Origin of the sequence: Marinobacter fonticola, assembly GCF_008122265.1 — a bacterium.
In the GTDB taxonomy this organism is placed as follows: domain Bacteria; phylum Pseudomonadota; class Gammaproteobacteria; order Pseudomonadales; family Oleiphilaceae; genus Marinobacter_A; species Marinobacter_A fonticola.
Map to the genome: position 1 here is coordinate 747,586 of NZ_CP043042.1, position 113,919 is coordinate 861,504.

General features: G+C 57.5%; 110 protein-coding genes, 7 tRNA genes and 3 rRNA genes (2 of these 120 cut by a window edge). 102 read left to right on the forward strand and 18 right to left on the reverse strand.

Annotated features, from left to right (window positions below; translation table 11 throughout):
- The 4 genes from FXO11_RS03250 to dksA all read right to left on the reverse strand — a co-directional run.
- A protein-coding gene (locus FXO11_RS03250; RefSeq protein WP_148861558.1) for an ATP-binding protein crosses the window boundary here: on the reverse strand, positions 1 to 2,742 show its 5' portion. The gene continues 222 nt to the left of window position 1, outside the view; the window shows 2,742 of its 2,964 coding nt (coding positions 1–2,742); the start codon lies at positions 2,740 to 2,742; its stop codon lies beyond the left edge, outside the window.
- A complete protein-coding gene (locus FXO11_RS20240; protein WP_168203120.1) occupies positions 2,732 to 2,908 on the reverse strand; it encodes a hypothetical protein in 177 nt (58 codons plus the stop codon). The genes FXO11_RS03250 and FXO11_RS20240 overlap by 11 nt, the downstream gene beginning before the upstream one ends.
- A 61-nt stretch (positions 2,909 to 2,969) precedes the next feature.
- Positions 2,970 to 3,854 carry a tRNA glutamyl-Q(34) synthetase GluQRS gene (gene gluQRS / locus FXO11_RS03255; protein ID WP_148861559.1) on the reverse strand — a complete coding sequence of 295 codons (885 nt, stop codon included), beginning with the start codon at positions 3,852 to 3,854 and terminating at the stop codon, positions 2,970 to 2,972.
- A 58-nt stretch (positions 3,855 to 3,912) separates the two neighbouring features.
- The gene (gene dksA / locus FXO11_RS03260) at positions 3,913 to 4,353 is read right to left on the reverse strand and encodes an RNA polymerase-binding protein DksA (protein WP_148861560.1); all 441 of its coding nucleotides are present in this window, start codon (positions 4,351 to 4,353) and stop codon (positions 3,913 to 3,915) included.
- A 372-nt stretch (positions 4,354 to 4,725) separates the two neighbouring features.
- Between dksA and sfsA the strand changes: the two genes are divergently transcribed.
- The gene (sfsA, locus tag FXO11_RS03265; RefSeq protein WP_148861561.1) at positions 4,726 to 5,454 is read left to right on the forward strand and encodes a DNA/RNA nuclease SfsA; all 729 of its coding nucleotides are present in this window, start codon (positions 4,726 to 4,728) and stop codon (positions 5,452 to 5,454) included.
- Here sfsA and FXO11_RS03270 read toward each other — a convergent pair.
- The 3 genes from FXO11_RS03270 to FXO11_RS03280 are packed head-to-tail and all read right to left on the reverse strand — an operon-like array spanning position 5,426 to position 7,750.
- On the reverse strand, positions 5,426 to 5,767 hold the full coding sequence (locus FXO11_RS03270; protein WP_202980281.1) for a Rieske (2Fe-2S) protein: 342 nt from the start codon (positions 5,765 to 5,767) through the stop codon (positions 5,426 to 5,428). The genes sfsA and FXO11_RS03270 overlap by 29 nt on opposite strands.
- Positions 5,768 to 5,777: 10 nt before the next feature.
- Positions 5,778 to 6,131 carry a pentapeptide repeat-containing protein gene (locus FXO11_RS03275; protein ID WP_148861562.1) on the reverse strand — a complete coding sequence of 118 codons (354 nt, stop codon included), beginning with the start codon at positions 6,129 to 6,131 and terminating at the stop codon, positions 5,778 to 5,780.
- A 56-nt stretch (positions 6,132 to 6,187) separates the two neighbouring features.
- Positions 6,188 to 7,750 carry a bifunctional aminoglycoside phosphotransferase/ATP-binding protein gene (locus tag FXO11_RS03280; protein WP_227546025.1) on the reverse strand — a complete coding sequence of 521 codons (1,563 nt, stop codon included), beginning with the start codon at positions 7,748 to 7,750 and terminating at the stop codon, positions 6,188 to 6,190.
- 190 nt (positions 7,751 to 7,940) lie between these two features.
- Between FXO11_RS03280 and mrcB the strand changes: the two genes are divergently transcribed.
- The 3 genes from mrcB to FXO11_RS03295 all read left to right on the forward strand — a co-directional run bounded on the left by mrcB (position 7,941) and on the right by FXO11_RS03295 (position 11,938).
- Positions 7,941 to 10,283 carry a penicillin-binding protein 1B gene (mrcB, locus tag FXO11_RS03285; protein WP_227546026.1) on the forward strand — a complete coding sequence of 781 codons (2,343 nt, stop codon included), beginning with the start codon at positions 7,941 to 7,943 and terminating at the stop codon, positions 10,281 to 10,283.
- Entirely contained in the window at positions 10,283 to 10,837 is a 555-nt protein-coding gene (locus FXO11_RS03290) for a tetratricopeptide repeat protein (RefSeq protein ID WP_148861565.1), read from the forward strand. Before mrcB ends, FXO11_RS03290 begins: the two co-directional genes overlap by 1 nt.
- 204 nt (positions 10,838 to 11,041) lie before the next feature.
- Positions 11,042 to 11,938, forward strand: coding sequence for a DUF4382 domain-containing protein (locus FXO11_RS03295; protein WP_168203121.1), 897 nt, complete (start codon positions 11,042 to 11,044; stop codon positions 11,936 to 11,938).
- A gap of 139 nt (positions 11,939 to 12,077) precedes the next feature.
- On the opposite strand, the gene hemL is transcribed toward FXO11_RS03295, so the two are convergent.
- The 5 genes from hemL to FXO11_RS03320 all read right to left on the reverse strand — a co-directional run bounded on the left by hemL (position 12,078) and on the right by FXO11_RS03320 (position 17,172).
- A complete protein-coding gene (hemL, locus tag FXO11_RS03300; protein ID WP_148861567.1) occupies positions 12,078 to 13,361 on the reverse strand; it encodes a glutamate-1-semialdehyde 2,1-aminomutase in 1,284 nt (427 codons plus the stop codon).
- A 68-nt stretch (positions 13,362 to 13,429) separates the two neighbouring features.
- Positions 13,430 to 14,062 (reverse strand): thiamine phosphate synthase, encoded by a 633-nt coding sequence (thiE, locus tag FXO11_RS03305; protein WP_148861568.1) that lies wholly within the window; start codon positions 14,060 to 14,062, stop codon positions 13,430 to 13,432.
- Positions 14,059 to 14,844 carry a bifunctional hydroxymethylpyrimidine kinase/phosphomethylpyrimidine kinase gene (gene thiD / locus FXO11_RS03310; RefSeq protein WP_148861569.1) on the reverse strand — a complete coding sequence of 262 codons (786 nt, stop codon included), beginning with the start codon at positions 14,842 to 14,844 and terminating at the stop codon, positions 14,059 to 14,061. Before thiD ends, thiE begins: the two co-directional genes overlap by 4 nt.
- A 25-nt stretch (positions 14,845 to 14,869) precedes the next feature.
- The gene (gene hemJ / locus FXO11_RS03315) at positions 14,870 to 15,292 is read right to left on the reverse strand and encodes a protoporphyrinogen oxidase HemJ (protein ID WP_148861570.1); all 423 of its coding nucleotides are present in this window, start codon (positions 15,290 to 15,292) and stop codon (positions 14,870 to 14,872) included.
- Positions 15,293 to 15,390: 98 nt separating this feature from the next.
- On the reverse strand, positions 15,391 to 17,172 hold the full coding sequence (locus FXO11_RS03320; protein WP_148861571.1) for a chloride channel protein: 1,782 nt from the start codon (positions 17,170 to 17,172) through the stop codon (positions 15,391 to 15,393).
- Positions 17,173 to 17,384: 212 nt separating this feature from the next.
- Here FXO11_RS03320 and argC point away from each other — a divergent pair, with 212 nt between their 5' ends.
- From argC to erpA, 4 genes are all read left to right on the forward strand, one after another.
- On the forward strand, positions 17,385 to 18,422 hold the full coding sequence (argC, locus tag FXO11_RS03325) for an N-acetyl-gamma-glutamyl-phosphate reductase (protein WP_148861572.1): 1,038 nt from the start codon (positions 17,385 to 17,387) through the stop codon (positions 18,420 to 18,422).
- Positions 18,423 to 18,434: 12 nt separating this feature from the next.
- The gene (locus FXO11_RS03330; RefSeq protein WP_148861573.1) at positions 18,435 to 19,175 is read left to right on the forward strand and encodes a DUF6776 family protein; all 741 of its coding nucleotides are present in this window, start codon (positions 18,435 to 18,437) and stop codon (positions 19,173 to 19,175) included.
- Positions 19,176 to 19,179: 4 nt separating this feature from the next.
- Positions 19,180 to 19,680, forward strand: coding sequence for a bactofilin family protein (locus FXO11_RS03335; RefSeq protein ID WP_148861574.1), 501 nt, complete (start codon positions 19,180 to 19,182; stop codon positions 19,678 to 19,680).
- Positions 19,681 to 19,753: 73 nt separating this feature from the next.
- Entirely contained in the window at positions 19,754 to 20,107 is a 354-nt protein-coding gene (erpA, locus tag FXO11_RS03340) for an iron-sulfur cluster insertion protein ErpA (protein ID WP_148861575.1), read from the forward strand.
- Positions 20,108 to 20,212: 105 nt separating this feature from the next.
- Here the strand turns inward: erpA and FXO11_RS03345 are convergent, their stop codons facing one another.
- Entirely contained in the window at positions 20,213 to 21,271 is a 1,059-nt protein-coding gene (locus FXO11_RS03345) for an anhydro-N-acetylmuramic acid kinase (protein WP_406565640.1), read from the reverse strand.
- A gap of 42 nt (positions 21,272 to 21,313) precedes the next feature.
- Positions 21,314 to 22,768: an OapA family protein gene (locus FXO11_RS03350; protein WP_148861577.1), complete on the reverse strand. Its 1,455-nt coding sequence runs from the start codon at positions 22,766 to 22,768 to the stop codon at positions 21,314 to 21,316.
- 307 nt (positions 22,769 to 23,075) lie between these two features.
- On the opposite strand from FXO11_RS03350, the gene tyrS reads away from it, so the two are divergent.
- The 59 genes from tyrS (at position 23,076) to rplQ (ending at position 70,227) form a co-directional block, all read left to right on the forward strand.
- Entirely contained in the window at positions 23,076 to 24,278 is a 1,203-nt protein-coding gene (tyrS, locus tag FXO11_RS03355) for a tyrosine--tRNA ligase (protein ID WP_148861578.1), read from the forward strand.
- A gap of 351 nt (positions 24,279 to 24,629) precedes the next feature.
- Positions 24,630 to 26,170 (forward strand): 16S ribosomal RNA (locus tag FXO11_RS03360).
- 87 nt (positions 26,171 to 26,257) lie between these two features.
- A tRNA-Ile gene (locus FXO11_RS03365) sits at positions 26,258 to 26,334 on the forward strand.
- Positions 26,335 to 26,458: 124 nt separating this feature from the next.
- A tRNA-Ala gene (locus FXO11_RS03370) sits at positions 26,459 to 26,534 on the forward strand.
- 321 nt (positions 26,535 to 26,855) lie between these two features.
- A 23S ribosomal RNA gene (locus FXO11_RS03375) occupies positions 26,856 to 29,749 on the forward strand.
- A 96-nt stretch (positions 29,750 to 29,845) separates the two neighbouring features.
- Positions 29,846 to 29,961 (forward strand): 5S ribosomal RNA (rrf, locus tag FXO11_RS03380).
- The 16S, 23S and 5S rRNA genes sit together here with 2 tRNA genes alongside, the layout of an rRNA operon.
- A 427-nt stretch (positions 29,962 to 30,388) precedes the next feature.
- Complete coding sequence (locus FXO11_RS03385; RefSeq protein WP_148861579.1) at positions 30,389 to 31,579, forward strand: DUF6160 family protein; 1,191 nt, start codon at positions 30,389 to 30,391, stop codon at positions 31,577 to 31,579.
- A 26-nt stretch (positions 31,580 to 31,605) separates the two neighbouring features.
- On the forward strand, positions 31,606 to 32,652 hold the full coding sequence (locus FXO11_RS03390; protein WP_148861580.1) for a hypothetical protein: 1,047 nt from the start codon (positions 31,606 to 31,608) through the stop codon (positions 32,650 to 32,652).
- 83 nt (positions 32,653 to 32,735) lie between these two features.
- The gene (locus FXO11_RS03395; protein WP_264766212.1) at positions 32,736 to 33,212 is read left to right on the forward strand and encodes a hypothetical protein; all 477 of its coding nucleotides are present in this window, start codon (positions 32,736 to 32,738) and stop codon (positions 33,210 to 33,212) included.
- 20 nt (positions 33,213 to 33,232) lie between these two features.
- Positions 33,233 to 35,629: a DUF6160 family protein gene (locus FXO11_RS03400; protein WP_148861581.1), complete on the forward strand. Its 2,397-nt coding sequence runs from the start codon at positions 33,233 to 33,235 to the stop codon at positions 35,627 to 35,629.
- Between the two features lie 143 nt (positions 35,630 to 35,772).
- The gene (gene birA, locus FXO11_RS03405) at positions 35,773 to 36,738 is read left to right on the forward strand and encodes a bifunctional biotin--[acetyl-CoA-carboxylase] ligase/biotin operon repressor BirA (RefSeq protein ID WP_148861582.1); all 966 of its coding nucleotides are present in this window, start codon (positions 35,773 to 35,775) and stop codon (positions 36,736 to 36,738) included.
- Entirely contained in the window at positions 36,735 to 37,469 is a 735-nt protein-coding gene (locus FXO11_RS03410; protein WP_148861583.1) for a type III pantothenate kinase, read from the forward strand. The genes birA and FXO11_RS03410 overlap by 4 nt, the downstream gene beginning before the upstream one ends.
- The gene (locus tag FXO11_RS03415) at positions 37,466 to 38,224 is read left to right on the forward strand and encodes an SPOR domain-containing protein (RefSeq protein ID WP_148861584.1); all 759 of its coding nucleotides are present in this window, start codon (positions 37,466 to 37,468) and stop codon (positions 38,222 to 38,224) included. Before FXO11_RS03410 ends, FXO11_RS03415 begins: the two co-directional genes overlap by 4 nt.
- A gap of 31 nt (positions 38,225 to 38,255) precedes the next feature.
- Positions 38,256 to 38,331: transfer RNA gene (locus tag FXO11_RS03420), tRNA-Thr, on the forward strand.
- 38 nt (positions 38,332 to 38,369) lie between these two features.
- Positions 38,370 to 38,453: transfer RNA gene (locus FXO11_RS03425), tRNA-Tyr, on the forward strand.
- 11 nt (positions 38,454 to 38,464) lie between these two features.
- A tRNA-Gly gene (locus FXO11_RS03430) sits at positions 38,465 to 38,539 on the forward strand.
- Positions 38,540 to 38,561: 22 nt separating this feature from the next.
- Positions 38,562 to 38,637, forward strand: a tRNA-Thr gene (locus tag FXO11_RS03435).
- Between the two features lie 53 nt (positions 38,638 to 38,690).
- The gene (tuf, locus tag FXO11_RS03440; protein WP_148861585.1) at positions 38,691 to 39,887 is read left to right on the forward strand and encodes an elongation factor Tu; all 1,197 of its coding nucleotides are present in this window, start codon (positions 38,691 to 38,693) and stop codon (positions 39,885 to 39,887) included.
- Between the two features lie 21 nt (positions 39,888 to 39,908).
- Positions 39,909 to 39,984, forward strand: a tRNA-Trp gene (locus tag FXO11_RS03445).
- A gap of 34 nt (positions 39,985 to 40,018) precedes the next feature.
- Complete coding sequence (gene secE, locus FXO11_RS03450; protein WP_148861586.1) at positions 40,019 to 40,387, forward strand: preprotein translocase subunit SecE; 369 nt, start codon at positions 40,019 to 40,021, stop codon at positions 40,385 to 40,387.
- 12 nt (positions 40,388 to 40,399) lie between these two features.
- Entirely contained in the window at positions 40,400 to 40,933 is a 534-nt protein-coding gene (gene nusG, locus FXO11_RS03455) for a transcription termination/antitermination protein NusG (RefSeq protein ID WP_148861587.1), read from the forward strand.
- 101 nt (positions 40,934 to 41,034) lie between these two features.
- Positions 41,035 to 41,466: a 50S ribosomal protein L11 gene (rplK, locus tag FXO11_RS03460; protein ID WP_148861588.1), complete on the forward strand. Its 432-nt coding sequence runs from the start codon at positions 41,035 to 41,037 to the stop codon at positions 41,464 to 41,466.
- A gap of 1 nt (position 41,467) precedes the next feature.
- The gene (gene rplA / locus FXO11_RS03465) at positions 41,468 to 42,166 is read left to right on the forward strand and encodes a 50S ribosomal protein L1 (RefSeq protein ID WP_148861589.1); all 699 of its coding nucleotides are present in this window, start codon (positions 41,468 to 41,470) and stop codon (positions 42,164 to 42,166) included.
- 256 nt (positions 42,167 to 42,422) lie between these two features.
- Positions 42,423 to 42,953, forward strand: a complete 531-nt coding sequence (gene rplJ, locus FXO11_RS03470; RefSeq protein WP_148861590.1) for a 50S ribosomal protein L10 — start codon at positions 42,423 to 42,425, stop codon at positions 42,951 to 42,953.
- Positions 42,954 to 42,991: 38 nt separating this feature from the next.
- Positions 42,992 to 43,369: a 50S ribosomal protein L7/L12 gene (gene rplL, locus FXO11_RS03475; protein WP_148861591.1), complete on the forward strand. Its 378-nt coding sequence runs from the start codon at positions 42,992 to 42,994 to the stop codon at positions 43,367 to 43,369.
- Positions 43,370 to 43,571: 202 nt separating this feature from the next.
- Entirely contained in the window at positions 43,572 to 47,648 is a 4,077-nt protein-coding gene (gene rpoB / locus FXO11_RS03480; protein WP_148861592.1) for a DNA-directed RNA polymerase subunit beta, read from the forward strand.
- 77 nt (positions 47,649 to 47,725) lie between these two features.
- A complete protein-coding gene (gene rpoC, locus FXO11_RS03485) occupies positions 47,726 to 51,937 on the forward strand; it encodes a DNA-directed RNA polymerase subunit beta' (protein WP_148861593.1) in 4,212 nt (1,403 codons plus the stop codon).
- A gap of 140 nt (positions 51,938 to 52,077) precedes the next feature.
- Entirely contained in the window at positions 52,078 to 52,452 is a 375-nt protein-coding gene (gene rpsL / locus FXO11_RS03490) for a 30S ribosomal protein S12 (RefSeq protein WP_004580739.1), read from the forward strand.
- A gap of 107 nt (positions 52,453 to 52,559) precedes the next feature.
- Positions 52,560 to 53,030 carry a 30S ribosomal protein S7 gene (gene rpsG, locus FXO11_RS03495; protein ID WP_148861594.1) on the forward strand — a complete coding sequence of 157 codons (471 nt, stop codon included), beginning with the start codon at positions 52,560 to 52,562 and terminating at the stop codon, positions 53,028 to 53,030.
- A gap of 18 nt (positions 53,031 to 53,048) precedes the next feature.
- Positions 53,049 to 55,154: an elongation factor G gene (gene fusA, locus FXO11_RS03500; protein WP_148861595.1), complete on the forward strand. Its 2,106-nt coding sequence runs from the start codon at positions 53,049 to 53,051 to the stop codon at positions 55,152 to 55,154.
- 34 nt (positions 55,155 to 55,188) lie between these two features.
- A complete protein-coding gene (gene tuf / locus FXO11_RS03505; RefSeq protein WP_148861585.1) occupies positions 55,189 to 56,385 on the forward strand; it encodes an elongation factor Tu in 1,197 nt (398 codons plus the stop codon).
- A gap of 186 nt (positions 56,386 to 56,571) precedes the next feature.
- Positions 56,572 to 56,883 (forward strand): 30S ribosomal protein S10, encoded by a 312-nt coding sequence (rpsJ, locus tag FXO11_RS03510; protein ID WP_004580743.1) that lies wholly within the window; start codon positions 56,572 to 56,574, stop codon positions 56,881 to 56,883.
- A gap of 75 nt (positions 56,884 to 56,958) precedes the next feature.
- Positions 56,959 to 57,597 (forward strand): 50S ribosomal protein L3, encoded by a 639-nt coding sequence (gene rplC, locus FXO11_RS03515; RefSeq protein ID WP_148861596.1) that lies wholly within the window; start codon positions 56,959 to 56,961, stop codon positions 57,595 to 57,597.
- A gap of 11 nt (positions 57,598 to 57,608) precedes the next feature.
- The gene (gene rplD / locus FXO11_RS03520) at positions 57,609 to 58,214 is read left to right on the forward strand and encodes a 50S ribosomal protein L4 (protein ID WP_148861597.1); all 606 of its coding nucleotides are present in this window, start codon (positions 57,609 to 57,611) and stop codon (positions 58,212 to 58,214) included.
- Complete coding sequence (gene rplW, locus FXO11_RS03525) at positions 58,211 to 58,504, forward strand: 50S ribosomal protein L23 (RefSeq protein WP_148861598.1); 294 nt, start codon at positions 58,211 to 58,213, stop codon at positions 58,502 to 58,504. Before rplD ends, rplW begins: the two co-directional genes overlap by 4 nt.
- Before the next feature lie 17 nt (positions 58,505 to 58,521).
- Positions 58,522 to 59,349, forward strand: coding sequence for a 50S ribosomal protein L2 (gene rplB / locus FXO11_RS03530; RefSeq protein WP_148861599.1), 828 nt, complete (start codon positions 58,522 to 58,524; stop codon positions 59,347 to 59,349).
- Positions 59,350 to 59,372: 23 nt separating this feature from the next.
- Complete coding sequence (gene rpsS, locus FXO11_RS03535; protein WP_111498309.1) at positions 59,373 to 59,648, forward strand: 30S ribosomal protein S19; 276 nt, start codon at positions 59,373 to 59,375, stop codon at positions 59,646 to 59,648.
- A gap of 16 nt (positions 59,649 to 59,664) precedes the next feature.
- Positions 59,665 to 59,997, forward strand: a complete 333-nt coding sequence (gene rplV / locus FXO11_RS03540) for a 50S ribosomal protein L22 (protein ID WP_123634103.1) — start codon at positions 59,665 to 59,667, stop codon at positions 59,995 to 59,997.
- 11 nt (positions 59,998 to 60,008) lie between these two features.
- A complete protein-coding gene (gene rpsC / locus FXO11_RS03545; RefSeq protein WP_148861600.1) occupies positions 60,009 to 60,692 on the forward strand; it encodes a 30S ribosomal protein S3 in 684 nt (227 codons plus the stop codon).
- A gap of 12 nt (positions 60,693 to 60,704) precedes the next feature.
- A complete protein-coding gene (rplP, locus tag FXO11_RS03550) occupies positions 60,705 to 61,118 on the forward strand; it encodes a 50S ribosomal protein L16 (RefSeq protein ID WP_148861601.1) in 414 nt (137 codons plus the stop codon).
- Positions 61,118 to 61,309, forward strand: coding sequence for a 50S ribosomal protein L29 (gene rpmC, locus FXO11_RS03555; RefSeq protein ID WP_148864775.1), 192 nt, complete (start codon positions 61,118 to 61,120; stop codon positions 61,307 to 61,309). Before rplP ends, rpmC begins: the two co-directional genes overlap by 1 nt.
- Position 61,310: 1 nt before the next feature.
- Positions 61,311 to 61,577, forward strand: a complete 267-nt coding sequence (rpsQ, locus tag FXO11_RS03560; protein WP_148861602.1) for a 30S ribosomal protein S17 — start codon at positions 61,311 to 61,313, stop codon at positions 61,575 to 61,577.
- A 58-nt stretch (positions 61,578 to 61,635) separates the two neighbouring features.
- On the forward strand, positions 61,636 to 62,004 hold the full coding sequence (gene rplN, locus FXO11_RS03565; RefSeq protein WP_004580754.1) for a 50S ribosomal protein L14: 369 nt from the start codon (positions 61,636 to 61,638) through the stop codon (positions 62,002 to 62,004).
- Between the two features lie 16 nt (positions 62,005 to 62,020).
- Positions 62,021 to 62,341, forward strand: a complete 321-nt coding sequence (rplX, locus tag FXO11_RS03570; protein ID WP_148861603.1) for a 50S ribosomal protein L24 — start codon at positions 62,021 to 62,023, stop codon at positions 62,339 to 62,341.
- A gap of 15 nt (positions 62,342 to 62,356) precedes the next feature.
- Positions 62,357 to 62,896 carry a 50S ribosomal protein L5 gene (rplE, locus tag FXO11_RS03575; RefSeq protein ID WP_148861604.1) on the forward strand — a complete coding sequence of 180 codons (540 nt, stop codon included), beginning with the start codon at positions 62,357 to 62,359 and terminating at the stop codon, positions 62,894 to 62,896.
- Positions 62,897 to 62,908: 12 nt separating this feature from the next.
- Positions 62,909 to 63,214 (forward strand): 30S ribosomal protein S14, encoded by a 306-nt coding sequence (rpsN, locus tag FXO11_RS03580; RefSeq protein WP_148861605.1) that lies wholly within the window; start codon positions 62,909 to 62,911, stop codon positions 63,212 to 63,214.
- A 79-nt stretch (positions 63,215 to 63,293) separates the two neighbouring features.
- Positions 63,294 to 63,686 (forward strand): 30S ribosomal protein S8, encoded by a 393-nt coding sequence (gene rpsH, locus FXO11_RS03585; protein ID WP_148861606.1) that lies wholly within the window; start codon positions 63,294 to 63,296, stop codon positions 63,684 to 63,686.
- Between the two features lie 9 nt (positions 63,687 to 63,695).
- Positions 63,696 to 64,229: a 50S ribosomal protein L6 gene (gene rplF / locus FXO11_RS03590; RefSeq protein ID WP_148861607.1), complete on the forward strand. Its 534-nt coding sequence runs from the start codon at positions 63,696 to 63,698 to the stop codon at positions 64,227 to 64,229.
- A 9-nt stretch (positions 64,230 to 64,238) separates the two neighbouring features.
- The gene (gene rplR, locus FXO11_RS03595) at positions 64,239 to 64,586 is read left to right on the forward strand and encodes a 50S ribosomal protein L18 (protein ID WP_148861608.1); all 348 of its coding nucleotides are present in this window, start codon (positions 64,239 to 64,241) and stop codon (positions 64,584 to 64,586) included.
- Between the two features lie 12 nt (positions 64,587 to 64,598).
- A complete protein-coding gene (gene rpsE, locus FXO11_RS03600; RefSeq protein WP_148861609.1) occupies positions 64,599 to 65,099 on the forward strand; it encodes a 30S ribosomal protein S5 in 501 nt (166 codons plus the stop codon).
- 4 nt (positions 65,100 to 65,103) lie between these two features.
- The gene (rpmD, locus tag FXO11_RS03605) at positions 65,104 to 65,289 is read left to right on the forward strand and encodes a 50S ribosomal protein L30 (RefSeq protein ID WP_148861610.1); all 186 of its coding nucleotides are present in this window, start codon (positions 65,104 to 65,106) and stop codon (positions 65,287 to 65,289) included.
- A 1-nt stretch (position 65,290) separates the two neighbouring features.
- The gene (gene rplO, locus FXO11_RS03610) at positions 65,291 to 65,725 is read left to right on the forward strand and encodes a 50S ribosomal protein L15 (RefSeq protein ID WP_148861611.1); all 435 of its coding nucleotides are present in this window, start codon (positions 65,291 to 65,293) and stop codon (positions 65,723 to 65,725) included.
- Between the two features lie 17 nt (positions 65,726 to 65,742).
- Positions 65,743 to 67,062 carry a preprotein translocase subunit SecY gene (secY, locus tag FXO11_RS03615; RefSeq protein ID WP_148861612.1) on the forward strand — a complete coding sequence of 440 codons (1,320 nt, stop codon included), beginning with the start codon at positions 65,743 to 65,745 and terminating at the stop codon, positions 67,060 to 67,062.
- Positions 67,063 to 67,096: 34 nt separating this feature from the next.
- On the forward strand, positions 67,097 to 67,210 hold the full coding sequence (gene rpmJ, locus FXO11_RS03620) for a 50S ribosomal protein L36 (RefSeq protein ID WP_004580765.1): 114 nt from the start codon (positions 67,097 to 67,099) through the stop codon (positions 67,208 to 67,210).
- A gap of 140 nt (positions 67,211 to 67,350) precedes the next feature.
- Positions 67,351 to 67,707 (forward strand): 30S ribosomal protein S13, encoded by a 357-nt coding sequence (rpsM, locus tag FXO11_RS03625; protein WP_148861613.1) that lies wholly within the window; start codon positions 67,351 to 67,353, stop codon positions 67,705 to 67,707.
- A 13-nt stretch (positions 67,708 to 67,720) separates the two neighbouring features.
- Positions 67,721 to 68,110, forward strand: coding sequence for a 30S ribosomal protein S11 (rpsK, locus tag FXO11_RS03630; protein ID WP_004580767.1), 390 nt, complete (start codon positions 67,721 to 67,723; stop codon positions 68,108 to 68,110).
- A gap of 18 nt (positions 68,111 to 68,128) precedes the next feature.
- Positions 68,129 to 68,749: a 30S ribosomal protein S4 gene (gene rpsD, locus FXO11_RS03635; RefSeq protein ID WP_148861614.1), complete on the forward strand. Its 621-nt coding sequence runs from the start codon at positions 68,129 to 68,131 to the stop codon at positions 68,747 to 68,749.
- A gap of 37 nt (positions 68,750 to 68,786) precedes the next feature.
- A complete protein-coding gene (locus FXO11_RS03640) occupies positions 68,787 to 69,791 on the forward strand; it encodes a DNA-directed RNA polymerase subunit alpha (protein ID WP_148861615.1) in 1,005 nt (334 codons plus the stop codon).
- 37 nt (positions 69,792 to 69,828) lie between these two features.
- Positions 69,829 to 70,227, forward strand: coding sequence for a 50S ribosomal protein L17 (gene rplQ / locus FXO11_RS03645; protein WP_148861616.1), 399 nt, complete (start codon positions 69,829 to 69,831; stop codon positions 70,225 to 70,227).
- A 115-nt stretch (positions 70,228 to 70,342) separates the two neighbouring features.
- Here rplQ and uvrA read toward each other — a convergent pair whose 3' ends face one another.
- From uvrA to pomA, 3 genes are all read right to left on the reverse strand, one after another.
- On the reverse strand, positions 70,343 to 73,210 hold the full coding sequence (gene uvrA, locus FXO11_RS03650) for an excinuclease ABC subunit UvrA (protein WP_148861617.1): 2,868 nt from the start codon (positions 73,208 to 73,210) through the stop codon (positions 70,343 to 70,345).
- 164 nt (positions 73,211 to 73,374) lie between these two features.
- Positions 73,375 to 74,292: a MotB family protein gene (locus FXO11_RS03655; RefSeq protein ID WP_148861618.1), complete on the reverse strand. Its 918-nt coding sequence runs from the start codon at positions 74,290 to 74,292 to the stop codon at positions 73,375 to 73,377.
- A gap of 9 nt (positions 74,293 to 74,301) precedes the next feature.
- Positions 74,302 to 75,069: a flagellar motor protein PomA gene (gene pomA, locus FXO11_RS03660; RefSeq protein WP_148861619.1), complete on the reverse strand. Its 768-nt coding sequence runs from the start codon at positions 75,067 to 75,069 to the stop codon at positions 74,302 to 74,304.
- A 290-nt stretch (positions 75,070 to 75,359) separates the two neighbouring features.
- Here pomA and FXO11_RS03665 point away from each other — a divergent pair, with 290 nt between their 5' ends.
- The 35 genes from FXO11_RS03665 (at position 75,360) to FXO11_RS03835 (ending at position 112,904) form a co-directional block, all read left to right on the forward strand.
- The gene (locus tag FXO11_RS03665; protein WP_148861620.1) at positions 75,360 to 76,718 is read left to right on the forward strand and encodes an MFS transporter; all 1,359 of its coding nucleotides are present in this window, start codon (positions 75,360 to 75,362) and stop codon (positions 76,716 to 76,718) included.
- Positions 76,719 to 76,831: 113 nt separating this feature from the next.
- A complete protein-coding gene (ssb, locus tag FXO11_RS03670; protein WP_148861621.1) occupies positions 76,832 to 77,362 on the forward strand; it encodes a single-stranded DNA-binding protein in 531 nt (176 codons plus the stop codon).
- A 443-nt stretch (positions 77,363 to 77,805) separates the two neighbouring features.
- Complete coding sequence (locus FXO11_RS03675; RefSeq protein WP_148861622.1) at positions 77,806 to 78,252, forward strand: MerR family transcriptional regulator; 447 nt, start codon at positions 77,806 to 77,808, stop codon at positions 78,250 to 78,252.
- Positions 78,253 to 78,397: 145 nt separating this feature from the next.
- Positions 78,398 to 79,564 (forward strand): isovaleryl-CoA dehydrogenase, encoded by a 1,167-nt coding sequence (locus tag FXO11_RS03680; RefSeq protein ID WP_148861623.1) that lies wholly within the window; start codon positions 78,398 to 78,400, stop codon positions 79,562 to 79,564.
- Positions 79,565 to 79,629: 65 nt separating this feature from the next.
- Positions 79,630 to 81,237 carry a carboxyl transferase domain-containing protein gene (locus FXO11_RS03685; RefSeq protein ID WP_148861624.1) on the forward strand — a complete coding sequence of 536 codons (1,608 nt, stop codon included), beginning with the start codon at positions 79,630 to 79,632 and terminating at the stop codon, positions 81,235 to 81,237.
- Between the two features lie 14 nt (positions 81,238 to 81,251).
- Positions 81,252 to 82,061, forward strand: a complete 810-nt coding sequence (locus FXO11_RS03690; RefSeq protein ID WP_148861625.1) for an enoyl-CoA hydratase/isomerase family protein — start codon at positions 81,252 to 81,254, stop codon at positions 82,059 to 82,061.
- Positions 82,061 to 84,064, forward strand: a complete 2,004-nt coding sequence (locus FXO11_RS03695; protein ID WP_148861626.1) for an acetyl/propionyl/methylcrotonyl-CoA carboxylase subunit alpha — start codon at positions 82,061 to 82,063, stop codon at positions 84,062 to 84,064. Before FXO11_RS03690 ends, FXO11_RS03695 begins: the two co-directional genes overlap by 1 nt.
- Complete coding sequence (locus FXO11_RS03700) at positions 84,064 to 84,972, forward strand: hydroxymethylglutaryl-CoA lyase (protein WP_148861627.1); 909 nt, start codon at positions 84,064 to 84,066, stop codon at positions 84,970 to 84,972. The genes FXO11_RS03695 and FXO11_RS03700 overlap by 1 nt, the downstream gene beginning before the upstream one ends.
- The gene (locus tag FXO11_RS03705; protein WP_148861628.1) at positions 84,969 to 85,559 is read left to right on the forward strand and encodes a peroxidase-related enzyme; all 591 of its coding nucleotides are present in this window, start codon (positions 84,969 to 84,971) and stop codon (positions 85,557 to 85,559) included. The genes FXO11_RS03700 and FXO11_RS03705 overlap by 4 nt, the downstream gene beginning before the upstream one ends.
- Positions 85,560 to 85,646: 87 nt before the next feature.
- Positions 85,647 to 87,335: an AMP-binding protein gene (locus FXO11_RS03710; protein WP_148861629.1), complete on the forward strand. Its 1,689-nt coding sequence runs from the start codon at positions 85,647 to 85,649 to the stop codon at positions 87,333 to 87,335.
- Positions 87,336 to 87,505: 170 nt separating this feature from the next.
- The gene (locus FXO11_RS03715) at positions 87,506 to 89,155 is read left to right on the forward strand and encodes an AMP-binding protein (RefSeq protein ID WP_148861630.1); all 1,650 of its coding nucleotides are present in this window, start codon (positions 87,506 to 87,508) and stop codon (positions 89,153 to 89,155) included.
- Positions 89,152 to 89,568, forward strand: coding sequence for a PaaI family thioesterase (locus FXO11_RS03720; RefSeq protein ID WP_148861631.1), 417 nt, complete (start codon positions 89,152 to 89,154; stop codon positions 89,566 to 89,568). The genes FXO11_RS03715 and FXO11_RS03720 overlap by 4 nt, the downstream gene beginning before the upstream one ends.
- Positions 89,569 to 89,572: 4 nt before the next feature.
- Positions 89,573 to 90,379, forward strand: coding sequence for an alpha/beta fold hydrolase (locus FXO11_RS03725; protein ID WP_148861632.1), 807 nt, complete (start codon positions 89,573 to 89,575; stop codon positions 90,377 to 90,379).
- A gap of 90 nt (positions 90,380 to 90,469) precedes the next feature.
- Positions 90,470 to 91,246: an ABC transporter ATP-binding protein gene (locus FXO11_RS03730; protein WP_148861633.1), complete on the forward strand. Its 777-nt coding sequence runs from the start codon at positions 90,470 to 90,472 to the stop codon at positions 91,244 to 91,246.
- Positions 91,243 to 92,025, forward strand: coding sequence for an ABC transporter ATP-binding protein (locus FXO11_RS03735; RefSeq protein WP_227546028.1), 783 nt, complete (start codon positions 91,243 to 91,245; stop codon positions 92,023 to 92,025). The genes FXO11_RS03730 and FXO11_RS03735 overlap by 4 nt, the downstream gene beginning before the upstream one ends.
- A gap of 114 nt (positions 92,026 to 92,139) precedes the next feature.
- Positions 92,140 to 93,354, forward strand: coding sequence for an ABC transporter substrate-binding protein (locus FXO11_RS03740; RefSeq protein ID WP_148861634.1), 1,215 nt, complete (start codon positions 92,140 to 92,142; stop codon positions 93,352 to 93,354).
- Between the two features lie 128 nt (positions 93,355 to 93,482).
- Entirely contained in the window at positions 93,483 to 94,370 is an 888-nt protein-coding gene (locus tag FXO11_RS03745; protein ID WP_148861635.1) for a branched-chain amino acid ABC transporter permease, read from the forward strand.
- Positions 94,371 to 94,372: 2 nt separating this feature from the next.
- On the forward strand, positions 94,373 to 95,368 hold the full coding sequence (locus FXO11_RS03750; protein WP_148861636.1) for a branched-chain amino acid ABC transporter permease: 996 nt from the start codon (positions 94,373 to 94,375) through the stop codon (positions 95,366 to 95,368).
- A gap of 443 nt (positions 95,369 to 95,811) precedes the next feature.
- On the forward strand, positions 95,812 to 96,726 hold the full coding sequence (locus FXO11_RS03755; RefSeq protein ID WP_227546029.1) for a type IV pilus biogenesis protein PilM: 915 nt from the start codon (positions 95,812 to 95,814) through the stop codon (positions 96,724 to 96,726).
- Entirely contained in the window at positions 96,723 to 97,337 is a 615-nt protein-coding gene (locus FXO11_RS03760) for a PilN domain-containing protein (protein ID WP_148861637.1), read from the forward strand. Before FXO11_RS03755 ends, FXO11_RS03760 begins: the two co-directional genes overlap by 4 nt.
- The gene (locus tag FXO11_RS03765) at positions 97,327 to 98,004 is read left to right on the forward strand and encodes an MSHA biogenesis protein MshJ (protein ID WP_148861638.1); all 678 of its coding nucleotides are present in this window, start codon (positions 97,327 to 97,329) and stop codon (positions 98,002 to 98,004) included. Before FXO11_RS03760 ends, FXO11_RS03765 begins: the two co-directional genes overlap by 11 nt.
- Positions 98,005 to 98,017: 13 nt before the next feature.
- A complete protein-coding gene (locus tag FXO11_RS03770; protein WP_148861639.1) occupies positions 98,018 to 98,347 on the forward strand; it encodes a general secretion pathway protein GspB in 330 nt (109 codons plus the stop codon).
- Between the two features lies 1 nt (position 98,348).
- Positions 98,349 to 100,079, forward strand: coding sequence for a pilus (MSHA type) biogenesis protein MshL (gene mshL / locus FXO11_RS03775; RefSeq protein ID WP_227546030.1), 1,731 nt, complete (start codon positions 98,349 to 98,351; stop codon positions 100,077 to 100,079).
- 14 nt (positions 100,080 to 100,093) lie between these two features.
- Positions 100,094 to 100,936, forward strand: a complete 843-nt coding sequence (locus FXO11_RS03780; RefSeq protein WP_148861640.1) for an ExeA family protein — start codon at positions 100,094 to 100,096, stop codon at positions 100,934 to 100,936.
- Positions 100,933 to 102,273 (forward strand): tetratricopeptide repeat protein, encoded by a 1,341-nt coding sequence (locus tag FXO11_RS03785; protein WP_148861641.1) that lies wholly within the window; start codon positions 100,933 to 100,935, stop codon positions 102,271 to 102,273. Before FXO11_RS03780 ends, FXO11_RS03785 begins: the two co-directional genes overlap by 4 nt.
- On the forward strand, positions 102,266 to 104,014 hold the full coding sequence (locus FXO11_RS03790) for a GspE/PulE family protein (protein ID WP_148861642.1): 1,749 nt from the start codon (positions 102,266 to 102,268) through the stop codon (positions 104,012 to 104,014). The genes FXO11_RS03785 and FXO11_RS03790 overlap by 8 nt, the downstream gene beginning before the upstream one ends.
- Before the next feature lie 26 nt (positions 104,015 to 104,040).
- The gene (locus FXO11_RS03795; protein ID WP_148861643.1) at positions 104,041 to 105,270 is read left to right on the forward strand and encodes a type II secretion system F family protein; all 1,230 of its coding nucleotides are present in this window, start codon (positions 104,041 to 104,043) and stop codon (positions 105,268 to 105,270) included.
- Positions 105,270 to 105,800, forward strand: a complete 531-nt coding sequence (locus FXO11_RS03800) for a hypothetical protein (protein WP_148861644.1) — start codon at positions 105,270 to 105,272, stop codon at positions 105,798 to 105,800. Before FXO11_RS03795 ends, FXO11_RS03800 begins: the two co-directional genes overlap by 1 nt.
- A gap of 28 nt (positions 105,801 to 105,828) precedes the next feature.
- A complete protein-coding gene (locus FXO11_RS03805) occupies positions 105,829 to 106,359 on the forward strand; it encodes a pilus assembly FimT family protein (protein WP_148861645.1) in 531 nt (176 codons plus the stop codon).
- Between the two features lie 42 nt (positions 106,360 to 106,401).
- Positions 106,402 to 106,899: a prepilin-type N-terminal cleavage/methylation domain-containing protein gene (locus tag FXO11_RS20605; RefSeq protein WP_148861646.1), complete on the forward strand. Its 498-nt coding sequence runs from the start codon at positions 106,402 to 106,404 to the stop codon at positions 106,897 to 106,899.
- Positions 106,900 to 107,022: 123 nt separating this feature from the next.
- Positions 107,023 to 107,484 carry a pilus assembly FimT family protein gene (locus FXO11_RS03815; protein ID WP_148861647.1) on the forward strand — a complete coding sequence of 154 codons (462 nt, stop codon included), beginning with the start codon at positions 107,023 to 107,025 and terminating at the stop codon, positions 107,482 to 107,484.
- Positions 107,484 to 107,981: a type IV pilus modification PilV family protein gene (locus FXO11_RS03820; RefSeq protein ID WP_148861648.1), complete on the forward strand. Its 498-nt coding sequence runs from the start codon at positions 107,484 to 107,486 to the stop codon at positions 107,979 to 107,981. Before FXO11_RS03815 ends, FXO11_RS03820 begins: the two co-directional genes overlap by 1 nt.
- On the forward strand, positions 107,981 to 108,793 hold the full coding sequence (locus FXO11_RS03825) for a PulJ/GspJ family protein (RefSeq protein ID WP_148861649.1): 813 nt from the start codon (positions 107,981 to 107,983) through the stop codon (positions 108,791 to 108,793). Before FXO11_RS03820 ends, FXO11_RS03825 begins: the two co-directional genes overlap by 1 nt.
- Positions 108,783 to 109,208 carry a hypothetical protein gene (locus tag FXO11_RS03830; RefSeq protein WP_148861650.1) on the forward strand — a complete coding sequence of 142 codons (426 nt, stop codon included), beginning with the start codon at positions 108,783 to 108,785 and terminating at the stop codon, positions 109,206 to 109,208. The genes FXO11_RS03825 and FXO11_RS03830 overlap by 11 nt, the downstream gene beginning before the upstream one ends.
- Before the next feature lie 6 nt (positions 109,209 to 109,214).
- Positions 109,215 to 112,904, forward strand: a complete 3,690-nt coding sequence (locus FXO11_RS03835) for a DUF6701 domain-containing protein (protein WP_148861651.1) — start codon at positions 109,215 to 109,217, stop codon at positions 112,902 to 112,904.
- Between the two features lie 57 nt (positions 112,905 to 112,961).
- On the opposite strand, the gene glnG is transcribed toward FXO11_RS03835, so the two are convergent.
- A protein-coding gene (gene glnG / locus FXO11_RS03840) for a nitrogen regulation protein NR(I) (protein WP_148861652.1) crosses the window boundary here: on the reverse strand, positions 112,962 to 113,919 show its 3' portion. Its footprint extends 476 nt past the window's final position; 958 of the gene's 1,434 nt are visible here — the last part of the coding sequence; the start codon falls outside the window, past its right edge — the gene reads right to left on this strand; it ends in the stop codon at positions 112,962 to 112,964.

Sequence of the window (113,919 nt, forward strand, 5' to 3'; positions counted from 1 at the left end):
GTCGAGCTGGTCTGGCGCTATCCCTTCCCCTTCATCAATAATCTCGATGATAGCGGAGTAGGCTTCTCGCTTTCCACTGATGCTGATGCGGCTGCCTTCCGGCGAGGCATCGCGAGCGTTCGCCAGCAGGTTAACAAAAACCTGGACCAGGCGCTGCTCGTCACCGAGCACCTGAAGGTCGTTCGGGCACTCGTTGAGGTAATGCAGGCTGCGTCCCTTGCCGCTCAGAGACACCAGGTTGATCGATTCTTCGATACAGCGGTGGAGCGTGACCGGTTCATAGCGATTGGCCGGCGCATGGTTGCCGGAGCGGGCAAAGTTCATCAGTGACTGGAGAATGCGGGAAATGCGACGGGTCTGCTGCTGGATCTGATCGGCCGTCTGGAGAATGTCCGGATTATCGGTTTCCAGCTTGAGGTTCTGGGCCAGCGAGGAAATGCCGGTCACCGGGTTGCCCACCTCGTGGGCGACGCCGGCTGCCAGGCGGCCGACCGAGGCCAGGCGCTCGCTGTGCATTAATTCATCTTCCAGCAGGCGGGTTTCAGTCTGGTCCTCGACCAGCACGACACTGCCGCCTTCGGGGTGGTCCGGGCCGCTGAGCGTGGACTTGTGCAGGTTAAACCAGCGAGGCCGGCCTTTGATGTCCAGGCGGTGCTTGTAGCGATGCAGTTCCTCGCCATCGACGAAATCTTCCAGCATTTCATGCCACTGCTCCGGCAGCGCGGCCAGCCTGGCACCGACGACGTCGTCGGCATCGATGCCGGTGCCTTCCTCCATGGCATGGTTCCACATCAAGATTTCGCCATCGTCACCTATAGAGCAGGCTGCAATCGGAAGATTTTGCAGCGTCTGGCGGTAGTGACGGCGCAGATTGTCGAGTTCACCGGCCAGGCCGGTCAGCTGGCTTTGGTAGTCGCCCAGGGCTTTTTCGATGTAGTGGATGTCCTGCCCCGAGCCGCGGCCGGCCTGGGGCTTAAAACCCAAGTGACGTTTGACGATATCCTGGGCTACAGACGGCCCCATCAGTCCTGATAGATTGATCTCGATCTGATCTCGCAGGCGCCGGAGCTGGTAGGGCCGGTACTCAATCGCTGGCAATCTGAGTTGCACCAGTGCCCGATCCACTTCCCTCTGCGCCACCGGGCGCCCCAGGGGTTTGGCGAGCTGGTGCTTGAATTCCTCGGATGAGCCGGACAGTAATTCGCGTCGCTGGGGCCGGGAAAGAGCGCCGAGTGAGCAAGACTGAGCGGCGCTGTCTTCCTCGCTTGAGGTTTCGGTAAGCAGCGAGACCAGGGCAAATACGCAGACGTTCAGGGTCAGACTGGCGAACGCATAAATGTGTGACGAGTCCACATCGACCGCGGGCAAGCCGAAATAGATCAGTAGGTCCGGCGTATAGGAGAATGGCACAACCAGAGTGAACGCCCAGATCCCGGCACCCGTGATCAGACCGGCAATCAGGCCCTTGCGGTTACCTTCCGGCCAGTAAATCACACCGAGTGCGCCGGGTAGGAGTTGCAGTACGCCGGCCAGCGCCAGGATGCCTAGGGTCGCGAAGTCCAGCTTGGAGCCTACCCACTCGTAAAACACCAGCGCCGCAAGAATGATCGCTGCCACCAGCAACCGCTTGATCCAGCGCAGCCAGCCGTAGATGTCCGAGCGCTCCCGCGGCGGCTTGAGGGGCAGCACCACATGGTTGAGGACCATGCCCGCCAGAGCCAGCGTACTGACGATGACCAGCCCGCTGGCGGCCGATAGGCCCGCGATGTACATCAACAGCGTGAGCGCCGGACTGCCAAATTCAAAGGTGGCGCCCACGGCGAAGTAACTCGCTTCGACAGGCGCATCCAGCGCCATGCCGCCCCACAAGATGATCGGCACCGGCAGCGCCAGCAGGAGCAAATACAGCGGCAGGCCCCAGCTTGCCTTGGCCAGCGCTTTGGGGCTGGGGTTTTCACTGAAGATCATGTGGTACATATGTGGAAGGACCAGCGCCGCCGCGAAGGACATCAGCATCAGCGCACGCCAACTGCCGTCATCCAACTGCTCGCCGAACGGGCTCGAAAGGGCAAGGTTGTGAGCCAGCCATAGGTCCAGCCCCGCGGGGCCCTCGAAGATCGAAAAGAGCAGCACGCCGCCCAATAGCAGCATGGCGACCAGCTTCACTAAAGAATCAAAGGCAATCGCGACCACCAGACCGTGATGGCTCTCTCCGCCCTGGCCGCGCCGGGCGCCGAACAACACCGTGAACAGCACCATGGCAATGCTAAAGAGAATACCGATGAGCTGGGGCGACGCGTCCGGCGATAACAGTGCGGCGGTATCGGCCACCGCTTTGATCTGCATGCTGAGCAGCGACAGTATCGCGGCGCCGGAGAGCAGGGTTACCAGTGTGCCCGCCCATTGGCTGCGGTAGCGGAAGGCAAAAAGATCGGCCAGGGACGTCAGCTGATAGGTGCGTCCGATTCGCAGAATGGGGTTCAGCAACACGGGAGCCAGTAAGAACGCGCCGCTGATGCCAATGTAGTAGGCGAGGAAGCCAAAGCCGAAGGCGTCGGCCATGCCAACCGCGCCGTAAATGGCCCAGATCCCGGCATAGACGCCCAGGCTAAGGACATAGACCAACGGATGGCGGACCCAGCGGGCAGGAATAATGCCGCGCTCGGTGATGTGGGCCAGACCGAAGAGGAGTAACAGATAGGCGAGGCTGACCAGAATCAGCGTGGTCAGGCTAAAACTCATTGGGATCGCGTCGCCATTCAAGCCAGAAACCCACCGCAATCAACCCGGCCCAGGCGAGGAACAGGCTGTACCAGGCGCTGCCCGGTTCGATCCACCAATCCAGGATATTGGGCGAGAAGATATACACGGCCAGAACGAGCAGAAAAACCAGGCGGTATATATACATCGAGCGATTGTTCCCTGCGGTTATCGAATGCGCCGGTTATACCATGCAGGCGCCTGCCCTGTCAGGCTGAATCCGGTGTCGTTGCGCAGTTCAGTGGTATTTGGTCCGGTGTCCAGTGGGCACGACCCCATGCCAGAATGTGTTCGGGCGTCTCACCGCTCAGGGCGCTGGGGGGCTGCTGACCGAGGGCCGCCAGAGCGCGGCAGAGATTGGTGCTGGGCTGACGGTCGTTCAATGCTGGGGCATGGGTCTGCTTACTGAGCTTTTGGCCATCGGCGTTAACGATAACCGGAATATGCAGGTAACGGGGCGACTGAGCGCCGAGCAGGTGGGCGAGGTTGAGCTGGGCTGGGGTCGTCTCCAGGAGATCCGAGCCTCGCACGATATCGGTCATGCGCTGGTCGATATCGTCCACCACCACAGCAAGCTGGTAGGCATAGAAGCCCTCCTTGCGTTTGAGAACCGGGTCGTCCCGTTCGGCCCGCAAGGTTTGCTGCTGGAGGCCGAGTAAGCGGTCTTGCCAGTGGGCCGTGGAGCTTTCCAGGCGTAGGCGAATAGCATGTGGTTGTCCGGGAGCATGGGCTCGCTCCGGGCAACGATGGGGGTGGCGCCCGCCGTGTTCGTTTAATTCCTTGCGCGAGCAAATGCAGCGGTAAGCGTGGCGATTGGCGAGGAGTTTGTCGATTGTGGCCTCGTAAACATCGTGACGTTCCGATTGGAAACGCACGCTTTCGTCCCAATTCAGAGCATGGGCTTCCAGGCTGCGGAGAATCCGTGTTACCGCTTCTTCCGACTCGCGTAGGGGATCGAGATCTTCAATGCGTACGAGCCAGCGACCGCCCCGTGCACGGGCATCGAGGTAGCTGGCGAGCCCGGTCACCAGCGAGCCAAAATGCAAGGGACCGGTCGGCGACGGTGCGAAGCGGCCGCGATAGGGTGAGTTCATCGGTCAGTAAAACGCCGGACGCACTGCTGCGTCCGGGCCTTTTCCGAGCAAGGCAGGATCAGATGCCGGTTTGGCGCTCGCGGATTTCTGCCAAGGTCTTGCAATCGATGCAAAGAGTGGCTGTCGGCCGCGCTTCTAGGCGACGGGTACCAATCTCGACACCGCACTGATCACAAAAACCGTAGTCGTCCTTGTCGATGCGGTCGATGGTCTGGTCGATCTTCTTGATCAGCTTGCGCTCGCGGTCGCGGGTGCGCAGCTCCAGACTGAATTCCTCTTCCTGAGTAGCCCGGTCGCTGGGGTCGGCATAGTTGGCCGCATCTTCCTGCATGTGATGCATGGTGCGGTCGACTTCTTCCATCAGCTCCTGCTTCCACTGGAGCAGGAGCTTGCGGAAGTGCTCCAGCATATCTTCGCTCATGTACTCCTCGCCCTTCTTCATTTCGTAGGGCGTGAAGTTCGTGAACCGCTCGCGGGCTTTTTCTTCGGTATTCGGCATAGAAACCAGCCTCTTTTTTCACTCCAAGGAGGCTCCGGTCCCCTCATGGTCCGGATGCCTGGCCTGTCGGCATAGTGAACGCCAATGACGTCCACCTCGGATTCCTGTCACCTGTTCAGACCCGATAAATGACCTCACCAGCCTAGCACGTTTGGCGGGGCGCTTCGCCCCTGCTGGGGCTTGCGGTGGGACTGAACGAATCTGCGGAAAAATAGCAGATTCACATAAATCGCGCTAGTCCTACGCGTCAAGGCGGCGGGTTGTGCCGTATGCCCGCGTTGCGGGTATGATAGGGAGTTGATTTTGCAAGGAAATAGGTTTGCGCTCCGTCGGGCTGGTGGTGTCTGGCGGGCAAGCCATTGGGAGAAAGCTATGAAATTTCCGGGTCCGCTGATCGAGGGACGGTTAATCAAACGCTATAAGCGCTTTCTAGCGGATGTTGCGCTGGCCGATGGCACGGTCGTCACCGCCCACTGTCCCAATACCGGTTCAATGCTGGGCTGCAAGGCGGCTCAGAGCCGGGTTTGGCTGAGCGAGAGCAATGACCCCAAGCGCAAGCTCAAATATACCTGGGAGCTGGTGGAAACGGCGCCCGAGCAACTGGCGTTGATTAATACGTCACGACCCAATCGCCAGGCTCAGGCAGCGATTGAGGCGGGGCTAATACCGTCGTTGACCGGTTATGGCCGTATGCGTAGCGAAGTGAAATATGGCAGCGAGAATAGCCGGATCGACCTGCATCTTTCCGGTCACGCCGCATTGCCGGACGCCTGGGTCGAGGTCAAGAACGTGACGCTGTGCGAACAAGGCGCGGGCTATTTTCCCGATGCAGTGACGACCCGGGGACAAAAGCATTTGCGTGAGCTGATGGCTCAAGCGGCGGCTGGTGACCGGGCGGTGCTGTTTTTCTGTGTCAATCATACCGGCGTCGGGTCCGTGGCGCCGGCGGACCATATCGATGCCGAGTACGGTCGTCTGTTGCGTGAGGCCGTGGCTGGCGGTGTCGAAGTGATGGCCTGGCAAGCCGCCTTGAGTTCGATAGGGTTGCCATTGGCCAGGGAGCTGCCCGTGATTACCGGCGCCTCACGTTCGGTACGGTGATTCTCAGTTCGCCGTTGCACCTTTCCACGTTCAGGGCAATGAGCTGATCGCCGGCGCAGGGACCGGCGATGCAGTGGCCGTCATCGACGGTAAACAGAGCGCCGTGGGTGGCGCATTGGATGAAGCAGTTATCCGGATCCATGAAGCGATCCGGCTGCCAGTTGAGTTCGATGCCCAGATGAGGGCAATAGTTCAGGTAGGCATAGGTTTTGCCGTGCTGGCGAACAGCAAAACCGCTGGCGTCGCCGGCGAGATCGAACTGGCGGCATTCGTGTTCCGCCAGATCGTCAGGCAGCGTAATGGTGGCCGTCACTTATGAACCTTCACTTATGAACATTGTAGCGCATGCGTGTCCCGTGGTTGAGCGACATCACGATTTCGTCCGCATGGAGCTCGATGGGGAACAGGCACCCTGAGATTTTGGCGCCCGCAATAGAGGCCCCGTTCAGCTTGGCCTTGCTGAAATCCACGCCGCGTAAGTCCGCGCCGCGGAAATAGGCGGCGCTCAGATCGAGATCGTCTACGTCGATGCCCCGGAGGTCCAGCCCGCGGAAGTCACCGTGGGAGAAGCTGGGGTAGTCGGACATGCGCGCCTTGGCCTGATTGAAGGCCTCGATATTCTCGTTGCGCAGTGTCTCGTAAAGCGGATCATCTATGGTGCGAACTTTGTCTTCCACAGGCCATACTCCAATGTTGGCAATTTCGCTCAGTGTAGACCAAAGCCGCTCATTGATCAGCGGGCCAGCGTGAAGTGTCCGCGAATGCGTTCAGCCAGGTCTTCTGCCACCCGGTCCGCCTCGGTGTGAACGTGAACGGTGTGGCTTTTCTCTCTTTCAGTCAGGGGTTCGAGCCAGGTTCTCTGCTGATCGAGTAGCGCCTCGGTCGCCTCCGAGGCGTCGTTGCTGCGCTCACGTACCCACTGGCGTCGTAGTTCTTCCGGGGCCTCGCAGTCCACCAGCGCAAATGGCATTCCGAAACCATTGGCGAGTTCGTCGAAGCGGATTCGCTCAGCCTGTTTCAGGCAGGCGGCATCAACGATCACCGGTATTCCGGCCAGCAGCAGTTTGCCCGCGAGCTGGACCAGATGATCATAGGTTTTGCTGTTAGCCTCCGCGCTATACAGGTCTGCGCCCACGGCGGATTTGCTCTTGGCCAGGGGATCGAGACCGAACAGGCGCTTGCGCTCCACGTCCGAGCGGATACGGACCAATCCCAGTTCACGGGCGAGCTCGCCACTGACTACCGTTTTGCCGCTACCGGAGAGCCCGGTAGTCGCCAGCAAGTAGGGATTCGGACAGGCGCTGTAGCTGTCGGCCAGTTCGGCGTAGCTGCGGTAGGTATCGAGTAGGCCGGCTTTCTCGTCGTCGCTCAGGCTCGGATTGCCCATGGTGAACAGCGCGATTTTGGCCCGGACCATGGCGCGGTAGGCCTTGTAGAGCGGCAGCAGGGGGAGGCCGCCGAAATCGCCGCTGTATTCCAGGTAGGTATTGAGCACATCGGTGGCCAGCTTGAATTCGTCCCGGGACTCAAGGTCCATCAGGAGGAAGGCCACATCGTTGATAACGTCGATCCAGCGAAAAGGCTCGTTGAACTCGATACAATCGAAGACCGTAACGTTACCCTCGTAATGCGTGATGTTGGACAGGTGCAGATCACCGTGACATTCACGCACGAAGCCTTCCGCCCGGCGCTGCTCGATCATGTCCTGCATGCGCTCGAAGGTGGTTCGGGTCCAGGCTTCCAAAGCATCGACTTGTTGCAGTAGGGCCGCGTCTTCGAGGAGGGGGCGAATCTGGTCGAAGTTTTCCTGCATGGCGGCGTACACCGCTTCCGGCGTGCCCAGGGGCTTGTCTTCGGCCACCCGCGGCAAGTCCTTGTGAAAATCCGCGACTTGCCGCGCCAGGCTGGTCATCATCTCGCGAGTGAGTTCGCCCCGCTCCTGGATGCCGTCCAGCATATTGGCTTGGTCGAACTGGCGCATACGGATGGCGTAGTCGATAGGCTCCGCTACATCGCCGATCTTCGGGTCGCCCTCGCTGCCGGAAATCGGCAGAACGTCAACGTACACGTCCGGCGCCAGGCGCTGGTTGAGCCGGATTTCCTCTTCACAAAAGTGCTTGCGGCGCTCCAGTGTGGAGAAGTCGAGAAAGCCGAAATCTATCGGCTTCTTGATTTTGTAGGCGTAGGGACCGGTGAGGATCACCCAGGAAATATGGGTCTCCAGAACCTTGAAATCGTCGACCGGGTGGTCGTACCGGGCGGGGTCCTGAAGGGCGTCGATCAGCTCGCTGCTCACGGGTCTCTCCTTTCCTTGCTCGTAATCGTGTGGGGTCGTGTTTTTAACGTCGCCGCTTATCATAGCGTCACACGCCTGAAATGACAGCGGGCGAGGCCAGTGTGTGCACTAATCGAAGCCAGGGAAACAGCGCATTACGTTTTCACAAGGTCTGTCCAGAGCGGTAGGGGCTCTGGTTATAATGCGCGCCATGGCAAAATCATCTCCCAAGCGCCGCGGCAGCGGCCGATCCAAGAAGAAGCACGGCAAGTCCACAGCAGGTTCCGGTTTTCGCGCTAGAGTCTGGCGCCTGATCTGGCGTGTGGGGCTTGTCGGCGTGGTGATCCTAGCAGGCTGGACGGTCTACCTGGACGCGATCGTGACGTCCAAATTCGAAGGCCGGCGTTGGGAGGTTCCATCACGGGTCTACGCCCGGCCGCTGGAGCTGTACGACGGTGCGGCAGTGACCACGTCGGGGCTCAGTCAGGAGCTCTCGCTGTTAGGCTACGCACCGGTGCGCTCGGCAAACGAGCCGGGCACTTATAGTCGGGCAGGCCGTCGCTTTGAGGTCCATACCCGTGGTTTCCGTTTTTCCGACGGCCAGGAGCCGCAGCGGCGTCTACGGTTTGAAATCGTTCAGGATCGCGTCGGCGATTTTCGCGTCGTCTCCGGCGGCAGCACGCCGGTCGTGCGTCTGGACCCCGTTCAGATCGGTGGCATTTACCCCGCCCATAAGGAAGACCGGGTTCTGATCCAGCTGGAAGATATGCCCGATTATTTTTCCACTGCGCTGCTGGCTACCGAAGATCGGGATTTCTTTGACCACTGGGGTGTCGCCCCCTTGTCTATCGCCCGCGCAATGTGGGCCAACATTCAAGCCGGCCGGGTGGTCCAAGGTGGCAGTACCCTGACCCAGCAACTGGTCAAAAACTTATACCTGACCCGCGAGCAGACCCTGGTGCGCAAGGGGAACGAAGCCCTGATGGCGCTGCTGCTTGAACTGCATTACGAGAAGTCGGCCATTCTCGAGACCTACCTTAACGAGGTCTATCTGGGGCAGGCAGGGCAGCGTGCCGTACACGGTTTTGGGTTGGCGAGCCAGTTCTATTTCGGCGAACACTTTCGGGATCTGGATTTGCACGAAGTGGCTCTATTGGTGGCGATCATCAAGGGGCCCAGTTATTACGATCCGCGCCGTCACCCCCAGCGTGCCCTCGATCGCCGCAACTTGGTGTTGGACCTTATCGCCGAGACCGGCAAAGTGCCGGCCAGCGACATCCAGAAAGCACGCCAGCGGGATCTTGATGTCGTCGGCAAACCTTCCTATACCGACTCCCGTTATCCGGCTTACCTCGACTTGGTGCGCCGGCACTTGGCCCGGGAATACAAGGATGAGGATTTGCAGAGTGAAGGGCTGCGTATCTTCACTACGCTGAATCCCGAAATTCAGCGGGCCACAGAGTCGGCGGTTGAACAGACGCTTAACCAGCTTGAAGGCGGACGCACCGATAAAAAGCTTGAGTCGGCCGCGGTGGTGACGGCCAGGGACAGTGGCGAAGTCTTGGCTCTCGTGGGTGGCCGGGACCCGCAGTTTGCCGGCTTCAACCGTGCGGTGGATGCCCGGCGGCCCGTCGGGTCGCTAATTAAGCCTTTTATCTACCTCACCGCCTTGAGCCAGCCGGACCGTTATACTCTGATTACTCCGATAAAGGACCAGCCGTTCTCACTGGTGTTTGACGATGGCCGTCGTTGGGAGCCGGAAAACTACGACAAGCAATCGCATGGCGTCGTACCCCTGCATCAGGCGCTGTCGAGATCCTACAACTTGGCAACGGTTCGTGTGGGACTGGACGTAGGGATTGACGCGGTGATCGAGACGCTGCAGACATTGGGCGTCGGCCAGCCGATCCAGAGCTACCCGTCCATGTTGCTGGGCGCGGTTAACCTGTCGCCGGTCGATGTGGCATCGTTGTATCAGAGCCTGGCTACATCGGGATTCAATACGCCTCTGCGTACCATCCGCGAGGTTACGACGTCCGGCGGCGAAACCTTGACCCGCTATGGCCTGAACGTAGACCAGGTCGTTGATCCTGCGGCTGTCCACTTGGTGCAGTACGCTATGCAGGAGGTGATGCAGGAGGGCACCGGGCGCTCGGCTTACCGATTTCTGTCCAGTGACCTGGGCCTGGCCGGCAAGACCGGCACGACCAACGATGGCCGAGACAGTTGGTTTGCCGGTTTCAGCGGCGATCTAGTGACGGTAACCTGGGTCGGGCGTGACGACAACGGACCCACGGCCTTAACGGGTGCTACCGGCGCATTGCCGGTCTGGTCGAACGTGATGTCGCAGATTCCTCAATACGGCTTTTCTCCCATCGTTCCTGCCGAGGTGCAGTATCACTGGGTCAATAGCGAGAAGCAGGCCTTGACTGACGAATCCTGCAGCAACGCCCGGTTCGTGCCGTTTATCGCCGGCAGCGAACCGACGGATACCATTAATTGCTCCGGAGATTTTACGCGCCGTCTGCGGAGCTGGTTTGAAGGACTTTTCTAATGATGCAGTCACGTGTTTTTCCCTGCTTATGTCTCGCCTCACTGCTGCTCGCGGGGTGTGCGACTGGGCCTGGCGGGCCGGTGTACGTGCCCGCCGAAAAAGCGCCGCCTCCGCCGCAAACGGATACCTCAGAGCCTGAAACCCCAAGTGCGGCCGAGCAGCAACAGCGCCGGCAGCAGCAGGCAGAGGAACCCGAGCGAAGTGCGCCGCGCTATCAGGACGACAGTGAGGATATGTCCCCTGCAGCCCAGAGCCTGGTGAATCGCGCCGATGCCCTGCTGGCTCAAGGCGAGGCCCGCGCGGCGATCGGTCAGCTCGAGCGGGCGCAGCGTATCTCGCCGCGTTCCGGCAAAATTTACTTCAAACTGGCCGCCGCTTACCGTTCGATAGACGAGTTGGGGCGCGCGGAGCAGTTTGCTCTCAAAGGGTTATCACTGTCCGGCTCGAACACGGCTTTGCAGCGTACCGGCTGGATGCTGCTGGCGGATATCCGTCGCGCAGACGGTAACGTGGCGGGGGCGGAGAAAGCAGAGGCTCGCGCGGCTGAGTTATAGTGCTAGCTTGGATAAGACCTCGGAAGACTGCCGGGATTGCTGAGTTTTGATGGCCATGGGAAGGTTCATCGTTGTGGGCGGGTACCAATTGTTAATTCATAACTGTCGCTTTTTGCGGCGCTTTTGCGGCGATATTTATGGCAATTACCACCCACGGAAAGTATGGGGAGACCCACCCACGGAAAGTCTGGGGAGACAGGCTCCATGAAAAATATTGCCCGTAGCTTAATGGTCGTCGGTATCGCCATTTCCCTCACAGCCTGCGAATGGGAATTTGGGACGATCGACGACGACGAGGAAGGCCGGCTCTCGCTGGATCTGGCCGATGCGCCAGTGGATGACCTGACTGAAGTGAACATTACCGTAGTCGGGGTTGAGATCAAGCCATCGGATGAGGATGCGCTGGTTTTTACCTACGAGGAACCCCGGACCTATGACTTGCTGGAATTACAGAACGGCGATACCGCTGAGCTACTGAGCAGCGAAGACGTGCCGGCGGAATCCTATGAGTGGATACGCCTGAACCTGAGCCCGCAAAGCGGAGCGCACTATGTGGTTGGGGACGATGGCGGGCGATACTCGCTAGCCGTTCCCTCTGGCGCTCAATCCGGACTGCAAGTGAACGCGGGCTTCTCTGTGGAGGCCGAAGAAGATATCGAGCTAACGCTGGACTTCGACGTGCGCAAATCCGTGGTCGCATCGGGAAGTACCCTGGCGGATTACTTGCTACGCCCGGTTTTGCGGCTGGTTATAAACGACGAGGTGGGCGCCATTACGGGAACCGTCGACGAATCCACGGTTATTGCAGTGGAATGCGCGGATGTACAGGACTACGCCGGCTTGGTGTATGTCTATCAGGGAGCAGATGTTGCGCCGGATGATCTGGGTAGCGGGACCGAACCGGTGGTCGCCGTCCCGGTAACCGACGAGGATGATCCCGGCACCTATCGCTACCAAGCCTCGCTGATCAGCGAGGGCAATTATACGGTCAGCTACAGTTGCGATATCGACGACAACGAGACAGACGAAGATCTGGCGTTTATCGATTCTGAATCTGTCCGGGTAGAGGCAGGCGATCAGGCGGAGATCAACTTCAACTAGATCGCAGGCGCTCCCGGTCGGGCGATGGGGCGGTAGTAGGAGCGGGGATTAGCGTCGGTTTGGAATAGGCTGCAGGGCGGCCGGCACGAGCCGAGGAAAACCCACGCTGGCTTCTGGGAAAAACCAGCGTGGTCTTTACTTAAGGCAGGGTTTTCATGACCTTTTCCGCGGCACTCAGCGTCGCTTCGATATCCGCATCGGACAACGCCGCGCATGTGAAGCTTGCCTCAAATGCCGACGGCGCCAAGTAGATGCCTTCCCGCAGCATGCCCTGGAAGAAATGCTTGAAGCGCTCGGCATCGCAGCGCATTACGTCGTCGAAGCAGGTCACCTGATTCTGATCGGTGAAGAAGAAACCGAACATGGCGCCGGCGCTTTGGACCACCAGCGGAACATCGGCTGCATCGGCCGCACGCTTGAAGCCATCGCGCAGGAGGTTGGTTTTCTCAGTGAGCCGATCATGGAACCCCGGCTCGGAAATCGCCTCCAGCGTTGTGAGCCCCGCGCGCATCGCCAGCGGGTTGCCGGAAAGGGTGCCCGCTTGGTAGACCGGTCCCAACGGGGAAATGTGAGACATGATCTCGCGTTTGCCGCCGAACGCCCCGACCGGAAGACCGCCGCCAATGACCTTGCCCAGTGCCGTCAGGTCCGGCGTTACGCCATAGCGCTCCTGGGCGCCGCCGCGAGACACGCGGAAGCCGGTCATGACCTCGTCGAAAATCAGTACGCTGCCGTGCTGGTCACAGATATTGCGCAAACCCTCCAGGAAGCCTGGGACGGGTGGGATGCAGTTCATGTTGCCCGCCACCGGTTCGACGATTATCGCGGCAATTTCATCGCCCATGTCTGCGAAAACCTCGCGCACGCTCTCGATGTCGTTGAAGTTCACGGTCAGGGTGTGCTCGGCTAGGCTTGCGGGAATGCCTGGCGAATTCGGCACGCCCAAAGTGAGCGCGCCGGAGCCCGCTTTGACGAGCAGCGAATCCACGTGCCCGTGGTAGCAGCCCTCGAATTTGACGATTTTGTCGCGACCGGTATAGCCGCGAGCCAGCCGAATAGTGCTCATGGTCGCTTCGGTACCGGAGTTGACCATGCGCACCAAATCGATGGATGGAATCATCTCGCAGATTTTCTTGGCCATCGCCGTTTCGATGGCGGTCGGCGCGCCGTAGCCGACACCGACATCGATTTGGGCGTGCAGGGCGTCGATGACGCGTTGGTCGCGGTGGCCGAGAATCATGGGACCCCAGGAACCGATGTAGTCAATGTAGTGGTTGTCGTCCTCATCGTAGAGATAGGCGCCTTTGGCGGTCTTGATGAAGATGGGGGTGCCGCCCACGCCCTTGAATGCCCGGACCGGGGAGTTGACGCCGCCGGGAATGTAACGCTGGGCGTTTTCGAACAGGGTTTCGGATTGTGTCATTAAGAGGGCTCCCGTTAGGTTGGTTGCACGTCAGGCAACACGTGGAATATCAGGTGGTATGTTGAGCATCAAACTGGAAAAAGCGCAGCGAAGGCTCGGGCCCGAGCTTCGATATCGTCCGTGCCGAATAGGCCCCCGATGACGGCGAGCAAATCGGTGCCTTGGGCGACTAGCAGAGGGGCGTTCTCGAGTGTAATGCCGCCGATAGCACTAACCGGCCGCCCCAGTTGTCGCGCTTGCTGGAGAAGGTCTGGTGTCGCTGCCGGCGCGCCCGGTTTGGTCATCGAAGGAAAAAAACGTCCGAAAGCGACATAGTCTGCGCCAGCATGGATGGCCGTCCGCGCCAATTCCAGACTGGCATGACAGGTCTGGCCAAGAATGGCGTCGGGTCCGAGTAATTCGCGCGCAGCCCGCAATTCGCCGTCTTCCTGCCCCAGATGAGCACCCGCGGCGCCAACGCGCTTGGCCAGACCGGCATCGTCGTTGATCAGCAGCGGCACACCGGCATTATTGCAGACGGCGAGTAAATTTCGCGCACGGCGCAGCCGATCCGTACCACTGGCTTGCTTGTCCCGGTACTGAACCATTACGGCACCGCCGCGCAAAGCGGCTTCCACCGACGCCACCAAACGATCTTCCGGCAGTAAGTCAGGATCGGTGATGGCGTAGAGTCCGCGGGGAAGGGTGCTGGTCGTCGTCATGCTGTAGCCGCCGCTCCGCCGCGATCGGGAACGGGTTGACCCTGGCCTACGTTCAGAGCATGTTCGATGGCTCTGGATACATAGTCCTGGGCCTGTTCGATGGCCATGTCTAGCGCCAATCCCTGAGCGCGTCCGGCCGCTATGGCGGCCGCCAGAGTGCATCCGGAGCCATGGTACTCGCCGCCGCGCCGCATGAGCTGCCACTCGCTATCCGGGCTGCCGGGCCGATGCAGGCGATTGGTGATCATCGACTCATCGCCGTGGCCGCCGGTGGTCAATACCGCCGGACAACCCTGTGCGATGAGGGTTTCTGCGGCCGAACGCTCGTTCTCGATACCGCCGAGCTGTACCAGCTCGACCCCGTTTGGGGTAATCACATCGGCCAGAGGAAACAAACGCTCTTTCATGGCGTTTACCAGAGCTTCGTCGGCCAGGTCGCCGCCGCCGGCCGCCTTGATAACCGGATCGACGACAATGGGAATATCCTGTTTGTCCTCGACGAACTGAACCAGTACGTCGACAATCGCGGCGCTACCCAGTGCGCCGGTCTTTATCGCGTGGATCGGAATGTCTTGTGCGAGGCATTCGAGCTGCTGGCGGACCAACTCCGGGCTGACGGACTCGGCACTATAGACGTTACGGGTGTCTTGGACCGTCAGGCAGCTCAGTACCGGTAATGGATGGCAGCCCAGGGCGGTAATTGCCTGGATGTCGGCCTGGATGCCGGCGCCGCCGGAGGGATCCAGGCCGGACAAAATCAGGACATGCGGACGTTGGTTCATAGCGTGGCCTTGCGTTGGAACGTGTTCAGAAGGGTTTCACGGTTACGAGAATCACCACGGCGATTAGGATTAGCACCGGGAATTCATTGAACCAGCGGTAGAAAACGTGAGAGCGCCCATTGGTGTCATCAGCAAAGACTTTGACCAGATGGCCGCAATAGATGTGGTACGCGACCAGCACAGCGACCAGCAATAGTTTCGCATGAAGCCAGCCTTGGCTGAAATAACCCGCGGGATTATAGCCGATCAGCCATAGGCCGAGAGCCACCGTGATAATCATCGACGGTGTGGCGATGCCACGGTAGAGCTTGCGCTCCATCGTCTTGAAACGGTCGCGTCCGGGCTGGTCCTCGGCGCCGGCGTGATAGACAAACAGTCGAGGCAGGTAGAACAGGCCAGCGAACCAGCAGACCATGGCAATGATGTGGAATGCTTTTACCCAGAGCATGCTGTTTCGTTCCTTTTGATACGGGATTTATGCCTTTCGTCACCGGCTTTCCTCTTTTTGATACCGCCGGTCTTATTCTTTTCGAGACTGTTTAGCCGTTATTCTTTTCGATACTGATAATAGCTTTCGATTTCGCTCTTGAGCACCACACCTATAATACGTTGGATCATCGGCGCGGCATGGCGTTGGACATAGAGGGCTTCGGCCCGGCTGTTCTCGAACTGGGCCATGGCTTCCTCCAATGTGGCCTGGTAGGCAATGGGCGCCAAGTCCCGTCGGTTGGCAGGAATCTCCATCAGGTCGACCTGCGGTGTTTCGTCCGGTTTCTCGGGATCCGGCGTCAGCTTTTTCGCATGATCCTCCAGGAAACGGGCGAGATCCACCGCGGGCAATAATGCTGTGGGGCCTTTCTGGCCGTCGACGATCAGCCAGCGGGGTTCGCTCTTCAGTAGCTCGCGGGCTTTTTCTGCTGTGAGGTGACGAGGGGTGCGGTGAATGCTGCGTTCCATGATGGCGCCTACGGATACCCGCCGTAAGGCCTGGATGATGGGCGAGTTCTGGTAGCTCAGGCCTTGGCTTTTCAGTACCGAGAGGAAGATGGAGCGCTGGCCGAAAATCTCGCTCGCCACCAGGCTTGAGACCGTAATTGCGAGCATGCCGGGCAGAATGATATTGGGATTGCGGGTCAGCTCCAGCAGGGCCATCAGCGCGGCCAGCGGTGCCTGCAATACCGAGCCCATCATGGCGCCCATGCCGAGCATCGCGTAGAAACCGGCACTGGAGACGTAGTTCGGCGCGGCGGCAGCGCCGATCAGGCCCATGGCGCCGCCGATGGTGGCGCCGATAAAAATCGTCGGGCCGATCAGCCCGCTGGGCATTCCCAGGCCTATGGTCACTGCCGTAATCACAAGTTTTGTCAGCGCGATCGCCAGCAACAGCAGAATCGGCAACTCACCGTGAATGGCTTCGCTGACGGTGTCGTAGCCGATACCCATAATCTCGGGTAGCAACAGTGCTGCCGGCACCATCAGTAGACCGGCGACTAGCATGCGCAAGAGGATCGGCCGCTGGTTGAAGCGTGTGGACAACACCAGCAAGCGCACAAAGGCAGCGGATGAAATGCCGATCACCAACGCAATGGCCAAGATCCAGGGAATTTCCAGCAGGGAGTTCATGGTCAGGGCGGGCACGCTGAAGGCTGGGGCCGAACCGTAAACGGCCTGCGTCACCACCGCCGAACTGACGGAAGCCAGGATGACGGGGGTAAAACCGGCAATCGTGTACTCCATCATCACCACTTCCATGGCGAAGATCACCCCGGCAATCGGCGTGTTGAACGAGGCGGATATGGCCGCTGCACAGCCACAGGCGACCAGGGTGCGAATGCTGTTGTTGGGCAATTTCATCCACTGACCCAGCAGGCTGGAGAAGGCGGCTCCCAAATGAACGGCGGGGCCTTCGCGTCCCGAGGACTGACCGGTAACCACGGTGCCCACGCCTAGCACGAACTGGATCACCGCACTGCGCAGCGAGATGTAGCCTTGGTGGTAGTTGAGCCGTTCCATGACATAGGTCACCCCGACCTTGCGGTCGGACATGGCGAGCCGATGCATCAGGAGTCCGAGGGCAAGCGCGCCGCCGAGGGGCAGCAGGCCGCGGGTCAGCAAATCCAAGCTCTCGAAAGCTTCGTCGTGCCTTCCTGGCAGGAATGTGGCGAGCGGCCATTCAATGGCCAGTCGGAACAGCAGTATGACCAAACCGGTGACGATCCCGGCGAATAGGCCCAGGAGCGACAATTGAGGTAGAGCATCCACGCCCGACAAGCGCCGCCGGAACATCGGGATCAGCTCGTCGTAGATGTGTCGCTTAATTTTGCCCATAGGCCAAGATGCCTGTTTTTGATATCGAGTTTTGGTCAGCAAACAAAGCTGGAAACGAAAGTCATAAACGAAAGCTGAGAAACGAATAGTGACAAGAACTTGGTGTATTGTAACCAGCCTTCTATAGGGTGCCAAAAGCCGGGCGTTTATCATGTTAGACTTGCGGCTGATTTGAGGCCCCACGGGCCCGTGAATATGAGGAGGACAACACGTTGATCAAAGTGGGCATTGTCGGTGGCACCGGATATACCGGCGTAGAATTGTTGCGGATCCTGGCAACGCATCCGCAGGCCGAGGTGACAATGATCACCTCTCGATCCGAGGCGGGCCAGCCGGTAGCCGATATGTATCCCAACCTGCGTGGCCATTTCGATCTCACGTTCTCCGAGCCCGATGAGACGCAGCTTGCCGCGTGCGACCTGGTGTTTTTCGCGACCCCTCACGGCGTGGCGATGCGCACCGCACCCAAGCTGATTGCCGCAGGGACTCGCGTGGTAGACCTGTCGGCTGACTTCCGTATCCGCGACCTTGATGTCTGGGCAAACTGGTACGGTATGCCGCATGAGTCGGTGGAGTGGGCGGAGAAGGCTGTGTATGGTCTGCCTGAAGTTTTCCGCGAGCAGATCCGGGACGCCAAACTTGTGGCCAACCCCGGCTGCTACCCCACCGCAGTCCAATTGGGCTTCCTGCCTCTGCTGGAAAAGGGGCTGGTTGACCCGGCGCGCTTGATTGCTGACGCAAAGTCGGGTGCCAGCGGTGCCGGACGCCAAGGCAAAATCGGCATGCTGCATGGTGAAGTCGGTGAGAGCTTCAAGGCCTACGGCGCATCCGGACACCGGCACCTGCCCGAAATTCGTCAGGGGTTAGAGATTGCCGCTGGCGGGCGTGTGGGCGTTACATTCGTGCCGCACCTGCTACCGATGGTCCGTGGTATCGAAGCGACACTGTATGCTGAGGTGCGTGATCCGGCGTCCTTCGAAACACTGCAGTCTCTTTACGAGGAGCGCTTTGCCGATGAGCCGTTCGTCGACGTGATGCCCTACGGCGCCCACCCGGAAACCCGTAGCGTGCGTGGCGCAAACCACTGCCGGATGGCGTTACACCGCCAGGAAGACAGTCCTGTGGTCATCATCTCGTCGGTGATCGACAACTTGGTGAAGGGCGCGGCAGGCCAAGCGGTCCAGAACATGAATATCATGTTTGGCCTCGATGAAACCTCGGGGCTTGATGCGCCGGCACTGTTGCCCTGACGGAGGACGATTTTGGCATCAGGCAAAGAGCGTCAGGGCGAATTCGTCGTTGTGCGGCATCGGCCGGGGCGACGTATCCGCCGATTCATGATCCTGCTTACCTTCAGCGTCGGAGCGGCTATCCTGGGGTATATGATCGGCATGGCCCAGGGTGGGTTTCGGTTCACCGACATGGCAAAGACCCGGACCGTTCTGTCGTCCGAACTGAACAAGCTGCGTGAACAACAGACCGGACTGCAGCAGAAGCTGATCAATCTGGAGCGCGGCAAGCGTATCGACCAGCAGGCTTTAAAGCAGGCGCGGCGGACGATCTCCGAGCTTGAGTCGAAAATGGTGGCCTTAAGTTCGGACCTGACGTTTTACAAGAATATTATGGCGCCATCTGAAATGGCGACCGGGCTCCAGATTCAGCGGTTTGATCTGGAACAACGGCGCGCAGACCGTTCCTATGGGTTCAAGCTGGTGCTAACGCAGGTCGGCGACAATCGCAGTTATATCGCCGGGCTCGTTGCAGTCAATGTGATCGGTCAGAAGCAGGGCGAGCGTCAGGTGATTGCCCTTAGGGACTTATCACAAGATATCGAAGATCTCGGCGTGCGCTTCCGCTATCGCTATTTTCAGGATGTCGAAGGCGTCCTGACCTTGCCTGAAGGTTTCGAGCCGCTGGAAATCCAGGTGGTAGCCAAGGCAGAGGACAAGAAAGCTTCCCGTAGTGAACGAACATTTGATTGGCAATCGGTATTGGAGAACTAAAGGCATGCTGGGCAACAAAAAGCAGAAGTCGCGTAAACCGGCCACAGGTCATTTCGATACCCTGATTTCCGGCAAAACGTCGATTTCGGGTGATGTCGAGTTTTCCGGTGGTCTGCATGTAGACGGCCGTATCCGCGGTAAAGTGATTGCCGAGGAGGGCACCGGCGCCATCTTGCGAATTTCCGAAGTGGGTGCCGTGGAGGGCGATATTGTCGCACCGCATGTGATTATCAATGGTACGGTTCATGGTGATGTTTATGCGTCCGAGCACCTTGAGCTTGCGCCCAAAGCCTCCATTAACGGTAACGTGTATTACAACTTGATCCAGATGGCGATGGGGGCCTCGGTTAACGGTAGCTTAGTCCACCAGAAAGAGCCGGTAGGGCTGCTCAACCAATCCGGTAGCGCGACCAGCGTCCGGTCATCCGCAAAGGCGGGCAAAGGTGAAGTGGTTAAAGATGATCCGGACACCGAACCGGCGCCGTCCGAGTCACGGGATGAATAATTGACTGTTTTGGTCGGGAATTGGATAATCGACCGATAGCCGCTTTTGCTTATGCACGATCCAGGAGGCGACCTTGAGTGCAGTTCAGGAACAGATAGCCATACCGCTATTCTTCAGCGACAACGCTGTGGCGAAGGTTCGGGAGCTGGTCGAGGAAGAGGAAAACCCCGATCTTAAGCTTCGAGTCTTCGTGACGGGTGGCGGTTGCTCCGGCTTCCAGTACGGGTTTTCTTTCGATGAGGCCCAGGAAGAGGACGATACCGCGATCGAAAAAGAGGGGATCACCCTGCTGGTGGATCCCATGAGTTACCAGTATTTGATCGGCGCTACCATTGATTACCAAGAAGGGCTGCAAGGTTCCCAGTTTATGGTGCAGAACCCCAATGCGACGACGACCTGCGGGTGCGGTTCATCCTTCTCGATCTAAACGCTCGTTTTTCACTCTAATGAAGTGAGAGCCATCAATAGCCATGCTAAACGGCCCGGGCGCGAAAGCCTCGGGCCGTTTTTTTGTGGCTGATACTCTATCTATTCAAGCCTGATAGATGGCGCCGAGAATACGGTCGCCGCTGGCGCCCGTCACAGCGGGAAGGTTGCCAGGCGCTTTATCAAGCGTGCGCATGGCGAGCCAGGCGAAGGCGACGCCTTCCACCCATTGAGGATCCAGCCCTAGCGCCTGAGTCGTTTCGATAGGAGTAGAAGGAAGGGCATTCTGCAAGCGTTGCATCAAAAAACTGTTTCGGGTGCCGCCACCGCAAACGAATAATTTCAGGTGTTCTTCGTGTGGGAGTTGCATGGCTATCGAGCGCGCAGTCAACTCGACTAAGGTGCATTGGATGTCAGCGGCAGACACGTCTGGATGTCGTGCGATGACGGTTTCTACCCAAGCAATATTGAAGCGCTCTTTACCGGTACTCTTTGGTGCTTCACGCTCGAAATAGGCGTCGCTCAGCATGTCTTTGAGCAGCGCTTCGTTGATTTCACCGGTTTTTGCCCAATGGCCATTCTCATCAAGAGGGCGTCCGGTTTGATTCTGACACCAAGCATCCAATAGCGCGTTGCCGGGCCCCGTATCGAAGCCTAGGGCCTGTCGCTCGTTATCGGCAGGAAGCCAAGTGATGTTGGCAATACCGCCAATATTAACAATGCAACGGCTTTCCGTGCCGCCGAAATAGGCTTGGTGAAAAGCGGGCACTAGAGGCGCGCCCTGGCCTCCGGCGGCCAGATCCCTGCGCCGGAAGTCGGCAACTGTGGTCACGCCAGTGTGCTCGACGATAATGTTTGGGTCGCCGATCTGCAAAGTAAAAGGGGACTGACCCAATGGCTGGTGACGCAACGTCTGACCGTGACTGCCAATGGCCGCAACCTGCTCTGCCGACATGCCTGCTTCCTCCATGACGCCACGCGCTGCCTGGCTGAACAGCAGGCCCAGTTCATGGTCGAGTTCGCCAATTTCATCCGGTGTCGCGTGGTTCAGGCAGGCTCGGGTCAAGCGTTGGCGCAGGGTGTCGGAATAAGGGAGGGTATACGTGGCGTGAATGAGCAGTGCGTCTGAGCGGAAGGAAACCAGCACAGCATCGATACCGTCCATGCTGGTTCCTGACATGAGCCCAAGATAAGGGGCATTCATCGGCTACTCGCTCTTGGCCTTGGGGCCGAGCGCGATCTGCCGCTCCCCGCTAGCTTCGTTCAGCTCTGCCAGCAGAGGCTGGATGCTGGCCTTGAAGGTGGCCATCTCTGCTTTGGGTACGGGCGTTGCGTCCGGTAGTTTGACCGTGCGGGAGTTGCGCGGTGAGCCGTTAACCCGAAATTCATAATGCAAGTGCGGCCCGGTCACCATACCTGAAGAACCCACATAACCGACAGTCTGGCCCTGCTTGATCCTGGCTCCGTTGCGAACGCCTTTAGCGATTGCGCGCATGTGCGCATAAAGGGTGGAGATGTTATCGCCGTGCTGAATCACGACCGTCCGGCCGTAGCCTCCTTTCCAGCCGGAGAAACGGATGCGCCCATTGCCGGCTGCCTTGATTGGAGTGCCTGGAGGTGCTGCGTAGTCAGTGCCCTCGTGGGGGCGAACAACGTCCAGAACCGGATGGCGGCGCTGCAGGTTGAACGCCGACGAGACCCTTGCGTTAATCGGCGTGCGCAGGAATGCCTTGCGGAGGCTGTGTCCTTCCGGCGTATAGTAATCCGCATTGCCTTGCTTGTCGGTGTACAGCAGCGCCGTGATATCCTCGCCGCGGTTGGTGAACTTGGCGGCTAGGATGCGCCCGGTGTCGATTTTTTCACCGTCCAGGTACAGCTCCTCGTAAAGGACCTCAAACCGGTCGCCTTTACGGATGTCGTAAACGAAGTCGATGTCCCAACCGAAAATGCCGGCCAGTTCCATTGTCAGTCTGTCGCTAAGCCCGGCTTCTTTGCCTGCCAGATAGAGAGAGCCGTCGATTTTGCCGTGGCTAAACACCGGCTTTGCCTCGGGTTCCTGGATAACGACCTCACCGCTAAAGCCATCGTCCTGACGCTTGATGACCAGCGACTCAAGACGGTTGCGCTCAAGCTCGATTTGCTCGAGTTCGCCTTCGGCGTTGGCGGCAAATGCGATGGTTTCGCCGGCATACAAGCGCTCGAGTTTCTTCGCGTCGCCGTCGCCGTGGATGACAGACAACATGAGGCCGGAACTATAACCCGCCTTTTTGAAAAGTGACGAGAGGCTATCGCCGCTCTTAATCTTGAAGGACTGCCAGTCAAGCTGGGGCGCCTGCGGCACATCGGCAATTCGGGGTTCCTCTAGCGATGTTTCGGCTGGAACCGAGATTTGCTCGACGGACTTGGCGATGGCGGCAGCCTCTTCGGCAGCGCTTTCTTTAACCGCGATTGTCTCAACGCTATGGTCTGCAGCCGCGTTGGCGGTTTCAGTCGTCTCGCTTTGGGGCGTCAGCTCTTGGGTTTGTCCATTTTCCAGATCAAGTGAAACCGACACCCGGCCCGCTTCCACTGGGGTGCTGGGGCTAAGAATTAGCCCCAATCCAATAACAGCGCTTAGTGCTCCCGCGGCGACCAGATGCTTTTTCGGAAATTTATTAAGCACGTTGTTACCTGTTTTTTTTCCGACACTTCTGCAAGTTGTGTCAAATAATTAAAGATAGTCCGAAGTATAGTGCAAGCAAAATAGCATAAAAAGCGTGTGCGTTTACGTCAGACGGTCGTTATCGTATTGCTCCCAGCCATTTCCTGTCGTCCTTGATATAATCGTTGGCCTCAAGGTTTGAGGCTGAAGCCTATTGTTCTCTGGCGAAAAAATAAACAGTACGAACTGTATCAGGTCTGCGGGTAACGCACTGAATCGTTGTGTAGAACTTTGTTAAAGCTGATATTTGTATATAAAGGAAGGATTGATGACTGCAATCGACGATGCCCTCGCGCAGATCAAACGTGGCGTTGACGAACTTCTACCCGAAGACGAACTGATCGAGAAGTTGAAAACCGGACGTCGCTTGCGAATTAAGGCAGGCTTTGATCCCACCGCGCCTGACCTTCATCTTGGGCATACCGTCCTTATTAACAAGTTGCGCCAGTTCCAGGATCTCGGACATGAGGTCATTTTCCTGATCGGGGACTTTACGGGCATGATCGGCGACCCGACAGGTAAGAGTGCCACCCGGCCGCCGCTGACCCCCGAGCAGGTCTCGCAGAACGCGCTTACCTATAAAGAGCAGGTCTTCAAGATTCTCGATCCTCATAAGACAACGGTGGCCTTCAATTCCGACTGGATGGGGCAAATGTCCGCAGCCGACATGATTCGCCTGGCTGGGCAGAGCACGGTCGCGCGGATGCTTGAGCGCGACGATTTCTCTAAGCGCTACGACGCGAATCAGCCGATTGCGATTCATGAGTTTCTTTATCCGTTAGTGCAAGGCTACGACTCGGTGGCGCTTGAGGCCGATGTGGAATTGGGGGGTACCGACCAGCGCTTCAATCTGGGGATGGGACGAACGATCCAAAGTCGGTACGGTCAGGAACCTCAAGTCATTCTGACCATGCCGATCCTGGAAGGCCTGGATGGCGTGCAGAAAATGTCCAAGTCGCTCAATAATTACGTCGGCGTAAACGATTCGCCGGGCGAAATGTTCACTAAGCTGCTCTCCATTCCTGATGCTTTAATGTGGCGTTACTTTGAGTTGCTGAGCTTTAGGCCGCTGTCAGAGGTCGATGAGTTCCGTCGGTCCGTCGAACAAGGCGCTAACCCGCAGGACTACAAGCGTCTGTTGGCCGAGGAAATTATCACTCGTTTCCATAGTGAGGCGGCGGCCAGTTCAGCGTATAAATCAGCGGGCAACCAGGTCGCATTGGGTGAGATTCCGGAGAATGTGCCGGAGGTTCAGGTTTCCCTGGAGGGGCGTGACGAAGTGCATATCGTTTCGCTGTTGCGGGAAGCGGGGCTCGCCCAGAACGGTAAGGCAGCGAAGGATGTGTTCGGGCGTGGAGCGGTTTATGTCAACGGCGAGCAGTTGAAAGGCGAGCGTATGTTCTTCTCTGGCGATGATGTCGTTATCCAGGCGGGTAAGAAGAAGATTGCCCGCGTTCTGATTACGGAATGATCGATATGGCCGCCTCTGAAGTTTTTTTGAGAAACGCGTTGACAGGGCTGCGGCAGTCTGTAGAATGCGCATCTCCTTCGGGGCAACAGCCACTTCGGCAGCTCCAGAAAGGTTGTTAACAAGCTGATTTTAAAAGATTTAAAGTTTTAAAATTAGCGGTTGACAGGTTGAGGGATCGCTGTAGAATACGCGGCCTCAACAGGGCGAAAGGCCCGGCTCTTTAAAAAGTTGACCAAGTAATTCGTGTGGGCGCTGGCTGAGGTATTTCGGTACGAAATATCGAGACAGTGACTCGTCGAAATTGAGTTTTGTCTTGAGCAAGATTAGAGATCTTCGGATCTTGTATGATTTAAACTGAAGAGTTTGATCATGGCTCAGATTGAACGCTGGCGGCAGGCTTAACACATGCAAGTCGAGCGGTAACAGGGGGTGCTTGCACCCCGCTGACGAGCGGCGGACGGGTGAGTAATGCATAGGAAACTGCCCAGTAGTGGGGGATAGCCCGGGGAAACCCGGATTAATACCGCATACGTCCTTCGGGAGAAAGCAGGGGCTCTTCGGACCTTGCGCTATTGGATGTGCCTATGTCGGATTAGCTAGTTGGTGGGGTAAAGGCCTACCAAGGCGACGATCCGTAGCTGGTCTGAGAGGATGATCAGCCACATCGGGACTGAGACACGGCCCGAACTCCTACGGGAGGCAGCAGTGGGGAATATTGGACAATGGGGGCAACCCTGATCCAGCCATGCCGCGTGTGTGAAGAAGGCTTTCGGGTTGTAAAGCACTTTCAGTGGGGAGGAAGGCCTTAAGGTTAATACCCTTAAGGATTGACGTCACCCACAGAAGAAGCACCGGCTAACTCCGTGCCAGCAGCCGCGGTAATACGGAGGGTGCAAGCGTTAATCGGAATTACTGGGCGTAAAGCGCGCGTAGGTGGTTCGATAAGCGAGATGTGAAAGCCCCGGGCTCAACCTGGGAACGGCATTTCGAACTGTCGGGCTAGAGTGTGGTAGAGGGTAGTGGAATTTCCTGTGTAGCGGTGAAATGCGTAGATATAGGAAGGAACACCAGTGGCGAAGGCGGCTACCTGGACCAACACTGACACTGAGGTGCGAAAGCGTGGGGAGCAAACAGGATTAGATACCCTGGTAGTCCACGCCGTAAACGATGTCAACTAGCCGTTGGGGATCTTGAATCCTTAGTGGCGCAGCTAACGCACTAAGTTGACCGCCTGGGGAGTACGGCCGCAAGGTTAAAACTCAAATGAATTGACGGGGGCCCGCACAAGCGGTGGAGCATGTGGTTTAATTCGACGCAACGCGAAGAACCTTACCTGGCCTTGACATCCTGCGAACGCTCTAGAGATAGAGCGGTGCCTTCGGGAGCGCAGTGACAGGTGCTGCATGGCCGTCGTCAGCTCGTGTCGTGAGATGTTGGGTTAAGTCCCGTAACGAGCGCAACCCCTATCCCTAGTTGCCAGCACATTATGGTGGGAACTCTAGGGAGACTGCCGGTGACAAACCGGAGGAAGGTGGGGATGACGTCAGGTCATCATGGCCCTTACGGCCAGGGCTACACACGTGCTACAATGGCGCGTACAGAGGGCTGCAACCCCGCGAGGGTGAGCTAATCTCATAAAACGCGTCGTAGTCCGGATCGCAGTCTGCAACTCGACTGCGTGAAGTCGGAATCGCTAGTAATCGCGAATCAGAATGTCGCGGTGAATACGTTCCCGGGCCTTGTACACACCGCCCGTCACACCATGGGAGTGGATTGCACCAGAAGTGGTTAGTCTAACCGTAAGGAGGACGATCACCACGGTGTGGTTCATGACTGGGGTGAAGTCGTAACAAGGTAGCCGTAGGGGAACCTGCGGCTGGATCACCTCCTTAAACGAAACCGAACACTTCGGTCAGAGCCCACACGAATTACTTGGTCAGCCTAAAGAGAGCATCGGGTCTAAGCGGGCCCATACCATTGGGTCTGTAGCTCAGGTGGTTAGAGCGCACCCCTGATAAGGGTGAGGTCGGTGGTTCAAGTCCACCCAGACCCACCAAAATTGCGTAGCTCAGCGTTGTTTCCGGACTGGCATAGCAGGCTATGCGGCGCCCGAAAACGCCTTGATCTACACAATTTGGGTATCCAGAGTAAAACGCCTTTGGATTCTGGGTAGCTTTACTGGGGCCATAGCTCAGCTGGGAGAGCGCCTGCCTTGCACGCAGGAGGTCGGCAGTTCGATCCTGCCTGGCTCCACCAATAACCTGAGAATGAAACGGCTGAACAGCTTAGTCGGTAGTGTGCAGAAACAAGCGTTTCAGATTGATGACAATCCGAAGCCCTTCTTTCTGATCACTGGGTCAGAATGCTCTTTAACAATGCGGACAAGATTGCAAGCCGGATGGCTTTATCTCTTTATCTCCGAGATGAACCATCCATGATAGCGATTTCAAGCGTTATCCGGTGTTAAATCGTTGGATTGCTTAATCTTGGATCAACCGTTGGCAGGACAAAAGGCTGTCGACAGGTTTAATCAAGCGTGAAGTTTACGCCGATTAAACAGTTGGTTTGGGGTTATATAGTCAAGCAATTAAGCGCATACGGTGGATGCCTTGGCAGTCAGAGGCGATGAAAGACGTGGAAGCCTGCGATAAGGCTCGGGGAGCTGGCAAACAAGCTGTGATCCGGGCATTTCTGAATGGGGAAACCCACCTGGTTTCGGCCAGGTACTGTGCACTGAATCCATAGGTGTACAGGGCGAACCGGGGGAACTGAAACATCTAAGTACCCCGAGGAAAAGAAATCAACCGAGATTCCCTCAGTAGCGGCGAGCGAACGGGGACTAGCCCTTAAGCTGGGTGACGGGTAGACGAAGGTTCTGGAAAGGACCGCCATAGTGGGTGATAGCCCCGTAGTCGAAACCCCATCCTAGTGAAATCGAGTAGGTCGGCGCACGTGAAACGTTGACTGAACATGGGGGGACCATCCTCCAAGGCTAAATACTCCTGACTGACCGATAGTGAACCAGTACCGTGAGGGAAAGGCGAAAAGAACCCCTGTGAGGGGAGTGAAATAGATCCTGAAACCGTATGCGTACAAGCAGTCGGAGCCGACTTGTTCGGTGACGGCGTACCTTTTGTATAATGGGTCAGCGACTTATGTTCAGTGGCGAGGTTAACCATCTAGGGGAGCCGTAGGGAAACCGAGTCTGAATAGGGCGACTTAGTCGCTGGACATAGACCCGAAACCGGGCGATCTATCCATGAGCAGGTTGAAGGTGCGGTAACACGCACTGGAGGACCGAACCCACTGTCGTTGAAAAGCCAGGGGATGACTTGTGGATCGGAGTGAAAGGCTAATCAAGCCCGGAGATAGCTGGTTCTCCCCGAAAGCTATTTAGGTAGCGCCTCGGACGAATACCACTGGGGGTAGAGCACTGTTTCGGCTAGGGGGTCATCCCGACTTACCAAACCGATGCAAACTCCGAATACCAGTGAGTACTATCCGGGAGACACACGGCGGGTGCTAACGTCCGTCGTGAAAAGGGAAACAACCCAGACCGCCAGCTAAGGTCCCCAAATACCAGTTAAGTGGGAAACGATGTGGGAAGGCGAAGACAGCTAGGAGGTTGGCTTAGAAGCAGCCACCCTTTAATGAAAGCGTAATAGCTCACTAGTCGAGTCGGCCTGCGCGGAAGATGTAACGGGGCTCAAACTGGTTACCGAAGCTGCGGCTGCATACATTGTATGCGGGGTAGGGGAGCGTTCTGTAAGCCTGTGAAGGTGGGTCGAGAGGCCTGCTGGAGGTATCAGAAGTGCGAATGCTGACATGAGTAACGATAATGCGGGTGAAAAACCCGCACGCCGGAAGACCAAGGGTTCCTGCGCAACGCTAATCGGCGCAGGGTGAGTCGGCCCCTAAGGCGAGACCGAAAGGTGTAGTCGATGGGAAACGGGTTAATATTCCCGTACCTCGCGTGACTGCGATGGAGAGACGGAGAAGGCTAGGTGAGCCGGGCGACGGTTGTCCCGGTTTAAATGTGTAGGCAGAGGACTTAGGCAAATCCGGGTCCTTAATGCTGAGACATGACGACGACTGCCCATTGGGCGGGAAGTCACTGATGCCCAGCTTCCAGGAAAATCTTCTAAGCTTCAGGTCACGAGAGCCCGTACCCCAAACCGACACAGGTGGTCAGGTAGAGAATACCAAGGCGCTTGAGAGAACTCGGGTAAAGGAACTAGGCAAAATGGTGCCGTAACTTCGGGAGAAGGCACGCCGGTGTGTAGGTGAAGCCCCTTGCGGGTGAAGCTGAAGCCGGTCGAAGATACCAGGCCCCTGCGACTGTTTATTAAAAACACAGCACTGTGCAAACACGAAAGTGGACGTATACGGTGTGACGCCTGCCCGGTGCCGGAAGGTTAATTGATGGGGTTAGTCTTCGGACGAAGCTCTTGATCGAAGCCCCGGTAAACGGCGGCCGTAACTATAACGGTCCTAAGGTAGCGAAATTCCTTGTCGGGTAAGTTCCGACCTGCACGAATGGCGTAACGATGGGGGCGCTGTCTCTACCCGAGACTCAGTGAAATTGAAATCGCCGTGAAGATGCGGTGTATCCGCGGCTAGACGGAAAGACCCCGTGAACCTTTACTATAGCTTCACAGTGAACTTTGAGCATGCTTGTGTAGGATAGCTGGGAGGCTTTGAAGCGGTGACGCCAGTCATCGTGGAGCCAACCTTGAAATACCAGCCTGGCCTGTTTGAGGTTCTAACTTGGTCCCCTGATCGGGGATGAGGACACTGTGTGGTGGGTAGTTTGACTGGGGCGGTCTCCTCCCAAAGTGTAACGGAGGAGCACAAAGGTGGGCTAAGTACGGTCGGACATCGTACGGTTAGTGTAATGGCACAAGCCCGCTTAACTGCGAGACGGACAGGTCGAGCAGGTGCGAAAGCAGGTCATAGTGATCCGGTGGTTCTGTATGGAAGGGCCATCGCTCAACGGATAAAAGGTACTCCGGGGATAACAGGCTGATACCGCCCAAGAGTTCACATCGACGGCGGTGTTTGGCACCTCGATGTCGGCTCATCACATCCTGGGGCTGAAGCCGGTCCCAAGGGTATGGCTGTTCGCCATTTAAAGTGGTACGCGAGCTGGGTTTAGAACGTCGTGAGACAGTTCGGTCCCTATCTGCCGTGGACGTTGGAGATTTGAGGAAAGCTGCTCCTAGTACGAGAGGACCGGAGTGGACGAACCTCTGGTGTTCGGGTTGTCACGCCAGTGGCATTGCCCGGTAGCTATGTTCGGACAGGATAACCGCTGAAGGCATCTAAGCGGGAAGCCCCTTCCAAGATGAGATCTCCCTGGCCCCTCGAGGGCCCTGAAGAGCCGTTCAAGACCAGGACGTTGATAGGTCGGGTGTGTAAGCGCTGCGAGGCGTTGAGCTAACCGATACTAATTGCTCGTGCGGCTTGACTATATAACACCCAAGCCAACTGCGGATAACGCAGGAAATCGCTTCAGCTTTGAGCTTCGGCTCACGCAATCTTGTCCCGCCCAGTGGTCAACCTGTTTGCCTGACGACTATAGCGGTCCGGAACCACCTGATCCCATCCCGAACTCAGCCGTGAAACGGACCAGCGCCGATGGTAGTGTGGCATCTGCCCATGCGAGAGTAGGTCATCGTCAGGCTCCTAAACCAAAACCCCAGCACGGTCACGTGTTGGGGTTTTTTATTGGCCGCAAGAAAGAAATGACCTACGGCGTGCGCACAGCGGTGCCGCCAGGCCGGCCGGGCAGCGCTCGACCAGCGAAGTGTAGGATCGGCCCCTCCGCTATACCCTCCCTCTCGAAAGCAAAACCCCGACATCCGCCGGGGTCTCAAGTCTTCCCATCAATCGGCCTCCCCTAGCAAGAGCGATCCAAGATTTCCCACCGCCCCATCCCAACAAAATTCCGAATCTGTGCCGCCGCGCACAGTGACAATTTGTAATCAGGCCTAAACTTTGGTCAATAAGTAGTCATAAAAATAAGAAACCGGCATTCAGAGACACTCATGCGAACCAAACAACTATAAGGCGGTTGGTACCAGCAAATCGCCAATGGGTGAGATGTCACTATGTTAAGGGATTTCGCTGCGGTGACCGTTGTCGCGATGATGGGGGCTGTTGCTCATGCTGAGTTGAAGCCTATTTCGGATGAGGCGATGTCAGAGGTTACGGGGCAGGCCTTTATCTCGGTGGATCGGCAATACCACCCTGATGCGGACAACGACACCTCCTATACGCGGGTGAATCTTGGAATGGATATCGAGATTCAGTCCAACGTTGATACGTTCGAGTTGGGGCGCTATGAACGTGACGGTGAGAAGGTGGGCTCTTCGGACGTGCTCATCGATAATTTCTCGTTGGGCTACATTTACGACTCGAGTTACTTCCAGCGCAACCCTGAAGCGGCGCGCCAGATGAAGGCGAATGGCTCCCCCTACCAGAACGGGGAGATAGTTCCCTTTAAGATCTCCAATCCGTACCTTGAATTTGCCTATGACGAAGCGACTGAAGAGGTCGTCGGCTTTCGTTTCGGCTTCGGTGAAGCGGAAGGGGTGTTGTCCGGAGTAATCCAGCAGCTGACTGGCAACATCAATGTAGACATCCTGGATCGGGGAGCCGGGCTCGCCAACGCCAATTCCCAGGGTAACCTGTTCGACCAATTGGTGCGCTTCCTGACGCCAGTGCTGGCTGGTGGTAGTCCTCTTAAGACTAAGGCGAAGCTGGTTCAGGGGGACCCGGACCGGTCCGATTATGGCGCGCTTGATCCGGTTCGGGCCGAGCATATCGGTATCCCCAATGGAGAAACCTTTGTGCTGGAAGATGTGAATTTCCTGGTGGCGGGGCTGATCGATATCATTTCGCCAACGTTGAGCTCGGAGCTTTACACCGAAAACTGTTCGCTGCTGGGTGGCTGTGATGTTGTCGTTGTCGCCCAACAATGCGAGGTTCTCGGCATTCAAGCCTGCTTCGATCTAGGAATCTATAACAGTATGCCTATAGGCCAAATCGAGGAAGTGAACGGTCAGCGTCAGATCACCGGACCATCGGATGGTGCGTTCATTTCCATACAGACTAAGGATCTGGAATACCTCGCCGATGTGGCAAAGAGCAATCCGACGCCAGAGGATTTCATCAAGGCCACTGCGGGCGCGTTCTTCAATATTCCGAACGGCGCAGTCACCGTCAATCTTGACGAGGCGCTAACAGGCATCGAAGGCCAGCGTCGTGAATATATCGATCGGGGAGTCGGCCTGTTTTGAGCCGCGCCCCTGAAGGAGCGAACGAGTTGAATTGGAATGTCCTCAGAACACCGGTCGCACTATGGGCCTGCCTTGCCTTTCCGGGCTGGGCTTTCGGCGAAATGCAGAGTTTGTCTGAAACCGAACTTTCAGAGGTCGACGGCGCAGGCATTGGTTTGGTGCTCGAGGATTTCAAGTTCGCCCACGGCACAGATGTAGAAAACGGGAGAATATTCAAGATCGGAGGCATTAAGAACTCTTCGGGCGAAGATGTCGATATCGTCGTCAATCAGCTCTACATTGCCGGCGCCGGCAGTAACTATGGCGAGGCGCTTACGCCGGTCAACCTAGGGCGTCTGGTTAATCCCTTTAGCATCGATATTGTTGACGGCAATGACATCGGCGTACCGGATAAGGCCGTCCTCCAGTTCGCAGCGCCCAAGTTGGTCGCTCCCACGCAGGGCTATGATTGTATGAGCGCCTCGGCTATCGCCGGTTCCGGTCCGTGTGCAAGCCGTCCAGCCAACGCTGATTTGCCCCAGGGAGAACGGCCGGATATCGGTATGCAAACGAACATCAGTGTGGGTGCTGACGATTCAGCCAATATCAATATCCATGCTCAGAGCGCGGTCATCGACGGTAGCTATCTTCGGCTGTGGGGTGACGGCGAGAGGCGGCAAATGGTGGGCCAGTTTAAGCTCAACTTTTACACGCCGGAGCTCTCGATTAACGCGTGCGATCAGGAAACCGCCGAATGTGGTTCTCGTATTGTCATGAGCAACTTCGCTCTGGAGCTGGCATTGGGCAACACGCTGCAGCCCATGTATCTGGATGTGGATGGTGCCGGAAATTTCCTGATTGAAGTTGCCACCATTCGTCAGCCTACTCCTGGAGCGATCGGTGAGGATGGGCTTCGTGAAAGCAGTGATCCGGCGGCTTGGGACTTCTACGAAAACTATTATACCAATCCGGAATACCGCAGTAGTCTGACTGTAGGCAATCTCAGCGTCGGCGATAGAGACTTCGGCTCTGGCCGGATCGAGGGCATGCTGATCCAGCACCTAAAAATCCAGACCAAGGACCTCGCGCCATGACTATCTTGAGCGCTATACGGAAGCTAGGGCCAAAACTGCTGGTCGTCGGCCTGTTAGGTGATGTCACGAGTGTGTACGCCGAGATGAATCGACTGAATGACGGGGACCTGGCCGGAATCTCAGGACAAGGGGGGATCTATTTGTCCGGCGACATCAGCATCAACGAGAGTGGCGGCCCCATCCATAATACATATTTCGGCAGTTGTTCGGAGGCCGAAAAACGTTGCGGCGCGCGAATTGCTTATCGCTTGAAAGAAGAGGGTGGCTGGATGGTTCTTGATGACATTCGGGGCAAATTTTCATTTGAAGGACTAACCCTGCGAGTCCGGACAGTTGACTCTGGCTTTGGTGGGGACGGGGCACTGTTCAATCGCGACGTGCTCGAGATTGGGCTTCCGAATATCGTCCGCTACGACTCTGTCCAGTTCAAGGTGGCGACCAGTAGCACGGCGAGACCGACGGATCCCGGCTTCCAGCAGACCGATATCTTTGCTATTGAGATGCAAGGAGATGTCGTGCTGGAGGGCAATCTTCTCGTCTTTCCCACCGGTAATCCATGATCATGAGGGGATCTGACGGTATGTGTACACGTACAGTGCGCTTCATGAAAAAGACGTTTGCCGTTGTATTTGCGGTTTGCAGTCCTGTCGTGCTGGCTGATTTGCAAAGCCTTGATGATAGCGATATGGCCGGCATCAGTGGTCAGAGCGGTATTACGATGGAGCTGGATCTCGAAGCCACAGTGGATCGTATCTCATACTTCGACGACGGCAGCGGTATCCACCTGGACGGCTTTCGCCTGGGCTCCGCCGCCGACCCGCAAGGTGAGGCAAAGCACATCATTAAGATGGATATCCTTGCTGACGCCAGCCTAAACCTGGATTTTTTGATCGAAGACCGGCGTATTGAGTTTGCCGATATCCGGCTTGACGATCGTCCTGCGCTCAGTATGGGGGGCATCTTCTTCGACCAGAACATGGCCGGCAGCCTCAACATTTCGCCGGGCGGCGCTTTGGGGGCGGAGGGCTATACCTTCAATGTGGCCTACGACTTGACCGATAGCCGTGTCGGCTATAGGACGAACGGCAACGAAATTTTGCTGGATGGTATCGATATGAGCGTTCGCGCACCGGGCGTTACGCTTGATGTCGTAGATTCCGCTCTCGAATTGCGTGCCCCTTCGGTGACAGGTAGTTACAGCGTTGATGCGATTCGTTTTAGCGCCAACCCCTCCAATCACGGCGTCAGTGTCGACTCAACGACGGGCGAGCTTCTGCCTAGCTATGGGTCGTTTAGTGGGGATTTTGACTTCGCCAGCACGACGCGGATTACCGCGGGCGGGCGTTTTGGCGACGAAGGCCTGCGGATCGACAGCGAGACGACCATAAACAGCGCGAACTTTATTTATCGGGACGACGGCAATCCTGTTGCGCTCCGCGGCATCACCGGCGCTTCGGCGATAACCAACCTGCGCCTGGACGTAGCTCCGGACAGGAATGGCCGGCAGGGTTTGGCCCTGACGTTGGACTCCTTCAGCGGCAATCTGAATATTGATCGAATCGAAATGGGGGCGAATGGCCAAAATATTGGCCAAATTCAGTTCGACTTCTTGTTTGCCGATCAGACGATCAGCGGTCGAAATTACACCAACGCGATCTATCTCCAGGGGGGCGGTCATAGCGATGCTGGGCCGCAAGGGCTGCGTTTGGCGACGCAGTGGAGTCTCGCGAACGCCGATATTGCCTATACCGAAGATGGTAACCGCGTCATTTTCAGCGGTCTGCAGTCTTGGGGGCAGGGCGATTTTACCGTTAACGTCACTCGCCGCGAAAAGTTGGGGGGAACCGAGTTCTACGATGGCGTTCGGCTCGGATTCGACGGTGTCGAGGGCGGGTATCGCCTTAACGGATTGAGGGTGGGCGATGAAGACGCGCCGCTTCAAGGTGGCACGGAATTGCTCTTGGCACTGGGTTTTTACCCCTCGTACGAATTCGAGGTTGACGGGCAGATTACGCTGGGCGTCGGCGGTGCTTCCGGTGAAGGGCTGACCATCAACTCAGACGTGCAGATTGGCAATGGCCGGGCGGCTATCATTGCATCTCCATATAATGAAGGTGGTGACGAGATACCCCAGAAGGGGCTCTGGGCAACTGAACTCAACTATGATGCCCACGTCCGCGATATGACCATCGACGTGACCGAAGAGGGTTTGGCGATTATTCGGGGCGAGGCTTGGGCTACGATGGACATTGGCAACCTCCGGATTGGGGATAAAGCGGCTGGTCAAAGTTTTGGCCGGTTTGTCGTCCAGTCTTACGAGAAAGGAAGTAGCATGACTATTGTCCCAGGTGGCGCGGGCAGTGTCTGTGTCGGCGGTGCTGGAGACGATGCCGCCGCATGTGGCGCCTCAGGTGGAACTTGGGAGATGCGTGGCGAGGAAGGTGTAACGGCCGCTATGAAGCAGATTTTCGCCCGCGCAGTCGGCGAAACGAAGCGTAACGCCTTTATATGGGAAACCAATCGAGCCATGGGTGACGGCGGCCCGGAAAATGGCACGGGTACGCAGCTTGTCCTTAATGATATTTACACAAGCGATGGCGTCGACGCCAATGGCGACGGAATCGAGGATAATACGTTCGGAATGCAGACCGACGTGTCCATCGATATCTACCGGACTAAAGTCGTCAAGAAGGATGGCGGGCCGGATGTCAACGGTGTGGTCGGCAATCGCGGCGACGAGAAAGTTATGGATGCCTCGGCGCCCGAGGGTTATCGTTACGTGGGCTCGGCATCTGAGGCAGAGCGTGCGAATCGGCCCCTTGGCTTCGCAGTGCAGGCTCAATCGCGTTTCAAGGAGCTGTCCATCAATAACATCGACCTGATCCACCCGACAGGTGGAGCCGCTACGGCTGTGTACGGCGTAAAGATGCAGAACTTCGACATCAAAGCGAATTTGACTGCCACTCCCATCCAGTAACTTTGTCCAGTAGCTCCGTCCAGTAGCTCCGTCCAGTAACTCTGTCGAATGACAAAGGCGGGCGCCTGCCTTTTGTTTTTTTTGCTGTCCTGTTGTTTAATCCGCCATTGCTCCGTTTTCCCGCCCGACGAGTTCTGGTCAATATGAAAGATAATGCATTGCTTTCCCTCCTGTCCGATGGCGAATGGCATTCCGGTGAAGATCTGGCACGGTCTCTTGGTGTCAGCCGCACGGCAGTCTGGAAGCACCTAAACCGCGTCATGGGTCAGGGTGTTAGGGTCGAACGTGTTCGTGGCAAAGGCTACCGGTTAGTCGAAACGATCGATTTGCTCGATAAAGAGATCATTATTGCTGGGCTGCCTTCCCTCATGAGCAAGCGTTTGAGCATTGATGTATTCGATGCTGTTGACTCCACCAATGCCTATTTAATGCAGCAGAGCGACGACTCGGGCCGATCGGTGCGGATTTGTATTGCGGACCGTCAAACCGAAGGTCGGGGCCGGCGCGGTCGCGCTTGGTCTAGCCCGGCTGGAGAAAACATCTACCTAAGTATGGCGTTACGGCTGGCCGGCGGATTTGCCGCCTTAGAAGGGTTGAGTTTGGTTGTCGGCGTTGCCCTGCTCCGTGCACTTGAGCGCCTGGGGCTCAAGGGTGCTGCGTTGAAATGGCCTAATGACGTGCTGGTCGATGCCCGAAAGCTTGCGGGTATCTTGATCGAGCTGAAGGGAGAACTTGAGGGGGCCGCGCGAGTCGTAATCGGTATTGGCCTCAATGTCCACATGAGCGACCGCGACAAGCAGGTCGATCAACCGTGGGTCAGTCTGGATCAGGCTTCGCCTGACGCTGGCTGGAAGCGCAATGATATTGTCGCCGCGGTCATTGCCGAGACGCTTGGAGCCCTGGAGGTGTTTGAGCAAGAAGGCTTCGCCGCCTACCGAGATGAGTGGCAAAGGCATGATGCGTTGCTTGGCATTGCAATACGCACGGAGCCCGATGGCGACGAGGGTGTCGGAGCGGGTATCGATCAAGCAGGAGCCTATCTGTTAAAAACGGCTAAGGGGCAAAAAGTGTTACGGGCCGGGGAAATTAGCATACGGCGACAAACATGACTCTCCTCGTCGATGCTGGCAACACGCGAATCAAGTGGCGTTTCAAGCCATCCATAGGCATGCCGCAGGAGGGTGTCGGTTCGTTGGCCGATCCCGGGCTTTTTAGGGGGCTCGCAGGTGCCACCGTCCGCCGTATCGCAGTGTCTACCGTTGTATCCGAAGACGCGCGCCATCGGCTGCGCCAGCGCCTGCAGGACGATTTCCGAGCGGAGCCGATTTTTCATTGGACCCAAAAGGCCCAGTGCGGGCTTGTCTGTGCCTATGAAAATCCCGAAACCATGGGGGCGGATCGTTGGCACGCACTGGTTGGTGCCTGGCGAGAAGTGGGCCGTAGGTTGCTGGTCGTGGACGCCGGTAGTGCCTTAACGATCGATAGTCTCGACGATAAAGGTGCCCATCTTGGCGGCTACATCCTGCCTGGCCACAGACTCATGCGTGAGTCGCTAGAGAGCAAGACAGCGCGTGTGTCTTTCGGCAAAACTTTGTCCCTGGATATTTCGCCAGGCGCGACGACCGATGCTTGCGTACGCAACGGACTGAGCTGGTTGTGGTCCTCGGTCATCGACCGGCTGGAGCGGATGCGTGACGAAATGGGGATCGATGAAGATGCGGTTTTCCTAACAGGCGGGGACGCGCCGGGTCTGATGCAATTAGGAATGTCGGGACGCTTGCGGCCCCAGCTTGTATTGGACGGCCTTGAGGCTGTAGACGCCGAGGTCGGTGGGGTATGAGGTGGATTGCCGCTTTGCTGATTCTGGCCAATATCGGTCTCGCTGTCGGTGTCTCCTATTGGTCCTCGCCCGGCAAGCTCGATGTCGATGGCGGTAAACTTCCGAGGGTGTCCGAGCTCAAGCTCGATGGGCGCCAAACCGCTTCGGAACTCAACGTACCGGAACAGGGGCGGATCGCTGGGGAAATTCGCGATCCCAAGGTCGAGAACGAATCCGCCTTGGCGCTCAAGACCGGTTTGCGGAGCGAAGCGGAATACCGGGAATCCGGCAAGTGCGGGCGTATTGAAGGTTTCGAGTCGGACGAGCAGGCCGAGCGCTTTATTGGCAGTCATGAGACGCTTATTCAGGGTGTGAGTACCGTCGAGCAGATCAGTCCTCGCCCATTCTATCACTGGGTCTTGGTTCCTCCTCTAGGCTCCCGCTCAGCCGCGTTGGAGCGGCTTGAAGAGCTCCAGCGGGCCGGCGTGGACAGTTACCTGGTTACCGAGGGGGAGTACAGCAACGCCATTTCCTTGGGTTTGTTTGAATCCGAAAAGCTTGCGCAGGACCTAAATGCTCGTTTCCAATCAAGAAATGTGGAAACAGTACTGGTCAATAAGGACCGTAATCAGATAAGCTACGCCCTCGTTTTTGAGGTGGCCAATGCAGCCGATTTGGATCGGTTGGCAGCGGCGGCCCGGCGATATGCCGGAGATTTGAAATCGGTGGGAACTGCGCCTTGTGAAGGTGTTGCATCGCCCGATAAAAATCCGTAGTATACCGGCCTCGCTGAACAGGCGAATGTGAGCTGGCGTAGCTCAGTTGGTAGAGCAGCTGACTTGTAATCAGCAGGTCGGGGGTTCGATTCCGTCCGCCAGCTCCACTTTAAGTTTTGAGTCCATGCAGTTGCTGCTTGGATTTGGAGGGGTTCCCGAGTGGCCAAAGGGATCAGACTGTAAATCTGACGCGAAAGCTTCGCAGGTTCGAATCCTGCCCCCTCCACCACTTAATTGCTCGCGGGCATCGTATAGTGGCTATTACCTCAGCCTTCCAAGCTGATGACGCGGGTTCGATTCCCGCTGCCCGCTCCAGATTTGGCAAGTTAAGTTGTGTGCTCATGTAGCTCAGTCGGTAGAGCACATCCTTGGTAAGGATGAGGTCACCGGTTCAATTCCGGTCATGAGCTCCATTATTTGTCCGGTCAACGTAGCTTAACGAGAGTTGATTAGGGAGATTGGTCGAATGTCTAAGGCAAAGTTCGAACGTAATAAACCGCACGTAAACGTGGGCACGATTGGCCACGTTGACCACGGCAAGACCACGCTGACCGCGGCGCTGACCCGTGTGTGTCATGAAGTATGGGGAAGCGGTGAGTCGCGTGCGTTCGACCAGATCGATAACGCCCCGGAAGAGCGTGCGCGTGGTATTACCATCGCGACCTCTCACGTGGAGTACGATTCTCCGACGCGTCACTACGCGCACGTTGATTGCCCGGGTCACGCTGACTACGTGAAGAACATGATTACCGGTGCGGCGCAGATGGACGGCGCGATTCTGGTGTGTTCTGCAGCTGACGGCCCGATGCCGCAGACGCGTGAGCACATCCTGCTGTCCCGTCAGGTTGGCGTTCCGTTCATCGTTGTGTTCCTGAACAAGGCGGACATGGTCGATGACGAAGAGCTGCTGGAACTGGTTGAGATGGAAGTGCGTGACCTGCTGAGCCAGTACGACTTCCCGGGTGACGATACTCCGATCATCACCGGTTCAGCGCTGATGGCGCTGGAAGGCAAGGATGATAACGAGATGGGCACTACCGCTGTTAAGAAGCTGGTAGAAGCTCTGGACGATTACATCCCTGAGCCTGAGCGCGCGATCGATCAGCCGTTCCTGATGCCGATCGAGGACGTTTTCTCGATCTCTGGTCGTGGTACGGTTGTGACCGGTCGTGTTGAGCGCGGCATCATCAAGGTGGGCGAGGAAATCGAGATTGTCGGTATCAAGGATACCGTCAAGACCACCTGTACCGGTGTTGAGATGTTCCGTAAGCTGCTGGACGAAGGTCGTGCGGGTGAGAACGTTGGTGTTCTTCTGCGTGGTACCAAACGTGACGACGTTGAGCGTGGTCAGGTTCTGTGTAAGCCGGGCACCATCAAGCCGCACACCAAGTTCGAGTCAGAAGTTTACGTTCTGAGCAAGGAAGAAGGTGGTCGTCACACGCCTTTCTTCAAGGGCTACCGTCCGCAGTTCTACTTCCGTACCACGGATGTCACGGGTGCGTGTGAGCTGCCGGAAGGTGTAGAGATGGTAATGCCTGGCGATAACGTCAAGCTGGTAACCACTCTGATTGCTCCGATTGCCATGGAAGAAGGTCTGCGTTTCGCGATTCGCGAAGGCGGCCGTACCGTTGGCGCAGGTGTTGTTTCCAAGATTATTGAATAAGCACCAGGCAAGTTTAGGTGCAGGCCAGTAGCTCAATTGGCAGAGCAGCGGTCTCCAAAACCGCAGGTTGGGGGTTCGATTCCCTCCTGGCCTGCCATTTTTAATCCTTGGGATACCAAAAGCTGATTCCTATGGAGTCTAAAACAGAACAAGCAACCGGTCGCTTCGATGCATTGAAGTGGCTGGTTGTTTTTGTCTTAATTGCCGCCGGTGTCGTTGGCAACCTCTATTTCGGTGCTGAGTCGCTCCTCTATCGGGTTCTCGGTCTCGTTGTTCTGGCGTTGGTCGCTGCGTTTGTGGCGCTTCAAACCGAACGAGGTCGCCGTTTCGCGCTGCTTTTGAAAGAGGCGCGAGTCGAGATTCGCAAGGTGGTGTGGCCCACGCGTCCCGAGCTCGTGCAGACCACCTTTATTGTGGTCGTATTTGTGCTGGTTGTCGCGCTGCTGCTGTGGGGTATGGACTCGTTGATCAGCTGGCTGGTCTCCGGGATTATCGGGTAACAGGAGAGAGCAATGGCCAAGCGCTGGTATGTCGTGCACGCTTATTCCGGCTTTGAAAAGCACGTAATGCGCACTCTCCATGAGCGTGTTGCCCTGAATAGCTTGGAAGACAGGTTTGGCGAGATTCTCGTGCCGACTGAAGAAGTGGTCGAGATGCGAGAGGGCAAGAAGCGTAAGAGCGAGCGTAAGTTCTATCCGGGTTATGTGTTGGTCCAGATGGAAATGGACGACGAAACCTGGCACATGGTCAAGAACACCCCACGTGTACTCGGTTTTATCGGTGGTACTAAAGATAAGCCTGCGCCGATTACCGAGAAGGAAGCGGAAGCGATATTGCGTCGTGTAGAGAGCGGTGTGGATAAGCCGAAGCCCAAGACGCTGTTTGAGCCGGGTGAAATCGTACGCGTCGTTGAAGGGCCGTTTGCCGACTTCAATGGCGTTGTCGAGGAGGTTGACTACGACAAGAGTCGTGTTAAGGTCGCCGTCCTTATTTTTGGCCGCTCAACGCCTGTTGAGTTGGAGTTTGGTCAGGTCGAGAAAGACTGATCTGCAGATTTTGGCGGGAAGCTCGCGCACACTGGTGACGCGGGCTTTTTGTGTCTGAAGAAGGGGAGCCGAGAGGCGTTCGAACCCACTAGGAGTGAACCATGGCAAAGAAAATCGAAGCCTATATCAAGCTTCAGGTTGCAGCCGGTCAAGCTAACCCAAGCCCCCCTGTTGGTCCGGCTCTGGGTCAGCACGGTGTGAATATCATGGAGTTCTGTAAGGCGTTCAACGCCCAGACCCAGGGTATGGAGCCGGGGCTGCCGACACCGGTCGTTATTACTGTTTACAGTGATCGCAGCTTCACGTTTGTTACCAAAACGCCGCCGGCGTCAGTGCTGTTGAAAAAAGCGGCTGGCATCAAAAGCGGTTCAAGCCGTCCCAATACCGATAAAGTCGGTACTGTAAGCCGGGCGCAGCTTGAGGAAATTGCCAAGACCAAGGAGCCGGATCTGACGGCTGCTGACATGGACGCTGCAGTTCGCACCATTGCGGGCACTGCGCGTAGCATGGGTCTGAACGTGGAGGGTCTGTGAAATGGCTAAGCTGAGCAAGCGTCAAAAGCTGATTCGTGAAAAGGTAGACTCCGCTCGTTCTTACTCGGTTGACGAGGCCGTCGCCCTGCTGGTTGAGTTGGGTGGAAGCGTAAAGTTCAAGGAGTCTATCGACGTAGCCGTGAATCTCGGCGTCGATGCCCGTAAATCCGACCAGGTTGTTCGTAGCTCCACCGTTCTGCCTAACGGAACCGGCAAGTCCGTGCGTGTTGCGGTCTTCACCCAAGGCGCCAACGCTGAAAAAGCGACTGCTGCCGGTGCTGATATCGTAGGCATGGATGATCTGGCCGAAGAAGTTAAAAAAGGCAACCTGGATTTTGACGTTGTTATTGCAACGCCGGATGCAATGCGTGTTGTGGGTCAGTTGGGCCAGATCCTGGGCCCGCGTGGTCTAATGCCGAACCCGAAGGTCGGTACCGTAACGCCCGACGTTGAAACTGCAGTCAAGAATGCCAAGGCGGGTCAGGTCCGTTACCGGACCGACAAGAATGGCATTATCCATGCCCCGATGGGCAATGTGGAATTTCCTGCTCAGTCAATCAAGGAAAACCTTGAGTCGCTGATTGCAGATCTGAAAAAGGCCAAGCCATCCACGGCGAAGGGCGTTTACCTGAAGAAGGTGACTCTGTCCTCCACCATGGGGCCGGGCCTCACTATCGATCAGAGCGGTTTGAACATCTAATCCCTGCTCGATAGATCCTTTGTAGTCTAGGCGGAAGCCAAGGCTGTCAAAGACCGCAGGCCCCCGCGTCGCCCGAAAGGGTGGCAAAGGGTTAAAGCAACGCCTGCGCAGACGGTGTGAAGACGTTCTCTGAACCCAAACACCGTATGGCGCCCTGAAAGGTGCCGAATTGAGAAGGAATGTCTTCGCTATTCGGTGCTGTTAAGGGCTGAGATGGGTTTGCTGACCTTTGTCAGCGAAATCAAGGAGAAATCCAGTGGCAATTCGACTCGAAGACAAGAAGGCGATCGTCGCTGAAGTCAACGAGACTGCCAGTGGTGCTCTGTCTGTGGTCCTGGCTGACTACCGTGGTATCACCTCTGGTGATATGACGGCTCTGCGTGCCAAGGCTCGTGCCGAGCAGGTTCGCCTCAAGGTTGTGCGCAACAACCTGGCGAAACGTGCGATTGAAGGTACCGAGTTTGAGTGCATCAGGGATGTATTGGTTGGCCCGACCATTCTGGCATTCTCGATGGAAGATCCGGGTGCGGCTGCACGCCTGCTGAAGGATTTTGCCAAAGAGAAAGAGGTGTTCGAAATTAAAGGTCTGGCTGTCGGCGGTGAGCTGATGGGTGCAGACCAAATCGATCGCCTGGCCAAGCTTCCGACGCGTCATGAGGCGCTTACGATGCTGGCCGCCGTTACACAGGCACCGATCACCAAGCTGGCACGGACCCTCAACGAGATTCCCTCGAAGGTTACCCGTGCCGTTGCGGCAGTTCGCGACCAGAAGCAAGACGCTGCTTGATTCTGTTGAATACGTTTTTTTAACATTGGGAGAAAGTCATGGCTCTGTCTAACGAAGACATTTTGAATGCAATCGCCGAAATGAGCGTTATGGACGTTGTTGCGCTCGTTGAAGCTATGGAAGAGAAGTTCGGTGTTTCTGCTGCTGCAGCTGTTGCTGCTGCTCCGGCTGCTGCCGGTGGCGAAGCTGCTGCCGCTGAAGAGCAAACCGAATTTGACGTTGTTCTGACCGGTGCCGGTGAGAAGAAGGTTAACGTTATCAAGGCCGTTCGCGAACTGACAGGCCTGGGCCTGAAAGAAGCGAAGGAAATGGTCGACAGTGCTCCGTCCACCATCAAGGAAGCTGCTTCCAAGGACGACGCTGACGCAGCCAAGAAGAAGCTTGAGGAAGCGGGCGCTTCAGTTGAGCTCAAGTAAGAGTTGGCTGTTGACCGCATAGGTGCCTTAGGCATGAAAATGGCTGGTGGCAAGAGCCACCGGCCTTTTTCTGTTGTATATGCTATAACCTACAGCCCGAGTCTTGTTCGAGACGGCGCAGTTAGCCGAGCAATTCGGCCCCGAAGCAGGTAAATGTTTGCTTCTTGATACCAGGTATCAGGTCTAAAGCTGGGGAATGCAGATGACTTACTCCTACACTGAAAAAAAGCGGATCCGCAAAGATTTTAGTAAATTGCCTTCCGTGATGGATGTCCCCTATTTGCTGTCTATTCAGCTCGATTCTTATCGGGACTTCCTGCAAATGGAAGCCGCTGCGGACGCGCGCCAGGAAACTGGTTTGCACGCGGCATTCAAATCCGTATTCCCGATTGTCAGTTACTCGGGCAACGCGGCGCTCGAATACGTGAGCTACCGCATTGGCGAGCCGGTATTTGATGTCAAGGAATGTCAGCTACGGGGCGTGACCTACGCTGCACCGCTGCGTGTTAAAGTTCGTCTTATTATTTACGACAAAGAGTCGTCCAATAAGGCCATCAAAGATATTAAAGAGCAAGAAGTCTACATGGGTGAAATGCCCCTGATGACTGAGAACGGCACCTTTGTCGTGAACGGAACGGAGCGCGTCATCGTTTCCCAGCTCCACCGTTCTCCGGGTGTGTTCTTCGATCATGACAAGGGCAAGACGCACTCGTCAGGCAAGCTGCTCTATTCAGCCCGGGTAATTCCTTACCGTGGTTCCTGGCTGGATTTCGAATTCGATCCCAAGGACAGCGTCTTTGTGCGGATCGACCGTCGTCGTAAACTGCCGGCTTCGATTCTTCTGCGTGCGCTGAACTACACCTCCGAGCAGATGCTCGATATGTTCTTCGATACCAGCAGATTCCGCCTGGGCGAAGAGACCTGCATGCTTGAGCTGGTGCCGAGCCGGCTGCGGGGTGATATTGCAACTTTCGATATCAAGGATAACGACGGTAGCGTTATTGTCGAAGAAGGTCGCCGTGTAACAGCGCGCCATATCCGTCAGCTGGAAAAGGCGGGTATCAGCGAGCTGGAGGTGCCGACAGCCTATCTGTACGGTCGCGTCACCGCTCACGATATGGTCGACAAGTCGACCGGTGAAGTGATTCTTGAATGCAACGCCGAGCTGACCGAAGAGTCCGTTGAAAAACTGCTGAAGGCGGGCATCAAGGAGCTCGAAACCCTATATACCAATGATCTGGACTGCGGTCCGTTCATGTCGGACACCTTGCGTAACGACCCGACGCGCAACCAACTGGAAGCGCTGGTCGAAATCTATCGCATGATGCGTCCGGGTGAGCCGCCAACCAAGGAATCGGCGGAGAACCTGTTTAACAACCTGTTCTTCTCCGAAGAGCGGTATGACCTGTCCTCGGTCGGTCGGATGAAGCTGAACCGCAGGCTGGGTCGTGAAGAATCCACAGGCCAGGGTACGCTGACCAACGAAGACATTATCGATGTTTTGAAAACGTTGATCGCGATCCGTAATGGTCAGGGCAATGTGGATGACATTGACAACCTGGGTAACCGTCGCATTCGCTCTGTGGGTGAGATGGCGGAGAACCAGTTCCGTGTAGGTCTGGTTCGTGTTGAGCGCGCCGTTCGTGAGCGTCTGAGCCTGGCCGAAAGTGAAGGGTTGATGCCGCAGGATTTGATCAATGCGAAGCCGGTAGCGGCTGCGGTCAAGGAATTCTTCGGTTCCAGTCAGTTGTCTCAGTTCATGGATCAAAACAATCCGCTGTCTGAGGTAACGCATAAGCGCCGTGTATCGGCTCTTGGTCCGGGCGGCCTGACTCGTGAGCGGGCTGGCTTCGAGGTGCGCGACGTTCACCCGACCCACTACGGTCGTGTGTGCCCGATCGAGACTCCAGAAGGACCGAACATCGGTCTGATCAACTCGCTGGCGACTTACGCGCGCACCAACTCTTACGGCTTCCTCGAATCGCCGTACCGGAAAGTTGTCGACGGCCTGGTCACTGATGACATTCAATACCTGTCAGCGATCGAAGAAAGCAATTTTGTGATCGCTCAGGCCAGCGCCGCGACCGATGAAGGCGGCAGGCTGGTTGACGAACTGGTAACCGTGCGTCATCAGAACGAATTCACCGTTACGCCGCCGGAGAACGTCAATTTCATGGACGTGTCTCCGCGTCAGGTGGTTTCAGTGGCGGCATCGTTGATTCCGTTCCTGGAGCACGACGATGCGAACCGGGCCCTGATGGGGTCGAACATGCAGCGTCAGGCCGTTCCGACCCTGCGTGCGGAGAAGCCGCTGGTGGGTACCGGTATCGAGCGCATCGTTGCTCAGGATTCCGGTGTCTGCGTGACTGCACGCCGTGGCGGTGTCGTCGAGAGCGTGGATGCGGCCCGTATCGTTATCCGCGTCAATAACAGCGAGACCGAAGCCGGTGATGCCGGCGTCGACATCTATAACCTGACCAAGTACACCCGTTCCAACCAGAACACGTGTATCAACCAGCGTTCCATCGTGAAGCAGGGCGATGCTATCGCTCGTGGCGACGTTCTGGCTGACGGCCCGTCCGTCGACCTGGGGGAGCTGGCACTGGGTCAGAACATGCGTATCGCGTTCATGCCCTGGAACGGCTACAACTTCGAGGACTCCATTCTGGTGTCCGAGAAAGTTGTTCAGGAAGACCGTTTCACCACGATCCACATCCAGGAACTGACCTGTGTGGCGCGTGACACCAAGCTGGGCAGCGAGGAAATTACCGCCGATATCCCGAACGTTGGTGAAAGTGCGCTGTCCAAGCTGGATGAGTCCGGCATTGTGTATATCGGTGCTGAAGTGGGCGCCGGCGACATCCTGGTGGGCAAGGTGACGCCGAAAGGCGAGACTCAGCTGACCCCAGAGGAAAAGCTGCTGCGTGCCATCTTCGGTGAGAAGGCGTCCGATGTTAAGGACACCTCCTCTCGGGTGCCGACCGGTACGCGCGGTACGGTCATTGATGTGCAGGTGTTCACTCGCGATGGTATCGAGAAGGACCAGCGTGCGCTGTCCATCGAGAAGGATCAGCTCGACCAGTTCCGTAAGGACCTGAAAGACGAGTACCGCATCGTTGAAGGCGCAACGTACGAGCGTCTGACCAGCGCCTTGAAGGACCAGGAAGTCATCAGCGGTCCAGGCTTGAAGAAGGGCGCCAAGCTGGACGAGGCGTTCCTGGCTGAACTGCCGAAGGACGACTGGTTCAAGCTGCGGATGAAGGACGAAGCGCTTAACGAGCTGCTCGAGAAGTCCGAGCAGGGTCTGGATGATCGTCGCAAAGTCCATGATGAGCGTTTCGACGATAAGAAGCGCAAGCTTCAGCAGGGCGACGACCTGGCGCCGGGCGTATTGAAGATCGTCAAGGTGTATCTCGCGATCAAGCGTCGTATCCAGCCCGGTGACAAGATGGCGGGCCGTCACGGTAACAAGGGTGTTATCTCGGCAGTGATGCCTATCGAGGACATGCCTTACGACGAGCAGGGCAACCCGGTTGATGTGGTGCTGAACCCGCTGGGCGTACCCTCGCGGATGAACGTCGGTCAGGTGCTCGAGACCCACTTGGGTGCAGCAGCCAAAGGTTTGGGCCATAAGATCAATGCGATGATCGAGTCCCAGAAGAAAGTGGCTGAAATCCGCAGTCTGTTGGGCGAGATATACAACCACAGCGAGCAAACCGCGCCGGTGCCTTTGGAGTCGCTGTCAGACGACGAAATTCTGGAGCTGGCGAGCAACCTGCGCGAAGGCGTGCCCATGGCGACTGCCGTATTCGACGGCGCCAAGGAGGACGAGGTCAAGCGCATGCTGGAACTGGCCGACATGGATACCAGTGGCCAGATTACGCTGTACGACGGGCGTACCGGTAACGAGTTCGATCGTCCGGTTACCGTGGGCTACATGTATATGCTCAAGCTGAACCACCTGATCGATGACAAGATGCACGCCCGTTCAACGGGTTCGTACAGCCTTGTAACCCAGCAGCCGCTGGGCGGTAAGGCGCAGTTCGGTGGTCAGCGCTTCGGTGAGATGGAAGTTTGGGCTCTCGAGGCCTATGGCGCAGCGTACACGCTGCAGGAAATGCTCACCGTTAAGTCTGACGACGTGAACGGTCGGACCAAGATGTACAAGAACATTGTCGATGGCGATCATCGGATGGAACCGGGCATGCCCGAATCCTTCAACGTTCTTGTCAAGGAAATCCGCTCGCTGGGTATCGACATCGAGCTAGAGTCCGACTGAGCCGAATTGTTTTTTGGCAGCGTGAGCGGGCACGCCAAGTGCCCGCCCGAGATTAACGCCATCCGGAGCTGTTACTGATGAAAGATTTGCTGAATCTTCTCAAGAGCCAGAACCAAAAGCAGGAATTTGACGCCATCCGAATCGGCCTGGCGTCCCCTGACATGATTCGCTCATGGTCCTTCGGTGAAGTAAAAAAACCGGAGACCATCAACTACCGTACGTTCAAGCCCGAGCGTGACGGTCTTTTTTGCGCCAAGATCTTTGGTCCGATCAAGGATTACGAGTGCCTGTGCGGTAAGTACAAGCGCCTCAAGCACCGTGGCGTTATCTGTGAGAAATGTGGCGTAGAAGTCGCATTGGCTAATGTCCGTCGTGAGCGCATGGGGCACATCGAGCTGGCTAGCCCGGTTGCTCACATCTGGTTCCTCAAGTCACTGCCGTCGCGCATTGGTTTGATGCTGGACATGACCCTGCGCGATATCGAGCGCGTCCTGTATTTCGAATCCTTTATCGTTATCGAGCCGGGTATGACCACGCTGGAGCGCGGTCAGCTGCTGAACGACGAGCAGTATTACGAGGCTCTGGAAGAGTTCGGGGATGAGTTCGACGCTCGTATGGGCGCCGAAGCGGTCAAAGCGTTGATGGAAGATATCAACCTGCAAGAAGAGGTGGACCGTCTGCGTGAGGAAATTCCGCAGACCAACTCCGAGACCAAAATCAAGAAGCTGAGCAAGCGTCTCAAGCTGCTTGAGGCTTTCCTGTTCTCCGGCAACCGTCCCGGCGACATGATCATGACCGTTCTGCCGGTCTTGCCGCCGGATCTGCGCCCGCTGGTGCCGCTGGATGGCGGTCGTTTCGCCACGTCCGACCTGAACGATCTGTATCGTCGGGTGATCAACCGGAATAATCGTCTTAAGCGCCTGCTTGAGCTCAATGCGCCGGATATCATTGTTCGCAATGAAAAGCGGATGCTGCAGGAAGCGGTTGACGCACTGCTGGACAACGGTCGTCGCGGTCGTGCTATCACCGGTACCAACAAGCGTCCGCTGAAGTCGCTGGCAGATATGATCAAGGGTAAGCAAGGTCGCTTCCGTCAGAACCTGCTGGGTAAGCGGGTCGACTACTCCGGTCGTTCGGTGATCGTGGTGGGGCCGTACCTGCGGCTGCATCAGTGCGGTCTGCCCAAGAAGATGGCTCTGGAGCTGTTCAAGCCGTTCATCTTTGCCAAGCTTGAGCATCGCGGTCTGGCGACCACGATCAAGGCGGCCAAGAAGATGGTCGAACGTGAGGAGGCGGTAGTCTGGGATATCCTGGACGAAGTTATCCGTGAACATCCGATCCTGCTAAACCGTGCGCCGACCCTGCACCGTCTGGGTATTCAGGCGTTCGAGCCCGTATTGATTGAAGGCAAGGCGATCCAGCTGCATCCGTTGGTCTGCGCGGCCTATAACGCCGACTTCGACGGTGACCAGATGGCGGTTCACGTGCCGCTGACCCTGGAAGCCCAGCTCGAAGCGCGGGCTCTGATGATGTCTACCAACAACGTACTGTCTCCGGCGAACGGCGAACCGATTATCGTGCCGTCTCAGGACGTTGTACTCGGTCTGTACTATATGACCCGTGAGCGCAAGACCGCGCTGGGCGAAGGTCGCGTTTTCGCAGACACGAAGGAAGTTCATCGTGCCTACGGCGCCGGCAAGGTCGACTTGCAGGCTCGGATCAAGGTGCGGGTCAAAGAAGTGGCGCGCAGCGAAGAGGGTGAAGTCAGCGAGAGCTACAACATCGTCGACACCACGGTTGGTCGCGCATTGCTGTTTGATATCGTACCGGACGGTATGCCGTTCGAAATCGTCAACAAGCCGATGGTCAAGAAGGCGATCTCCAACCTGATCAACGTGTGTTATCGCACCGTGGGTCTGAAAGAGAGTGTTATCTTCGCTGACCAGCTGATGTACACCGGGTTCCACTACGCGACCGTGTCCGGCACATCCATCGGTGTGAACGACTTCGAAATTCCTCCTGAGAAATACGAGATGATCAGCGCCGCAGAAGACGAGGTGCTGGAGATCGAGTCCCAGTACGCGTCCGGTCTGCTGACTCAGGGTGAGAAGTACAACAAGGTTATCGACATCTGGTCTCGTGCCAACGACAAGGTCTCCAAAGCGATGATGGAGCGCCTCTCGAAAGAGGAGGTCGTCGATGCTGAAGGCAAGGTGGTCAAGGGCGACGATGGCGAGCCGACGTACCAGGAGTCCTTTAACTCCGTGTACATGATGGCCGACTCCGGTGCCCGGGGTTCTGCCGCTCAGATCCGTCAGTTGGCAGGGATGCGGGGGCTGATGGCCAAGCCGGACGGCTCGATCATCGAGACGCCGATTACCGCGAACTTCCGTGAAGGTCTGAACGTACTGCAGTACTTCATCTCCACCCACGGCGCGCGTAAAGGTTTGGCGGATACCGCATTGAAGACTGCGAACTCCGGTTACCTGACCCGTCGTCTGGTCGACGTGTCCCAGGATCTTGTGGTCACAGAAAACGACTGTGGCACCGAGGAAGGCCTGCTGATGACGCCGCACATCGAGGGTGGCGACGTCGTTGTGCCGCTGGGCGACCGAGTTCTGGGTCGTGTCACCGCGCGTGATGTGTTCACGCCAACCGACAAGGAAAATGCGGTTGTGCCGGTCGGTACGCTGCTGGACGAAAAAACCATCGAAATGGTCGAGCTCGCGGGTGTGGATGAGATTTGGGTCCGCTCCGCTATTACTTGTGATACTCGGCACGGCGTCTGCTCGATGTGCTACGGCCGTGACCTGGCCCGTGGCCATCAGGTGAACGTAGGCGAGGCTGTCGGTGTTATCGCCGCTCAGTCTATCGGTGAGCCGGGTACCCAGTTGACTATGCGGACCTTCCACATTGGTGGTGCGGCGAGCCGGGCTTCGGCGGTAGACAATATTCAGGTCAAGCATGGCGGCACGGTGCGCCTGCACAACCTGAAGTCTATTGAGAAGGCTGATGGAACGCTGGTCGTCGTTTCTCGTTCGTCAGCATTGGCCGTAGCCGACGAGCAGGGCCGTGAGCGTGAGTGGTACAAGCTCCCGTATGGCGCCATGCTGACCGTGAAGCAAGGTGATGTCGTGGATGCCGGCGCCGTCGTCGCCAAATGGGATCCGCATACTCACCCCATTATCGCCGAGGGTAAGGGTACCGCGCAGTTTGTGGGAATGGATCAGGGCATTACCGTCCGCACTCAGACTGACGAAATGACGGGCCTGTCTACGGTTCAGGTGATCGACCCGAAGGAGCGTCCGGCCGCGGGCAAGGACATCCGTCCTATGGTCCAACTTGTCGACGACAAGGGCGAGGAAATCCCGCTGCCCGGCGGAAGCCCGGCTCAGTACTTCCTGCCGGCCAACGCGCTGGTGACCCTGAGCAATGCCGGCAATGTCGAGATTGGTGACGTCGTAGCCCGTATTCCGCAGGAGAGCTCGAAGACTCGGGATATCACAGGGGGTCTGCCGCGAGTTGCCGACCTGTTCGAAGCGCGTCGTCCGAAAGAGCCGTCGATTCTGGCTGAAATCAGCGGTACCGTCTCCTTCGGTAAAGAGACCAAGGGCAAGAAGCGTTTGGTGATCTCGCCCAGGGATGGTGATCCGTATGAGGTACTGATTCCAAAGTATCGCCAGCTCAACGTGTTTGAAGGTGAAACCGTGGAGAAAGGCGAGGTTATCGCGGACGGTCCTTCCAATCCGCACGATATCCTGCGTCTGCTGGGTGTTGTGGAGTTAGCGAAATACATCACCAATGAGATCCAGGACGTCTACCGTCTGCAAGGTGTTGTGATCAATGACAAGCATATCGAAGTCATTGTTCGTCAGATGCTGCGCAAGGTGGAGATCACGGATGCTGGCGAGACCGCCTTTATTGCCGGCGATAACGTCGAATATCACCAGGTGATTGAAGAAAACGCCAAGGCTGAGGCTGAAGATAAGCAACTGGCGAAGTACGAGCGCCTGTTGCTGGGTATCACCAAGGCGTCCCTGGCAACCGACTCCTTCATTTCGGCGGCGTCGTTCCAGGAAACAACCCGCGTTCTTACCGAGGGTGCGGTTACAGGCAAGCGGGATTACCTGCGCGGTCTGAAGGAAAACGTTGTTGTTGGCCGCCTGATACCGGCAGGTACGGGTCTGGCTTACCACAGCGAGCGTCGTCGTAAGCGTGATACCTCCGAAAGCCAGGGTGTAACGGCTGAAGATGTTGTAGAAGCGCTGAGTGCGGAGCTCAATCGCTAGGCCCGGAAATTACGGATAAAGCGATTGGTTAAAAAGGAAGCAGTCTTCTTGACTGACCTGGGACGCAGGCTTAAACTTGCGTCCCTTAATTTTGCCCCTAGGGGCGATATCAATGATCCAGAATGTTGGAGTTTGCTTACATGGCAACGATTAATCAGTTGGTACGTAAGCCTCGTAAACGCAAAGTGGCGAAAAGCGACGTGCCAGCGCTTCAAAGCTGCCCGCAGCGTCGGGGTGTATGTACTCGTGTATACACCACCACGCCGAAGAAGCCGAACTCAGCACTGCGTAAAGTGTGCCGTGTTCGTCTGACCAACGGTTACGAGGTGTCTTCCTATATCGGTGGTGAAGGCCACAACCTGCAAGAGCACAGTGTTGTTCTGATCCGCGGCGGTCGTGTAAAAGACTTGCCCGGTGTTCGTTACCACACAGTGCGCGGTACGTTGGATACCCAGGGTGTTCAAAACCGTAAGCAGGGCCGTTCCAAGTACGGTACTAAACGACCCAAGTCCTGATTTCCCTAACGGGTCTTTTATCGTTGCCAAACGACGATAAGAGTAAGGCTGAGTAGCTAACGCTATCTCGGGGGTTCCTGAAGACCTTTTTTATTGAGGGCTTATCGATGCCTAGAAGAAGAGTTGCAGCAAAACGGGAAATCATTCCTGATCCTAAATTTGGAAGCCAGCGTCTGGCTAAGTTTATCAACCACGTTATGGAAAGCGGCAAGAAAGCCGTAGCCGAGCGCATTGTTTATGGCGCGCTCGATATCGTGGCTGACAAGTCCAAAGAAGAGCCGATCGAAATGTTCGAAAAGGCTCTGGAAAACATTCAGCCGATGGTTGAAGTTAAATCTCGTCGTGTTGGGGGTGCTACCTACCAGGTTCCGGTGGAAGTTCGTTCCTCTCGTCAGAATGCTCTGGCAATGCGTTGGCTCGTCGAGTTCTCGCGCAAGCGTGGCGAAAAATCCATGGCTCAACGTCTGGCCGGCGAAATTCTTGATGCTGCCGACAGCAAGGGTGCGGCAGTTAAGAAGCGCGAAGACGTTCATCGCATGGCCGAAGCCAACAAGGCGTTCTCTCACTTCCGTTTCTAATAAGCCGAGGTTTTTACTGTGGCACGCAAGACCCCAATTAAGCGTTATCGCAACATCGGGATTTGTGCGCACGTTGATGCGGGCAAAACCACGACAACCGAGCGTGTTCTGTTCTATACGGGCATTTCGCACAAGATCGGTGAAGTGCACGATGGTGCGGCGACCATGGACTGGATGGAACAGGAGCAGGAGCGTGGTATCACTATCACCTCTGCGGCCACCACCTGTTTCTGGAGTGGCATGGATAAGCAGTACGACGAGCATCGTGTCAACATTATCGACACACCGGGACACGTTGACTTTACCATTGAGGTAGAGCGTTCCCTGCGTGTTCTGGATGGTGCTGTTGTTGTTTTCTGTGGTTCTTCCGGTGTGGAGCCGCAGTCCGAGACGGTGTGGCGTCAGGCCAACAAATACGAAGTTCCGCGCATGGTGTTCGTCAACAAGATGGACCGTGCCGGCGCGAACTTCCTGCGTGTTGTCGATCAGATTAAAAGCCGTCTGGGTGCTACCGCGGTGCCTATTCAGTTGCCGATCGGTGCCGAGGACGAGTTCAAGGGCATTGTCGACCTGATTCGTAACAAGGCAATTTACTGGAACGAAGAAGATTCCGGTGCGACTTACGATCAGACCGATGTGCCTGCTGAAATGGCCGATGAAGTGGCCATTTATCGCGAGCAGATGGTTGAAGCTGCGGCTGAGGCCAATGAAGAGTTGATGGAGAAGTACCTGGAAGAGGGTGAGCTCTCTATCGAAGATATCAAGAAAGGTCTTCGTCTGCGTACCATCGCCAACGAGATCGTTGTGGCTACCTGTGGTTCTGCGTTCAAGAACAAAGGCGTTCAGGCGGTTCTGGACTCTGTTATCGAATTCCTGCCGGCGCCCGACGAAGTTAAGGCGATCCGGGGCGAAGTCGATGACGAGGGAACTGAAGAGACGCGTCCGGTTGATGATGAGGCGCCTTTTGCTGCGCTGGCATTCAAGATCGCAACCGACCCGTTTGTGGGTACGCTGACATTCTTCCGGGTGTATTCTGGCAAGTTGGAATCCGGTCAGGCGGTTTACAATTCCGTCAAGCAGAAGAAAGAGCGTGTCGGTCGTATGGTGCAGATGCACTCCAAGGACCGTCAAGAGATCAAAGAAGTGCTGGCCGGCGATATCGCTGCCGCGATCGGTCTGAAGAGTGTAACCACGGGTGATACCCTTTGTGCGGAGAACGCAAAAATCGTTCTTGAGCGCATGGAGTTCCCGGAGCCGGTTATCTCTGTTGCTGTTGAGCCGAAGTCTAAGGCGGATCAGGAAAAGATGGGTGTCGCGCTGGGCAAGCTGGCCCAGGAAGACCCTTCTTTCCGTGTTCGTACCGACGAAGAATCCGGTCAGACCATTATTTCTGGCATGGGTGAGCTTCACCTGGACATCATCGTTGACCGTATGCGTCGCGAGTTCAAGGTTGAGGCGAACATCGGTAAGCCCCAAGTGGCCTACCGTGAATGCATCCGTAAGGCGGTAGATGTCGAAGGCAAGTTCGTTCGTCAGTCAGGTGGTCGCGGTCAGTATGGCCACGTTCATGTGAAGTTCGAGCCGATGCCGCTGGATGACGAGGATGCCGAAAACTTTGTCTTCGTGAATCAAATCGTGGGTGGTGCCGTTCCCAAGGAATACATCCCGGCGGTTGCACAGGGCATCGAGGAACAAATGCAGAACGGTATCATCGCTGGGTATCCGCTGCTGGGTATCAAAGCAACGCTGCATGATGGTTCCTACCACGATGTTGACTCGAACGAGATGGCGTTCAAGATTGCCGGTTCTATGGCCCTGAAAAAGGCCGCAGAGCAGGCGAGTCCGGCGCTGCTCGAGCCGATGATGAGGGTCGAAGTCGTCACCCCTGAGGATTACATGGGTGACGTTGTTGGTGACCTGAACCGTCGTCGTGGTCTCGTTCAGGGTATGGAAGATGGCCCCTCGGGCAAGATCATCCGTGCTGAGGTTCCGTTGTCGGAGATGTTCGGTTACGCCACCGATCTGCGTTCTGCAACGCAGGGTCGTGCGTCCTATGCAATGGAGTTCTCGCGTTATGCAGAAGCTCCCTCGAACATTGCCGAAGCGATCATTAAAAAGGGTTGATACCCGGACTTAAGAAACAGGAAGAGGTGTAACCGTGTCTAAAGCTAAATTTGAGCGTAACAAACCGCACGTAAACGTGGGCACGATTGGCCACGTTGACCACGGCAAGACCACGCTGACCGCGGCGCTGACCCGTGTGTGTCATGAAGTATGGGGAAGCGGTGAGTCGCGTGCGTTCGACCAGATCGATAACGCCCCGGAAGAGCGTGCACGTGGTATTACCATCGCGACCTCTCACGTGGAGTACGATTCTCCGACGCGTCACTACGCGCACGTTGATTGCCCGGGTCACGCTGACTACGTGAAGAACATGATTACCGGTGCGGCGCAGATGGACGGCGCGATTCTGGTGTGTTCTGCAGCTGACGGCCCGATGCCGCAGACGCGTGAGCACATCCTGCTGTCCCGTCAGGTTGGCGTTCCGTTCATCGTTGTGTTCCTGAACAAGGCGGACATGGTCGATGACGAAGAGCTGCTGGAACTGGTTGAGATGGAAGTGCGTGACCTGCTGAGCCAGTACGACTTCCCGGGTGACGATACTCCGATCATCACCGGTTCAGCGCTGATGGCGCTGGAAGGCAAGGATGATAACGAGATGGGCACTACCGCTGTTAAGAAGCTGGTAGAAGCTCTGGACGATTACATCCCTGAGCCTGAGCGCGCGATCGATCAGCCGTTCCTGATGCCGATCGAGGACGTTTTCTCGATCTCTGGTCGTGGTACGGTTGTGACCGGTCGTGTTGAGCGCGGCATCATCAAGGTGGGTGAGGAAATCGAGATTGTCGGTATCAAGGATACCGTCAAGACCACCTGTACCGGTGTTGAGATGTTCCGTAAGCTGCTGGACGAAGGTCGTGCGGGTGAGAACGTTGGTGTTCTTCTGCGTGGTACCAAGCGTGACGACGTTGAGCGTGGTCAGGTTCTGTGTAAGCCGGGCACCATCAAGCCGCACACCAAGTTCGAGTCAGAAGTTTACGTTCTGAGCAAGGAAGAAGGTGGTCGTCACACGCCTTTCTTCAAGGGCTACCGTCCGCAGTTCTACTTCCGTACCACGGATGTCACGGGTGCGTGTGAGCTGCCGGAAGGTGTAGAGATGGTTATGCCTGGCGATAACGTCAAGCTGGTAACCACTCTGATTGCTCCGATTGCCATGGAAGAAGGTCTGCGTTTCGCGATTCGCGAAGGCGGCCGTACCGTTGGCGCAGGTGTTGTTTCCAAGATCATCGAATAATCGATTGATCCCTGGAAAAAGGGGCTGCCGCGTGCAGCCCCTTTTTCTATGAAAGGCGATAGTTGCCTGCCCCGGGAAAAGTTCGTGTCCGCACCTGCTTGACAGGGTTGTGCGTTATGCATACAATGCGGCTCCTTTTTTTAAGGTCGGCTAACAGTAGCTGCTACGAGTGGAGTTTGGTGCAACATGCAAAGCCAAAAGATCAGAATCCGGTTGAAGGCGTTTGATTATCGCCTGATCGACCAGTCCACGCAGGAGATCGTCGATACCGCCAAGCGGACCGGCGCTCAGGTACGTGGCCCAATTCCTCTGCCGACGCGCAAGGAAAAGTACACCGTATTGATCTCTCCCCACGTCAACAAAGACGCGCGTGATCAGTATGAAATTCGTACGCATAAGCGTCTGCTCGACATTGTTGAGCCGACGGAAAAGACAGTAGATGCATTGATGAAGCTTGATCTGGCTGCAGGTGTAGACGTTCAGATCAGCCTCGGCTAACGCGCAAAGCGTTGGTTTGTGTAACTGTCGTAAGGCCATAGAGGGTGAGAGCCCCGTACACTTAAGAGGTGAAACATGGCGATTGGTGTTGTCGGTCGTAAGGCCGGTATGACCCGTATTTTTACGGATGACGGGCGTGCAGTGCCCGTGACTGTGATCGAGGTTGAAGCCAACCGGATCACTCAACTCAAAACACTCGAAAGCGATGGCTACCGTGCAGTACAGGTGACTGTTGGTAAGCGTCGTGCTTCCCGTGTAACCAAGAGTGAGTCAGGCCATTTTGCTAAGGCTGGCGTTGAAGCTGGTCGTGGCATGTGGGAATTCCGTCTTGGTGAAGGTGAAGGTGAAGAGTTTCAAGCCGGCGGCGAAATCGTCGCATCCATCTTTGAGGCTGGTCAGTTTGTAGATGCAACTGCGACCTCCAAAGGTAAAGGCTTTGCAGGCACCGTGAAGCGTTGGAACTTTTCAATGCAGGATGCCACGCACGGTAACTCCCTGTCTCATCGCGCTCCGGGTTCAATCGGTCAGAACCAAACTCCGGGTAAAGTTTTCAAAGGCAAAAAGATGGCAGGCCAAATGGGTAATGAGCAGGTCACTGTTCAGAACCTGGAAGTGGTCCGCGTCGATGCTGAGCGCAACCTGCTGCTCGTCAAGGGTGCCGTTCCCGGCGCTACTGGCGGCAACGTTGTCATCAAGCCTGCAGTCAAAGCCTGAGGAGCGATGCGATGGAACTGAAAATTACTGGTAGTGGCGAAGGCGTATCCGTTTCCGACGCTACGTTTGCTAAAGATTTCAACGAGTCGCTGGTCCATCAGGTCGTTACGGCTTACATGGCTGGCGCTCGCCAGGGCACGCGTGCTCAAAAGACTCGCTCCGAAGTTAGCGGTGGTGGCAAAAAGCCATGGCGTCAGAAAGGTACTGGCCGTGCTCGTGCCGGTACGATTCGTAGCCCGATCTGGCGTACCGGTGGGGTGACCTTTGCGGCCAAACCGCAGGATCACTCGCAGAAGGTCAACCGTAAGATGTACCGCGCGGCGATGCGTTCGATCCTTTCCGAGTTGGTGCGTCAGGAGCGTTTGGTTGTCGTCGATGACGTGACTGTCGATTCCCCGAAGACTAAGGCGTTCAGCGCCAAGTTGAAGGATCTGGGCGTCTCCAATGCGTTGATCCTGGCAGACAGCGTTGAGCAGAACCTGCACCTGGCATCTCGCAATATCCCTCATGTCGACGTGCGCGATGTTGCGGGTCTGGATCCGGTCAGTCTGGTTGCGTTTGAAAACGTCGTGGTTACCGTGCCGGCTCTGAAGAAGATTGAGGAGATGCTGGGATGAATCAGGAACGTATCTATCAGGTCCTGTTAGGGCCGCATGTTTCCGAGAAGGCCTCCTTGGTCGCAGAGAGCAATCAGGTGGTGTTTCGAGTCGCCGCTGACGCGACGAAGCCGGAGGTTAAACGCGCTGTTGAGCAACTGTTCAACGTCAAAGTCGAAGGTGTTCAGATCCTGAACCGTAAAGGGAAATTGAAGCGCACGGTTCGTGGCTTCGGTAAGCGCGATGATCTTCGCAAAGCTTACGTTCGCCTTGCGGAAGGTCAGGAAATCGACTTTGTGGATGTGGAATAAGGTAAAGGGGTCGTAAAATGCCGATCGTCAAAACCAAGCCAACATCGCCCGGCCGCCGTCACGTTGTAAAGACTTACAATCCTGACCTGCACAAAGGCAAGCCTTTCGAGCCGTTGGTAGAAGCTCTGACCCGTACCGGTGGTCGTAACCACTTCGGACGGATCACAACGCGTCACATCGGTGGTGGCCACAAGCGTCACTACCGCATGATTGACTTCAAGCGGACCAAAGATGGTATCCCGGCCGTAGTAGAACGCCTGGAATACGATCCGAACCGTTCTGCACACATCGCGCTGTTGAAGTATGCCGATGGCGAGCGTCGCTATATTGTCGCTCCCAAAGGTGTCTCCGCCGGTGATGAAGTGCGCTCCGGTATCGACGCGCCGATTAAAGTGGGCAGTACCCTTCCGCTCCGGAATATTCCGGTCGGCTCGGTCGTCCACTGCGTCGAACTCAAGCCTGGAAAGGGTGCTCAGCTGGCTCGCAGCGCGGGCGCATCCGTACAGCTGGTTGCTCGTGAAGGCGCGTATGCAACACTGCGTCTTCGTTCAGGTGAAATGCGTAAGGTGCTTGTGGAATGTCGCGCAACGTTGGGTGAAGTCTCCAACAGCGAGCACAGCCTCAAGCAGCTTGGTAAAGCGGGTGCATCACGTTGGCGCGGCAAACGCCCAACAGTACGTGGTGTTGCTATGAACCCAGTTGACCACCCGCATGGTGGTGGTGAAGGGCGTACCTCTGGCGGACGTCACCCTGTTACTCCTTGGGGTGTTCCGACCAAAGGGCATAAGACTCGTAAGAACAAACGTACTGACCGAATGATAGTACGTCGTCGTTCAGCCAAGTAAACGACTACATAGAGGTATTTGCTGTGCCACGTTCTTTGAAGAAAGGTCCTTTTATTGACCTGCATCTGTTGAAGAAGGTTGAGGCAGCTCTGGAAGCTAACGACAAGCGGCCAATCAAAACCTGGTCCCGCCGGTCGACAGTCTTCCCGGAGATGGTAGGCCTGACCATTGCAATCCATAACGGCAAGCAACATGTGCCGGTCCATGTCACTGAAGACATGGTGGGTCACAAGCTGGGTGAGTTCGCTGCTACGCGTACTTACCGCGGTCATGCTGCCGACAAGAAAGCTAAACGCTGATTGAGGGTATAGAGAAATGGAAGTAGCGGCTAAGTACAAAGGCGCTCGCCTCTCTGCTCAGAAAGCGCGTCTTGTCGCAGATCAGGTCCGCGGCAAGGCAGTAGAGGAAGCCCTGAATATTCTGACTTTCAGCCCAAAAAAGGCGGCGGTAGTTATCAAGAAAGCCTTGGAATCTGCCATTGCCAACGCTGAGCATAACGAAGGTCTAGACGTTGACGAGTTGCGGGTGGCCACCATCATGGTGGACGAAGGTCCGACGCTCAAGCGAATCAAGGCTCGAGCTAAGGGGCGCGCTGACCGCATTTTCAAGCGCACCTGTCATATCACCGTCAAGGTCGCCGACAAGTAGGAGATGCTCAGATGGGTCATAAAGTAAATCCAACCGGTATTCGGCTGGGTGTGATTAAAGAGCACAACTCAGTCTGGTATGCCGAGAAGCAGGAATATGCGAACAATCTACTGAATGATCTTCAGGTTCGTAACTTCCTCGAAAAGCGTCTGGTGAAGGCGTCTGTAAGCAAGATTGTGATCGAGCGCCCGGCTCAGAATGCCCGCATCACCATCCATACCGCCCGCCCCGGCATCGTTATCGGGAAGAAGGGTGAGGATGTTGACCGTCTGCGTCGCGAAGTTAGCGACATGATGGGTGTGCCTGTTCACATCAACATCGAAGAGGTCCGTAAGCCGGATCTGGATGCCAAACTGGTTGCCCAAAACGTGGCAGGTCAGTTGGAGCGTCGTGTTATGTTCCGTCGCGCTATGAAGCGCGCGGTTCAGAACGCGATGCGCCAGGGCGCAAAGGGTATTAAGATCCAGGTCGGCGGCCGTCTGGGCGGCGCGGAAATCGCGCGCTCCGAGTGGTATCGCGAAGGTCGTGTACCTCTGCACACACTGCGTGCGGATATCGACTACGCAACATATGAAGCGCATACCACATACGGTGTTATCGGCGTCAAGGTATGGATCTTCAAGGGCGAGATTCTTGGCGGCATGGAGCAGGTCCGTGCTGAGAAGGATGCCTCTCGCAAGAAAGGTTCTAAGTAAAGGGGCACTCGTATGCTGCAGCCAAAACGCACCAAATTTCGCAAGGTAATGAAAGGCCGTAATACCGGTCTGGCGCACCGCGGTAACAAGGTGAGCTTCGGTGAATACGGATTGAAGGCGACGAGCCGTGGGCGTATAACTGCGCGCCAGATTGAGGCGGCACGACGCACAATGACTCGTCGAATCAAACGGGGCGGTAAGATCTGGATTCGGATCTTCCCGGATAAGCCGATCACCGGCAAACCGCTTGAAGTACGTATGGGTAAAGGTAAGGGTTCTGTCGAGTACTGGGTAGCCGAGATTCAGCCCGGCAAGATGCTGTACGAGATGGAAGGCGTTCCTGAGGAAGTCGCGCGTGAAGCATTCACCTTGGCTGCTGCGAAGCTGCCGGTGGCGACAACCTTCGTTACGAGGACGGTGATGTGATGAAAGCAACAGAGCTGCGTGAAAAGTCAGTCGAGGAGCTGAATAAAGAGCTGATCGACCTCCTGAAGGAGCAGTTCAACCTGCGCATGCGTAAGGCGACAGGTCAGCTGAATCAGTCTCACCTCCTCAGCAACGTTAAGCGCGATATCGCTCGTGTGAAAACAGTGATGAATGAAAAGGCAGGACAGTGACATGACTGAAGCTACTAAGACTGCCAGAACCCTGAGCGGCAAGGTCGTGAGCAACAAGATGGAGAAATCCATTGTGGTTCTGGTTGAGCGCCAGGTTAAGCATCCGCTTTACGGCAAGTACGTTAAGCGCTCAACCAAAATTCACGCCCATGACGAGAGCAATCAGTGCAACATCGGCGACACGGTTCGGATCGAGGAAACTCGCCCGGTCTCGAAAACCAAGAGCTGGGCTCTGGTTGATGTCGTCGAACGCGCTTCGAAGGTGTAACTCGCCCGGACGGTGAGTCTTGTCGTAACGGCAAAGTGGTTTCTGCTGGAGAACAACCATGATTCAGACTCAAACAATGCTTGAGGTCGCGGACAACAGTGGTGCCCGTCGTGTGATGTGCATCAAGGTCCTGGGCGGTTCACACCGGCGTTACGCCAGCGTGGGAGATATCATCAAGGTGACCGTAAAGGAAGCCATTCCCCGCGGGAAAGTGCGCAAGGGCCAAGTCCTCAAGGCTGTCGTAGTGCGTACCGCCAAGGGCGTTCGTCGCCCGGACGGTTCGTTGATTCGCTTCGACGGCAATGCGGCTGTACTTCTGAACAACCAGGACGCGCCTATCGGTACCCGGATCTTTGGCCCGGTGACCCGTGAGCTGCGTAGCGAAAAGTTCATGAAGATCATTTCACTGGCACCCGAAGTACTGTAAGGACTAGAGGCCGGTTATGAAGAAAATCAAACGAGATGACGAAGTTATCGTCACCACGGGAAAAGATAAGGGTAAGCGCGGCAAGATCCTGAAAGTTCAGGATGACGGCCGAGTGGTGGTTTCTGGGATCAATATGATCAAGAAGCACACCAAGCCCAACCCGATGGTCGGTACGCCGGGTGGCATCGTCGAGAAAGAAGCACCTATCCAGGCTTCCAACGTGGCTATTTTTAATCCGCAGACCGGCAAAGCCGATCGTGTTGGCTTCCAGACCAAGGAAGACGGCAGCAAAATGCGGGTTTTTAAGTCCACGAAAGAAGCAGTCGATAACCAGTAATTGGTGGTGGTTACGATGCTTAACATGAAAGAGATGTACAAAAAGGATGTGATACCCGCGCTGCAAAACGAGTTCAGCTACAAGAACCCGATGCAGGTGCCGCGTATCGAGAAGATCACCCTGAACATGGGTGTCGGCGAAGCGGTTGGTGACAAGAAGCTTATTGAGAATGCGGTTGCAGATCTTGAGCGTTTGTCCGGTCAGAAGCCGGTTGTTACCAAGGCGCGTAAATCCGTTGCGGGCTTCAAGATCCGTGAAGGCTGGCCGATCGGATGTAAAGTCACATTGCGCGGTGAGCGTATGTGGGACTTCTTCGATCGCCTCGTTCACATCGCGATTCCTCGTGTGCGCGACTTCCGTGGCCTGAACCCGAAGTCTTTTGATGGCCGTGGTAACTACAGCATGGGTGTGCGTGAGCAAATCATCTTCCCGGAAATCGAGTACGACAAAGTCGACAAGATTCGCGGGCTGGATATCACCATCACCACCTCTGCAGCTACCGACGATGAAGGCCGTGAACTGCTGAAAGCCTTTGGCTTTCCGTTCAAGAAATAAGGAACGAGCGTTATGGCTAAGGTATCGATGAAAAACCGCGAGCTGAAGCGTCAGCAAACCGTCGAGAAGTACGCGACGAAGCGCGCTGAGCTCAAGGCGATTATCAAGAATCCGAATACCAGCGACGAAGACCGTTGGGATGCGCAGATCAAGCTGCAGCAGCTCCCACGTGACGCGAGTCCGTCACGTCTTCGTAACCGCTGCCAGCTGACCGGTCGCCCCCACGGCGTTCTGCGTAAATTCCAGCTTTCGCGTATTAAATTGCGTGAAGCCGGTATGCGTGGTGACGTTCCGGGATTGACCAAGTCGAGCTGGTAACAGGTAGGCACTTCGGTGTCTGTTGGTAAGCGGTGCGGCAAGCCGCTGCACAACTAAAAAGATCAGGAGCCTCATACCAATGAGTATGCAAGATACGCTTGCGGATATGATTACTCGCATCCGCAATGCACAGATGGCATCCAAAGCAGACGTTACGATGCCGTCTTCGAAAATGAAGGCCTCCGTAGCCCAGGTCCTGAAGGACGAAGGTTATGTGCAGGACTTCTCCGTCTCAGCTGATGCGAAGCCCGAGTTGACCGTTACCCTCAAGTATTTCGAGGGCCAGCCGGTTATCGAGTCCATCAAACGGGTCAGTCGTCCGAGTCTGCGCCAGTACAAAGGCGCTGGGGAACTGCCGAAAGTAGCCGGTGGTCTGGGAATCGCCATCGTGTCGACGTCCAAGGGCGTCATGACCGACCGTGCCGCGCGTCAAGCCGGTATCGGTGGCGAAGTCATCTGCACCGTATTTTAGGAGTTACACATGTCCAGGGTTGCCAATAATCCTGTCGTGCTGCCTACCGGTGTTGAGGTTAAGCTGAGCGGACAGGAAATCAACGTGAAGGGCTCCAAGGGAGCACTTCAATTCACGATCCATAACGCCGTCGAAGTAAAGCAGGAAGAAAACATTCTGCGCTTCGCCGCGCGTGATGGCGCAAAACAGTCTCGTGCACTTGCCGGTACCACCCGTGCACTGGTCAATAACATGGTGACAGGCGTTAGCACTGGCTTTGAGCGTAAGCTTCAGCTGGTGGGCGTGGGTTACCGTGCGCAGGCACAGGGTAAAAAGCTCAATCTGACTCTGGGGTTCTCTCACCCGGTTGAGTACGAGCTGCCCGAAGGCGTCACGGCTGAAACACCGTCCCAGACGGAAGTCGTGATTCGGGGTATCGATAAGCAACAGGTTGGCCAGGTCGCAGCTGAAATTCGCGCCTATCGTCCGCCGGAGCCCTATAAGGGCAAAGGTGTTCGTTATGCGGATGAGCTGGTCAGACGTAAAGAAGCCAAGAAGAAATAGGGCGGGACTATGAGCGCGAATAACGAAAGATTGCGTCGCGCACGCAAAGTGCGCATGAAGATCCGTGAGCTGGGCTCCACTCGTCTCTGCGTACATCGTACGCCGCGGCATATGTACGCTCAGGTTACGACTGCAGACGGCAGTAAGGTTCTGGCTTCTGCCTCCACGCTGGACAAGGAATTGCGCCAGGGTGCGACCGGCAATGTGGAAGCTGCCAAAAAAGTCGGCAAGCTCATCGCAGAGCGTGCCAAGGCAGCCGGTGTAGAGCAGGTTGCATTCGACCGTTCCGGCTATCGCTATCATGGTCGCATTCAGGCGCTGGCCGATGCGGCACGTGAAGCTGGCTTGCAATTCTAAGAGGTGGAGAAGATGAGCGTGAACGAACAGAAAGCGCCTGAGCTCCAGGAAAAGCTGGTTCAGGTCAACCGCGTAGCGAAAGTTGTGAAGGGCGGTCGTATCTTTGCCTTCACTGCGCTGACGGTGGTTGGTGATGGCAAGGGTCGTGTAGGCTTCGGTCGTGGCAAGGCGCGTGAAGTGCCGGTTGCGATTCAAAAAGCGATGGAAGCAGCACGTAAGAACATGGTTGATGTGCCGCTGAAGGGCAATACCCTCCAGTATCCGGTCCGTGCGATGCATGGCGGTTCCAAGGTTTACATGCAACCGGCTTCCGAAGGTACTGGTATCATCGCCGGCGGCGCAATGCGTGCAGTGCTTGAAGTTGCAGGTGTTCAAAACGTCCTGTCCAAGTGTTACGGCTCGACCAATCCGGTCAATGTGGTCCGTTCCACTATCAAGGGTCTTCAGGCGATGAAAGCGCCCGAAGATGTTGCAGCCAAGCGCGGCAAGACCGTGGAAGATATTCTGGGTTGAAGTCATGGCTAACAAGACAATGAAAGTTACACTGACCCGTAGCCCTATCGGCTGTCAGCCTAAGCACAAAGAATGTGTTAAGGGTTTGGGTCTGCGTAGGATCGGTCACACCGTCGAGCTGGAAGACACTCCGTCCACGCGCGGCATGGTGAACCGTATTAATTACATGGTTCGGGTGGAGGATAACTAAGATGCGTCTTAACGAACTTAGTCCAGAACCCGGTTCACGCCCATCCGCGAAGCGGGTTGGTCGCGGTATCGGTAGCGGTCTCGGCAAAACCGGCGGCCGCGGTCACAAAGGTCTGAAGGCCCGGTCAGGCGGAAGCGTCGCTCCCGGCTTCGAGGGTGGTCAGCAGCCTTTGGCTCGCCGTCTGCCGAAGTTCGGCTTCACCTCTCGCCGTGCGCGTTACGAAGCGGAAATTCGCCTTAACGAACTGGCGAAGGTCGACGGCGACATCGCCGACCTGGCAGCCCTGAAGAAGGCCGACGTCATTCGCGAAGAAATTCGTGTGGCGAAAGTCATTCTGTCCGGTGAGCTGACCCGTCCGGTTACGGTCAAGGGTCTGAAGGTCACTAAAGGCGCGCGTGAAGCCATCACGGCTGCAGGCGGAAAAATCGAAGACTAAGGCAAGTCGGGGACATAATGGCCAAGACAGCATCAATGCCGGCGGGAGTCGGGAAAGGATTTGCAGAGCTGCGTTCGCGGCTCTGGTTCGTATTCCTGGCGCTTCTGGTGTACCGCATCGGTGCCCATATTCCGGTACCGGGTATTAATCCTGATCGCTTGGCAGCCTTGTTTGATCAGAACCAGGGGACAATCCTGGGCCTGTTTAACATGTTCTCCGGTGGTGCCCTCGAGCGGATGAGTATCTTCGCGCTGGGCATCATGCCTTACATCTCCGCCTCCATCATCATGCAATTGATGACGGCGGTGAGCCCGCACCTTGAGCAGTTGAAGAAAGAGGGCGAGGCCGGTCGTCGCAAGATCAGTCAGTACACGCGTTACGGCACGGTGCTGTTGGCTCTGGTTCAGGGCCTTGGCATTTCCGTAGGTTTGGCGTCGCAGGGCGTCACATTCAACGACAGTTTCAGCTTCCACTTCGTGGCGGTTGTCTCGTTTGTCAGCGGCGCAGTGTTCATGATGTGGCTGGGCGAGCAGATCACCGAGCGGGGCATTGGCAACGGCATCTCGCTGTTGATCTTTGCCGGTATCGTGGCGGGTTTGCCAGGTGCTATCGGTCAGACTCTTGAGCAGGCGCGTAGCGGCGAGATGAGTCTGCTGGTGGTGTTGGGCATCGCAGTGCTTGCGATAGCGGTCGTTGGCTTCGTGGTCTTCATGGAGCGCGGTCAGCGGCGATTGACGATTAATTATGCCAAGCGGCAGCAGGGGCGTCGGGTTTTCGCTCAGCAGTCCAGTCACTTGCCGTTGAAGGTTAACATGGCCGGTGTAATTCCGCCGATCTTTGCTTCATCCATTCTCTTGTTCCCGGCATCGCTGGGTCAGTGGTTTGGCCAGGGTGAAGGTATGGAGTGGTTGGGCAGTGTGTCCCAGGCGCTGGCTCCGAGCCAGCCTCTGTACATCATTCTATTTGCGGCAGCGGTTATCTTCTTTTGCTTCTTCTACACGGCATTGATGTACAATCCGCGCGAAGTTGCAGACAACCTCAAGCGTTCAGGCGCGTTCATTCCGGGTATACGCCCGGGCGAACAGACCGCAAAGTATATCGACGGTGTGCTGACGCGCTTGACGCTCTTCGGTGCCCTGTACATTACGGCGGTGTCTTTGTTCCCTCAATTCTTGATGGTGGCGGGTAATGTCCCCTTCTATCTGGGGGGAACGTCGCTGTTGATCGTGGTTGTGGTCGTGATGGATTTCATGGCACAGGTTCAGTCTCATCTGATGTCCCATCAGTATGAGTCGCTGATGAAAAAGTCCAATCTCAAGGGCTATGGTCGGGGCTGATTAGTTCAGTCCCCCGGTAACACTGGAGTCGACAATGAAAGTACGCGCTTCGGTAAAGAAAATTTGCCGTAACTGCAAAGTTATTCGTCGCAATGGCTCGGTTCGAGTTATCTGCACGGAACCTCGTCATAAGCAGCGTCAAGGCTGATATCAAAACCGATATCAAGTCTGGATCGCAAAGGGGCGGAATAATGGTGCTTGATCTTTGAACGATCAGGGGCTATTATTTCGCGCCCGTTTTGTGGCGGAAAATTCACACAGCAAAGCTTTGAACGCGGAGTAATTTGGATGGCACGTATAGCCGGTGTCAATATACCCGATAACAAACATGCTGTTATCTCACTGACTTACATCTTTGGAGTTGGTAAGACAGCAGCACAGAAGCTTTGCGATGCAGCCGGCATAAAGCCGGACGCCAAGGTCAAAGACCTTAGCGACGATCAGGTTGAATCGCTTCGTACCGAAGTGGGCAAGCTGACTGTTGAAGGTGATCTGCGTCGTGAAGTTCAGATGAACATTAAGCGTTTGAAGGATCTGGGCTGCTTCCGTGGTCTGCGTCATCGTCATGGGCTTCCCGTCCGTGGCCAGCGCACGAAGACCAACGCTCGCACCCGCAAAGGTCCTCGCAAACCGATTCGCAAGTAACAGGTAGGCAAACATGGCAAAGCCAGGTACACGTACCCGTAAAAAGGTGAAAAAGACGGTTGTCGATGGCGTCGCGCACATCCACGCGTCCTTCAACAACACGATCGTGACCATTTCTGATCGTCAGGGCAACGTCCTGTCCTGGGCCACCTCCGGTGGTTCCGGTTTTCGTGGGTCACGCAAGAGCACACCTTTTGCTGCGCAGGTAGCAGCTGAAAGAGCCGGTAACGCGGCTGCTGAATACGGCCTTAAGAACCTGGATGTAGAGGTTAAGGGTCCTGGGCCCGGACGTGAATCCGCTGTACGCGCACTGAATGGTTGTGGGTACAAGATTACCAACATCACTGATGTCACGCCGATTCCGCATAACGGCTGTCGTCCGCCCAAAAAGCGTCGCGTGTAAGACAGGAGACAGTGAAGTATGGCACGTTACATAGGTCCAAAATGTAAGCTGTCTCGTCGTGAAGGGACAGATCTTTTTCTGAAGAGCGGCGTTCGCGCACTCGACTCTAAGTGCAATCTCGAAGCTCCTCCTGGGATGCACGGTGCGCGCCGCGGTCGGTTGTCTGAATACGGCGTACAGCTCCGCGAGAAACAAAAAGTCCGTCGCATTTACGGCGTGCTTGAGAAGCAGTTCCGGAACTACTACAAGGAAGCGGCCCGAATTAAGGGTGCGACAGGTGAAAACCTGCTCCAGCTTCTGGAAGGACGTCTGGACAATGTCGTATACCGCATGGGTTTTGGTTCGACCCGTGCAGAAGCCCGTCAGCTTGTGTCTCACAAAGCCATTCTGGTGAATGATAGCGTCGTGAATGTTCCGTCCTATCAGGTCAAGCCGGGTGACGTGGTGAGTGTTCGCGAGAAATCGAAGAACCAGCTGCGCGTTAAAGGCGCTCTGGACCTCGCGGGTAATCGCGCCCCTGTGAGCTGGGTAGAGGTCGACGCCAACAAGATGTCAGGCGTTTACAGTTCGATCCCTGAGCGGACTGAACTGCCGGCCGACATCAATGAGAACCTCATCGTCGAGCTTTACTCTAAGTAAGGCCTGAGTTAGCAACGAGAGCAGATAGGGGCGTCTAATGCAGCGTTCAGTACATGAGTTATTGACACCTCGTACCATCGACGTAAAAGAATTGGGCAAGACGCACGCCAAGGTTACGCTGGAGCCCCTGGAAAGGGGCTTTGGCCACACCCTGGGTAGCGCGCTTCGCCGGATACTCTTGTCCTCCATGCCGGGCTGCGCAATCACTGAAGCACAGATCGATGGCGTGTTGCACGAGTACAGCGCGATTGAGGGTGTCCAGGAAGACGTCATCGAGATTCTGCTGAATCTCAAGGGCGTCGCCGTCAAGATGGGCAGCCGTGACGAATCTGAGCTGACCGTCAGCAAGAAAGGTCCTGGTGTTGTAACTGCGGCTGATATTCAGCTTGATCACGATGTCGAGATCACCAATCCCGAGCACGTGATCTGCCACCTGAGTGAAAAGGGTGAGCTGAATATGCGCTTGAAAATAGCGCGTGGCCGTGGCTACGAAGCTGCTGACCAGCGCGGTCTCGACGATGACGAGACCCGTGCGATTGGACGCCTTCAGCTGGACGCTACATACAGCCCGGTGCGTCGTGTTTCCTACGCCGTAGAAAACGCACGTGTCGAGCAGCGTACGGATCTGGACAAGCTGGTTATTGATCTGGAGACCAACGGTACGATCGACCCGGAAGAGGCGATTCGCCGTGCCGCGACGATTCTCCAGCAGCAATTGGCTGTGTTCGTCGATTTCGATCATGAGAAAGAGCCTGAGCGTGTTGAGGAAGAGGAAGAAGTCGATCCGATTCTGCTGCGCCCGGTCGACGATCTGGAATTGACGGTACGTTCAGCTAACTGCCTGAAAGCTGAAAACATTTACTACATCGGCGATCTAATTCAGCGCACTGAAGTCGAGCTGCTGAAGACGCCTAACCTGGGTAAGAAGTCGCTTACCGAAATCAAGGACGTCTTGGCCTCCCGAGGCCTGTCTTTGGGTATGCGACTCGACAACTGGCCGCCGGCTAGCCTTCGTGGCGATGACCGGGTTCTGGGCGGTTGATCGCCGTATTGGTAGTTTAAGGTAAGGAATCAGAGCAATGCGTCATCGTAAGAGTGGTCGTAAGTTCAGCAGGACCAGCGCGCATCGCAAGGCCATGTTCCGCAACATGACTGCGTCGCTGGTTGAGCACGAGTTGATCAAAACCACCCTGCCCAAAGCGAAAGAGCTTCGCCGTGTGGCAGAGCCTTTGATCACACTGTCTAAAAACGATTCGGTGGCCAACCGTCGTCTGGCGTTCTCGCGCCTGCGTGACGACGCGGCCGTTGCCAAGCTGTTCAACGAGCTGGGCCCGCGTTATACCGATCGTCCGGGTGGATACCTTCGCATTCTGAAGTGCGGTTTCCGTGCCGGCGACAACGCGCCTATGGCTTTTGTTGAGCTGGTTGGGCGTCCGTTGGACATCGAAGCCGAAGAAGTGGACGACGACGAAGAGTAAGCTCTTTATCGTGGTCAAAAAAAACCGGAGCTTCGCAAGCTCCGGTTTTTTTATGTCTGCCCGTTTGGCTGAAGAAAACAGCGCGGGCTCAGTCATAAGCCCGCATGCGTTCACATCAGCTTGTTTCAGCTTTCCTGTTCGGCTTTTTACCGCGGTTCTGCGCACGCTTCAGCAGGGGTTTTAGATAGCGGCCAGTATGAGACCGCTCCACTTCAGCGACCTCCTCGGGCGTACCCTCGGCAATAATCTGGCCACCGCCATTACCGCCTTCCGGTCCGAGGTCGACAATCCAGTCTGCAGTTTTTATAACGTCCAGGTTGTGCTCTATCACAATGATCGTATTGCCATGTTCGCGTAATCGTTGCAGCACGTTAAGCAATTGCTGGATGTCGTAGAAATGCAGGCCGGTGGTAGGTTCATCCAGGATGTAAAGCGTTTTGCCCGTATCCCGCTTGGATAGTTCCCGTGCAAGTTTGACCCGTTGAGCCTCACCCCCGGAAAGCGTTACTGCAGATTGACCTAGGCGTACATACGACAGTCCGACGTCCATGAGCGTCTGAAGTTTCCTTGCCAGAAAGGGCACTGAGTCGAAGAATTCGCGGGCTTCCTCGACTGTCATTTCCAGTACTTCGTGAATATTTTTATTTTTGTAGAGCACCTCCAGGGTTTCCCGGTTATAGCGCTTACCCTTGCAGACGTCGCATGGTACGTAGATATCCGGCAGGAAGTGCATCTCGACTTTGATAACGCCATCGCCCTGGCAGGCTTCGCAGCGGCCCCCCTTTACATTGAAGGAGAAGCGTCCGGGCTTGTAGCCTCGTGAGCGCGCTTCCTGCGTGCCCGCGAATAACTCACGGATCGGTGTGAAAAGACCGGTGTAAGTCGCCGGGTTGGAGCGCGGCGTGCGACCGATGGGGCTCTGATCGATGTCGATAACCTTGTCCAGGTGGTCAAGGCCCTCGAGCTTCTCGTACGGAGCATGTGTCAGTGTGGTCGCCTTGTTCAGGCGGCTGGCCGCTACGGGGTAGAGAGTGCTGTTGATCAGTGTGGACTTGCCGGAGCCGGAGACGCCCGTGATACAGGTCATGACACCCAAGGGGATCGATAGGTTCGCCGATTTGAGGTTATTGCCGCTGGCTCCCTTGAGCTTGACGAACTTACCGGTTCCCTTTTTGCGCTGTTGGGGAACAGCGATCTCCTGAGTGCCGTTGAGGTACTGTCCGGTCAGCGATTGTTCGTTGGTGATAATTGCTTCGGGCGGACCTTCTGCAATGACGCGGCCGCCATGAACGCCCGCCCCCGGACCGATGTCGATGACATGGTCCGCGGCACGAATCGCATCCTCGTCGTGCTCGACCACTATCACGGTATTGCCCAGATCCCGCAGGTGAGTGAGCGTGGCCAGCAGGCGATCGTTGTCCCGTTGATGAAGCCCGATGGACGGCTCGTCTAGAATATACATGACGCCCACCAGGCCGGCGCCGATTTGACTGGCTAACCGGATGCGCTGGGCCTCGCCACCGGACAGCGTGTCCGCACTGCGTTCGAGAGTCAGATATTCCAGCCCGACATTGACCAGGAAGTGCAGTCGTTGGCGAATTTCTTTGGTAATTTTTTCGGCGATCTCGCCGCGCTGGCCAGGCAGCTCCAGTTGCTCGAAATAGTTAAAGGCTTCCCCGACCGGGAGATGGGTGATTTCCGGCAGGTTCCGCTTATCGATAAAGACGTGGCGAGCGCTGCGGCGCAGGCGCGATCCCCCGCAGGCTTTGCAGGGCTGCTGGCTCAAGTGCTTGGAGAGCTCGTCGCGCATGCTGTGAGACTCGGTTTCCCGGTAGCGGCGTTCCAGATTCGGCAGCACGCCTTCGAAGGGATGCGCCTTTTCCATAATATGACCGCGGGAATTGACGTACTTGAAGCTGATGTCTTCGTCGCCGGACCCGTGGAGAACCACCTCACGAAAAGACTCTGGCAGATCGGCGAATGATGTGTCCATATCCACGCCATAGTGGTCGGCAACGCTATTGAGCAATTGGAAGTAATAGACCGCACGTCGATCCCAGCCGCGGATTGCGCCCTCGGCCAGGGTGGCTTCGGGATGCTGGACAATCTTGTCCTGATCGAAGAACTGTTTGACGCCGAGACCGTCACACGTTGGGCAGGCGCCAGCCGGGTTGTTGAAAGAAAACAGCCGTGGCTCGAGTTCGCTCAGGGAGTAGCCGCACTGGGTGCAGGCGTAAAGTGCCGAGAAGGTATGCTCCTCGCCATCGTTATCCATTGGGGCGACGAGTGCGATGCCGCTGGCCAGCCCCAGGGCGGTTTCGAAGCTTTCGGCCAATCGCTGTTCCAGTCCCGGCTTAACTTTGAAGCGATCCACGACCACATCGATGGTGTGCTTTTTCTTCTTATCCATGTCCGGCAGGTCGTCGATGTCATAGACTCGGCCGTCCACGCGCAAGCGGATAAAGCCCTGGGCGCGCATGTTATCGAACACCTGCAAATGCTCGCCCTTGCGGTCGCGGATAACCGGCGCCAGGATCATCAGCTTGCTGTTCTCCGGCATCGCAAGCACCTGGTCGACCATCTGGCTGACGGTCTGGGCGACCAGCGGCTGGTCGTGATCCGGACACCGTGGCTCGCCGGCCCGGGCAAACAGCAGTCGTAGGTAATCGTAGATTTCAGTAATGGTCCCGACGGTGGAGCGCGGGTTGTGAGATGTCGACTTCTGCTCGATGGAGATCGCAGGCGACAGCCCTTCGATGTGGTCCACGTCCGGCTTCTCCATCATGGAGAGAAACTGCCGGGCGTAAGTCGATAGGGATTCCACATAGCGGCGCTGCCCTTCAGCATACAGCGTGTCGAAGGCCAGAGAGGATTTGCCGGAACCGGATAGGCCGGTGATAACGATCAGCTTATCCCGGGGGATCTCGATATCGATGTTTTTCAGGTTGTGGGTGCGTGCGCCTTTGATCTGGATGGAATCCATGACACTCCTCGAGCAGGAAATGCGAACAGGTAACGACAGAGCGGTCGTATGCCCCCGAAACCCACCAGTATACAGCGTGAGGCTGTATGCCAAGAAGCTTTATGGCGGTACGTTAACGTTGATGGGGCAGGGCAGCGATGCACCGGACCTGGCGGACTTCTTTTCTACCAGTCCAAGGCTTCCGGGCGCTTAGGGGGTTCATCCATGATCGGGTTGATCTCACCGCCACTTTGATCCATCAAGTCCTGCAGCCGAACGCGCGTTTCGTCGTGTGATTCGGAAAGGTCGACGATGATTTCTACGCGGCGATTGAGCGCACGGTTTTCCGGGCTGTCGTTGGGTACCCGGGGGTGGGTTGCAGCGAAACCTTGAACTTTGACTCGCTTGGCATCGATCCCGCCGCCCTCTATGAGCACGTTGGCGACCGCCGCGGCACGGTCGGCAGAAAGGTTCCAGTTAGAGTTATAACGTGAACTACGAATAGGGATATCGTCGGTGTGACCTTCAATGGTCAGTGCTCCGGGGATGTTATGCAGCACTGTCGCCATGCGGTAAAGCATGTCTTCGAAGGCGAATGTCAATGTGGCTGAGCCTGACGGGAACGAGCCTTTCTCCTCGATACGGATCACGATTCGATCGTTGTCTTTACGCAGGTCCAGCTTGCCGTCTTCCAGTTCCTCGCTCAGCACTTTCTCGAGCGTTTGAGTGTGAGATTCAACTTGCTGCTCGCGAGCCTGGGCCAAGCGAGTTTCGGTCTCGGTTTGAGTGGTGTTGGTGTCCAGGTTTGGCGCGTCCGGGGTGGTTTCCTGGCGCACTTCGTTGATGACCGTCGGTTCGGGCTTGGCAGCGGAAAAGTGGTCGAAAACCGGCGACGTGCCCATGGGAATCTCCAGCGCGGGCACATCGCGCTGAACACCGAAGGCTTTGGAAAGTTCATCGGCGATTTGCTTGAACTTACTGGCGTCGATCTCGGCGAATGACAGCAGCAGCACGAAAAAGCACATCAGCAGCGACATCAGGTCGGCAAAGGTTACGACCCAGGCGGGTACGCCGGGCTGGTCCTCTTCTGGCAGCTCGTCCATGGAATAGCCTTAGGCTTGGGCTTCGGCGTTCTGGTCGCGCTTGGCGGGCGGCAGGTAGCTCGATAGCATCTGCTCGATGACCCGCGGATTGCGACCTTCCTGGACGCCGATAATGGCGTCGATGATCAGCGCTTGCGACCGGGCTTCCTCGGTCATTCTCAGTTCGAGTTTGTCGGCAAGCGGGCTAGCGACCATGGTTGCGAGTATGGCGCCGTAGAGGGTCGTCAAAAGCGCAACCGCCATCGCCGGACCGATAGCTTTGGGGTCTTCCATGTTCGACAGCATTTGAACCAGACCGACGATCGTACCAATCATGCCCATGGCAGGGCCGACGTCGGCGAACGCGCGAAATACTTTTGCGCCCATCCGGTTGCGGTCGAGCGTGAGCAGGCGCTCTTTCTGCATTAGTTTTTCGATGGTCTCAGCGGGCTGGCTTTCCAGCAGAAATTGAACGCCCTGCTTCAGGAAGGGGCTGCTGACTTCCTTCTCCTCCAACGCCAGTACGCCTTGCTTTCGGGCGACGTTGGCGATATCGATGACTTCGTTGATGAGATCTTCGGTGTCGGGCAGCTTGAATGAGAAGGCGCGGGAAGCTGCTTTGAAGGCGCCCAGAAACTGGCCGAAGCTGAATTTGGCCATAACCACGAAAAGACTGCCCACGATAACGATCATTATCGATGGCACGTTAAGAAAGACCTGGCTCGAAGCACCGAGGACGATAGAGGCGCCGATAACCAGCATGGCCCCTACGAGGCCGATGAGCGTTGCAAAATCCACGAAAACCCCTGCAAGAGTTCGAGCAGTTTGACGCCGAGTGGGCGCCAGACTGGAGCGGCGTCAGAATTGACGGAAAGCTATGATACGACGACTCGCTGCCCAACTGAACGTACGAAGTCGTTAAAAAGGCAGTCTTTTTGTCAGAAAGCGTGAGTTAACGTAATGCTGACTTTCCGAAGGCGCCACGGGCTGCAATTGATCTGGACGGCTGCGTCGGCTGCCTTGTCGCCTGCCCTTCTGATACAATTCGGCGCCTTGCCGTAAACCGACCATTAGGATCTTCCCGCTTCATGAATGCCCTCGAAAAACGCTCCATAGCTGCTTTGGCTTCGGTGTACGCCATGCGCATGTTGGGCCTGTTCATGGTACTCCCGGTTTTTATGCTGCTGGGGGAGGACCTTGCCGGCGCAACACCGGCTTTGCTGGGCATTGCTATCGGTGCCTATGGTCTGAGCCAAGCGCTACTGCAGATTCCATTCGGCATGCTTTCAGACCGTTATGGGCGCAAACGACTGATCTTTTGCGGCCTGGTGATATTTGCGGCAGGCAGCCTCTTGGCCGGGGCCTCTGAAAGCATCTATGGCGTCATCGCCGGCCGTATTCTGCAGGGCGGCGGGGCGATCGCCAGTGTATTGATGGCGTTGCTCAGCGATCTGACACGGGAAGAGAATCGCACCAAGGCTATGGCCATCGTGGGTTTATCCATTGGCGTGGCCTTCTCCGCGTCTTTGTTTTTGGGTCCGCTACTCGGGGCACTCGTGGGTCTGTCGGGCATTTTCTATGCGACCGCGGGCCTCGCGCTGATCGGTATCGTGCTGGTTCATAGCGTCGTACCCACCCCGGTCGGGAAAAATACGCATCTGGATGCCCAGCCCGCCAAGGACAAGTTGCGTCAGGTGCTGAGCAACCGCCGGTTGTTACGTCTCGATTTCGGTATTGGGGCGCTACACCTCGTGCTGACAGCGGCCTTCCTGGTGGTGCCGGTTTTATTGCGTGATCAGGTGGGGGTGCCTGCGACGGAGCATTGGTGGATCTATCTCTCGGTGATGGGTCTGGCCTTTTTCGCGATGGTGCCGTTTATCATCATTGGAGAAAAAAGACGGATGATGAAACCGGTGCTTTGCGGGGCTGTCGCCATGCTTGCCCTGGCCTGTTTTGCTCTGGCCAAGTTGCCGCATACGCTGGGGTTTATGTGGGGCGGGTTATTTTTCTTTTTTATGGCGTTTAACTTACTCGAAGCCTGCCTGCCGTCGCTGATCAGCAAAGAGTCGCCAGCCGCCGCAAAGGGCACCGCCATGGGCGTCTATTCAACCTCTCAGTTCTTCGGTGCTTTCGTCGGTGGCGCCCTGGGTGGAGCGCTGCTGGAACACACTGGCGTCGAAGGTGTTTTTGCCCTGATGGTGGTTGTTTTGCTCATTTGGCTGGGGCTGGCTTTGACCATGAAGCGGCCAAGTCACGCATCGAGTTTCATGGTACAGTTGGTCGATATCAAGGGGCGTGGCGTGCAGGCGGTGGATAGCGCTTTACGGGACGTGCCCGGTGTCGAGGATGTGGTGATCCTGGTAGATGCGGATACAGCCTACCTCAAGGTAGACTATCGTCAATTCGATGCCGCAAGCCTGGAGCGGTTCGCGTTTGTAAGGCCCTAGTTTTAACGACTAGTAGCACTAATAATCAGCACTACTAATAACGAGTACCACTAACGAATTAATGCGCCGACCAGGGATGGTGGGTGACGACAGAGACTATTTGGGAGTCGAACATGGCAAGAGGCGTAAACAAGGTCATCCTGATTGGTAACCTGGGGAACGATCCAGAAACCCGGTACACCCCTAACGGCAACGCGGTCACCAACTTGAATCTGGCGACCGACGAAAGCTATAAAGACCGTCAGTCGGGGCAGTTGGTGCCCAAGACCGAGTGGCATCGCGTCGTTATGTTCGGCAAGATCGCGGAAATCGCCGGGCAGTACCTGCGTAAGGGCTCCAAGGTCTACATCGAAGGCAAACTGCAAACCCGCAAATGGCAGGGTCAGGATGGCCAGGATCGTTACACGACCGAAGTGGTGGTGGATATTAACGGCCAGATGCAGATGCTCGATAGCCGGGGCGCAGGCGATAATGCCGGCATGAACCAGGGCGCGCCTTCGCGTCCGCAGCAGCAGCCGGCTTACGGTAATCAGGACAATCAGGGTTCCTCTGGCGGTTACAGCCAGCCGCCGGCGCAAAATCAGGGTGGGGGCGGCGGCATGCCGGAGCCTGTCGATGACTTCGACGACGACATCCCGTTCTAGGATCGGGTTGGGCTCGGTTGCTCTAGACATGGAATAAAAAATATAGCCGCGTATGCGGCTATATTTTTTTAGACGTACCCACTTTATTTGCAGGAAAGTCATAGCCGATCCCGGCTCTTTTACCCGCCCTCATCGCGTCACGGCGTTCGGCCAGCGGCGTCCTAGCAGCGACTCCTTATCGTTAGAGCAATGCCGGTCATTGCTATCTTTGACCCATCGCGAGTGCGCCTCCTACAAAAAGTGAGTCAAGAGACGCTGATCAATGGGCCATGCCGAGTCTCCTGGCATTGCTGTTCTGGTCGGTGCCCCAGTCGGGCAGGGACTGTTCTGGCGCCTCCGCTATGGGCCGGTAAATTGCTGCCGCCTTCATTCCAAATTCGAGCCTCAAAAAACTTTACGTTTACGTAAACTTTATCTAACCTAAGCCTAAAAAGGACACTGCCATGGACACCAAGAAAACATACAGCATAAGCGAGCTCGCCAAGGAGTTCGATGTGACGACCCGAAGCGTGCGCTTCTATGAAGACCAGGGCTTACTGCATCCAGCCAGGCGTGGACAGACCCGCATCTTCAGCTCGAAAGACCGGGTACGCCTGAAGCTGATCCTGCGCGGTAAGCGCATGGGCTTTTCCCTGGCGGAAACCAAAGAGTTGTTCGATTTATGGGACGAAACCCTTAGCGGCAACGAAAAACAACTTCTGCTAATGCTGGATACGCTGGCCAACAAGCGAGCGCAGCTTGAGCAGCAGAAAAACGACATTGCCCAGGCGGAAATGGAAATGGATACCGCGGAAGCAAGGTGCCGCGAGGCGCTTGCCGAGCTGCAAAAGAGAAAGCATCAGCAGGCAAAGATCGCGAAAGAAGAGCCCGAATCCATAGAACCGAAGTAGTGGGGGCATCGGAGCGAGCGGATAGCGGTCTCCAAAAGCGTGCGGAGCCTGCGAGCAGGGCGATTTTACAACGTGTTTCGGTCACCGATATCCGTATGCGGAGCCCGCGACCCACACCAAATTCGAGAGTAAAAGGTAGCCAACAATGCAATCACAATACCCAGAGTTCAATTTCGGCCTTGGTGAAACGTTGGATATGCTCCGCGAGCAGATTAACGGATTCGCGGCCCAGGAAATTGCTCCCCGCGCCGCCGACATCGACCAGGAAAACCTGTTTCCCAGCGATCTGTGGAAAAAGTTTGGTGATATGGGCTTGCTGGGTATTACTGCCGACGAAGCCTACGGCGGTTCCGGCATGGGCTATCTGGCACACGTCATCGCCATGGAAGAAATCAGCCGTGCATCGGCCTCCGTAGGTCTATCCTACGGTGCGCATTCAAACCTGTGCGTAAACCAGATTAATCGCAATGGCTCCGAAGAGCAGAAACAGAAATACCTGCCCAAGCTGATCAGCGGTGAGCACATTGGCGCCCTGGCCATGTCCGAGCCCAACGCCGGTTCCGATGTCGTCTCCATGAAGCTGAGCGCCAAAGACGCTGGCGACCACTACGTGCTCAACGGCAGCAAAATGTGGATTACCAACGGGCCCGATGCCAACGTTTATGTGATCTACGCCAAAACCGACCCGGCCGCCGGACCGCGTGGCATCACCGCCTTCATCGTGGAGCGCGGAACCCCGGGATTCAGCCAGGCCCAAAAGCTGGACAAGCTCGGGATGCGCGGTTCCAACACGTGTGAGCTGGTGTTCGAAGACGCGAAAGTGCCCAAGGAAAACGTCATGGGCGGCGAGGGAAATGGGGCCAAGGTTCTGATGAGCGGCCTCGACTATGAGCGTCTGGTTCTTTCCGGTGGACCGTTGGGCATCATGCAGGCTGCCATGGATGCGGTGGTTCCCTACATCCGCGAGCGCAAGCAGTTCGGCCAGGCCATCGGCGAATTCGAGCTGGTTCAGGGCAAAGTGGCCGATATGTACACCTTCATGAACACCGCCAAATCCTACGTGTACATGGTCGCCATGTCCGCCGACCGCGGCAACACGACCCGCAAGGACGCCGCCGGCGCGATTCTCTACTCCGCTGAAATGGCGACCAAACTGGCTCTGGACGCCATCCAGCTCCTGGGGGGTAACGGCTATATCAACGAATATCCCACGGGCCGCTTATTACGGGATGCCAAGCTCTATGAAATCGGTGCCGGTACGTCCGAGATTCGCCGAATGCTGATCGGCCGCGAGCTGTACCTGAATAACTAGCTGTAGCTGGATAACTAGAGCAATTAGCACCGGGAAAGTCAGCCGACGAACGGACAACAAAAGCTATGACCATACTCCAGAGCAAAGTAAACCCAAGGTCGGAAGAGTTCCAGGCCAACCAGGCGGCCATGGCAAAAGCTGTGGCCGACCTGCGGGACAAGGTGGCTACCATTCAGCAGGGCGGCGGTCCGTCATACCAGGAGCGCCACATCGCCCGAGGAAAACTTCTGCCCCGCGAGCGCATCAACCGTCTCCTGGATGACGGCTCCCCCTTTCTTGAAGTGGGCCAGTTCGCGGCCTACAACGTCTACGACGAGGAGGTCCCCGCCGCTGGAGTCGTCGCCGGTGTAGGCCGTGTCTCCGGCACCGAATGTATGATCATCGCCAACGACGCCACGGTCAAAGGTGGAAGCTACTACCCACTCACGGTTAAAAAGCACCTACGCGCCCAGGAGATCGCCCTGCAAAACCGTTTGCCGTGCATCTATCTGGTGGATTCCGGGGGCGCCAACCTGCCGAGACAGGACGAGGTCTTCCCGGACCGCGACCACTTTGGCCGCATCTTCTTCAATCAGGCCCGCATGTCCGCCGACGACATTCCCCAGATCGCCGTCGTTATGGGGCTGTGCACGGCTGGCGGCGCCTATGTTCCCGCCATGGCGGACGAATCCATTATCGTGCGGAACCAGGGCACCATCTTCCTGGCTGGCCCGCCACTGGTGAAGGCCGCCACCGGCGAGGTGGTCAGCGCCGAAGACCTGGGCGGCGCCGACGTCCATTGCAAAGTGTCCGGTGTGGCCGACCACTACGCCGAAAACGACGCCCATGCGCTGGAAATTGCCCGGCGCTGTATTTCCAATCTCAACCGCCGCAAGCCGGCGGATGTAGAAATTCGCAAACCCAAAGCCCCGGCTTATAGTGCTGAGGAAATCTACGGCATTGTCGGCACCGATCTGCGTAAACAGTTCGACGTAAGGGACGTCATTGCCCGCATCGTCGATGGCTCAGAATTCGACGAATTCAAACGCTACTACGGCCAGACCCTCGTCACGGGCTTCGCCCATATCCACGGCTACCCCGTAGGCATTATCGCCAACAACGGCATCCTGTTCAGCGAGTCAGCCCAGAAGGGCGCGCATTTTATCGAGCTGTGCTGCCAGCGCAACATCCCGTTGCTGTTTCTGCAAAACATCACCGGTTTCATGGTGGGCCAGAAGCACGAATCTGAGGGCATCGCCAAGCATGGTGCCAAGATGGTCATGGCCGTAGCCTGTGCCGAAGTGCCCAAGATTACCGTACTGATCGGCGGCAGCTTCGGTGCGGGCAACTACGGCATGTGCGGTCGCGCTTATAGCCCCGATTTTCTGTGGATGTGGCCCAACGCCCGCATCTCGGTTATGGGGGGAGAGCAGGCTGCCGGCGTGCTGGCCACTGTTCGCCGGGAAGGCATGGAGCGAAAAGGCCAGGCATGGAGTGCCGAAGAGGAGGCTGAGTTCAAAAAGCCGATCGTCGATTCCTACGAGCATCAGGGGCATCCCTACTACGCTAGCGCCCGCTTGTGGGACGACGGCGTTATCGACCCGGCCCAGACCCGGGAGGTGGTTGCTCTGAGCCTATCCGCCACCCTTAATCGCCCGGCCAAGCCGACACGCTTCGGCGTGTTCCGCATGTAACGGAGGAGAGCGATATGACTGATCAGCCATCAGCGGTTCTGCTCAAACGCCGCGCAGGCGGTGTCGCCGAGGTCGTGCTGAACCGCCCGGACAAACGCAATGCGTTCGACGACACCGTCATCCAGCAATTGATCGAGGCGCTGGAAGAGGTGAACGCGGACAGCGGCACCCATGTCGTCATCTTGCGCTCCGAAGGTAAGCACTTTTCGGCCGGGGCGGACCTGGGCTGGATGCGCCGCATGGCGGACAACAGCCGCCAGGAAAACCTGGACGATTCGCGTGAACTGGCACGACTGATGAACGTGCTGAACCACCTCTCCAAACCCGTCATCGGCCTGGTGCAGGGAGCCGCGTTCGGTGGCGCCGTGGGCCTGGCCGCCTGCTGCGACATTGTCATCGCGACGGAAAAATCCAGCTTCTGCCTGAGCGAAGTGAAACTCGGCCTGATTCCGGCAGTGATCAGCCCCTACGTGGTGCGCGCCATCGGCGAACGCCAGGCTCGCCGCTACTTTATCTCGGCAGAGGTCTTCAGCGCCCGGCAAGCAGAGCACTACGGCCTGGTGCATATGGTCTGCGAGGACGTGGAGGCCATGGACCACAAGTGCGACGAGCTGCTCCTGCAACTTGCCCAAAATGGCCCCGCCGCCATGAAAGCCGCCAAAGACCTGGTGTTCGCTGTCAGCCACAAGCCGATCGGCGCGGACGTGATCGACGATACCGCACAACGCATCGCGGACATCCGGGTGGGCACTGAAGGTCAGGAGGGGCTTGGTGCCTTCCTGAATAAGCGCAAGCCCAGCTGGGTGCCGGAGGACAACCAATAATGTTCAGCAAGATTCTCATAGCCAACCGCGGTGAAATCGCCTGCCGGATCATTCAAACCGCCCACCGCATGGGTATCCGTTGCGTGGCCGTTTATTCCGATGCGGACGCCGATGCACGCCATGTCGCCATGGCAGACGAAGCCTTTCACATCGGCCCGGCCCCCAGCTCCGAGAGCTACCTGAAAGCCGACAAGATCATCGCGACCGCATTGGAAAGCGGTGCTCAGGCCATCCATCCCGGCTACGGCTTTCTTTCCGAGAACACCCAGTTCGCCGAAGCCTGCGAAGCCAACAATCTGGTGTTCATCGGCCCGCCGTCTTCCGCGATTGCGGCCATGGGTTCCAAGTCCGCCGCCAAAGCCATTATGGAGAAGGCCGGCGTACCGCTGGTGCCGGGCTACCACGGTGACGACCAGTCGCCGGACACGCTACGCGCCGAAGCCGAAAAGTGCGGCTTCCCGCTGCTGCTGAAAGCCGTTGCCGGCGGTGGTGGCAAGGGTATGCGCGTGGTCGAGCGTATGGATGAGTTCGATGATGCCCTGGCGGCCGCCAAGCGAGAGGCAAAGAATGCCTTCGGCAATCCGGACATGCTGATCGAACGTTACCTGACCCAGCCCCGCCACGTGGAAATTCAAGTGTTCTGCGATCAGGACGGTCACGGGGTGTACCTGGCGGAGCGGGACTGTTCGGTGCAGCGCCGCCACCAGAAAGTACTGGAGGAAGCCCCCGCCCCCGGCCTAAGCGAAGACACCCGCAAGGCCATGGGCGAAGCCGCCGTGCGGGCGGCACAGGCGATTGATTACGTGGGTGCGGGGACCGTCGAGTTCCTCTACGACGTGGACGGTTCCTTTTTCTTTATGGAAATGAATACCCGCCTGCAGGTGGAGCATCCAGTGACCGAAATGGTCACCGGTCAGGACTTGGTGGAGTGGCAATTGAAAGTGGCCTGGGGCGAGCCGCTGCCGCTGGAACAGGCTCAGGTAAAAACCCGGGGCCACGCCCTGGAAGCGCGGATCTACGCCGAAGACCCGGACCAGGATTTCCTACCTGCGACCGGTAATCTGCGTTATCTGAGCACGCCGGATGAGAGCGCCCATGTGCGGGTGGACACCGGCGTGACCGAGGGCGACGACATCAGCATCCATTACGACCCGATGATCGCCAAACTCATCGTGTGGGACGAAACCCGTGACCAAGCCATCAACCGCATGGTCCAGGCCCTGGAGCATTACCGTATTGCCGGGGTGAAAACCAACATCCGTTTCCTCCATGCCCTAGCCGACGCCCAGCCGTTCCGGGAGGCTGACCTGACGACCGGCTTTATCGATAGCCATCGTGGCCTGCTGTTCCCAAAATCCAAACTGGACACCCACAAAGCCCTGGTGCTGGCTGCCGGTTTCGTGCTGGAACAGCGTAAATCCCGGGAAGCGATCAGTACCGACCCCTGGTCGCCGTTTGGACGCCAGAACAGTTGGCGCATGAACTCCGAATACGCCCAGCCTCTGCAGCTGCAAGTGGGCGAGGATATCCACGAACTCAAAGTGCTGGAACGGGATGATCGCTACCAGGTCTTCGTGGGCGGCAGCGTATACAACCTCACCGCCCGGCTGGACGACGATTACTTGCAGGCCGTCATCAACGGCCACCGCATCAGCATTCACGGTAACCTGCACAACGATCAATTGGTGCTCTTCTACGAAGGCGATACGTTCCAGTGCACGCTGTACCGGGAAACGTACGGATTCGAGGAAATGGCCGGTGACGGCAGTCTGGCCGCGCCCATGAACGGCGCCATTGTGGCCGTGCAGATCAACGTGGGCGACAAAGTGACCGCCGGTCAGAGCCTGGTGATTATGGAAGCCATGAAAATGGAGCACGCCATCAAGGCCCCGGCCGACGGCGTGGTGACCGATGTCTTTTTCGCCGAAGGCGATCAGGTCTCCGAAGGTGCCGAGCTGATTGCCATTGAAGTGACCGCAAATGCGGAAGAGGAGGCAGGCTGATGGCCTTTCCGCAACAGGTACGACTGGTTGAAATGAGTCCCCGGGACGGCCTGCAAAACGAGCCCGGCCCGGTGATTGACACCCGCATCAAGACGGGCCTGATCGACCAGCTGGCGGATTGTGGCTTGAACCATATCGAATCTGCCAGCTTTGTGTCGCCGAAATGGGTGCCGCAGATGGGCGATGCGGCCGACGTCATGGCCGGCATCAATCGCAAGCCCGGTGTTCGCTATTCCGTGCTCACCCCCAACCTCAAGGGCTTCGACAATGCGCTGGCGGCGGGTGTGGACGAAGTGGCCGTCTTCGGCGCTGCCTCGGAATCCTTCAGCCAGAAAAACATCAACTGTTCTATTGCTGAAAGCCTGGAACGCTTTGCGCCAGTCATGGAAGCCGCCAAGCGCCACAGCATACCGGTAAGGGGCTACGTCTCCACTGTGTTGGGCTGCCCCTACGAAGGCGATATTGCCCCGGAGCAGGTCGCCAAGGTGGCGAAAGCCCTGGCCGATATGGGTTGTTACGAAATTTCCCTGGGCGACACCATCGGCGTGGGTACACCGCTGAAAGCCAAGCGCATGCTGGACGCCGTTGCGGCTCAGGTGCCGGTTGAAAAGCTCGCGGCTCACTTCCACGACACCTACGGCCAGGCCTTGGCCAATCTGTACGCGGTGCTGGAAGAGGGAGTGGCGGTCATCGATGCCTCCGTTGCCGGCCTTGGGGGGTGCCCCTACGCCCAGGGCGCTTCCGGCAACGTCGCCACCGAAGACGTGCTATACCTCTTGAGCGGCCTAGGTATCGAGACCGGTGTCGATCTCGACAAGCTGGTCGCCACCGGCGAATGGATCAGCCGCCAGCTCAAGCGTCCCAATGGTTCCAAAGTCGGACAGGCCCTCGGAGGGCACTGCAAATGAGCAATCTGGATCAGAACAAGAATGTAGTCGCGCTGGACTTGCCGATCCCCGAGGTCCGCGATTTGCCGGAAGACACCCAGAAGTACGTCCAGATCTGCCAGGAAAAGCTGGGCATGGTCCCCAATGTGATCACCGCCTACAGCCAGAACCTGAAGCAGCTCGAGGGCTTCACCCGGTTGTACAACGAGCTGATGCTAGGCGAGGGCGAGTTGAGCAAGCTGGAGCGGGAAATGGTTGCCGTGGTGGTGTCCTCGGAAAACAAGTGTTTCTACTGTCTGGTAGCCCACGGCGCTGCCGTGCGAGTACTGAGTGGCGACCCGGCGCTGGGCGAGCACATGGTGATGAACTACCGCAGCGCCAAGCTCGACAAGCGCCAGCGGGCGATGCTGGACTTTGCATCACACCTCACCCGCTCACCGTCCACGGTCACTGAAGAGCACATTCAGGGCCTGCGGGACGCCGGTTTTAGCGACCGCGCCATCTGGGATCTGAGCAACCTGGTCGGTTTCTACAACATGTCCAACCGGGTGGCTATTGCCAGCGATATGCAACCAAACCCGGAATATCACACCCAGAGCCGCTATTAGCCTCGGACGACACCGGCCGTCTATTCGCCCTCGATGACGACAATAGCGATTACCTAACTGCGACTACAAAAACAACGGAGGCAGATAATGAACCAGACTCTCCCCAGCTACACAAGTGGAACCTCCGAAACGCCATTGCTGGGCATGACCATCGGCGACATGCTCGACCGGACAGCCGCGCAGTTTCCAGATACCGAAGCCCTGGTGGCGCTGCATCAGGACATTCGCTGGACCTACCAGGAATTTCTGCAAAAGGTCAACGAAGCCGCCCGTGCCTTTATGGCCATCGGCGTTGAGCGTGGCGACCGGGTGGGCATCTGGTCCCCCAACCGCTACGAGTGGACCGTCACCCAGTTCGCCACCGCCAAGATCGGCGCGATTCTGGTGAACATCAACCCGGCTTACGGCGTGCATGAGCTGGAGTATGCGCTCAACCTGTCCGGCTTGCGCTTTCTGGTAACCGCCGATAGCTTCAAGGCCTCCGACTACCGCGGGATGATTTACGAGCTGGTCCCCGAACTGAAAGCGAGCCAGCCCGGCCAGGTCAAGGCGCAACGGGTGGAGAAGCTGGAAGGCGTTATCAACCTCGACACGGACAGCCACCCCGGTATGTGGACCTGGGACGCGTTCGTCAGCCGGGCCAGCGACGTCAGCCAGCAACAACTGGACGAGCGCCAGCGCGTGCTGCAGTTCGATGACCCTATCAACATCCAGTTTACCTCCGGTACCACCGGCAACCCGAAGGGCGCGACCCTCTCGCACCACAACATTCTCAACAACGGGTACTTTGTAGCGGAAAGCCAGCGCTTCACCGAGAAAGACCGTCTGGTGATCCCTGTGCCCCTGTACCATTGCTTCGGCATGGTGATGGGCAACCTGGGTTGCGTGACCCACGGCTCCACCATGATCTACCCGGCGGAGGGCTTCGAGCCTCGTTCCGTACTCCAGGCCGTGCACAAGGAACGGGCTACTGCGCTGTATGGCGTGCCCACCATGTTCATCGCCGAATTGGCCGAGCCGGACTTTGAGTCATTCGATCTGTCCACCCTGCGCACCGGTATTATGGCCGGCTCCATCTGCCCGGCAGAGGTGATGAAGAAGGTCAACGGCAAGATGAACATGAAGGAGGTGCAGATCGCCTACGGCATGACCGAAACCAGCCCCGTGTCCACCCAGACCAGCTCCCTCGATCCGTTCGAGAAGCAGGTCACGACGGTGGGGCGCACTCAGCCGCACCTGGAGACCAAGATTGTCGACCCTGCCAATGGCAATATCCTGCCCCGGGGCGATATCGGCGAACTCTGTACCCGCGGTTACAGCGTCATGCTGAAGTACTGGAACAACGAAGAAAAAACCGCCGAAGCCATCGACGAAGCCGGCTGGATGCACACCGGCGACCTGGCCACCATGGACGAAGACGGCTATATCCAGATCGTCGGCCGCATCAAGGACATGGTCATCCGGGGTGGGGAAAACATCTACCCGAAAGAAATCGAGGAATTCCTCTACACCCACCCTGCCATCGAAGAAGTGCAGGTTACTGGCATTCCCGACGACAAGTACGGTGAAGAGCTTGTCGCCTGGATCAAGCTCCGCCCGGACGCGGCCTCGGTCACCGCCGAGGACTTGCAAGGCTTCTGCAAGGGCAAAATCGCCCACTTCAAGATTCCGAAGAACTACAAGTTCGTAGACGCATTCCCGATGACGGTGACCGGGAAGATTCAGAAGTTCAAGATGCGGGAGATTTCCATCGAGGAGATGGGAGTGAAGAAATAGGGTTTTTAGAGCGCCAGTGCAGCGCCTTTAGAGCCGCAGGGCAGGGCATTTATGCGCATGCCCTTGGGTTTAAAGGCGTTTATTTTTAGCCAGATCTTTACCTTTACGTAAACTAAAACCTGTGCTAAGCCTGAGGACAGGATTCGCTACAACAATAAAAGGAAAGAGTTATGAGCCTCCCGGAATACCAATCGGTCTATGACAATTTCGATCCCGCTAGCCTGGAAGCCGAGATCCTGGAGGGTAGCCTGGATGCGGGCCTGAATGTCTGTACTGAAATCTGCGACAAATGGGCTGGCGACCCCGAGCGAGTGGCCCTGTATTACGAGAAAGGCGACGGCGGCTCCGGTAGGCTCACCTTCGCTGAACTGAAAGAGAAATCCGCCCGTTTCGCAAACTACCTGTCTTCTCAAGGCATCGGCAAGGGTGACCGGGTAGCCGCACTGCTGCCGCGCAGCCCGGAGCTGCTTGTTGTGATAGCCGGTACCTTGCGTGCCGGCGCGGTGTACCAGCCGCTGTTCACTGCTTTCGGCCCCGGCGCTATCGAATACCGCTTTGAACGCGCCGGGACCAAGCTGGTGGTTACCGATCCGGTCAACTATCCCAAGCTCACCGAAGTGAAAGATTGCGCACCGGTGCTTTGCGTGAATGCGGCGGAGGTGAGCGGTGATATTGCGGACTTCGGCAAGACGCTCGCCGATCAGTCGGACCAGTTTGAGCCGGTGCAGGTCAAGGGCAGTGATCCGTTCCTGCAGATGTTTACCTCCGGCACGGTGGGTAAATCCAAGGGCGTGGCGGTACCGGCCAAGGCGTTGCTGGCGTTCTACGTCTACATGAAGTACGCCATCGACCTGCGGGACGACGACGTGTTCTGGAACGTCGCCGATCCGGGCTGGGCCTACGGCCTGTATTACGCCGTGGTTGGCCCGCTGCTGATGGGGCACGCCACCCACTTCAATCCGGGTGCGTTCACCCCGGAAACCACTTACGACATGATCCGCAAATACAAGATTACCAACCTGGCAGCGGCGCCGACGGCCTACCGGATGCTGAAAGCCAATGACCATGTCTTGCCGGAGGGCGAGAACCTCGGCCTGCGGGTGGCCAGCAGTGCCGGCGAGCCTCTGAACCCGGAGGTGGTGAGCTGGATCGAACGTCGCCATTTCTGCCCCGTCAAAGACCACTATGGCCAGACCGAAACCGGCATGACCTGCTGCAACTTCCATGGGCTTAAGCACCCGGTACGCCAGGGCTCGATGGGCTATTCCTCGCCGGGCCACAAGGTGGTTGCGCTGAACACGCAGAATGAAGCGGTGAGCGAGGGTGAGATCGGCCAGTTGGCGGTGGATGTAAAGGCCTCGCCGCTGTTCCATTTCGACGGCTACACCTGGGGCGAGAAGGATCCGTTCGTGAACGGTTACTACCTGACCGGTGACATGGTCATCAGCCACGGCGATGGCTGTTTCTCGTTCAGTGGCCGTGACGACGACATCATCACCACCGCCGGTTACCGGGTGGGTCCGGCGGACGTGGAAAGTACCCTGCTGGAGCACAAGGCCGTCGCCGAGTCCGGTGTGGTCGCCAAGCCCGACGAGAAGCGGGGCTCTATCATCAAGGCCTACGTGGTGATCCGGAGCGATCAGCAACCAGTAAGCGAAGATGCCCTTAAGGACGAGCTGCAGGAGTTGGTGCGCCATCGCCTGTCTGCCCACGCCTATCCGCGGGAAATCGAGTTCGTGGATGAGCTGCCCAAAACGCCCAGCGGCAAGATCCAGCGCTTCGTCCTGCGCAACAAGGCCAAAGATGAGACGCACGGATGACCGTCACGTTCGAAGAGTTGCAAGCCTTCCTTGCCGAGCAATTTCCTCAGGGTGCCCGGTACGGCACCTTGGAGGGTCTGGGCGATGGTTGGGCGGAAATGAAACTTGAGGTGGACGAGGGGCACCTGCGCCCCGGCGGCACCGTTTCCGGTCCAGCCATGATGGGGTTGGCCGATGTGGCACTCTACGCCGCCCTGCTGGGAAAAATCGGTCTGGTGCCGCTGGCGGTCACCAGTAACCTGAATATCAATTTCCTACGCAAGCCCGTAGCTCACAGTCCTATTCGGGCGCGGGCGAACATGCTGCGTATCGGTCGGGCTACCGGTGTGGGCCAGGTGTACGTCTATTCCGAGGGCATGGAAGAGCCTGTCGCCCATGCCACCATTACCTATTCCATCCCCGCAAACCGGTGATGTTATGACCGTTGACGACCTCGTTGTTCCGCTGGGGCAGGGCGTTAGGGTTCAGGCTCAGCGTCTGCGCCAAGCGCGCGGTGACGGACCGGTGTTGGTCTTCCTGCACGAATCCCTGGGCAATATTGCCCTGTGGAAACGGTTTCCCCGTCGCTTGGCGGAAGCGACCGGCCTCGACGCCCTGGTTTATGAACGCCGGGGTTATGGCGCCTCCAGTGACGAACCGTTGCCGCGCCCTTACAACTATCAGGCGCAGGAAGGAACGGTGTGGCTGCCGCGTCTGCTGGACGCTCTGGCAATCGACGAGGTGATACTGGTAGGTCACAGCGATGGCGGCTCCATTGCCTTGATCGCTGCTGCGGCGCTGGGGGATCGGGTGAAAGGACTGATTACCATGGCGGCCCACACCTGGGCGGATCACCTCACCGTGAAGGGTATCCGCGATATGCGGCGGCGCTATCTGGAGGAGGGCATCCGCGAAAAGCTGCTGCGTCATCACGGTGAGCGTACCGACGCGCTGTTCCAGGCCTGGCACGACGTGTGGCTGGACGAAGGATTTCAGCAATCTCTCGATTTTGCGCCCTGGCTGGACGCCATCCAATGCCCGGCTATGATCATTCAGGGCGATGACGACGAATACGGCGTTCCAGAGCAGGTGACCGATATTGTGAATGGTATTGGTCGCCACGCGACGCCGGTCTTTCTGCCCGAAACCGGCCATTCGCCCCATCTACAGCGGCCGGAGAGAGTGCTGTCGTTGATTTGCGACTTCGTACGACTAAAGGTTGATCAAAAAAAGCCCGATTTTTAATTGACGTTTACGTATACGTAAATTTAACCTGTGATAAGACTAAATACAGATCAATAACGCGCATAACAACAACAAAAGGTAGGATGGTCCATGAGTGACCCGTTCGTTCTGGAGACCCAAAGCCTCGTCAAAGAGTTCAAAGGCTTTGTCGCGGTCGATGACGTCAACCTGAAGGTGCAGCGTGGCCATATTCATGCCCTGATCGGCCCCAATGGCGCGGGCAAGACCACGGTCTTCAACTTGCTCACCAAGTTCCTCATTCCCACCCGGGGCAAGATCCTGTTCAAGGGCGAGGATATCACCGCCATGAAATCGGCTGCCATCGCCCGCAAGGGTGTCGTGCGGTCCTTCCAGATTTCCGCCGTCTTTCCCCATATGACCGCGCTGGAGAATATCCGCGTAGCGCTACAGAGCTTCGAAGGGCACTCGTTCCGATTCTGGAAATCCGGCGAATCCCTCAATGAACTCAATGACCGCTGTATGGCGTTACTGGACAGTGTAGGCTTGGCCGAATTTGCCAACACCACCACCGTGGAGCTGGCCTATGGCCGCAAACGGGCGCTGGAGCTGGCCACTACCCTGGCGATGGAGCCGGAATTGCTGCTGCTCGACGAGCCCACTCAAGGCATGGGCAGCGAAGACGTGGAGCGCGTGGTGGATCTGGTGCGCAAGGCTGCCGAAGGTCGCACGGTGTTGATGGTCGAGCACAACCTGGGCGTGGTCAGCAAGCTCTGTGATCGGGTCACCGTACTGGCTCAGGGATCGGTGTTGACCGAGGGCGATTACCAGCAGGTTTCCGACGACCCGCGGGTGCGCGAGGTGTACATGGGTGGCACTGCGACCCGCAAACAGGAGGCAGCGGAATGAACCAGTCTCCTCACTCCCATGTCCAGCAGTCCCAGGAACCTGGCGCCCAGGCCCCGAAAGCCCAGGTCTCTAATAAAACGCAAGAACAGCTCCGCATCTCCGGGCTTCACGCGTTTTACGGCGAGTCGCATATCCTTCATGGCATCGATATGACGGTTCAGCGGGGCGAGCTGGTCACCCTGCTGGGCCGCAACGGCGCCGGCCGCAGCACGACCCTCAAAGCCATTATGAATATGGTGGGCCGCCGTAATGGTTCGATCATGATCAACGGTGAGGAGACGATGGCCTGTGCCCCTCACCACATTGCAAGGTTGGGCGTTGGGTATTGCCCCGAACACCGGGGCATTTTTTCCGGGCTTAATGTGATGGAAAACCTGACGCTCCCACCGGTCGTAAGAAGCGGCGGCATAGGGCTGGAGGAAATCTTCTCCATGTTCCCGAACCTGTATGAACGCCGCACCAGCCAGGGCTCCAAACTCTCGGGCGGCGAGCAGCAAATGCTGGCCATGGCCCGGATTCTGAGAACCGGCGCCAACATGCTGTTGCTGGATGAAATCACCGAAGGGCTGGCCCCGGTTATTGTCGAGAAGCTGGGCGATGTGCTGGTCAGGCTCAAAGAAAAAGGCCTGACCATCGTCCTGGTCGAGCAGAACTTCCATTTCGCGGCCCCCTTGGCGGACCGCCACTACGTCATGGAACACGGCAAGATTGTGGAAGAGATCAGTGCTAACGAGCTTGAAGCCAAGCAGTCGATGCTGGATCAGTACCTGGGCGTGTAATGCCCGGGTTCGTGTGAGCAGTTGAAATTGCAATTGAAGTTGAAATAAAAAGCGCAGCAAAAGCAACAAGAAAAAATCCCGAAACCAACGCGCGACAGTAGCGGAGAAACAACAATGACAATGATGAAGAAGCTCCTGACATCAGCGGTTGCGTCAGCCATGCTTGTGGGCGGTGCCCAGGCTGAGATATCCGGCAACACCGTCAAGATCGGCTACTTGGCCGATATGTCCGGTACCTACCGTGACTTGGCAGGCCCAAACGGCCAAACCGCCTTGGAAATGGCTATCGCGGACTTTGGCGGCAAGGTCAATGACGCCAAGATCGAAGTCGTCAGCGCGGATGACCGGAACAGTCCGGACTCCGCCTCAAGCACGGCGCGGCGTTGGGTAGAAAACGAGAATGTGGATCTGATAGCCGGCCTCGTGGCCTCTTCGGTCACCATCGCGGTCAGCAACATTCTGGAAGAAAACGACAAGCTGGGCATCGTCTCCGGCTCTGCCGCATCCAGTATCACCAACGAGCACTGTACCCCTAACCACATCCACTATGTATATGACACCTACCCGTTGGCGAACGGTACGGCCAGTGCCGTAGTTAAAGAGGGCGGCAAGAGCTGGTTTATTCTGACGGCGGATTACGCCTTTGGCCACGCTCTGGAAGGCGACGTCACCCGCGTGGTTGAAGAAAATGGCGGCAAAGTGATGCAGACCGTGCGTCATCCTTTCCCGACATCCGATTTTTCGTCGTTCATTCTGCAGGCCCAGTCGTCCGGGGCCGACGTGGTTGCCCTGGCTAACGCCGGTGCGGATACCACCAACGCCATCACCACGGCCGGCGAGTTCGGCCTGACCCAATCCGGCCAGACGCTCGCAGCCCTGTTGCTGTTCCTTACCGACGTTCATGCCTTAGGTCCGCAATCCGCCCAGGGTATTCAGCTCACCACCGGCTGGTACTGGGACATGAACGACGAAACCCGTGCCTGGTCCGATCGCTTCATGGAAAAGACCGGTGTTCGTCCCACCATGGTTCACGCCGGTATCTATTCCAGCACGATCCAGTACCTCAATGCCGTCAAGGCAACCGGCTCGGACGATGCCCAGACCGTCCGCAAGCAGATGATGGACACACCCATCAACGACATGTTTGCCAAAAATGGCGTTATTCGCGAGGACGGGCGCATGGTGCACGACATGTACCTGGCGCAAGTGAAGACACCGGAAGAGTCCGAAAGCGAGTGGGATCTCTACGAGATCGTGCGCACGATCCCGGGGGACGAGGCCTACCGCCCGCTGTCCGAGAGTAAGTGCAAGCTCGTCACCCAAAAGTGATGGTATGACCGACCGGGCTCCCCGTAACCGTCCCCGCAGCTCGATCAGAATGTCGGGCGGGGAGCCCACAGAAAACTGCAGATTCGCAAACCGGTTGTAACGTCTGCGCTGCTTTTGGAGTTCTCGACATGTCCATGATATTGGGTGTCCCCGTGACGGTGCTGTCCGGCCAGTTAATGCTCGGGGTAATCAATGGCGCCTTTTACGCCCTGCTCAGTCTCGGGCTGGCGGTCATATTCGGTCTGCTGAAAATTATCAACTTTGCCCACGGCGCCATGTACATGCTCGGTGCGATGTGCACCGTTCTCATGTTCGATGCTTTTGGCGTCAACTACTGGGTGGCGCTTTTCGTAGCTCCGCTGGTGGTGGGCTGTTTCGGTATTCTGCTGGAGTACTTCCTGTTACGCCGTATCGCCGGGCAGGATCATATCTATAGCCTGCTTCTGACGTTCGGTGTCGCCCTTGTCCTCCAGGGCGTACTGACCAACATTTATGGGGTGTCCGGGCTGCGCTACACCATGCCGGATATCTTCAAAGGGGGCATGAACCTGGGGTTCATGTTCCTTCCTTACTATCGGGCGTGGGTCATCGTGGTCGCCTTGCTGGTGTGCTTCGGTACCTGGTTCATGATTGAGAAAACCCGGCTGGGTTCCTACCTGCGGGCCGGTACGGAAGACTCGCAACTGATGCAGGGATTCGGCATCAATGTGCCACTGCTGATCAGTCTGACCTACGGCTTCGGTGTCATGCTGGCCGCCTTTGCCGGCGCTCTGGCCGCACCCATTTATTCGGTGTCGCCGGTGATGGGCTCCAACATACTGATCGTGGTGTTTGCCGTGGTGGTGATCGGCGGCATGGGGTCCATTGCGGGTGCGGTGATTACCGGCCTGCTAATGGGGGTTGTCGAGGGCCTCACCAAGGTTATCTATCCGGAAGGTTCGGCCGCCGTGATCTTCCTGGTGATGGTGATTGTCTTGTTGATTCGCCCCTCGGGCCTGTTCGGTAAGGAGGCATAGTCATGGCGACCACAACCACCCAGACGGATATTCAGCAAAGTATCGTCAAGCAACAGAAATCGGAACAACGTAAGAAGCGGATACTGAACCTGGTGCTGCTGGCACTGCTCCTACTGGCGCCGGCGGTGATGTACCCCGTGTTTCTGATGAAGATCCTGTGTTTCGCCTTGTTCGCCGTAGCCTTCAACCTCCTATTGGGCTTCACGGGCCTGCTGTCATTCGGGCACGCAGCGTTCCTGGCGGCCGGTTCCTATACCACCGGTTATCTGTTATCGAACTTCTCCGGTCTGACGACGGAAATGGGTATTGTCGTGGGCACGGCGGCGGCAACGGTGCTGGGCCTTGGCTTCGGTGTCGTGGCCATACGCCGCCAGGGTATCTATTTTGCGATGATTACGCTGGCTCTGGCGCAGCTGGTCTACTTCTTCTTCGTGCAGGCCCCGTTTACCGGTGGCGAGGATGGCATGCATGGCGTACCTCGAGGCTACCTGTTCGGCGTGGTGGACCTGAGTAACAACTATGCCATGTATTACTTCGTGCTGGCGGTATTCCTGGGCGGTTACCTGCTGGTGCAGCGCATCGTCGGTTCGCCTTTCGGACAGGTGCTCAAAGCCATCAAGCAGAACGAGCCGAGGGCGGTCTCCCTGGGGTACAACGTGGACCGCTACAAACTGCTGGCCTTCGTGATCTCCGCCAGCCTCGCTGGCCTCGCCGGTTCCGTGAAAACCGTGGTGTTCCAGCTTGCGTCCCTCAATGACGCCCACTGGCATATGTCCGGCGAAGTTATCCTCATGACCCTGCTGGGGGGTACCGGCACCCTCCTGGGGCCGGTAATTGGCGCTACCTTCGTGGTTAACCTGGAATACCAACTCTCACAAGGCCCGATGGGCGACTGGGTAGACCCCATCCTTGGCGGCATTTTCATACTGACGGTGATGGCTTTCCGTTCAGGTATTGTGGGGGAGATCCAGAATTTCATGCGCAAGAATATGAGCTGATCGGGCATGCCCCCGTGCCTTTGAAAGGAGAGCCCGCTCAGTGCGGGCTTTCTTGTTTCTGGGAAAACCGCTCCGGGAATGTAAACAAATATTGCCGTTGTTCGAGGGTTAGTTAGCAAGTGCGTCCAGTGAGCGCAGTTAATGTGATGGTTTTCACGGTTCGCTTGTGCGGCTTGCCACACTCTCGACTGTCACCTGCATGGAACGGGGGCTCGCTCGGCCTTCTGCGATAGGCTTTTGCGGCGCGCGGGCCCCACGCGTTTGCTGCAGCGCACGAGGCGCTAAGCGCTTTCCCCACTGCTCTCCATTTCAGTTGCACGTGTACGTAAATCCTTGTGAAATTTACAAAAACTCTCAATTAAACGGCTAGTTATTACAGAAAATTAAACTAGACTTTGACATGGGTTTTTTTGTGCAAGTTCAGCAAGGGTGGGCCGTTTGGCGTGAGTGAATCCTTCCTTAGACGTCTTTTTCAGCGCGGTAAGCGGCAGGGTTCCCTGTCGTTGGAAGTCCGGGCTGATGGTCTGGCCTGGAGCTATAGCGCCGTGAGTGCCGTTAGCCACGGATTCCTCGAAGGGCCCCCGGCCCGGCGACAGGCTCTGCTGGATACATTGGTGGCTGAGCACGGCTGGAGTGGGGCCCGTGCACGACTGATCTTGCCGATGGATCAATATCAGGTCTTTCAACTGGACCGTCCCGACGCTATCGCCGACGACGAGCTGGCGGACGCCTTGCGCTGGAAACTGAAGGACCTGCTCGAATACAGCCCCGCCGAAGCCGTTTGCGATGTCTTTCCCTTCCCCGAGGATGCCTCGCGTGGCCGCGGTGAACTCATCAACGTTGTAGCGGCGCGTAAAACCTTGGCGCGAGAGCTGGTCAAGCTGGTGGAAAACGCCGGGCTGGAGCTCGAGCGTATCGATATTGCCGAATTGGCATTACGTAATCTGGCCGCGTCGCTCGATGCCAAGAGTCATGGCGTGGCGCTGGTTCACCTGCGGGAAAATGACGGTCAGATGGTGATTTGCCGCGGCAACACGCTCTACCTGTCACGCAAGCTCGATGTCTCGTCGGAAAGCCTGCGCGACGCCGCCCAACAGGACGGCGCCGTCCAGTCGCTGGCGCTGGAAATTCAGCGCTCCCTGGACTACTTCGAAAGCCAGCTGGGCCAGATCCCGCCGCGTCGCCTCTACCTGGTGGCGCGCGACAATGTCATGCCGTTGGCGCCGATGCTGGCCTCCTATGTTGCGGTGTCGGTGGAAACTTTCGACGCCGGTGAACTGGGGTTGAAAGACGCATTGGATAGCCGCTGTTTGCCGGCGTTGGGCGGCAACCTTGCGCTGGGAGGGAGCAGCGCATGATTCAGCAGATCAATCTTTACACCGACGAGCTCAGGCCAAAACGGGAGCCACTGCAGGCGCGTAGCGCCGGCGTGTTACTGGTCGCACTGGTGGCGGTGCTGATTCTGGCCGGTGGGTTCGCGCGTTGGGAATACAGTACCGCTGTGGAGGAACAGCGGACGCTGCAGCAGCAGGTGAATGCGTTGCAGGATGAACTCGCAGTCCTCGAGACGACCGTTGCCGCGAAGGTGGAAGACCCGGACCTGGTCGCTGCCATGCGTCAAATGGATCGCGAGGCGCAGCAGCGCCGGCAGGTGCTCTCGCAGGTCGAGACGCTGGTCGTCATCGATGGCCCTCGTTTCTCAGCGTACCTCGAGGCGCTGGCTCGCCAGACCCTGGATGGCCTGTGGCTCACCACGATAGATCTCGGCCGTTCGTCCAGCGATCTCCGGCTGACGGGTGTGACCCGTGCTGGCGAGCGCGTGCCCCAGTATCTGCAGCGGCTCAGTGCCGAGCCCGCTTTTATCGGCCGCGAGTTCCACTCGTTTGCGCTGGATCGGGCCGAAGATCGCCAGCTGATCCAATTCAGCGTGGCTACTGACGATGGCGAGGAGGGCGGTCATGGCTCTTAACCCCAGACTTCAGCAGGCGATTACTTGGTACGACGAACGTCCGGTTCGCGAGCGCGGACTGATTCTCGCGACCCTCGCGGTTGTTCTGTCGCTGGCGCTATGGCAATGGTTTATCGGCCCGCAACTGACCGGTGCGGCGCTGATGGAGCAGCAGTCCCGGCAGTTGGCCCAGCAGCAGCGGCAGCTTGTCGAGGAGCGTGAGCGCCTGTCCCGGCTTGCAGCGGAAGACCCCTCCGCCCAATTGCAGGCACGTATCAACCGGCGTCAATCCGAGTTGCAGCAGTTGAATAGCCAGATCGACCAGGCCACTGAAACCCTGATTGCGCCACAAGCGATGGTGTCTTTGTTGCGAGCGATGCTGGCCTCCCAGGACAAGCTTGAACTGGTGCGCCTTGAGTTGCTGCCACCCGAGCCGATATACGGCCGTAAGGTCGACGTTGCGGCGAACGACGCCGAAAAACCAAGGCCACTGCTCTACGCCCACAACGTGGAGCTGGAAGTGAGCGGGCGTTATCTCGATGTACTGACGTATCTGAAAACGCTGGAAGACCTGGACCCAAGACTGGGCTGGGAGGCGTTTCACTATGAAGTAGATCCTTATCCCAATGGCAAGGCTCGCCTCAGGGTGCGGACACTGAGCCTGGAACGCGCTTGGCTGGGGGTATGAGTAAGTGCTGCGTATGAACGTAAAGTCTTTTCTGCGGGCGAACGCGCTCGTATGCGTCGGGCTGGCTGGCCCGGCGGTCGCCTTGGACGATCCGACGCGGCCTTCCGGTTTCCAGGCGCCGGTCGAAGCGCCTGCGCCCCAGGCCACGTTTTCCTTGGAGTCGATCATGATCGGCGGCGGCAAGCGGCTGGCCGTGATCAACGGGCAGATGGTTCGGGAAGGGCAGACACTGGAGAGCGCGCGAGTCGTGCGGGTGACACCGGAGCGCGTCGTGCTTTCCGTTAACGGACAACAACGTGTCCTGCGCTGGCATACCGCGCCGCAGGTCCGGACGAATCCCTGATATGAAAAAGGTTGTAGGCATGACGAACTGGCGTTACACCGGCTGCATGATGCTGTCTTTTCTGTTGACGGCCTGCAGCCAGAACCCGCTTCTGCGTACGAGTCAGGCGACGTCGACCGACAGTGCGCGGGCAATTGAGGACACCCTCAAGGAAGCGGACCAGGCCAGCACGGATGCGCTAACGGTAAAAGCCGATGAACGTTCAGCGGTGCCGGATGCCGTAACGTCGGCGCTGTTGCCGTCTCTGGCCGGTGCCGACGCCCGCGCTGGCGAGCCGCGTTTTGATGTCAGCGCCCGCAACCTGCCGGTTCAGACCTTTTTCGAGGGCCTGGTGGTCGACAGTGGCTTTAACGTCGTGGTTCACCCCAGCGTCGAAGGTGCGATTTCCCTGCAGCTGCAGGACGTCACCATGCCCGAAGTGATGGATGTGGTCGCCGAGCTGTACGATTTCGATGTCCAGCGCACCGGGCGGCTCTACAAAGTGCTGCCGGGCGGGCTTCAGACCCGTATGTTCCCGATCGACTACCTGCACTTGAAGCGTCAGGGCGGGTCTGAGACCCGGGTCAACTCCGGCCAGGTCTCGTCGGCTCGCAGTGACGATAACGGCAGCAACAGCGACAACGATGATGCCGGCGGTTCCGAAAGCGCGAATACCGTCGTCGGCACGCGAATCACCACTCGCACCGAGTCTGATTTCTGGCGTGATGTGCAGTCGGCGGTGACCACGATTGTGGGCAACGGCGAAGGCCGTAAGGTCATTACTACGCCAGGCGCCGGTTTGGTGTTGGTTCGGGCCCAGCCGGACGAGCTGCGCTCGGTGCAGCGCTATCTGGAAAAGGCGCAGCTGATCATGCAGCGTCAAGTGGTGATCGAGGCCAAGATTCTCGAAATCGTGCTGAACGAAAGCTACCAGCAGGGTATCAACTGGGCCGATCTGCAAAGCGCCGCCGGCGTGACCGCATCCGACGGCCTGCCGGAGGATTACACCGCTCAGTCGCTGCTTGGCCGTGCGATCACCAGTTCCGACATTGGCGGCGTTTTCTCGGCCAGCGTGCGCGCGGGTGACTTTACCGGCCTGATCGAGCTGCTAGGCAAGCAAGGTAACGTCCAGATTCTCTCCAGTCCGCGGATTTCCACCGTGAATAACCAGAAAGCCGTCATCAAGGTCGGCACCGACGAATTCTTCGTCACCGATATCGACTTCGACGAGGACGACAATGCGCTGGGTACCAATAGCGGCACCTCTACCTCGGTGGAACTGACCCCTTTCTTCTCCGGCATCTCGCTGGATGTGACGCCGCAGATCGCCGAGAACGGCACCATTACGCTGCACGTCCATCCCTCGGTGAGCGAAGTGAACGACCAGCAGAAAGTCATCACCATCGGCGACCGCGACGTGACCTTGCCGCTGGCGCTGAGCACCGTGCGTGAAACCGACAGCGTGATCAAGGCCGAGAGTGGCCAGATCGTCGTCATCGGCGGTCTGATCCAGAACTCCAGCGAAGACAACAACGCGTCGGTGCCGTTCTTTGGCGATATCCCGTACCTCGGCGAATTGTTCAAGCAACGCCGCTATCAGGGACGTAAGAGCGAATTGGTTATCCTGCTGCGACCGGTGGTGGCCAGGCCGTCCACCATGCAGGCGGATATTTCAGCCAGCCGCGAGCGCATGTCCGTGCTGCGGGAACTGCTTGAGTCGTCCGATACCGTCAAGCCACGAGCCGCCAACTGAGCCCGGGTCGCATTATGTACGAAGCCCATTTCGGTTTGCAGGAGCCTCCGTTCGCACTGACGCCGAACACGCGTTATTTCATGCGGGCGCCCAGCCACTCCGATGCCTTGGAGTTGCTGCTGGTGGCGCTGCGTGCCCGTGAAGGCTTTATCAAGATCACCGGCGAAGTGGGGACCGGCAAGACGCTATTGTGCCGTCTGCTGCTGAACGCCTTGACCACGGAGGGCGCGGTCACCGCTTATATCCCGAATCCCAGGCTGTCGCCGGAGAGCCTCTACCAGGCGGTCGCGGACGAACTGGGTGTCGATGTGACCGCGCAGGGCAACCCCCACCGGGTGCTCAAATCCATTACCGATTGTCTGCTGGAAAAAGCGCGCGCTGGCCAGGCGGTTGTACTGGTCATCGACGAAGCTCAGGCCATGCCCGAGGAAACCATCGAAGCCCTGCGCCTGTTGACCAACCTGGAAACGGAAACCGCGCGTTTGCTGCAAGTGGTGCTATTCGGCCAGCCTGAGCTGGACGTGCTGCTGAAGCGGGACAGCCTGCGTCAGCTCAAGCAGCGCATTACCTTCCAGTACACGCTAATACCGCTGGACCGCGGCGCAACGGCGCAGTATGTCCGCCATCGTCTGGCCCAGGCGGGTTACAACGGCCAGGAACTGTTTGCGCCCTGTGCGGTGAAGCTGCTCAGCCGCGCGTCCGGCGGTATCCCGCGCCTGCTCAATGTGATTGCCCACAAAGCCATGCTGGTGGCCTGGGGCATGGGTGACTTGCATATCGAGAAAGCCCACGTCAAGCGCGCGGTCCGGGATACGGACAGCGCAATGTCCATCGGCTGGCTGGGGCGTTGGTTATGAGTTTGCTGAACGAAGCCCTGCGTAACGTGGAGCAGCGCAATCGTCCCGCCGGCACGGGCACTGCCTACACCGGTCAGCCGCAAGCAAACACACGGCGCCGCCGGGCGCCGTGGCTAATGCTCGGCGTACTGGGTGTCGTCTCGGCCAGCATCGCCCTGGGGTATGGGTTATCCGGTACCGGCCCCGGTCCCACTCCCACGGTTGCGCCGGTTGCCGAGGCCTTCAGTGGCGAAGTGCAGCGGGTGGAGTACCACGGCGGTGCGCAGCAGGGCGATGGGCTACAAAACAGTGGGTCACAAGACATTGAACTAAAAACCAGTGAACCCCTAAGCGACGCGCAGCCCAAAGAGGCGTTACCGCCAATGGCGCGGCCTGCCGTCTTGGGCGAGGCCGTACCGGTGTCTGCGCCGGCGCCCGGTAACGCAACCGAAAAGAATGAGCCCGGCACGCACCCGGTGGGCGAAACCACGCCCTCGATGCTTGAGGTGAGCGGCGAGCCAGCAAGTACTAAAACCGTTGAGGCCGTGGAACGTGCCGATAGGCCCAAGATTCAGGCGCCGTCAGCACCAGTTGAGGCGTCATCCCCTAAGCCAGCGGCGAATGTTGCGGACGTCCGGCAGAGAGCCGCCGTCGACGCGCCGGTGAGCGAAGTCGCAAGCGCTAGGCCCGTCACGCGAACGTCCCAGCCACGCGAGGCTCAGGTTACCGCCTCGGCTGATTCTGCGTCTCCGGCTGACGTGCGCACCGTTCATGCAACGCCTGCTTCCCGGGACCGCGCCGCTGCCGTAGTCATTCGTGACGCACTGGCCAATAGCCGCATCAACGAGGCCCGGCAGACGCTGGCGGAGATCGCCGACGCGCAACCGGCACCGCGTAGCCGTGCGCAATGGGTTCGCCACCTGCTGGTTATAGGTGACATACAGCAAGCGTTGGCCTGGGCGCCCGCGGATATTGCGGCCGACAACGCCGATCTGCGTCTGCTGCGGGCGCGGGTGCAACACGCCTTGGGCCAGGTCGATGCAGCGGTCGCGACACTGCAGAGTCACGTACCGGCGGTGGAAGCGGATCCGAACTATGCCGTCACGCTCGCCACACTGCAGCAGCAAAACGGCCAGTACGGGCCTGCCGCCGCTCGCTGGGCGGAACTGATTGCCTACGACGATTCCCGTAGCGCCTGGTGGGTGGGGTTGGCGATTGCTCTGGAAAGCGAAAAACGCCTGGAAAGCGCGGCGCGCGCTTATGCCCAGGCTTTGCAACTGCCGGATTTATCCGCAGCGCTGAGAGACTTTGTCCTGCAGCGCCTGCGCGCATTTGAAGTGGATGGCACGAATGGCTGAACCGAAGAAAAAAATCCGGATTGGTGACCTGCTGGTCCAGAACCAGGTCATCACCGAAGAGCAGTTGATGACCGCCTTGCGCGAGCAGAAGAACACCGGCCGAAAGCTGGGACGAACGCTGATCGATCTGGGCTATGTGGACGAGGACAACCTGCTCAACTTCCTCTCCCGTCAGCTCGAGATTCCGTTCGTTCAGCTGCGCCACTTTCAGTTCAACCTGAACCTGGTGAAAAAGCTGCCGGAAGCTCTGGCCCGTCGCTTCCGCAGTATTGTGCTGGCGGAACAGTCCGGCGAATTGCTAGTAGGCATGGCCGATCCGATGGATATCTTCGCCTACGACGAGCTGGTGCGCGTGTTAGGCCAGCCGGTCAAACAGGCGGTCGTCCGGGAAAGCGAGCTGCTATCCACGCTGGACCTGGTCTATCGCCGCACCGAGGAAATCGCCTCGCTGGCGGAGGAACTGGAAGACGAACTGGGTGACGACGCCTTCGACCTGGCGGATTTGTCCGCCGAGTCCGATACCAACGAAGCGCCTGTCGTCAAACTGCTGCAAACACTATTCGAAGACGCCGTGCAGGCCCGCAGCTCCGATATTCATATCGAACCGGACGAAACCGTGGTTCGTATCCGGCAGCGGGTCGATGGCGTGCTGCAGGAACAGGTGATGAAGGAGAAGCGGGTCAACTCCGCGCTGGTCCTGCGCCTGAAACTGATGGCGGGCCTCAACATCTCCGAAAAGCGGCTGCCTCAGGACGGCCGCTTCAATATCCGGGTGAAGGGCCGCAGTATCGACGTGCGGGTGTCCACCATGCCGGTGCAGCATGGCGAGTCGGTGGTGATGCGTCTGCTGGATCAGTCCCAGGGCACCTTGAATCTGGATGGCACCGGCATGCCCGCCGAATTGCTCGAACGTTTTCGCCGCATGATTCACCGGCCCCACGGCATGATTCTGGTCACCGGTCCCACCGGTAGCGGTAAGACCACCACGCTCTACGGCGCGCTGTCCGAGCTCAACCAGCCCGAGGTGAAGATCATTACCGCCGAGGATCCTGTGGAATACCGTTTGCCGCGGATTACCCAGGTGCAGGTCAATCCCAAGATCGGCCTCGAATTCGCCACGGTACTCCGGGCGGCTCTGCGTCAGGATCCGGACGTAATTCTCGTGGGCGAGATGCGGGACCGTGAAACCGTGGAGATCGGCCTGCGTGCCGCCATGACAGGTCACCTGGTGCTGTCGACGCTGCACACCAACGATTCCATCAGCAGCGCCATGCGCCTGATCGACATGGGCGCGCAACCGTTCCTGGTTGCCAGCTCGCTACTGGGTGTGGTGGCCCAGCGCCTTATTCGCCGCGTGTGCGACAACTGCAAAGTGTCTTATCTGCCCACGGATCAGGAGCGGGTGTGGCTGGATTCGCTGGGCCGGGACGCTGAAGCCATCGCCGACCGGTTTGTCCACGGGCAGGGCTGCTATCAATGCAGCAATACCGGCTATCGCGGCCGTATCGGCGTCTACGAGATGCTGGAGCTGGACGAAGCCATGCTGGATGCGCTGCGTCGCCAGGACCCATCATCGTTTACCCGGGCTGCGCGGCACAGCCCGACCTATCGGCCGCTGGAGCAGCACGCACTGGATTACGCGCTGGAAGGCGTGACTACGCTACAGGAAGTGGCCCGGGTATCGGCCACCACCGAATCGCTGGATGAGCCGGAAGACGTGTTGGCTGAGGCGATTAAATGAGTGTTCTCGTGAGGGTGGGCTGAGTTATGCGCTTTAGCTATCGGGGCAAAGACAGCACCGGCCGTCCGGAACAGGGCGAACTCGATGCCGTCAACATCGACGCTGCCGCGGGAGAACTTCTGCGGCGCGGCGTCACGCCCCTGCGTATCGAGCCCCGCGAGGCGCAAGCCGAGCCGATCAAGTGGCTGAGTTCCAAGCCGATGTTCCGGCGCAAGGTCAATGTGGACGAACTGATCGTCTTCTGCCGCCAGATGTACGCGCTGACCAAGGCCGGGATTCCACTGATTCGCACCATGCGCGGACTGGCGGACACCACGCGTTCGCCGCGACTGGCCGAAGTGCTGGACGACATTACCGACCGCCTGGAAGGTGGCGTCACCATGGCCACGGCGATGCAGGCCCATCGTGATGTGTTCTCGGACCTGTTCGTGACGATGATCCACGTGGGCGAGAATACCGGTCAGATGGACGAATCCTTCCAACGCCTGTCCGCCATTCTGGAACTCGAGCGTGATACACGGCGGCGGGTCAAGCAGGCTATGCGCTACCCCACGTTTGTGGTGATTGCGTTGCTATCCGCGCTGATGGTGGTGAACTTTCTGGTCATACCCAAGTTCGCGGCGGTGTTCAACAAATTGGGCGCCGATCTGCCATTCCTGACCAAGGTACTGGTCGGCACATCCAACTTCCTGATCAATTACTGGTACATCCTGGCGTTTATCATTGCCTCGGCGGTGGTGCTGACGCGGCAGTGGCTGAAGACGGAGAACGGCCGGGTCACCTGGGATCGCTATAAACTCAAGATTCCGATCATCGGCCCGCTGCTGGAACTGATCACATTAAGCCGGTTCTCCCGGAACCTGGCCAGCACCCTCACGGCGGGCATGCCAGTGACCCATTCGCTGTCCGTGGTGGCCGACGCCACGGATAACGCCTGGATCGCCAAGCATGTGCGCGACATGCGCCACGGTATCGAACGCGGTGACACCTTGCTACGCACAGCGCGCAACAGCGGCATGTTCACGCCGCTGATCCTGCAGATGATCGCCGTAGGCGAGGAGACCGGCGCGGTGGACGAGATGCTGGTCAATGTGGCGGATTTCTACGACGAGGACGTTGATTTCGGTCTCAAGCGATTGGCGGAATCCATTGAACCGATCCTGATCGTGGCGATGGGCGTACTGGTACTGATTCTGGCGCTGGGTGTATTCCTGCCAATCTGGGACCTGGGTCGCGCCTCGCTGGGTGGCGGTTAATGCCGGCGTCCGGCCTCCGTTTCGGTGGCTTGGACGTTAACTTTGGTAAAACGCTGGCTATCGCCGTGACGGTCCTGGTTCTGGGTGCAATAGTCCTGTTGGAAACGCCGTCTGAAGACGCCGAATCGACCGCGCTACGGCTGACCCTCAACCAATTGCGGGCGGCTCTTGTGGTCAAGGGGGCGGAAATTCGCCTGACCGACGGCGAGGCGGATTACGCAGCCTGGACCGGCGCTAACCCGATGGCCTTGCTGAATACGCCGGTGCGTAACTATGAAGGCGCCTGCCAGGGCAACAAACCGGCAACAGGCCGCTGGTGTTTTGATACAAAACTCCAACAGGGAGTACTGAATTATCAGGCCTCCCAGCCGATAAACTGGGAACAGGGCGAAGATAAACGCTCGGGCACACTCACATGGCGTGTCGAGCCGGAATACACCGACCTGAATGGCAACGGACGCCTGGATGAGACTGACCGGCAGACCGGTTTGAAACTGGTGCTAAAAGACAGTCATTCGGACCCGGCTTGAGCCGGTTCAGAATCAGGAGACGCATGCGATGCAGGTAGAACAGATTAAGACCAGCACCGGCCGGCACTCAGGTTTCACCCTGATCGAGTTGGTGGTGGTCATCAGCATACTCGCGATCATAGCCGCGTTCGCGCTGCCGCGCTTTGCCGAACTCTCCACCCAGGCCCACCGCGCCAGTATCCAGGGTTCCTCCGGCGCCTACTCCGCGGCTATTGCACTGGCAAGAGCCCAGTGGACAGCCGCTGGCGCCGCGGGGGCGCAACAGAATTTGCAGGGCTTTGGTGCAGAGAACGTCGACATGAGCGCCGGTGGCTGGCCCGCCGGCGTCTCCGGGAATACCGATCCAGACAGTATGGGTGCAGCCGACTGTGCGGCGCTTTGGAGTGCCTTGCTCCAGTCCAATGCGCCGGGCGTAGCCACGGCCGCCGGCGCCAACGTTGATTACGTTGCCAGCGTCAGCGGTGGCGACTGCCGCTACACCTACGATTTGGACGACGAAAACAGTTATATCCAATACGACCCGAACGACGGCGAAGTCACCACGGTCATCAACCCCTAAACCTCGGCTATCAAACCAAGAAAACTAAAACGGAGTGGTCTTATGACACCGATTAATGCGATTGCATCCAAGAAAGAAAAAGGCTTTACCCTGATCGAGCTGGTCATGGTGATTGTGATTTTGGGTATTCTGGCGGCGTTTGCGCTTCCGCGGTTTGCGGATTTTGGTACCGATGCCCGAGTGGCTACTTTGGATGGCGCTATCGGTTCAGTGAGGTCCGGCGCCTCTATCGCCCATGCTCGCTGGCTGGCGGATGGGAATGGTGTCAACGGGGTTACCTTGGATGGGGTGCCCGTCGCGATTGATAACTCGGCTGCCGGAAATGGCTTTCCGACTGCGGCAGCTGGTGGAATTGGTAATGCGGCCCAATTAGATGCAAATGACTACACCATTGGTGCGGCAGCGGGAGGAATCGCTTCGATTACCGTAGCAGACACGGTTGGTACGGATCGTGATGGCGATGGTACCGCGGGGCAGTGTTCCTTCGATTACAATCAAGCAAACGGTACTGTAAACAATCGTCAAGTTGCAGATTGCTGATGGAAGAGCTGGTTGACGTCAGCAAACGGGCGGATGCGGTGAGCTATGCTATCCGCATCAGTTTCCTGGCATATACCGTTGCAAAGGTCACATCTGCATCTTTCCGACAGTTGGCGCGGGCGAATGTTGAGCCGCTGTACTAGTTCGACTTTGCGTAGAACCGCGGGTTTTACCCTCGTCGAACTTGTCATGGTAATCGTCCTGATCGGCGCACTATCAGCACTAGGCATCGGCTTGTTCACAAGCCGATCCGCCTTCAGTCCTCTCCTGGCCTCCCAACAGTTGTCCTCCGCCGTTCTTCTCGCCCAACAAGCTGCATTGGCGGGCAATACAACGATGCACACGGTCATCATTTCCCAAACCGCTGACACCTTCACGTTCAATGTCGGCGGCGTTACGCAATTTCAGATTGATCGTGCAGGCACGGCGCTGACTCTGGGAGGTAACCCGCCCCCCTTTGTTGTCATGTTTAACGCTCAAGGCTTTCCAAGCAACGGCGCCCAACATCAATTCTCGTTCACGGGTGACAGTAACTATCTAGTTTGTATCAGCTCCCTTGGCGCGGTTTATCAGGGGGTGTGCTGATGATTGGGCTGGATCGACGCCAATCCGGCGCAACACTGGTCGAGCTGGTCATGACCATCGTGATCATCAGCATCGCCGTGGCCGGTGTTGTGGGGGCTTTCGCCACCATCGCGGGCCGGAGCGCCGATCCGCTCAACCAGACGCGGGCGGTGGAGCTGGCTCAGCTCTACCTCGACGAAATTCTCGCGAAGAAATACGACGAGTTGACGCCCGAAGGCGGTGTGCCGCCTTATACCGGGGGCTGTAACATTAATACCGACGAAGTCGACCGCGCTGATTTTGACGACGTGGACGACTACCACAATCTCACCGATAATCCACCCAAGAGCCCGGTTACCAACATCGCCGGTTACAGTGGTTTTCAGGTCGCGGTTTCCGTTGCATGCGCCGGTGGCGAGGTCGGGCTGGCGGCAGCCAACGCCAAACGGATACGGGTGACCATCACGACACCCGGTGGCCCGGTCTTCGATTTTTCCGCTTACAGGGCCAACTTCTGATGCGCGGCGCCCGGGGCTTTACGCTTATTGAGCTGGTTATTGTGATCGTCCTTCTGGCGATTGTGGCGACGATTTCCGTCCAGTTCGTCAGTTATTCCACCCAGGGCGCCATCGATACCGGCGCTCGCCAGCAGCGTGCGCTCGCGGGCGTCGTCATCAGCGAACAGATTACCCGCGCCCTGCGCGAAGCCTTTCCGTTATCCATTCGCACCGGGGCCGGGGGCAGTTGTATTGAATGGATGCCGATTATTGCCGCCTCGAACTATATCGATTTACCGGCCACAACGGCTGCCAGCCAGTTCAATGCCGTCGGGGCCAGCGTTAGCGGCAATACTATCAACGGTCGTGTCGTCGTCTACGGACACGATGCCCCGGGTAACCAGCTTTATGCCGAAGCGCTGCAGAACGACGGTGTGGGTCCTATCTCCCCACCGGCGGCGGTGGGCACTATTTCGGAAAACGGAACGGCTCAGGAAACGAACTCTGTGCAGGTCACCTGGGCCGGCAATCATCGCTTCAGTAACGAATCGCCCCAGCGGCGGTTTCACGTGCTGGGAGCCCCGGAAACCCTTTGCCAGCAAGGGAACAGGATTGTCCGGGCCAACAACTACGGAATCAATGCTGCAATCAATACCGCACCGGCAGGCGCCAATCTCGCTGCGAATATCCAGACGGGTTCCTTGGCTTTTAATTATCAGCCCGCCACCTTGCAGCGCGGCGCTATCATCGTATTCAGCTTTGCGATCGAGGATCCGCTGTCCGGCGAAACCATGGCCGTCAGTCAGGAGGTGCAGGTTCGCAATGTTCCCTGACACGCAACGTACCGCGCATCGCCAAGCGGGAGCTGGTCTCCCGGTCGCACTGTTCGTCATTACGGTTCTGGCCCTGATCGTGGTGGGCATGGGGCAGCTGCAGCAAAGCAGTGGCCAGGCCGTCAGCTTGCAAATCCAGTCCCAACGCGCTTTCTTTGCCGCCGAGAGCGGTGCGCAGGTGGGTGTGGCGCAGGTGCTGGCGGGCAACGCCTGTAGCGCGATCCAGAGTCCGATTAACTTCGCGACTCCGGGTTTAAATGGCTGCGAGGCCCGGGTGGCCTGTCAATATGCGACCTTTCAGGGCGATGTCGATGGCGATGGCTCGGCTGACAGCGTGTATACGCTCAGGAGCGAAGGACGCTGCGGCACAGGCCCCGATCAGGCCATCAGAACAATCCAGGTTCGAGTCAGGTGAGACTAGATGTCGTATCGTCTTAGGCAGGTGCTGGGTTTGAATATCTCTTGCTTCCGATTACTGGCGCTGATGCTTGTGTTCTGTGCCACTCCCGTTGCGGCGCAATCCAATGAAGCCGTCGCCGAATGGCGCATGGACGAGCGGCAGTGGACCGGCGCTGCCGGCGAAGTTGCGGACAGCACTGGCAACGGTCATTCGGGGCGTGCGAGAACCGCTGGTGGCGCCAACTCGCTGCCGAGTACTGTGGACGCCAAGGTCTGCCGTGGCGGGCGTTTCCGGGGGCAGGGTTTCAACGATCCGTCTCGTAATGGTGCCTATGTCGACGCGCAGCACTTTGTTGAAGTCGCTGACGCCAATGCGCTTTCGCCGTTGTCGGGTTCCGGAGGGCGCATGTCGGTTTCCGGCTGGTTTCAGATGGATTCGACAAACGACACACAGACGCTGCTGCATAAAGGCGTCGGTTCGCAGTCGCAGGAATACAATCTGTGGGTCACGGACCGGGATCTCGAGGTGACCTTCTGGAATCGCTTCGGCAGCCCATACTCACTCAGGCTTACCAACTCGAATGTGCAGGCTGACCGCTGGTATTTTTTCTGGATCCAGGCCGCCCGTTACGACAACGGCACGCTGGGTATGCAGGTGACGATGTTCGACAACAATGTGGAACTCGTCGAGTCTCAGGTGCGTTACATCGAACAGTTCTTTAGCGGCCAGGGCGGCAATTACAACACGAAGCCGTTGAATGGCCCTCTGCTCTTCGGCGGTACGCGCTACGGTACCGGCAATCCGGTCAATTTCTTCGATGGCATGCTCGACGAGGTGCGCTTTCACGACCGCCTTTTCGGTTTTGAAGACATTCAGGAGATGGCGAATACCACTCGCGACTGTGCGAGCTCATCGCTCCAGTGCTTCAACGACGACTACAGCCAATCGAATCTGTCTGAGGATTGGGTGACATCGGTGTCGGTGGGTAATTTCACGCCTCAAGTTACCAATGGCCGGCTGCGCATGACGCAGGCCCGATCAAATCAGGCGACAGCCGCCACCTTGCAGCGGGAAATTCCGGGGGCCGAGAATCTGGTGGTCCTCGAGTTCGACTACTACGCCTATGGCGGAAACGGCGCTGACGGGCTGGCTTTCGTGCTCTCGGACGCGAACGTCACCCCGCGGCCGGGGAGCTATGGTGGCTCGCTTGGTTACGCCCAGCGAAGCAACGGCGATCCTGGCTTTGCCGGAGGGTGGATCGGCATCGGCCTCGATGAATTCGGCAACTTCTCCAATGCGACGGAGGGACGTGTTGGAGGACCCGGATTCCGACGAGACGCTATCGCCATACGAGGGGCCGCTCCCAACTATCGTTATCTTCGCGGTACGCAAACCCTGAACCCGGGTGTGGATACGCCAAACACCAACAATCCGTCCCCCCAGCGGTATCGAATCACCGTGGATTCGAGGCGGTCCGGAGAAGCGCTGGTCTCTGTCGAGCGTGATACGACGGGGACGGGTAACAGTTATCAGCAACTGGTTGCTCCCTTTAACGCGCTGAACGAGCCGGGCCAGCCGGCGGTGCCGGAGAATTTCCTGTTATCTATGACGGGGTCTACGGGCGGCAGCAATAATATTCATGAGTTTGATAACTTCCAGTTGTGTGCGTTGAAGTTGAATCCCGTCGGCGCCCAGGTCGACCATTTCCGAATCTACCACGATGGTACGGCGCTGACTTGCCAGCCTGAAGAGGAAATACTGGTTCGGGCCTGTGCCGATCCGAACTGCAACGCACTGTTCACCGACCCGGTGCAAGCGACGATGGCGCCCTCAGGCTGGGTGGGCGGCGACACGATCAATCTGACAGACGGCGAGGCCTCGGTGGCGTTACAACGCACGACGCCCGGTACGGTGACGCTGGGCGTCACCGGTTCAGAACCTTCAACCCGACCGCAGTCCAAAACGTTATGCCAGAGTGGTGGCGGCGCACTCTCGGCCAACAACTGCAAACTTACCTTCTTTGAATCCGGTCTGGTCTACGATATACCTGACCTCGTTTCCAACGCCGCCAAAGACGGGATCAAGATACGTGCGCTCAAATCCGGGGGCGACCCCGGTAATCCAGATGATGCGTGTGTGCCTGCGTTTGAGAACGTGACTCGGAATGTGGCGTTCTGGTCGACCTATGCTAAACCGAACGCGAGTGAAGTGGCTGCCCTGAGTCAGATGACGTTGAACGGAACGACGGTGTCGAACAACGCCAGCAGCCCGACGCGGATACCGCTGGCCTTCGACGCGCAAGGCGTGGCAGAGGTTTCCGCGAACTACGTCGATGCTGGTCGGCTACAGCTTGACGCGCGTTACACGGGGTCCGCTGAGACAGGCGACGAAGGCTTGGAAATACCCGGAGCGGATCAGTTTACGACCGTTCCGCATGGTTTTTGCGTCCAGCCCACGAGCCTGAGCGCCGTTTGCGCCGCAGGGGATAGCACCTGTGATGTTTTTGCCGCTGCCGGCGACGTGTTTCAGATGCGGGTCAAGGCCGTGAGAAAAGAGGGAGACGGAATCGACAACCTTTGCGTCAACAATGCGAAGACGCCGAACTTCCAAATTGAAGCGCTGCAACTGGGTCATCAGCTTGTTGCGCCTTCAGACGGGTTTGCGGGAAGTATTCAGGCCGGCGCGCTCTCCTTTACCAAAAGCCACGCAGGCGAGAGGGTCTTCAACCAGAGCGTTTCTGAGGTGGGCGTTTTTCGCTTCGGGATACCCGTGCAGCCTTACCTGGGAGCTTCGCTGCCTTCCGCAAACTCCGCACCGATTGGCCGCTTCATTCCTGCCGCCTTCCAGGTGGAAAAGTCGGACGGCGCTTTAAATCCAGGTTGTGGCGTTGGTGGCTTCCTTTACAGCGGGCAGCCGACGGACTGGCTTGAAGTGCCCACGCTGACGATCACAGCGCGTAATACCAAGAACGGCATTACTGAGAACTACACAAAGGGCGGTTTCCAGAAGTTGATGGCCTCCGATGTCGAGGTTGATTTTCCGGCGTCGCTGACGGTTGCCACGACGAACGCGGACGGAACTCCGAGTAACGTAACGGTCGGCCTTGCATTCGATGAGTCAGCGGGTGCTCTGAGCGTGATAAGTGACGGGGTGATGAGCTATACGTTTGCTGACCCTGACAACTTGCTGACCTTCACCAAAAACGATAATTCGCGTATCAATCCTTATACACCGCATATCAAGCTGCCGGTGACAAGTATCGAGGATAGTGACGAGGTGGCTGCGAGCGCGCTACCGGAACTCGCGCCGGAAGCGGCTTTTGATGTGCGTTATGGGCGCCTGAGGATGGAAAACGTATTCGGCCCGGAAACGGCAACTGAGCTGAAAATGTTCTCGTACGTCGAGCAATGGCAAGGCGGGCGGTTCGTCACGAATCAAAAAGATAACTGCCTGGCGCCGAATATGTCACAACTAGCCAACACCGCGAACCACCACAATATGCAGTCAACATCCGCCGCCGTGGCAAACGGGGTGTTGGGGCCGCTCCTGCTAAAGCCAACGGGACGCGGAACGGACACCTTGAGCTGGGACGCTCCGGCCTGGCTGGAATATGACTGGGATGGCGATGGCAGCCAGGACGATCCGTCAGCCACCGCCACCTTCGGCGTCTATCGAGGCCATGACCGCGTGATTTATTGGCGGGAACTCTGATTAACTAATAGTCTTCGGCGCGCCTCGAAGCCGAAGCCCGCTGCACGGCGCCCCATTTCAATCGTCGTCATCGTCCGACGGTCCCTCCGCCATCCCCAGCTCTTTGATCTTCCGGGTTAGCGTATTACGCCCCCAGCCCAATAGGATGGCAGCATCCCGGCGACGGCCGCCAGTATGCTTGAGGGCGGTTTCGATCATCATCTGCTCGAATTCCGGCACGGCGACATCCAGGATGCCTTGCTTGCCGCGTTTGAGCTCCTGCTCGGCCCAGGCCCGCAGTCCTTCCTGCCAGGTTTGGCCGGTGGGTGGGGTGTCCGCCTGTTCGAGCAATTCGGGCGGCAGGTCGCTGACGTGAATTTCACGGCCACTGGCCATGACGGTGAGCCAGCGGCAGGTGTTTTCCAGCTGGCGGACGTTGCCCGGCCAGGGCAGGGTGGTGAGGTATTCTTCGGCTTCCGGGCGTAGCAGCTTGGGCTCGACCGAAAGCTCCAACGCGGCGCGCTTGAGGAAGTGCCCCATCAGGCGCGGAATGTCTTCGCGGCGCTCGGACAGGCGTGGCAGGTGCACACGAATGACATTCAGCCGGTGAAACAGGTCTTCCCTGAACGTGCCGGCTTGAACCAGCTTTTCCAGATTCTGATGCGTCGCGGCGATGATGCGGACATCCACCTTGATGGGCGTGGTGCCGCCGACCCGGTAGAACTCGCCGTCCGCCAGCACGCGCAGCAGCCGGGTCTGGGTGTCTGCCGGCATGTCGCCGATTTCGTCGAGGAACAGCGTGCCACCGTTGGATTGTTCGAAACGGCCTTGGCGAGCCGCTGCGGCACCGGTGAAGGCCCCTTTCTCGTGGCCGAAAAGCTCGGATTCGATCAGGTCCTTGGGTATGGCCGCCATGTTCAGCGCGATGAACGGGTGCTTGGCGCGCGGACTGTGATTGTGCAGCGCCTGGGCCACCAGCTCCTTGCCGGTACCGCTCTCGCCATTGATCAACACCGTGATATTGGAGTGGGAGAGG

Coding starts and splice junctions, on each gene's coding strand:
- FXO11_RS20240 (WP_168203120.1), bottom strand. CDS start 2,908: ATGTATATATACCGCCTGGTTTTTCTGCTCGTTCTGGCCGTGTATATC.
- gluQRS (WP_148861559.1), bottom strand. CDS start 3,854: ATGAACTCACCCTATCGCGGCCGCTTCGCACCGTCGCCGACCGGTCCC.
- dksA (WP_148861560.1), bottom strand. CDS start 4,353: ATGCCGAATACCGAAGAAAAAGCCCGCGAGCGGTTCACGAACTTCACG.
- sfsA (WP_148861561.1), top strand. CDS start 4,726: ATGAAATTTCCGGGTCCGCTGATCGAGGGACGGTTAATCAAACGCTAT.
- mrcB (WP_227546026.1), top strand. CDS start 7,941: ATGGCAAAATCATCTCCCAAGCGCCGCGGCAGCGGCCGATCCAAGAAG.
- FXO11_RS03290 (WP_148861565.1), top strand. CDS start 10,283: ATGATGCAGTCACGTGTTTTTCCCTGCTTATGTCTCGCCTCACTGCTG.
- FXO11_RS03295 (WP_168203121.1), top strand. CDS start 11,042: ATGAAAAATATTGCCCGTAGCTTAATGGTCGTCGGTATCGCCATTTCC.
- hemL (WP_148861567.1), bottom strand. CDS start 13,361: ATGACACAATCCGAAACCCTGTTCGAAAACGCCCAGCGTTACATTCCC.
- thiE (WP_148861568.1), bottom strand. CDS start 14,062: ATGACGACGACCAGCACCCTTCCCCGCGGACTCTACGCCATCACCGAT.
- thiD (WP_148861569.1), bottom strand. CDS start 14,844: ATGAACCAACGTCCGCATGTCCTGATTTTGTCCGGCCTGGATCCCTCC.
- hemJ (WP_148861570.1), bottom strand. CDS start 15,292: ATGCTCTGGGTAAAAGCATTCCACATCATTGCCATGGTCTGCTGGTTC.
- FXO11_RS03320 (WP_148861571.1), bottom strand. CDS start 17,172: ATGGGCAAAATTAAGCGACACATCTACGACGAGCTGATCCCGATGTTC.
- FXO11_RS03335 (WP_148861574.1), top strand. CDS start 19,180: ATGCTGGGCAACAAAAAGCAGAAGTCGCGTAAACCGGCCACAGGTCAT.
- FXO11_RS03345 (WP_406565640.1), bottom strand. CDS start 21,271: ATGGACGGTATCGATGCTGTGCTGGTTTCCTTCCGCTCAGACGCACTG.
- tyrS (WP_148861578.1), top strand. CDS start 23,076: ATGACTGCAATCGACGATGCCCTCGCGCAGATCAAACGTGGCGTTGAC.
- FXO11_RS03385 (WP_148861579.1), top strand. CDS start 30,389: ATGTTAAGGGATTTCGCTGCGGTGACCGTTGTCGCGATGATGGGGGCT.
- FXO11_RS03395 (WP_264766212.1), top strand. CDS start 32,736: ATGAATCGACTGAATGACGGGGACCTGGCCGGAATCTCAGGACAAGGG.
- FXO11_RS03400 (WP_148861581.1), top strand. CDS start 33,233: ATGTGTACACGTACAGTGCGCTTCATGAAAAAGACGTTTGCCGTTGTA.
- birA (WP_148861582.1), top strand. CDS start 35,773: ATGAAAGATAATGCATTGCTTTCCCTCCTGTCCGATGGCGAATGGCAT.
- FXO11_RS03410 (WP_148861583.1), top strand. CDS start 36,735: ATGACTCTCCTCGTCGATGCTGGCAACACGCGAATCAAGTGGCGTTTC.
- FXO11_RS03415 (WP_148861584.1), top strand. CDS start 37,466: ATGAGGTGGATTGCCGCTTTGCTGATTCTGGCCAATATCGGTCTCGCT.
- tuf (WP_148861585.1), top strand. CDS start 38,691: ATGTCTAAGGCAAAGTTCGAACGTAATAAACCGCACGTAAACGTGGGC.
- secE (WP_148861586.1), top strand. CDS start 40,019: ATGGAGTCTAAAACAGAACAAGCAACCGGTCGCTTCGATGCATTGAAG.
- nusG (WP_148861587.1), top strand. CDS start 40,400: ATGGCCAAGCGCTGGTATGTCGTGCACGCTTATTCCGGCTTTGAAAAG.
- rplK (WP_148861588.1), top strand. CDS start 41,035: ATGGCAAAGAAAATCGAAGCCTATATCAAGCTTCAGGTTGCAGCCGGT.
- rplA (WP_148861589.1), top strand. CDS start 41,468: ATGGCTAAGCTGAGCAAGCGTCAAAAGCTGATTCGTGAAAAGGTAGAC.
- rplL (WP_148861591.1), top strand. CDS start 42,992: ATGGCTCTGTCTAACGAAGACATTTTGAATGCAATCGCCGAAATGAGC.
- rpoB (WP_148861592.1), top strand. CDS start 43,572: ATGACTTACTCCTACACTGAAAAAAAGCGGATCCGCAAAGATTTTAGT.
- rpoC (WP_148861593.1), top strand. CDS start 47,726: ATGAAAGATTTGCTGAATCTTCTCAAGAGCCAGAACCAAAAGCAGGAA.
- rpsL (WP_004580739.1), top strand. CDS start 52,078: ATGGCAACGATTAATCAGTTGGTACGTAAGCCTCGTAAACGCAAAGTG.
- rpsG (WP_148861594.1), top strand. CDS start 52,560: ATGCCTAGAAGAAGAGTTGCAGCAAAACGGGAAATCATTCCTGATCCT.
- rpsJ (WP_004580743.1), top strand. CDS start 56,572: ATGCAAAGCCAAAAGATCAGAATCCGGTTGAAGGCGTTTGATTATCGC.
- rplC (WP_148861596.1), top strand. CDS start 56,959: ATGGCGATTGGTGTTGTCGGTCGTAAGGCCGGTATGACCCGTATTTTT.
- rplD (WP_148861597.1), top strand. CDS start 57,609: ATGGAACTGAAAATTACTGGTAGTGGCGAAGGCGTATCCGTTTCCGAC.
- rplW (WP_148861598.1), top strand. CDS start 58,211: ATGAATCAGGAACGTATCTATCAGGTCCTGTTAGGGCCGCATGTTTCC.
- rplB (WP_148861599.1), top strand. CDS start 58,522: ATGCCGATCGTCAAAACCAAGCCAACATCGCCCGGCCGCCGTCACGTT.
- rplV (WP_123634103.1), top strand. CDS start 59,665: ATGGAAGTAGCGGCTAAGTACAAAGGCGCTCGCCTCTCTGCTCAGAAA.
- rpsC (WP_148861600.1), top strand. CDS start 60,009: ATGGGTCATAAAGTAAATCCAACCGGTATTCGGCTGGGTGTGATTAAA.
- rplP (WP_148861601.1), top strand. CDS start 60,705: ATGCTGCAGCCAAAACGCACCAAATTTCGCAAGGTAATGAAAGGCCGT.
- rpmC (WP_148864775.1), top strand. CDS start 61,118: ATGAAAGCAACAGAGCTGCGTGAAAAGTCAGTCGAGGAGCTGAATAAA.
- rpsQ (WP_148861602.1), top strand. CDS start 61,311: ATGACTGAAGCTACTAAGACTGCCAGAACCCTGAGCGGCAAGGTCGTG.
- rplN (WP_004580754.1), top strand. CDS start 61,636: ATGATTCAGACTCAAACAATGCTTGAGGTCGCGGACAACAGTGGTGCC.
- rplX (WP_148861603.1), top strand. CDS start 62,021: ATGAAGAAAATCAAACGAGATGACGAAGTTATCGTCACCACGGGAAAA.
- rplE (WP_148861604.1), top strand. CDS start 62,357: ATGCTTAACATGAAAGAGATGTACAAAAAGGATGTGATACCCGCGCTG.
- rpsN (WP_148861605.1), top strand. CDS start 62,909: ATGGCTAAGGTATCGATGAAAAACCGCGAGCTGAAGCGTCAGCAAACC.
- rpsH (WP_148861606.1), top strand. CDS start 63,294: ATGAGTATGCAAGATACGCTTGCGGATATGATTACTCGCATCCGCAAT.
- rplF (WP_148861607.1), top strand. CDS start 63,696: ATGTCCAGGGTTGCCAATAATCCTGTCGTGCTGCCTACCGGTGTTGAG.
- rplR (WP_148861608.1), top strand. CDS start 64,239: ATGAGCGCGAATAACGAAAGATTGCGTCGCGCACGCAAAGTGCGCATG.
- rpsE (WP_148861609.1), top strand. CDS start 64,599: ATGAGCGTGAACGAACAGAAAGCGCCTGAGCTCCAGGAAAAGCTGGTT.
- rpmD (WP_148861610.1), top strand. CDS start 65,104: ATGGCTAACAAGACAATGAAAGTTACACTGACCCGTAGCCCTATCGGC.
- rplO (WP_148861611.1), top strand. CDS start 65,291: ATGCGTCTTAACGAACTTAGTCCAGAACCCGGTTCACGCCCATCCGCG.
- secY (WP_148861612.1), top strand. CDS start 65,743: ATGGCCAAGACAGCATCAATGCCGGCGGGAGTCGGGAAAGGATTTGCA.
- rpmJ (WP_004580765.1), top strand. CDS start 67,097: ATGAAAGTACGCGCTTCGGTAAAGAAAATTTGCCGTAACTGCAAAGTT.
- rpsM (WP_148861613.1), top strand. CDS start 67,351: ATGGCACGTATAGCCGGTGTCAATATACCCGATAACAAACATGCTGTT.
- rpsK (WP_004580767.1), top strand. CDS start 67,721: ATGGCAAAGCCAGGTACACGTACCCGTAAAAAGGTGAAAAAGACGGTT.
- rpsD (WP_148861614.1), top strand. CDS start 68,129: ATGGCACGTTACATAGGTCCAAAATGTAAGCTGTCTCGTCGTGAAGGG.
- FXO11_RS03640 (WP_148861615.1), top strand. CDS start 68,787: ATGCAGCGTTCAGTACATGAGTTATTGACACCTCGTACCATCGACGTA.
- rplQ (WP_148861616.1), top strand. CDS start 69,829: ATGCGTCATCGTAAGAGTGGTCGTAAGTTCAGCAGGACCAGCGCGCAT.
- uvrA (WP_148861617.1), bottom strand. CDS start 73,210: ATGGATTCCATCCAGATCAAAGGCGCACGCACCCACAACCTGAAAAAC.
- FXO11_RS03655 (WP_148861618.1), bottom strand. CDS start 74,292: ATGGACGAGCTGCCAGAAGAGGACCAGCCCGGCGTACCCGCCTGGGTC.
- FXO11_RS03665 (WP_148861620.1), top strand. CDS start 75,360: ATGAATGCCCTCGAAAAACGCTCCATAGCTGCTTTGGCTTCGGTGTAC.
- ssb (WP_148861621.1), top strand. CDS start 76,832: ATGGCAAGAGGCGTAAACAAGGTCATCCTGATTGGTAACCTGGGGAAC.
- FXO11_RS03675 (WP_148861622.1), top strand. CDS start 77,806: ATGGACACCAAGAAAACATACAGCATAAGCGAGCTCGCCAAGGAGTTC.
- FXO11_RS03680 (WP_148861623.1), top strand. CDS start 78,398: ATGCAATCACAATACCCAGAGTTCAATTTCGGCCTTGGTGAAACGTTG.
- FXO11_RS03685 (WP_148861624.1), top strand. CDS start 79,630: ATGACCATACTCCAGAGCAAAGTAAACCCAAGGTCGGAAGAGTTCCAG.
- FXO11_RS03690 (WP_148861625.1), top strand. CDS start 81,252: ATGACTGATCAGCCATCAGCGGTTCTGCTCAAACGCCGCGCAGGCGGT.
- FXO11_RS03695 (WP_148861626.1), top strand. CDS start 82,061: ATGTTCAGCAAGATTCTCATAGCCAACCGCGGTGAAATCGCCTGCCGG.
- FXO11_RS03700 (WP_148861627.1), top strand. CDS start 84,064: ATGGCCTTTCCGCAACAGGTACGACTGGTTGAAATGAGTCCCCGGGAC.
- FXO11_RS03705 (WP_148861628.1), top strand. CDS start 84,969: ATGAGCAATCTGGATCAGAACAAGAATGTAGTCGCGCTGGACTTGCCG.
- FXO11_RS03710 (WP_148861629.1), top strand. CDS start 85,647: ATGAACCAGACTCTCCCCAGCTACACAAGTGGAACCTCCGAAACGCCA.
- FXO11_RS03715 (WP_148861630.1), top strand. CDS start 87,506: ATGAGCCTCCCGGAATACCAATCGGTCTATGACAATTTCGATCCCGCT.
- FXO11_RS03720 (WP_148861631.1), top strand. CDS start 89,152: ATGACCGTCACGTTCGAAGAGTTGCAAGCCTTCCTTGCCGAGCAATTT.
- FXO11_RS03725 (WP_148861632.1), top strand. CDS start 89,573: ATGACCGTTGACGACCTCGTTGTTCCGCTGGGGCAGGGCGTTAGGGTT.
- FXO11_RS03730 (WP_148861633.1), top strand. CDS start 90,470: ATGAGTGACCCGTTCGTTCTGGAGACCCAAAGCCTCGTCAAAGAGTTC.
- FXO11_RS03735 (WP_227546028.1), top strand. CDS start 91,243: ATGAACCAGTCTCCTCACTCCCATGTCCAGCAGTCCCAGGAACCTGGC.
- FXO11_RS03740 (WP_148861634.1), top strand. CDS start 92,140: ATGACAATGATGAAGAAGCTCCTGACATCAGCGGTTGCGTCAGCCATG.
- FXO11_RS03745 (WP_148861635.1), top strand. CDS start 93,483: ATGTCCATGATATTGGGTGTCCCCGTGACGGTGCTGTCCGGCCAGTTA.
- FXO11_RS03750 (WP_148861636.1), top strand. CDS start 94,373: ATGGCGACCACAACCACCCAGACGGATATTCAGCAAAGTATCGTCAAG.
- FXO11_RS03760 (WP_148861637.1), top strand. CDS start 96,723: ATGATTCAGCAGATCAATCTTTACACCGACGAGCTCAGGCCAAAACGG.
- FXO11_RS03765 (WP_148861638.1), top strand. CDS start 97,327: ATGGCTCTTAACCCCAGACTTCAGCAGGCGATTACTTGGTACGACGAA.
- FXO11_RS03770 (WP_148861639.1), top strand. CDS start 98,018: ATGAACGTAAAGTCTTTTCTGCGGGCGAACGCGCTCGTATGCGTCGGG.
- mshL (WP_227546030.1), top strand. CDS start 98,349: ATGAAAAAGGTTGTAGGCATGACGAACTGGCGTTACACCGGCTGCATG.
- FXO11_RS03780 (WP_148861640.1), top strand. CDS start 100,094: ATGTACGAAGCCCATTTCGGTTTGCAGGAGCCTCCGTTCGCACTGACG.
- FXO11_RS03785 (WP_148861641.1), top strand. CDS start 100,933: ATGAGTTTGCTGAACGAAGCCCTGCGTAACGTGGAGCAGCGCAATCGT.
- FXO11_RS03790 (WP_148861642.1), top strand. CDS start 102,266: ATGGCTGAACCGAAGAAAAAAATCCGGATTGGTGACCTGCTGGTCCAG.
- FXO11_RS03795 (WP_148861643.1), top strand. CDS start 104,041: ATGCGCTTTAGCTATCGGGGCAAAGACAGCACCGGCCGTCCGGAACAG.
- FXO11_RS03800 (WP_148861644.1), top strand. CDS start 105,270: ATGCCGGCGTCCGGCCTCCGTTTCGGTGGCTTGGACGTTAACTTTGGT.
- FXO11_RS03805 (WP_148861645.1), top strand. CDS start 105,829: ATGCAGGTAGAACAGATTAAGACCAGCACCGGCCGGCACTCAGGTTTC.
- FXO11_RS20605 (WP_148861646.1), top strand. CDS start 106,402: ATGACACCGATTAATGCGATTGCATCCAAGAAAGAAAAAGGCTTTACC.
- FXO11_RS03815 (WP_148861647.1), top strand. CDS start 107,023: ATGTTGAGCCGCTGTACTAGTTCGACTTTGCGTAGAACCGCGGGTTTT.
- FXO11_RS03820 (WP_148861648.1), top strand. CDS start 107,484: ATGATTGGGCTGGATCGACGCCAATCCGGCGCAACACTGGTCGAGCTG.
- FXO11_RS03825 (WP_148861649.1), top strand. CDS start 107,981: ATGCGCGGCGCCCGGGGCTTTACGCTTATTGAGCTGGTTATTGTGATC.
- FXO11_RS03830 (WP_148861650.1), top strand. CDS start 108,783: ATGTTCCCTGACACGCAACGTACCGCGCATCGCCAAGCGGGAGCTGGT.
- FXO11_RS03835 (WP_148861651.1), top strand. CDS start 109,215: ATGTCGTATCGTCTTAGGCAGGTGCTGGGTTTGAATATCTCTTGCTTC.